Origin of the sequence: Paenibacillus sp. EKM301P, from assembly GCF_011800295.1 — a bacterium.
GTDB lineage: Bacteria > Bacillota > Bacilli > Paenibacillales > Paenibacillaceae > Paenibacillus > Paenibacillus polymyxa.
This window is the reverse complement of record NZ_JAALFM010000013.1, coordinates 1-96,042: the sequence shown is the minus strand read 5'-3', so window position 1 is coordinate 96,042 and position 96,042 is coordinate 1. Positions and strand designations below refer to the sequence as shown.

Here is a 96,042-nt window from a genome sequence, read left to right as displayed (position 1 = left end):
CATTAAAGACCAACCGAAGTTGGTTATAGAAAGAGCGATTAGCTCATTTTGAAACTGACGAGATAAAATATCTCTTTGTTTGATTTTGCGAACAAAATCAATTTACTCACTCGTTGTTCAGTTTTCAAAGATCAAACATTTCTTTCGTTGAATCAACTCATCGCCTCATCAACTCTTATATCATATCACTTCCGAACCAACTTTGCAAGCATTTTTTAAAACATTTTTTTGTATCTCTCGCTCGCAACTACTATGTCTTCTTGGCCGGAATTAGAGTATATCATTCTGGATTTTTAAATGCAAGTTTTTTTATTAAATTGTTTTCACACCTATATGTTTGTAACTAGACCCTAGGCTTTTGTTCAAATGGTTCCTAATTGTATATTCATTTTTTCTTTAATATTGATGATTTGACAAACAAAGGATGGGTATAAATGATAAGGAACGCCCGCGCCATTCCCCCCAGCCTTTAATAGTGAATAGGTAGATACTACAGAACTCCAACTTAATGTTTACATGAAAGTTCATCATGAACCAACCACACCAAAGCAATTTTACCTCATATGAAATAGATGTTGTGAATTGAATAATGACCTTATAGAGGAGTAGATGTTATATGAAACAACGAAGGCTGACCTGGACGAAAGTTGTGTTTTGGGTTATCTCTTGCTTACTGCTTGTTGTTATCTCTGGATTTGTGTATGAGTGGATTGCATCCAAACATGATAAGTCGCAACATCCTCCTCTGGGGAGAATGGTCGACGCTGGAGGTTATCGTCTCCATATTCATAAAATGGGTGCCGGCTCTCCAACGATAGTGCTTGAATCAGGGAGCGGGGAAAGTAGCCTTTCTTGGAGAGATATTCCCGAGAAGCTATCATCCTTTGCCACCGTTGTATCCTATGATCGGGCAGGCTATGCATGGAGCGAAGAGGCAAATACTCCACGTACCGGCGAAAACATCGTTCGGGAGCTTCATACCGCTCTAAAAAATGCAGACATCCAAGCTCCATATATCCTTGTAGGCCATTCCCTCGGGGGGATGTACTCAAGACTCTATGCACAGACGTACAGAGACGAAGTCGCAGGATTGGTTCTGGTGGATGCTAGGCCTGAGAATGATGCCCGGCGGACAAATAAGATCTATGCCAAAGAACGGCCTAAGGTTAATCCCTCGCCGCTCATATCCATTCTCCTAGAAAGATCGGGGGCTTTTCGTCTGTTCCCCAACTTAATGCTAAACGGTCGGGTGGAGTATCGAGATAGAAAATCTTTCGTGAACATTGTTGCTTCCCCCAAGTACTTTCGCTCTGTTGCCGAGGAGGGTGATCTGGCGAGCACTACCGAAGATGCCATACGCGGCCAGCATTTGGGCAACCTCCCTGTACGCGTAATTGCCCGAGGCATTCAGCAAAATTTGACTCAGTTCGGTATAAGTAAGCGTGGAAATGATCAGATCGAACAAAGCTGGCAAATCGGGCAGCGCGAGATGCTCCACATCTCTAACAACAGCAAGCTTATTGTCGCCAAAAAGAGCGAACATATGATTATCCATGATCAACCTGAGCTCGTCATTCAAGTCATCCGTGATCTCATCTCCAATATCCATTATTCTCGGTCAACCATTGCTAAAACAAACACTGATCATTAAGGGCACTACTCTCTGCATGTTGCGGATTTCATAAAATAAAAAGGACGCCCGGGTCCCTCCTTTATAAAGGAACCCGGGCGTCTTTGTTGCCCACTACTATTCTGGTTGATTGATATTAAGACAAAATAGGCTTGTTTTTAGATGAGGCTTCTGCAATTTTACCAAGTATCTGTCTCAGTACTTTAGCATTCTCCCCAACAAAACCGGAATCAAGCAGCACATCGTGCGTTCCGATGACCCCGTATTCTTTGTATTGGCCAAGTGTTGCCTGTTGCCATAACAATTTATCTAATGATGTATCCGGACCAACACTATCATCCTCTGCAATCATAGCATGGATATTCGCATGAACTTCACCTGCGTTAATAAGCTCATCGCGGTAGCTGGAGTAAACCAACATTTTGTCCATGACTCGCTCCCTGTCGGCTGGATCGGCCAGGAATGCTTTGTACTGCTCCCTAATGCTGTCCAGCACCGTCTCGACAATCTCTTCAAGCTCCTCAGGTGTCGATTCATCCTTGGACATCTTTCTCATAGCATCTACCATAATAATGTCCCCAACATGGTAACCTCGGCTTTCCATGGCTTTAGCTACCTCAAAGGCAAGATTTCCTCCAAGTGAGTATCCCAAGAATATATACGGACCCTCTGCTTGAATACCCACGATGGCATCGATGTATCGATCCAACATATCTTGACCCTGGAAACGGTCGCCGATAAATTCCATCCCGTACACCTCGCAAAGCCCATCCAGCTCCTTGGCCATCTCATAGTACCCCAGAGAGTGACCTACCCGAGGAGGGAAGCAAAATACTTTAAGCGCTCCTTTTCCTGGGAAGCGGATAATTTCCATTTCTTGTTCATCGGCAGCAGTTGTTGCCTGCAGCTTGAAAATTTCATGCGCCATTTCTTCCACAGTCGGCAGATTAAATACGGCTTGAAGTGGGAGATGAACACCCATACTGGACGAGATCCTTTGGATCAAGCCCAATACTTTCAGTGAATGACCGCCAAGTTCGAAGAATTGATCCCTGATCCCGATTTCCTGTACGCCGAGCACCTCGGACCAAATCTTAGCAAGCTCTACTTCTGTCTGCGTACGCGGCGCGATATACTCGGCTGTGCTCCGCAGAAGTGTTTCCGGTGCCGGTAGCGCTTTGCGATCCAATTTGCCATTTGGATTCAGCGGCATTTGTGCGAGCTGTACGAAAGCAGACGGAATCATATAGCTTGGCAGCTCGCTGGCCAGTGCCTCGCGTAGTACGCCCGCTCCGAGCGCCTCCTCGGCCACAAAGTATGCACAAAGCTGAGTACTTCCGCTGGAGTCAGCCAGTGCTAGAACAACCGCTTCCTGCACCGATGGTACCTTCAGAATTTGTGCTTCCACTTCTCCCAGCTCAATGCGGTAACCACGGATTTTTACCTGGTGATCAATCCGTCCCAAGTACTCAATATTCCCGTCAGGCAACCACCGAGCCAAATCGCCCGTTCGGTAAATCCGTTCACCCGACTTGTACGGATGAGGAATGAACTTCTCTGCCGTCAGTTCCGGCTGATTGAAATACCCTCTCGCTACCCCTTCACCTGCAATGCAGAGTTCCCCCGGCACACCTACTGGTGATACCTGAGAAGAACTATCCATCATCCATACTTGGACGTTAGCGTACGGTTTGCCGATAGGCACATGCGTTAGATTCGCAGTCTCACGACTCGTTGTATATCGAGTCGCATATACAGCCGCCTCCGTAGGACCGTAGATGTTCTCCAGTACGGCATAAGGTGATACTTTATAGTACTCTTCCACAAGTTTGGCAGGCAGCGTCTCGCCGCAGGCAAACAGATATTTCAGAGTAAGGAATCCTTGGGTACTGCTTTCTTTCAAATATTGAACGAGCACGCTGAGCATCGAAGGTACCAAATTAAGATGCGTGATTCGGTTCGCATCCACAGCCTCCAGCAGTGCGACCGGATCTTTGTCCACGCCCTGCGGCAGGATCACAAGCGTCCCCTGTCCAAAGAACCAGCAGAACAGCTCTGGCACGGAGAAGTCAAAGGTGAATGTCGTTTTGAGCAGGAATCGGTCACCCGCCAACATCGGATATTCAGCTTCCAACTGGCTCAGTGTATGGACGGCGGAGCGATGCTCAATCATTACACCTTTCGGCTTGCCGGTTGAACCCGACGTGTAAATGATATACGCCAGATGTTCTGGTCCTGCAATTGGCTCCAGATTGGAGTCATCCGCATGATACGCCTGCGGATCATCCAGTGCCAGGATCGTGTCAGTGAATGGGAAACGATCCTTGAGATGGCTCTTCGTCAGCAGAAGCTTCGCTCCCGAATCCTCCAGCATGTGGTGAATACGATCCTCAGGGAATTCCGGATCAATCGGAACATAAGCGCCGCCCGCTTTTAGAATGGCATGGATGCCTATGATCATCTCAAGCGAACGCTCGACCATGATGCCGACTGGCTGATCTGGTCTGACCCCTTGCGCACGCAGCGTACGTGCGAGGCGGTTGGCCTGCTGATGAAGTTCTCCGTAGGTAAGCTCCGTTTCGCCGAAAATAAGTGCTGTATGATCCGGTGTGAGTGCAGCTTTTTCCTCAAATATGCCGTGAAGGGTCTTCTCACGCGGATAAGGAGCTGCTGTGTCTCCCCATACCTCTATAATTTGTGATTTCTCTTCTGGCGTTATCAGCTCCAGCTCATCAATACGGATAGCAGGTTGTACAGATACGCTTGTCAGAATTTTCGTCAAGTGCCCTTGAATCCGTTCCACGCTCTCCCGGTCATAGACACGGGCATTATAACGATACAAGAACTCCAGACTACGTCCCGGCAGCACAATGAGGTTAAAATCATAATTTGTCTGTTCAAACATCTGAACATCCGTAATTTTGTATTCAGCCTCATCATTGGCAATTTTCTCTTCCAGATGCTCTTCTACCGGGTAATTCTCAAATACCATGATATGGGAAATCAAATCTTGCTTTTGTTCGCTCTGTGCCTGAATCTCATAGAGCGGATAGGAATCATAAGCATGCCCAGCCAAATATAATTCCTGCTGTCTCTTCAACACATGAGAGAACGTTTCGCTTCCTTCGGCCTGAACTCGAACTGGAACTGTATTAATGAAGAGACCGATCATGCTTTCGATGCCTGGAATCTCGGCAGGTCTCCCCGAAACCACACTTCCGAAGACGACATCCTGACTTCTATTGTAGCGTTGCAATACGATTCCCCAAGCAGCTTGCATCAGCGTGTTCATCGTCACTTGATGCTGTTTGGCCACTTGTTCCAAGCGCTCAGTCAAATCCGCATCCAACGTGAATACCAGCTTCTCCGACACGTAGGCTTCTGCTTTTGCCGATGGCTGTGTGATGGCCTGTGGCAGCTTCGTCTGCTGCTCGTAGCCTTCCAGATACCCTCTCCAGTAGGAGGATGCCTCTTCCTCGCCTTGTTTCTCTAACCATTGAATGTACTGGCTGTACGATGCTGCTACAGGAAGTTCAGGCTCCCTTTGCTCACGCAGAGCTCCGTACGTTTCAAACACTTCCTGGAGCACAAGAGGCATACACCAGCCATCCAAAATGATGTGATGAGAGCTCCACAACAGATGGTAATGCTCTTTTGCAGTACGTAGAATAGCAACACGCAGCAAGGCTTCATTCGTCAGATCAAAACCTCTCGCTTTGTCCTGGTCCATATAAGCTGCAAGACGCGTTTCCATTTCGCCCGGTTCCAGTTCATGCAATTCCTCGTATACGAAATCGCATGCTCTTTCTTTGAACACAATCTGTATAGGGAAGTCGCCCCATCCAGCATGGAAATTCGTTCTCAGTATGGCATGCCGTTTCATCAGATGCTGTAAGCTGCGTTTGAAATCCTCAGGATAGAATACTCCCTGAATTTCAAATGTGGCCTGCTCAAAGTAGACCTCTGAATGAGGCTCCAGCAAGCTGTGGAACAGCATTCCCTTTTGCATCGGTGTCAGTTTATACACATTTTCAATGCTACCGATGTGCCGTGTCTGCTCTTCCAGCTCCTCGATTTCCTCCAAGCTGATATCGTTGAGGAGTACATCGCTTGGTGTAAGCTCGGTTCTATCCTTGCCTGCACAGTGTCCAATGACTTCACTGAGACGTTCCTTCAAGATACCGGCAAACTTCTCTACCGAATCCACATGGAATTGTTGATGGTTATAGCTGACCGAAAGCTGAAGCTGTCCTTCGGTAATCAGTCCATTAATATTCAAGGCCTGATGCTGCACCATCTCCTCACTGACCTCAGACCCTGCCGAGTAAGGGGACACCTCCATCGTTCCTTCTGCAAGATCCTGGTCAAACTGCCCCAGGTAGTTGAAGGTAATCTCCGGTTCTGCCGAGAAGGAGGAGCCAGTGGATACGTCACTCAAATATTTCAAAATACCATATCCTACACCTTTGTTCGGGATACGACGCAGGCCTTCCTTAATACGCTTGATTCTGGCGCCGATCTCCATTTCGCCTCCCATCTCAAGGGCGACAGGATACTGACTTGTAAACCAGCCTATTGTGCGAGTGATATCTAATTCCGGTACAACAGGCTCCCGTCCATGTCCTTCCAGCACGATGCCTACACGTTCGATCCCTGTCCACTCGTGAACAGCCATACCTAGGGCCGTCAAAAGCAGATCGTTAACTTCCGTATTGTAAGCGCGATTCGCCTCTTTCAGGAACTGCTCTGTCTCTTCTGGCGACCATGTTACCGTAACAGCCTCGGTGTCTTTTATGAGAAGAGCGCCGTCTACCTTGTCTTTTGGAAGAAGGGCAAATCCCTCTCCTTCTACCTCTGCCCAAAAACTACGTTCTTGTTCAGCCGCCGGGCTGTTGGCATATTGCGTAATCCCATCAACCCATGCCCGGTACGAATCCGTCTTTTGTGGGAGTTTGACCACTTGTCCACGTGCTGCTTGTTCGTAGCCTTCCTGTAAGTCCTCAAAGAGAATACGCCAGGATACGCCATCCACAGCCAAATGATGAATAACGATCAACAAATGTTCGCCTTCCGCACAGCGGAACAAACCTAGTCTAAAGAGTGGCCCATCCTCCAGAGAGATGCTGCGCTGAATGGCTTCTGCACCAGCTTCTATTGCCAAAGCCGGGTCTTTTTCATCCTGCAAATCGTGGATTTGGAGGCTATACAGCTCACCTTCGCCCAAACTGCGGTTCCACGCTTCTACTCCGTGCTCTCCTTGGCGGAATACCAGTCGCAGCGCATCATGGTGTTCTGCAATTTTTTGAATAACCTTGGCGAGCGCATCGGTATTAAAGCCTTCGCGTCGGTACAGCATGACCGACTGATTAAAGTGATGTAGATCCTTTGACTGCTCTTCGAAAAATCTGCGCTGGGCAGGTCCCAGTTTTACCGTTCCGTGTACCTCGCCCTGATCTGCAATTCGGCTGACTGCGCTAACACGCTGAGCCAGTTCCGCAATTGTTGGATAGCTGAATAAATTCTTCATTTCCAGTTTGTAGCCTGCGTGGAGAAGTCTTGATGAAACCTGAATCGATTTGATCGAGTCGCCTCCAAGTTCAAAGAAATTATCATGTATGCCAACAAGCGGTACGCCGAGCACACCTTGCCAAATCGAAGCCAAAATATTCTCCACATCCGTCCGCGGAGCAGCAAAGGCGGCTCCTGCTTTCACACCCAAGTTTGGTTCAGGCAGTGCCTTACGATCCAGCTTGCCATTTGGTGTCAAAGGCATTACGTCCATTTGGACAAAGTAAGACGGAATCATATATGCAGGCAGTTCGGCAGACAGTTCATTTCTCAGCTCGCTGACAGACATTTCCCGATCAGCTACAAAGTAAGCACATAGAGACTTCTGTCCATTGGCGTCTGCCCACGCAACAACGAGAGCTTCCTCCACAAGTGGCATATCCAGCAACTTGGCCTCAATCTCACCAAGCTCAATACGATAGCCCCGTATTTTAACTTGATGGTCAATACGCCCAATGTACTCAATGTCTCCATTAGGAAGGCGACGAGCCAAATCTCCGGTCCGATACATATTTCCTTCCGCAGCGAACGGATCCCTAATGAATTTTTCTGCGGTAAGATCCGGACGATTCAGGTATCCACGGGCTACTCCGTCCCCGGCGATGTACATTTCGCCCTCCACACCTAACGGTACAAGACGAAGCTGTTCATCCAGGATATGAATGTATATGTTGTCGGACGGCAATCCAATCGGTACAGATTCCCGTGTATCCTTCGCAGGATCGTACAGGTGAATCATGCAGCCAACGACGGTTTCGGTTGGGCCGTATTCATTGTAAATTTTGATGTTGCCGCCAAAGAGATCGGTAATCGTTTTGGACAAATGAGTGGTCAGATTCTCTCCACCCACAATAAGCTGCTGAATACGACTCTCCGCTGGAATGGTCATGTCTTTTATGAGACTGAGATGCGTCGGCGTCAGCTTGAGAATATCGACCGCATTTTCGCGCAAAATATGCTGAACGACCTCTGCCTTATCTATACCATCATAAATCCGTACTATTCCTCCGTTTATTAACGGAGTAAACATTGATGTCATCGTCAAGTCAAACGAAATGGATGAGTACAGCGGGAAGTCCGTTGGTTGCCCTGCACAATAGACCTTATTGGCCCACCAGATGTAGTTCACGATCCCTTTATGGTTAATCATGGTTCCCTTCGGATTCCCTGTTGTACCTGAGGTATAGATTAAATACACTAGGTCGTTTCCTCTTACAGGAATATTAGGATTATCCACTCCGGTTCCGTAGATGTGCGGAGAATCCAATTCCATAACCATTCCCTCAAAGGAGGCCAACTTCGTCAGGTGGCTCTGTGTGAGCAGAATCTCAGCGCCGGAGTCCTTCAGAATATACTGAATCCGCTCCTGCGGATATTCAGGATCAATAGGTACATAGGCTCCGCCCGCTTTGAGTACACCCATGATGGCAACCAGCAGTTCCACTGACCGATCCGCCAACAGACCCACTACTTGTTCACTCCGCAGTCCCTGGTCTATCAAGGTCGAAGCCAGTTTGTTCGCCCGCTCGTTCAACTCCCGATACGTGATCTGGATATCGCCGCTTACTGCTGCGATCTTATCTGGCGTACGGACAACCTGTTCCTCAAACAAGGTATGCAGACCCTGATCACTTGGATAGGCATGAGCCTTGCCACCCCAGTCAAGCAGCTTCGTCCGTTCCTCCGGTGTTACAATCTCCAGCTCCTGTATCGTCGCTTGCGGACGAGTAGCTACCTGATCGAGCATTTGCAACAAATGTCCTCCGATTCGCGCAATGCTTTCTTGCTCGTAGACCGAAGCGTTGTAGCGAATGCAGACCTTAATGTCCTCGCCTGGAATGACAACGAGGTTAAAGTCATAGTTGGTTTGCTCAAACATGGCGAAGTTGGCGACTTCGAGATCGTCCTCTGTGTGATTACCCGACTGTTCTACCTGTTCGTCGAGCGGATAATTTTCAAAGATCATAATATGAGAAATCAGGTCTTGCTTTTGGGTTGTTTTCCCCTGAATCTCATACAGCGGATAGGTGTCGTAGGCACGACCAGCCAACGAATGTGCTTGTGTACGTTTCATCACATCGACAAAGGCCTCGTCTTTGGATGTCTGTACGCGGATAGGTACTGTATTAATAAACAGACCCACCATATTCTCGATCCCCGCGATCTCAGCAGGTCTACCTGATACAACGCCACCGAAAACAACATCCGAGCTGGCATTGTAATGTTGGAGAATCAGGCCCCAGGCTGTCTGCATGAGTGTGTTGACGGTCACATGATTGCGCTTCGCGACAACATCCATTTTATGGGTCAAGGACGCGCCCAAATGGAGAACATGCTCATTCAGAACGTAACCCTCTACTTTAGCTTGAGATTTCGTTTTAGCTTCCGGCAATACGGTATTGCCGTCATAGTCTTCGAGATATTGGCTCCAATATGTTGAAGACTCTTGATCATCCTGTGCATCAAGCCATTCTATATAACGGCTGTAGGGCTGAGCCGGTGGTAGTACAGGCTGTACTTGCTGACGCAGGGCAGAATAATAATCGAACAGCTCCTGTGTAATAATCGGGATGCACCAGCCATCCATGACAATATGATGGAAGCTCCACAATACAAGGTGGCTTTGTTCTTTTTGCATGACAGTCACTCGCATCAGCGGATCTTCTGACAAGCTGAATCCCTTAGCCATATCTTCAGTAGTATAAGCCTGAATTTGGGCTTCTTGCTCCTGCAACGTACCGGCACGCAAATCTACGTAGTTCAGAGGGATTGGCCGTTGCTTAAAGACAACTTGCAGCGGTACATCAGTGATATTGTTGTAAAAGCCGGTACGCAATATGGCATGTCGTTGCGCCAAAGCCTGGAAGCTCTCGAAGAAGATATCTACATCGAAGCTGCCACGTAGCTCAAACGTTGCCTGCTCAAAGTATGAAGAGGAGTCCGGCTCCAGCAAGCTGTGGAAGAGCATGCCCTTCTGCATTGCCGTTAGCTTGTACACATCCTCAATCTCTCCAATATGGGCCGTTTGGGCTGTGAGTCGATCAAGCTGCTCCAGGGTCAGTCCTTGGAACAGAACATCACTCGGCGTAAGCTGCGAACGCTCCTGAGTCACACAATGCTGGATGACCTCGCTAAGACTTGACTGTAATAATTCAGCAAAATGACTTACCGTCTCCTTACGGTACTGCCTGTTGCTGTACGTAATCGTCAGTGATAGCTGGCCTTCGGCAATCATGCCATTCACATCCAGAGCATATTGCTGTGGTGTGTGATCACTGAGCGCCTTACCGACTGAATGTGTAGACAGGCTAAGAGCATTGCCTTCCAAATCCTGATCAAACTGTCCAAGGTAGTTGAAGGAAACCTCCGGTTCTACGCTGAATCGAGTACCTTTTTCCGGTGCCATATACTTCAGCAGACCGTAGCCGATGCCTTTGTGCGGAACCTCTCGCAAATTCTCCTTGATGCGCTTGATTTGGGCAGATACTTCCTGCCCACCTTGCAGGTTCAGCAGAACAGGGTATTGGGTGGTGAACCAGCCCACGGTACGGGTAATATCCAGATCTGGTACGATCATTTCCCGGCCATGCCCTTCAAGGTTAACCAAAATCTGTTCCATGCCTGTCCAGCGCTGAATAGCTGCTCCCAGCGCAGTCAAGAGCAAATCATTCGTCTCCGTATGATAAGCCCGGTTTGCTTGTCGCAACAGCAGGTCTGTTTCTTCAGCAGACCACGTTACCGTAACCGACTCGGTATCCCGAATGGTGCCCGGTTCCTGATCCTCATCCTTTGGCAGTGGAGCCAGCATCGTCTCCTCAATCTGCTGCCAGTATGAACGTTCCTCGTCCAGGGCAGGGCCTGCTGCATACTTCGCCGCTTGCTCGGACCATACAAGATACGAATCGGTCTTTTGCGGGAGAACAATCGCTTTTCCATTCAATGCCTGCTCGTATCCTGTTGCAATGTCTTCAAACAGGATGCGCCAGGATACGCCGTCAACCAAGAGGTGATGAATGACAATCAACAAATGATCGCCATCATTACAATGGAACAAGCCTAGCTTGAACAGAGGGCCGTCTTCCAAGTGGAAGCTTGCCTGGATGGCATCGGCCTGCGCTTGAACAGCAGCTGCCTGGTCTTCTACCTGTCTCATATCGACGATGTCCAATGTGTAGAGTTCGCCTTCGTCAATTCCCCGATTCCAAGCTGCATATCCAGCTTCTGTAGACCGGAAAACCATACGTAGCGCGTCATGATGAATCGCAACTTGGTCCATTGTCAACCGGAGTGCAGCCTCATCAAAGCCGTCTTTCCGATGGAGCATGACAGCATGATTGTAATGATGTGGCTCCGCTGTGTGACGTTCAAAGAACCAGCGCTGAATTGGCATTAACTCCGCTGCACCTTTGATTTCACCCTGCTCTGCTGTGCGTCCGGCTACTTGAAGATACGGACTTAGCTCAGCAATTGTCGGATATTTGAAGAGATCCTTCATCTCTAATTTATATCCCAATTGGAACAATCTAGAGGACACCTGAATCGCCTTGATGGAGTCACCACCCAGATCGAAGAAGTGATCATGGATGCCGACCTGCTGTGCTCCTAACACACCTTGCCATACAGAAGCCAAAGCTTCCTCAGCTGCGTTCCTCGGCGCTTCATAAACCGCTCCAGTCTGCACATTGGTCTCAGGAGCTGGAAGTGCTTTGCGATCCAGCTTACCATTTGGTGTCAACGGCATCTGTTCCAATTGCATGAAGTAAGACGGAATCATATAAGCCGGCAGCTCAGCAGCCAAGGCTTTTCTCAATTCGCCTACTGTCAGCATCTGATCGGCAGTGAAATAGCCCACCAGTACTTTTTGTCCACTTCCATCCTCCCGGGCAAGCACAACGGCCTCCCTCACAGACGGAGCATGGAGCAACTTCGCCTCCACTTCTCCTAGTTCGATACGGTAACCACGGATTTTAACCTGATGGTCAATCCGTCCCAAATACTCCATGCTGCCATCCGGCAACCAGCGTGCCAAGTCACCTGAGCGGTACATGCGCTCGCCCGCTTCAAACGGATGAGCTACAAACTTCTCTGCCGTCAATTCCGGTCGGTTCAGGTAGCCACGCGCCAGGCCTTCGCCCGCCACATAGAGTTCACCCGGAATGCCAATCGGTTGTGGACGGCGTTGTTCATCCAGAATGTACGCACGTAGTGTCGGAATCGGGATACCGATATTGCTGCGGCCCTGTTCAATTTCCAGTTCCGTAATTTCCTTATACGTTACATGCACGGTCGTTTCCGTGATGCCATACATGTTGATGAGCTGCACTTGCGGATATTTCGCTCTCCAGTCCTTGAGCAAGGCCGGGCTTAATGCCTCCCCGCCGAAGATAATCATGCGAAGACTCAATTCTGCCGCGCGATGACTAAGTTCTTCTTGTAGTAACTGATAGAAGTATGTTGGCGTCTGGTTCAACACGGTAACCTTCTGGTCCTTAAGCAACTGCAAGAAACGCTCTGGGCTCTTCGCAGTAAGCGATGGAACGATGACCAGACGACCTCCGTTCAGCAATGCCCCGTACATCTCCCATACGGAGAAGTCGAAACAGAATGAATGGAACAGCGTCCACGTATCCTGAGGACCGAAATCAAACATATTTTTATCATTAAAGAGCAAGCGGACTACATTTTTGTGCTCGATCAGCGTTCCCTTTGGCTTGCCTGTCGTACCCGATGTGTAGATAACGTAGGCAAGATGATTCGGTCCAGCCGTAGGCTCCAGATTTGAGACATCTTCCTTGTAGGAAGCCGCCTCGTCCAGATTAACAATGTCCCCGGTGAAGGAGATACGTGTCTCCAGATGCGCTTGTGTCAGCAGCAGCTTGGCTCCCGAATCCTCAAGCATAAAGCGAATGCGGTCCTCTGGATATTCAGGGTCGACAGGGACATAAGCCCCGCCCGCCTTCAAGATGGCCAAAATCCCAACGACCATTTCAAGGGAACGATCCGCCATGATTCCAGCCAGTCCGTCTGGTTGCAGACCACGCTCGCGAAGCGTTCTGGCAAGTCCATTGGCCCGCTCATTCAGCTCGCTATAGGACAAGGTTGCCTCTTCACATACGACCGCTACTGCATCCGGATTACGGACAGCCTGTTCCTCGAACAGTGCATGAATCGTTTGGTCACGAGGATAATCTGCTTTGGCTTCGTCCGCATCTTTCATCAGCATCGACTTTTCCTGCGGTGTCACGATATCAAGGGATGACAACGACAATCCCGGATTGGCGATAGCTTCCTGAATAAGCTGTACAAAGTGGCCTGCCATCCGCTCAGCGGTCTCCCGCTTGTAGATTGCAGTCGCGTATTCCAACGTGCAGTTCAATGCCTCATCCGCTTCACTCACTGTCAGCGTGAGGTCGAACTTGGCAGCAGGATGGGCCTGATCGTAAGGAGTGAAACGCAATCCCTCTATTTCTTGTTCTCCCTGCTCGATATTTTGCAGAACAAACATAGTATCAAATAGTGGGTTACGACTCAGGTCACGCTGAAGCTCCAGCTTCTCTACCAGCTCCTCGAACGGATAATCCTGGTTTTCATAGGCCCGCAGTGCTGTTTCCTTCACTTCCTTCAAGTAAGCCTCGAAAGACTTTTCGCCCTCTGGATAAGTACGCAGTGCCACTGTGCCTACGAACATACCGATAAGGCCCTCGAGTGTGGCATGGGATCTTCCCGCCACTGGTGAACCTACAATGACATCTTCCTGCCCCGTGTACTTGTGCAAGAGCGTCGTATAGGCTGCCAGCAGCACCATGAACAGCGTAGAACCTGTTCGGGTAGCCAGCTCCTGGAGTGAAGCGCTCAGAGAAGCATCAATCTGGAAGTCAATCCGATCTCCCGCAAAGCTTCGTACCGCAGGACGAACTTCATCTACTGGCAAATCCAGCACTGGCAAGCTTCCGCGGAATGCATCCAGCCAGTAAGCTTCCTGGGCTTTGAGACGCTCGCTTCCGAGCTGCTCTTGCTGCCACACCGCATAGTCTGTGTACTGGATCTGCAACGCAGGCAATACGTCCTCTTCTTGGTAGAAGTGAAGGAACTCTTCTATGAGAATATTCATAGAAGCCCCATCCGAGACAATATGATGCATATCGAACAACAGTAAATGGCGCTCGTGTGCAATTCGAATGAGACCTACCCGCAGCAATGGTGCTTCGCCAAGGTCAAAAGGATGAACAAACTGCTGAAGGGCAGCTTCTGCCTCTGTCTCGCTCAACTCCGCATATTCCACCGTAAACGGAACATCCGGTAGGATCTGCTGTACAGGTTCACCGTTAACAGTCACAAAACGGGTGCGCAGTGAACCATGACGATGAATCAGACGACGGAATGCCTGCTCCAGTCGTTCCCGATTCAGGGCTCCCTCAACCGTAAGGATACCTGGCATATTGTAGCTCAGCTCTCCGCCTTCCAGCTGGCTAAGGATAAACAGCCGCTTTTGGGCTGAAGACAATGGGTAGTGCTCTCGCGCTCCCGCTGTAGGAATTTCTTCAAAATTCAGCGGTGTATAGCCCTCAATGGCACGAGCCAAGTCTTCAATGGTAGGCGACTCGAACACTTCTCTTAGGCTAATCTCGCGGTTCATCTCCTTACGAATTCGTGAGACTAGCAGAGCTGCACGCAGTGAATGGCCTCCAAAATGGAAGAAATTATCCTTTACTCCCGCGCTCTCTACACCCAGCACCTCTTGCCAGATTTCGGCTAATTCAATTTCTACAGGTGTCTGTGGAGCCTCAGATGAAGCAACTGCCCATCCTTGCTCGCCCTGCAGCGCTTTTCGATCTATTTTTCCGTTCGACGTCAGAGGCATGTCCTCCAGTTGTACGAAGCGGGAAGGGATCATATATCCAGGTAACATCTCCGACAAAACTGCCCGGAGCTCCGATACCTCAAGCTTCTGAGCAGCTACAAAGTAAGCGACTAGATCTTTGTAGCCATCCTCACTTTCCACAGCCAAGGCCACGACTTCCTGAACGAACGGCACTCTGAGCATGTGTGCTTCGACCTCGCCCAGCTCGATCCGATAGCCACGAATTTTGACTTGGTGATCTATTCGGCCTAAGTACTCGATAGTTCCATCTGGTAACCAACGAACCAAATCACCCGTCCGATACATACGCTCTCCTGGAGTAAACGGATTGTCCACGAACTTCTCATCCATTAACGCAGGCTGGTTATGATAGCCCCGGGCTAACCCGATACCTGAAATGCATAGCTCTCCAGCTACGCCGACAGGCAGCACTCTGAAATGGTCATCCAAGATATACACACGATGGTTAGCAATGGGTTGTCCAATGGACACCCGTTCCATCGTTTCTTCACTGTCCGGGACCGTCCACATTGTGGTGCATACAGAATCCTCTGTTGGGCCATAGCCATTGAAGTACTGTACGTGCTTCCTCCATTTTTCGATCAACTCGACCGATGTGGCCGATCCGGCGGTTAGCAGGCATCGCAGTGCTGGCAGGCGCTCCGGCTCAAGGTGAATAATGTAAGCTGGTGGCAGAGTCGCTATCGTAATTGCCTTGCTGTTCATGAACTGCTCGAACAGGGCATGATCTAAAATATCTTGCGTAGAAGGAATGCATAGAGTAGCCCCGTGGCTCAGTGCCGTTATAATCTCGGAAACCGATGCATCGAACGACAGACTTGCAAACTGAACGATCCGATCCTGCGGTGTAACTTCGAAGAGTCCCCGATATACGTCCGACAGATTTCGTAGTCCGCGGTGTTCCACTAATACGCCTTTAGGCTGACCCGTCGTGCCTGAGGTATAGATCACGTAAGCCAGATCATCAGAGTCGGCCGTATCCTTCAAATTCGATTCATCGGCATCATAGGTCGACGGTTCTTCCAGCAACAGGACTTTTCCCATCCAGCCTATATGCTCCAAAAGATGCGCTTGGGCAAGGATCATCTTCGTCCCCGAATCTTCGAGCATGTAGTTGATTCGCTCTTTCGGATACTCTGGATCTATTGGAACGTAGGCGCCCCCGGCTTTCATAATGCCGTACATCCCAACGATCATATCCGTTGACCGTTCAACAAGCAGCCCCACCAGGTCTCCCGTCTCGATTCCCTCAGCACGCAGTCTTCTCGCCAATCCATTGGCTTTTGCGTTCAGCTCGGCATAGGTCAGCATCTCGTTCTCAAACAGAATGGCAGTCGCGTCCGGCGTTCGAGCTGCCTGTTCCTCCAACAGCCCGTGAAACGTGGTACGGTGTTTGGAGCTGGCTTCCGTTTCTCCCCATACGCTCAGAATCTGTTCTCTCTCCTGCGGCGTAACCAATTCCAGAGCATCCACGGAAATTGCAGGATTCTCCACAATTTGTTCCATGAGGTGGAACAAGTGACCCTTGATTTGTTCAATCGTGGCTGGATCATAGACGAGCGCATTGTATTGGAACAACAATCTCAGCTCTTTGCCCGGTAGAACAATTAAGTTAAAATCGTAATTCGTTTGTTCAAGAAGCTCCGCTTCCTCAATCTCAAAGGCAGCCTCGCCACCTCCTAGACGCTCTACTTCCTCTTCCACAGGATAATTCTCAAATACCATAATATGTGAGATTAGATCCTGCTTTTGGTCCGTCTGAGCCTGAATTTCAAACAACGGGTAGGTGTCATACATATGAGAAGCCATATATTGCTCCTGCTGTTGCTTCATCAGGACTGTGAAGGGGAGATGTTCTTCCGTCTTCACACGAACTGGAATTGTATTAATGAACAAACCGATCATCCGGTCAATTCCCGGAATTTCAGCCGGTCTGCCTGACACTACACTTCCGTATACAACATCCCGACTACCGTTATAGCGTTGAAGCGCAACGCCCCAGATGGACTGCAGCAATATATTCATCGTGACATGAGCATCTCTGGCCACCTTTTCCAGACGTTCAGTCAATTCCCTGCTGACAGGATAGTTCAGCTTTTCTGCTACATAGCCTTCTCCTTTGACTGCTCCACCGACTTGAGGTAAAAGCGTCTGTTGCTCATAACCGGCCAGATATCGGCTCCAATAGTCGGCCGCAGCTGCTTCATCCTGCTGTTCCAGCCATTCAATATACCGGCTATACGGCTGAACCTCTGCCAGCTGAGGCTCTCTTCCTTCCAGGAGGGCAAAATAGTGTTCAAACACCTCCTGTGTAATTAATGGAACACACCATCCATCCATGACGATATGGTGAAAGCTCCACAAGAGACGGAAGCTCTCTTCATCTGTTTGCAAAATCGATACACGGAGAAGCTCATCTTCAGACAGGTTGAAGCCCTGTGCTTTGTCCTCAGCGGCAAATGTCTTTAGGTAAGCTTCACGCTGCGGTGCATTCATCTCACGCAGGTCTTCATACACCAGTTTGGCGCCTCTGTGCCGAAATACGACTTGTAAAGGCTCACTGCCCCAACCACTGTAGAAGTTCGTGCGCAGAATGGCATGACGCTCCACCACTGCATCCAGACTGTGTCCGAAAGCGGTCGGATCAAAACTACCCTTAAAGTCAAAGGCGGCCTGCTCAAAATAAGCACCTGTATGCGGCTCGAACATATCATGAAACAGCATGCCCTTCTGCATCGGCGTCAGGCTGTATACATTCTCAATATCGCCTATGTGGCTGGTCTGCTTAGAAAGCTCCTCCAGATCAGCAATGCTCAGCCCCTTGGCAAGCACATCGCTTGGTGTCAATACAGTTCTTTCCTGGGTTACACAATGCTGAAGAAGCTGCCGTAGGCTTTCTTCAATATATCCAGCGAGCTGTTTCATTGTAGATGACTTATACTGTTTTCCGTTATAACTCATCGTCAGAGTCAAGGCTCCGTCTGTCACCATGCCATTAATATCTAGCGTATAGGCTGGCTCTCCCAACAGGCTTTGCGGGCTTCCGGTCGGATAAGGAGAAACCTGCAACGAGCTTCCTTGCAAATCCTGATCAAACTGCCCCAGATAGTTAAAAGAAATTTCAGGCTGCAAATTGAGACTGTCTGCGTCCTCCTGACTCGCCATCGTTTTGAGCAACCCATATCCGATACCTTTATTCGGAATACGGCGCAACTCTTCTTTCACTGATTTGATTAAGGCTGACAACTCAAGATCATTTCCCAAGTCTAAAATGACCGGATATTGGCTTGTAAACCAGCCAACAGTACGGGTAATATCGATATTCGGTATAATCGGCTCACGACCGTGCCCCTCAAGATTCACAGCGATCTTACCAATACCAGACCATTTGGATACCGCCATGCCTAGAGCAGTCAATAGCAGATCGTTCGTCTCCGTTTGGTAAGCACGATGGGCTTTTCTCAGCAGTTGATCGGTTTCTTCTACCGTCCATTGTGCTGTCACCACTTCGCTATCCTGCAATAAAAGGCTTTCCACAGCCTCATCCTTCGGCAACTGCTCTAGTGGCTGATCCCCAAGCTTGCTCCAATACGCCCGATGCACCTTGATTTCTGGTCCTTCTGAATAACGGGCAATAGCGTCTCCCCAATCACGGAAGGAATCCGTTTTCTGCGGAAAGGTCAGTGCTTGTCCTTGGATCACCTGTTCATAGCCTGCTGCGAAGTCCTCGAACAAAATCCGCCAGGATACTCCGTCCACCACTAAATGATGGATCACGATCAGAAGGTGGTCTCCATCCTGACAATGGAAAAGCCCTAACTTCATCAGTGGACCTTCTGCCAGGTTGATGCTGCGCTGGATGTCGTCCGACAGTGTTGTAATGGCTGCAACCGGATTAGATTCGCTCCGTAAATCAGCAGTGATCAGGCTATACAGCTCTCCTTCTCCAAGATCACGGTTCCAAGCTTCGTAGCCATGCTCGGTCTGCCGAAAAACCATGCGAAGGGCGTCATGGTGCTCAGCCAATTTCCTCAGCACATGATGCAAGGCCTTTTCCTCAAATCCCTGTTCACGATACAGCATGACCGCTTGATTGAAGTGATGAGGCTCTGCCTGTTTCCGCCCAAAGAACCACTGTTGGACTGGAGTCAACCGAGCCGCTCCGCGCACAACTCCCTGTTCAGCCATATGCACAGCCGTTTGTATTTCTGCACCTAGCTCGGCAATGGTCGGGGACTTGAACAGTTGCTTCATCTCTAACCGATAGCCAGCCTGCAGCAACCGTGACGACACCTGAATGGCCTTGATGGAATCTCCGCCCAATTCAAAGAAATTGTCATGGATACCCACCTGTTCGGCACCCAGCACCCCTTGCCAGACAGACGCCAAAGCTTCTTCAGCCGGTGTACGAGGAGCTGTATACTTCCGTCCTGTGTGCGCACCTACTTGCGGAGCTGGCAGAGACCTGCGGTCTACTTTTCCGTTTGACGTTAATGGCATACGATCCATCTGGATAAAGTAGGATGGCATCATATAGCCCGGAAGTACCTGCGATAGAGCAAGGCGTACTTCGCCTGCCGTGAGTGTACGATCTGCCACATAATAAGCGCAAAGCTGCTTCTCTCCAAGCTCATCCGCGCGAACGACGACTACGGCTTCAACTACTGACTCCACCTTGGCTAATTGAGCCTCGATTTCGGGGAGTTCGATACGGTAACCGCGTATTTTGACCTGCTCATCAATTCTTCCCTTAAACTCCAGGTTCCCATCTGGAAGCCAGCGAACCAAATCACCAGTTCGGTAGCAGCGTTCCCCTTCCTTAACAGGACTAGGGACAAATTTTTCTGCTGTGAGGTCAGGACGATTGAGGTATCCGCGCGCTACACCTTCACCGCCGACAATCAGCTCGCCCCAAGCACCAATGGGCTGTAATTGCAGCGATCCATTGACTACATAAGCGGTCGAGTTACTAATCGGGCGCCCAATCGGCACGCCCCCTTCAACACGACCCGGAATCTTGTAGGTGGTGGAGAAGGTCGTATTCTCTGTCGGACCATAGCCATTGATAGGGACAAGATCAGGATTAGCCTCAATGACACGGTTTATATGAGATATGGACAGTACGTCACCACCTACCAGCAATGCTTTCAGTCCTCTGAACAGGTACTCGTCCTGCAGTGAAAGCTGATTGAAAAGCGGTGAAGTAAGCCACATGGTCGTAATTCCGTATTTGGCAATAGCTGCTTTGAGCCGATCGGCAATCAGGATATCGTCGTTCTCCACGAAATAAAGCTGTCCGCCGTTAAGCAACGCTCCCCATATCTCAAAGGTCGAGGCATCGAAGGCCACGGCTCCTGTCTGCAAAATTCGCGTGGATTCGTTCAGCTCCACATAATTGGTTTCTTTGACCAGACGGACCACGTTCCGATGTTCAACCATAACGCCCTTCGGTCTACCTGTCGTACCCGAAGTATAGATTACATAAGCGAGTCCCTGTGGCCCCTGGACTACCTCCTCAGCTTGGACAGGATCAGATGCATAAGCCTCTTCACTGCTGAGGTCAACAATCGGTATACCGTAGTCTACATTTATAAGCTCGCCCTTTTGTACCAGTAGTAGCTTGGCATCGGAATCTTCGAGCATATAACGAACCCGATCTTCCGGGTAATCAGGATCGATTGGCACATAGGCTCCACCAGCCTGAAGCACGGCGAGCATACCAACCACCATCTCGATACTCCGTCCGCCCATTATAGCTACCGGTTGCTCCCTTAGCGTCCCCAAACGACGCAGTGTTTGGGCCAATCGGCTCGCCTTGTCTTCCAATTCAAGGTACGTTAACTGGGCATCGCCGAATACCAACGCCGTCTGCTCCGGTGTATGCTTGACTTGTTCCGCGAACAATTCATGAATGGTCTTATCCCTTGGATAAGGAGTAGCTGTCGCGTTGAATACTTCAATGATCTGTACTTTCTCCTCCGATGTAATCATTTCAATCTCAGCCAATTGCAACTGAGGATTGGCCGCAACTGCATGCAGAACCCGAAGCAAGTGCGTGGCCAGTCGCTCTACAGTTTCCCGCCGATACAAAGCTGTACTATATTCGAGGCCAAAGGCTAGTTCTGCGCCTTTCTCCTCTACATTAAGGGACAGGTCAAATTTGGCTGTGACGGTGTCCATCGGGTAAGGAGTAAAGTGCACGCCATCCATGTCTTGCTCTTCCTGCTCCGTATTTTGTAATACCAACAGGGTGTCAAAGAGCGGATTGCGGCTGACATCACGTCCTACGCCCAGTTTTTCGACTAATTTCTCAAAAGGGTAATCCTGATGCTCGAACGCCTTGAGTGCTGTTTCCTTGACTTCCAGAAGATAATCCTGAAAGGTTTTTTCTCCTGCCGGGTAGCTGCGCAAAGCCAGTGTATTGACAAACATACCAATGATGCCCTCAAGCTCCGCTTGTGGTCTGCCTGCTACTGGAGAACCTACGACGATGTCCTTCTGCCCTGTATATTTGTGCAGCAGCACCGAATAAGCGGCCAGCAATACCATATACAGTGTAGTACCTGTACGGGATGCAAGCTCTTGTATCGCCTTATTGCCAGACTCGTCCAATGTAAAATCAATACGGCTACCCTCGAAGCTCCGAACCGAAGGGCGCTGGAAGTCCGTAGGCAAATCCAATACCGGCAACTCTCCTTCAAAGGTTTGCAGCCAATACGCTTCAAGGTCTTGCCATTCTCTTTCCGACTGTTCCCGTTGCCATACCGCATAATCCTTGTATTGAATATGCAGTTCTGGTAGTTGTTCTCCTTGATATAATTGCGTGAGTTCCTCCACTAGTATTTGAATGGAAACCCCATCTGAAATGATGTGGTGCATATCAAACAGCAACAGATGACGCTCCTCCTGCAGCTTCACTAAGCTAACACGAAGCAATGGAGCCTGGCTCAGATCAAAGGCACGGGTAAAGCTGTGAATGAGCGTATCCGTCTCCTCCGCTGAAGCCTCTGTGTAGCCCAACGTGAACGGAACATCCTTATGCACATGCTGAACAAGCTCTCCATCCTGCATATAAAAGCCGGTTCTCAGCGATTCATGGCGCTGGATCAGTGCCTTGAACGCAGACTCCAGCCGCACGCGATCCAACGGTCCGTCCACGGTGAAGGCACCTGGCATATTGTAGCTGAGCTCTCCCCCATCCATCTGTCTCAGCACGTATAACCGCTTTTGCGCTGAGGACACTGGGTATGCTTCGCTTTCTTCAGCCTGTGGAATGGACTCGTACACGGTTGGAATTCGTTCCTTCACCAGTCGCGCCAGGGATTCAACCGTAGGCGATTGAAATACTTCACGCAGCGAAATGCTGCATCCCAGCTCTTTGCGAATCCGCGTAACGAGCAATGTTGCCCGCAAAGAGTGACCACCGATCTCAAAGAAATTATCGTGGACGCCAACGCGGGCAGCTCCCAGGATATCCTGCCAAATAAGCACCAGCTGTGCTTCCACTGCAGTTCTTGGAGCCAGATAATCCTCGCCGGATTGTACGCTACCCTCAGGAGCCGGCAACGCGCGGCGATCCAGCTTGCCATTAGGTGTAAGCGGCATTTGCTCCAACCGAACAAAATAAGAGGGAATCATGTAAGCTGGTAATTCCGTTGCCAGCTGAGACCGCAATTCCCCTGGCGAAAGATCGCTGGAGGCTACATAGTAGGCGCACAGCAATTTTTGTCCCTGTTCGTCGTCCCGGGCGAGGACAATCGTTTCCCGTACGCCCGGAGCTTTGAGAATTTGGGCTTCGACCTCGCCCAGCTCAATTCGGTAGCCGCGAATTTTGACCTGATGATCGATCCGGCCCAAATATTCAATATTGCCGTCAGGCAACCAGCGAGCCAGGTCCCCAGTTCGGTACAGGCGTTCTCCCGCTCGATACGGATGTTCTACAAATTTCTCAGCCGTCAAATCTGGCCGGTTCAAATACCCACGGGCAAGACCATCCCCCGCAATGTATAGCTCTCCCGGAACCCCGACAGGCTGCAAGCGTCTGTGCTCATCAAAAATATAAGCGCTAAGCGTTGGAATGGTTCTACCAATATTGCTTTTGCCTGCTTCTATCTCATGTTCTGTGATTTCCTTGTAAGTGACATGAACCGTCGTTTCCGTAATTCCGTACATATTAATCAGCTGCACATCAGGATACTTTGCCCGCCAGTTTTTCAGAAGAGATGGGCTCAAAGCCTCTCCGCCAAAAATAATTTTTCTAAGGCTAAGTTCTGTGGACGATTGTGCCAATTCTTCCTGTATCACCTGATAAAAATATGTCGGCGTTTGGTTTAAAATGGTGACTCGATTGTCTTTCAACAGCTCCAGGAAGGCTGCCGGGCTTTTAGCTGTAAGGGATGGGACAATTACCAGTTTCCCTCCGTAAAGAAGTGCTCCATACATCTCCCAAACGGAGAAATCGAAGCAGAACGAATGGAATAGCGTCCATGTATCATGGGAACTGAAATCAAATAAATTGTTATCGTTAAAGAGCAGGCGAACTACATTTTTGTGCTCGATCAGCGTTCCCTTCGGCTTGCCAGTTGTACCCGATGTGTAGATAACATAGGCCAAATGGCTCGGTCCCGAAATGCTCTCCAGATTAGAAGCATCTCCTGTATACGTTGCCGCTTCGTCCAAACTCACAAGCTTTCCGTCAAAAGTGGTACTCTCCCATAGATGGCTTTGGGTGAGCAATAGACGGACTCCTGAATCCTCTAGCATGTAACGAATGCGTTCTTCAGGATATTCAGGATCAATTGGCACATAAGCCCCTCCTGCCTTCAAAACCGCCAACATGCCGACGACCATATCTAGGGAACGATCCGCCATAATCCCCACGAGTACATCTGCACCAACGCCTTCGGTGCGCAAATATCTCGCAAGCTGGTTAGCCTGCTCATTTAGAGCTAGGTATGTAATGCTCTGCTCGCCCATCTGAACAGCTACGTGGTCCGGCGTGCGTTCAGCTTGTTCCTCGAATAAGCCATGAATGGTCTTATCACGCGGGTAATCCACTACATCGCCTTCCGAAAGAGCCAGAATGGATTGCTCTTCTGCTTCTCCCAATAGATTTACTTCTGCAATGGAAAGCTGCGGTGTATGAATGATCTGCTCGGCGATCGTAAGCAGCTGGGACACCATGTCCGTTACTTCACTGCGTTCGAACAGCTCTGTCCGATAATCGATATCCAGTACAAGCTCGCCTTCATCCAAGATTTCCACGATATGAAGCACGAAATCATTCACTTCATCGCCGCAAAAATCATAATCCGTCAAAATGCGCACGTCATCCAAGTCAACCCAGTTGATAAGGCGGTATTCCATGGAAACACCAAAAAGCCGCTGAATATCCTTGTTGCCGTGCATTTCTCTAAGATCCTGAATTAACTGATTGTATGGATATTTCTGATGCCGCAAGACTGACATTTGGTCCCTGGCTACTTCCTGCAGGAAGCTTAACACCTCTACATCCTTGTCAACGTATGTTCTGGCGGCAGCCGTGCTGACAAACATACCGATCTTTTGCTTCTCTTTCTTGTTCCCCCGGTTAGCGAACGAGGTACCGATCACCACATCTGGCTGATTCGTCACTTTGTGTATGTAGATATACATCGCACCCATGAAGAATTGGAACAGAGAAATCCTGTTTTGTTGGCAAAATGCCTGTAGCTCGTTATATAGCGTCTCCGGCACAGTAAAATGTTCTCGAACAGCTTGGGTACTTAGCGATAACGGGTTATATGACTTCCAGCCTGTGAGTTCAGGCAAATCGGAGAATTTATCCAGCCAGTATGCCTTATCCTTTTGGTACCTATCAGAAAGCTCATATGCGTTCTCATCTGCAATATATTCAATATAAGAGCAATCATCGCTCAGCTTAGGTTCATTTCCTTGAATTAAATCCATATAAAAGGCTGTCAGTTGATTTCCATAAACCACCATAGAGATCCCGTCAGAAATAATATGGTGCATTTTGATATTAATCCAATACTCTTCCTCACTAATCTTCACAATCAAAAACTGGAAGAGTTCAGAGTCCAGCAATGGCAAAGGTTTGCTTTTGTGCTGCTCAAGTAAGGCTTCCACCTCGGAAATACTATCGATATGAGTAAGATCCAAGCACTCCAACTGTCTTTCTTCATAAGGAACGACATACTGCTGGGGCACTCCATCCACTGAAGTAATACGAATGCGGAACGCATCATACTGTTTGATAATCAAATTGATGGACTGCATGAAGGCAGCGATATTAATGTGACCCTTCATCTTGGCTGTACCGGATAGCTGTGACACGGATGTATCTGGATAGAGTAATTCGGTATACCATATACGCTTTTGCGCATTCGTTAAATCAAATAACTGCATGTTATTCATCTCATTTCACTCCTATTTCCGTGATGTGAATATCCTCCCGCTGCACTTGGCAGTCAGGAGGACAAAAAGACAGTTTAACGCGCGCTTCCACCCCGTCATTGATCAAGTGAAACAATTTCTTCCGCCTCAGCCACCAATCGTTCGCCTACGGTAGCCCGGCCACTTCCGAGAATATAACCACGCCGACGCTTGACCACTTCAAAATAGAGATCTATTCGGTCCCCAGGCTTCGCAAGGCTATGAAAGCGAACGCCATTGAGGTTGGTTAGGTATGAAATACCTCTTTTGTCAACCGCAGCGAATGCCGCTAATTGTGCAAGCGACTCCACGATCAGCATAGGAGGCATGTATGGATTAGCTTCTGTAATAAACCATTCGCTTGAGGTAACAAGCTTGTACCCCTTTGCCCATTGCGACGTTTCGTACCCGGTCACACCATCGAGCAGAAGAAATGGGTACCTGTGCGGAAGCACATCCTGGATATGGATTAGCTCTTCGCTCACAGGCTTATACCCCCTCCCACTTACGAACGGCAAGACAGACGTTGTGTCCTCCAAAACCAAAAGAATTACTAATCGCCGCACGGACCTCACGTTCCTGATATACATGCGGTACAAAATTCAGTTCAGGGGCTTCGGGATTGTCACAATTGAGTGTCGGTGGTACTTTGCTGTGGATCATGCTCTGTACCGTTGCAATTAATTCGACTGCCCCAGCACCGCCCATTAAATGGCCTGTCATGGATTTAATAGACGATATTGCCAACCGAGGCGCATGCTCTCCAAATACTTTTTGAATAGCATTAATCTCCATGCGATCATTAAATGGCGTACTCGTACCGTGGGCATTGACATAGTCAATCTCCTGCGGTGTTAAGCCCCCATCTTGCAGCGCTATATTGATCGCTTCTGCCGGGCCGGAGCCCGAGGGATCTGGAGCCGTGATATGATATGCGTCCGTTGTGCATCCATAACCCGCTACTTCGGCCAAAATGGTGGCGCCCCGGTTCAAGGCATGTTCCAACTCCTCCAGCACTAGAACCCCTGCCCCACCACCGATGACAAAACCGTCGCGATCCGTATCAAACGGGCGACTGGCTTTCTGTGGCTCTTCATTACGTCTGGAAAGAGCGTGAATATTCGCAAAAGAAGCCAAATCAAGCTGACTAAAGTTGGCCTCTGCTCCTCCAGCCACTACGACATCAGCTGTGCCGTATTGGATCGTACGTAATGCTTCACCGATGGCATTGCTTCCTGTGGCACAAGCAGTGACCACAGCAAACGAAGGTCCCTTAGCACCAATGGCAATAGAGATTTCGCCAGGCGCGGAATTAATCATCATCGAGGAAACAAAATAAGGAGAGACCCTTTTAGGACCAAGCTCCGTTAATTTTCTGTAGTTCTCCTCTATGACATCGAGGCCGCCTGCTCCAGAGCCGACGATAACACCCACACGACCTGCATTTCGTTCGTCTATGACTAACCTCGATTGCTCGACTGCCTGACGGGCAGCCGCCAAAGCGAATTGAGTGAACTGTGCAACCTTTTGGGCTTCCTTTTTGCTCATATACTCCAACGGGTCAAAGCCCGTAACTTGTGCACCAATTTTTGTTGGTATATTTGCTGTATCGAAAACAGTGACAGGTCCGATTCCACTCTTTCCTTCCAGCAGTGAATTCCAGAAATCTGTAAGATGAAGCCCGATCGGCGTTACGACTCCCTGTCCTGTCACTACAACACGTCTTCTCACCATACCCACGTCCTTCGCTGAAATTAATTCTTGGAAGCCTGTTGCTCGTAGAGAGGAAAGTCGCCATATACATGACTAATTTTCTCATGCACATCTGCAAGATCAGCAAACACCTCGACGACCACAAGCTTGTTCTCCTTGTACTTTTGCCAAGCAAGCTGAAGCTGCTCCCGAGCCTCCCCCTTGCTGCGGATTGCCAGACTTTCGACAAATTCATACTGGGGAATTTGGATTCCTGTCTTGACCGCCTCCGAAACAAATGGGAAGGCTTGTCCTGAGATATGCTTATAATTCATCTGGTTTTGCAGCCAACCGTAGCCGCCATTATTAAGTACAAGATAAATTACTGGTATTTGATACTGTACCGCCGTCATAAAATCTGAACAAAATAGATTGAATGCACCGTCACCTACAAGCGCTACTACCGGGCGTTCTGTCGCCACACTTGCCCCCAGAGCAGCGGCCGCACCGAATCCAAGACTCGTTTGGTCACTGGGGACAATGGAAAGTGAGCCTGTGGTAAAACGGAAATATGGATAAAAGTAGGACCACATATCCTGCAATCCGTTCTCTTGTAGAAGCACTAGGTCTTCAGGAAACTCCGTCTGAATCATGTCCAACAGTTCTGGAACGTGGATGCCGGGGGCCTTTTTCAACCCTTCCAAATAATTAGTCCTCTCTGAAAAAGCCTTTTGTTTACATCCTCTGATCGTTTCAAGCCACGCTCCATCGGGCTCCTGTCCGCGCCGTTCTAGCCATTGCTCCACTGCCGCATATCCATCGCCAAGCACCTTGATGCCTCTGAATTCGTGCGCAAAATCCTCCAGCTCTACATTGACTTGAATTAAAGGCGTATCCTGTAGCAAAATATCCCACTCGAACGTAGCCGTTTCTTCCAATCGACTGCCAAGCGTAATGACCACATCGGATTCCTGCCAGATTTGTCTCAGACTAAGATCGGTATAAAGACCGGCAACACCACAGAAAAGTTCATGGTCTTCATTCACTACACCTCGTCCCGAGGCAGTTGCGAACACAGCCGCTCCATGTTGGTTAGCGAACCGCTCAATCACATCGCTTGTCCCTGACTTCATTCCGCCTCCGACTAGAACGAGTGGTCTACGGGCATTCTCAATGATGTTCCATGCCGCATCCAGTTCCCTAACAGACGGAGAGCACGAGAGCTTTTCTGGCGGGGCAAACTGAATCCCTGTTGGCACAGACTGGTCCATCAGGTTTTCGGGTAATTCTATATAGACAGGACCTGGTGCTCCATTGATAGCCAAAAAGGCAGCCCGCTCCATCGCCCATACAAGCCGATCCACATGCTCAACACGATAAGCCCATTTGACGAGCGGCTTCACGAGTGAGATTTGATCGGCTTCCTGAAAGGATCGGGTACCCAGCTTGTCTCCTCCGGTGCCGAGCGCCAAAAGCAGGAGCGGGGCACCCAGGTTCTTGGCTTCCAGTAGCCCCGTAAGTGTATTGCTGAGCGCAGGACCTTTTCCCACAACACATACGGACATCTGGTTAGTTGTGAGCGCATAGCCTGCAGCCATAAACACAGCATTACGCTGATCTTTGCACAAAATAAAATCCATACCGGATGAGGGGAGTGACGCTACAATATTGAGATCGTCACTTGGTAATCCAAAGAGGTGCTGGGCCCCAGCCGATTGTAAGTAGCCAATGATGGCATCCCAGGGGGATATGCTCGCGGTCATACCAAACTCCTCTTTTCTGACAAATATTCTGCGACAATTTCCGAGATCAAGATCGGCTTCGAAACGAGCTTATAATCGTAAAAAATATAGTTCGACATCGTGCCATAGCCACCAAAAGGCTTATTGCCTTGATCCACATCCTCAAGGGTTTGATTAATGGTCAATGTGTGCTTCTTTCGTAGAACGTCTGCCAGATGCTCTGACCCGTATAAGCTGCAACCCATTGCCCGTTCGCTGAAATAACTGGAGGAAATGCGCTTGATCAATTGCTCGTCGTCTTGGTAGCTAACTACATTGAACACTGGCGAAAAATACTCAATAATCTCCAAGTTCTGATCCAATTCGCTATATACAACCGTTGGCTCCATTTTTTTCGTACGGAAATCAATGCCGCCGCCGTAAATAATAAACTTATCGTTCGTATTAAAATATTCAGAAACCGAATATAGCGTGTCTTTATAGAATATAGGGGAGTAGTTCGCGTTCGGATCATTGTTGGCCCCAAATACGAGTTCGTCAATCCGTTGAATCAGCAAGTTTTTAAATGGCTCGCTCACCTCTTGATGTACCAGGATGATGTCGGGCCCCAGGCAGTCCTGTCCAGAGTTGAACAATCTCATGCGAATCACATCGGTAACCGCCAGCTCCAGATCGGCATCTGGTCCAATGATGAAAGGATTGATCCCTTGTCCATAAAAAATGTAGAGCTGATCCTTGCGAATCTGTTTTTTGATCTTCTCCGCATTGGTATAGCTCCCGGTGAACACCACAATATCAGCTGGCATCACGGAATTCTCCATGAACACCTTCTGGCTAACTTTGCGAATATAGATAGGTAATTGGTGTACTGCTTGCAGCTTTTCATGCAACATATCGACATACTCGTTTACGTGAGAAGAAGGACGAAAGTCTATATTTTCAACGTACAGGGATGGAATCAAGAGGTATAATGCATAGGAGTACAAAATGACGTTGGAGGGCATGAATACAGCCATAGATCGTTGCCAGCTTGGCTGATGGGTCTGCACTTCTTGCAATGCACCTTGAAGTGTGAGGATCGTGGAGTCAATTTCTGCATTGGCGGCCCGATAGGATGAAAATTGTGTGAGAATATCCATCACTTCTTGCCGATTTTCAATCAAATAATTGAGGCATTTCAGAATAGATTCATGCCTTTTCAAAAACAGCGTGTTTTCTGCCAGTTCTGGATTTATACTCATGGCACATTCTCCCTTTCCTATATGCGATTTTGGTAAATATCTTGTTATGCTTTGCGAGAAGCAGCTTTCTCTAGAGCAGTGCGCTCCATCTCCAGACGATCTACTTTTCCATTGCGATTTAAAGGAAAATGGTCGAGCGGAAGCAAAAGATCGGGAAACATGTAAGAAGGGAGTACCCGATTCATCTCTTTGCGGAGCACAGGTAAGACCTGTGAGGATTCACTTTCGATGAATGCAACAAGCAAAGTACCTTTTGCCTCATCCTCCAAAGTAATCACACAGGATCGGTAACCTAGTGAACCAATCCGGTCTTCGATATAGACTGGGGAGACCATGTAGCCCATCCGGTTGACTGTCTTACCACTGCGACCAATAACATACAGCATTCCGTCATCCAGATAGCCTAAATCTCCCGTCTTGAACCAGCCATCCTGGAGAACAGATTGTGTCAGGTCGGGACGATTCAGATAACCTTCCATGCACCCGGCACTTCGTATCCACACTTCGCCTACGATACCGTCCACCTGATGGTTGCCAGTAGAATCAAGTATTTTCAAATCCACACCAGGTAATGGTTTGCCACACCCCTTCGGACACTCCAGCGTCCCCAGCGTGACGTTGCCCAGTTCAGAAAGGCCATAACCATTTAGCAGGGGCTGTCCAAATATGTTGTTAAATTTCTCTTCGAGGTCTTGAGTAAGTGGAGAGCCGCCTACGCACCACATGCGGACTGGGGATTGCTTGATCAATTCCAGTTGTTCGGGTTTTCGGCTTAGCATACGCAACAAGGTGTAAAAAGCAGAGGGGTTAGCGTCTACGACCGTCGCCCGGTCTTTCGTAATACTTGCAATGACGCTCCAGAGGTTTTTTGGATTGCAGATGATGAGAGAACATGAGGTTAACCACCAGGAGAAGATAAGTGAAATTCCATAAAAATGAGAGAAAGGCACTACGGGGAGCATATGGTCAGACGGTATGTAGTTCATAGCGTGTATGGAATGTCTGATATTCTCCATAAAAGCTGAACCAGCTTTCACGATTCCCTTGGGTTTTCCCGTCGTACCTGAAGAATACAGAATGAGCGCATCCGGTCTCTCGCACCACTTGTTAAAGTCGAGGGCTTCGGGCTTTGGCTCTCCCACCCAATGCGGGTGTACTGCTTCTTCTTGAATGAGATCTTGAATCAGAATAACGAGAGCATGAGGAACTTCTAAATCGGAATCCGTCAGAATGCAACAGGCACCCGCTTCATCATAGATTTGGGCCACCTCATCAATTACCGTCTGCTCGTCCACCACAGTTACCGAAACTGCGAGATGACACAGGGAAAACAGAGAAACAACAAACCAATAGGAATTGGCCGCTTTCAGAATCACTCTACCATCTTCAGGAATTCCTCTGAGAGTCAACATCCGTGAGAAGATCGTCACATCCCGCTCCAGACGTTCCCTGCTCATAATTCCTTCAGGTGAGATAATACGGCAATCCGTATGCGTAATAAGCACAACGTTCCCTCCTTACATCCCCGTAATATGATATCCAGCATCTACATGGATAACTTCACCCGTAATGCCTCTCGATAAATGGGAAAATAGGAATAACGCCGTATCTCCGACTTCAGACGTATCGACCGTCTTGCGTAGGGGCGTAGTTTCTTCAATATGCTTTAGCATTGTGTTAAAATCTTTAATGCCATAGGCGGCCAAAGTACGTATAGGACCAGCCGAAATCGCATTTACACGAATGCCGTAAGTACCCAGATCATTCGACAGATAGCGCATGCTGGCTTCTAGCGAGGCCTTTGCTACACCCATAATGTTGTAATTCTTAATGGCTCGTTCTGCGCCGATATACGTCATGGTGACGATACTTCCACCCTCCGTCATCAGCGGGTATACGCGGCGGGATACAGCAGCCAGAGAATAGGCACTGATTTCTTGAGCAACCGCGAATCCCTCGCGAGAAGTATCGACGAACGAGCCTTCCAAATCCTCAGCCTTAGCAAACGCAACACTGTGGAAATATCCGTGTAAGACGCCTACCTTCTCCTTGAGAAAGTCCGCCAGTGCATCCAATTCTTCATCGCTCTGTACATTGCAAGGACAGACAATGGAACCCGGAATGGTTTCAGCGAGCTTTAGCACCCGTTCTGCAACCCTCTCATTTTCGTAAGTAAAAATGAGATTTGCTCCTTCCGCAGCTAAAGATTGGGCTGTCCCCCAGGCAATACTCCTGTTATTAGCCACACCCATAATCAAAATGTTCTTTCCACTCAGTAGTACTGCCACAGAAACCACCTTTCCTTTTTACATTTTTAAACATAATAACAACTTAATTGCGTTTGTCTACATATATAGACATATATAATCTTTCCTGGAATATTATCTCGTCAGTTGCCAAACTTATATAGGCGCCGTTTTAGGCAGATGACAAGAATATTTTAAAAATTGTGAATGTGGTTTCTGTTGGTCTGTGTTCAAATCGAAAGGAGTCCATGCGTGTGAAAAAAGTGGTGAGGCAACGATAAGATGACTGTCAAAGCGATTTTAATATAAAAATATCATATTCTTATAAATATTTCCATTCCGACGATAGACTCATCCCACTATCGAAAGTAACCACTTCATTTCACCATCAATGACTCTCCCGATTTGAACATCCTGAGTGACCAGCCTGATTCGTTTCAAGCTTGCGGCTCTATTCCTCTTGGCTAAGCCTTATGTTTATGTTTTTTAGGAGCTAAGGTATAGCTGAAGGAGACAACAAAGTCGATTGCCAGAACGATCGCCCATGTTTGCATGATGCCCTCCAGTGCCGCCGTACGCTGCGGATCACCTACATATACAATGATGGCGAGCAACAAAGCGTTGCCTATAGCCCAGCCCAACAGGTGAAGCAACCAACCTATACGCTCCTCTTTTGCATGAGCAGCACCATACTTGCGTTCAGGCTTGGGTCCTTTACCAAACCAATGAGAGAATCGTACATCGGCCCACTTAATTAACCTATGACCAAACGCTACGGTAATACCAAAATAACAGGCTGCCAGGCCAGTAGCAGTCGTAATCTCCATGCCACTTCTCACCGTGATGAACACCGCAATCAGCAACAGGATATCAATAATTGGGGTAAAGAGTAAAAGAAGGCCCCCTAATTTCTTCAACCCAAACATATACCTTGCGACTAACCCTGCAACAACAAAAACCCAAAATAAAACCTCAGCACTAATAATAAATAAATACATAATGGACGATTCCTTTCAAATTTGAAATTGGTATTTCCCTAAGTCCCCCCCTTCATGCCCACTATCATACAATATTATACATAATATTCCTAGTATTTTGTCTATAATTACATAAAAGGAAACAAATAGCCGTTTTTTTACAATAAAATTGCGGCTATTTAGTCCATTTCCTCTTATTCTCAAATTGGGCATTTTTCATAATATGCTACAAATAAAGGATTATGTTATGTGCAATAAAAAAAGATGCTCCCCTGTCATCAGCACGGGTGCATCTTTTATATAGATAAGCTATCCAATTACAATATGTCCTTCAGGACGACGGTACAACGTCTTGGTCGAACGTGGGCGAATGGCATAAGCGATCGTAAGAGGACCGATTCGACCAATAAACATCGTCACACAAATAATCAGCTTGCCTGCGTCAGACAATCCTGGCGTCACTCCTACAGACAGCCCTACCGTTCCGATGGCAGAAGCCGCCTCAAATGCAAGAGAGAGAAATGGGGCATCCTCGGTCATTAAGAGCAGTATAACCACAATCGAGAATATAAATAGCGCCATTACAATAATGGTCAACGCCCGCATCATGATATCCTGAGGAACCCTATGACGGAAAAACACAATCTCCTTCTGTCCTCGCATGACGGCAATTAACGCACCTACCATAAGCAGAAACGTAGTTGTTTTAATTCCTCCTCCAGTAGAGCCTGGAGAAGCACCGATAATCATCAGCAGCATAATAAAAAATTGACTGGCCTGCCTTAACCCGCTGATGTCGACCGTGCTTGTTCCCGATGATCTCGTGGAGACGGATTGGAAGACAGCGGCATATACTTTGCCTTCCCAGTTCAGTCCGCCCAAGGTTCGTGCATTGGTAAACTCAAAAATAAATATAACCAGCGCACCAATGACAATGAGCGCTCCCGACACGCTTAGCACCATTTTAGAGTGTAAAGTCAGTCTCCGGGTACGACGAAAATCGAACAAGTCGCTTAGTACAAGGAAACCCAATCCTCCCGAAATCACAAGCACAGATGCAATCATATTGAAAACAAAATCTCCAGCGTATTGTTGAAAGCTGGTCCCAAACAGATCGAATCCCCCGTTATTAAAGAGGGATACGGAATGAAAAATCCCATAATATATCGCCTGTCCGACCGGCATCTCTCGCATCCACCGCAAAGCTAAGACGACAGCCGCAATTGCTTCAATGGTAAAAGAAAAGATCAGCACCTTGCGAATAATGCGCACGATCCCTTCCATGCTATCGGCGTTAATCGCTTCCTTAAGCAGCAGCCGATCCTTCAACGATAGCCGTCGTCCCATCAACAGCGCAAACAAGGTCGCTAAGGTCATAAACCCTAGCCCACCTAGCTGCATCAGCACCAAAATGACGGTTTCTCCAAATACCGTATAGGTCGAATCGACGTCAACGACGACCAATCCTGTGACACAAGCAGCAGAGACGGACGTAAAAAGCGAATCAATCCAATGCGGAGCATGTCCACCATGATTGGCAATAGGAAGCATCAGCAGCAAAGTACCCAATGCAATAATCAATACATATCCGATGACCAATATAAAAGGAGGCGATGCGAACCGACTAAGCTTGACGCTGCGTTTCATCAGAACTATTCCTCTCCATCCGTTCTTATGAAAAAGAGGAACAAGACACGGGAACCCCGGCTGATCCTCTATATTCATAATGTGATGTTATTCTACTGTACGGTTACGCATATGCGGGAAAAGCAGCACATCGCGAATGGAAGGCGCATCTGTCAGCAACATAACCAAACGATCGATGCCGATGCCCAGCCCGCCTGTTGGCGGCATACCATATTCCAAGGCGCGGATAAAGTCATCATCCATTTGATGAGCTTCATCATTGCCATGCTCACGTTCCAGCAATTGCGATTCAAAACGTTGGCGCTGGTCAATTGGATCATTCAGCTCAGTGAACGCATTCGCATGCTCACGAGCGACCATGAACAGCTCGAAGCGATCCGTAAAACGCGGGTCCTGTTCATTTTTCTTCGCCAATGGCGAGATTTCAACCGGATGTCCAGTAATAAAGGTCGGCTGAATAAGCGTTTCCTCTACAAAATGCTCAAAGAATGCATTCAGGATATGACCAAATGTCATGTGCGGTTCAACCGGAACCTTATGCTCTTTCGCAAGGCGATGAGCTTCTTCATTACTCATTTGCACACTAAAGTCTACGCCTGTTACTTCTTTAACAGCATCGACCATGGAAACTCTGCGCCATTGCGGCGTCAGATCGACTTCCTGACCTTGATACTGAATGTGCTGTGTGCCCAGTACTTCCTGCGCAATATGTGCAATCATGTTTTCCGTCAATTGCATGATATCTTTATAATCAGCATATGCCTCATACAGCTCAATCAACGTAAACTCAGGGTTATGACGAGTCGATACACCTTCGTTACGGTATACACGTCCGATCTCATATACTTTCTCCATTCCGCCAACAATTAGTCGCTTCAAATGAAGTTCAATAGCAATACGCATATAAAGCTGCGTGTCCAATGCATTGTGGTGTGTAATAAATGGCTTCGCCGCCGCCCCGCCAGCAATGGCATGCAACGTTGGAGTTTCAACTTCCAAATAACCGAGCGAATCCAGATAACGACGCATGGATTGAATAATACGGGACCGCATAATGAACGTTTTTTGTACTTCTGGGTTCATAATCAGATCTACGTAACGCTGACGATAACGCAATTCAACATCCTTCAAACCATGATATTTCTCCGGCAATGGATACAAGGATTTGGACAAGACTTCAATATCCAATACTTTGATCGTCGTTTCGCCTGTCTTGGTTTTAAAGAGCACGCCCTTAACACCAACAATATCGCCGAGATCCAAAATACCAAATGCTTTATAATTCGCTTCAGGTACAGTGTCTTGACGAACATAGATTTGAATACGTCCGCTAAGATCCTGTATATGAGCAAAGCTGGCTTTCCCCATCACTCGTTTAGCCATAATGCGGCCTGCTATGCTAACTTCAATATTTTTTTCTTCCAATTCTTCCTTGGTCAAGCTGTCATACTTGCTCAGTAGTACGCCCGCTTCATCCGTGCGTATGTATTTGCGTCCAAAAGGATCAATGCCCAATGAGCGAAGCTCGTCCAATTTGGCACGACGAATTTGCAATAATTCACTTAATTCCTCGCGATTTTCCTGTAATTCCTGGTTAGTAGTTTCATCCGACATGGTGCTAAATCAGCTCCTTCAATATGAATAGACGGGCCGGGGTCCGTCTCGGGTGTAGAGAAAAAAAGCTTCCACAAGGAAGCTTTTACATTAAATTCCAAAGTCCGTGTTTTTATTTCTTGATATCCACGATTTTATATTGAATAACACCTGCTGGAACGGTTACATCTACAACAGTTCCTTTTTTCTTACCGAGAATAGCCTTGCCAACCGGGCTTTCATTGGAGATCTTGTTTTGGAGCGGGTCGGATTCGGCAGAACCTACGATAGCATACTCTGTAATATCCCCGAATTCCAAGTCTTCAACGGTTACAGTTGCCCCTACTCCCACAACATCGGTGTCAATTTCATCGCTATTGATAATACGGGCATTACGTAGCATCTTCTCTAAAGTAATTACACGGCCTTCAATAAAGGCCTGCTCATTCTTCGCATCCTCGTATTCGGAGTTTTCACTAATATCTCCGTATCCGATGGCTACCTTAATCCGTTCAGCCACTTCGCGGCGTTTGACAGACTTTAAGTTCTCAAGCTCATCTTCGAGCTTTCTAAGGCCTTCCTGTGTCAGAATGACTTCTTTATCGCTCATCTCAACCGATTCTCCTGTCATGGGAAAAGTTTAAAAGTGCATCGGAATGCACGCTTTCAAAACATAATATGCCACTCTGAGGGAATGAGAACATTTCCTGCTGTTGTCTTGAGAGCTGCATACAATTTGTAGTATACATCAAGATTTTATACTGAACGATTATAGGGCAAGCAATTGGAAAAGTCAATCGCATGCACAAGCCCGAACTGCTTCCTTATTGCGCAACAGTAACAGGAGAAGCAGCGCTTGTAGAAGACCCTTCGTTTTCCACCATGTGCAATTGAGATACAAATTGATTCAAAATACGTACCATATCGTCGCGCTTTGTTTCTTCCATAATTACATCCTTAATACGTGCAGAACCTTTAATCCCCTTGAGGTACCAAGCCAGATGCTTGCGCATTTCACGAACAGCTACTGCTTCGCCTTTCAGAGCCACCAGACGGTCCATATGCAGAATGGCAATACGGATTTTTTCTTCCGGTGATGGATCGGGCAACAGCTTACCCGTCTGCAAATACTCAATCGTACGGTACAGCATCCATGGATTCCCCAGAGCGCCGCGTCCAATCATAACGCCATCACAATTGGTCAAATCCAACATTCGGCGGGCATCTTCCGGAGTTAACACATCACCATTTCCAATGACAGGAATGGATACTGCTTCTTTAACTTCTTTTATAATATCCCAATTCGCATGCCCCGTATACAATTGCTCACGTGTACGGCCATGTACGCTGACGGCCTGACCTCCGGCACGTTCAACAGCACGAGCGTTCTCTACAGCGTAAATATGCTCGCTATCCCAACCGATACGCATTTTCACGGTAACCGGCTTGCTCACGGATTCCACTACCGCCGATACCATTTCATAAATCTTGTTTGGATCGAGCAGCCAACGAGCACCTGCATCACATTTGGTCACTTTGGGAACCGGGCAGCCCATATTGATGTCAATAATATCTGCATTCGTCTCCTGGTCTACGACTTTCGCTGCTTCCACCAAAGATTTGCGGTCGCCTCCGAAAATTTGCAAGCTAAGCGGCTTCTCGCGCTCATCTACAAACAGCATCTCGCGTGTACGCTTGTTGCCGTGAATGATGGCCTTATCACTAACCATCTCTGCACATACCAAGCCTGTACCGAATTCCTTGGCGATCAAGCGAAAAGCAGGGTTGCACACGCCTGCCATTGGTGCCAGGACGACTTGGTTTTTCATTTCAATGTCGCCGATTTTCAGCATATCCGTTCCCTCCTTTACTCCTTCTTTATATATCGTATACTTATCTTCATTCCGTCAATTCCCGGACTTCAATCTCTAGCGTTTGGGCAATGATGTTCAGCATGTCTGAGTCTACTGTACGATTACCTCGCTCCACAGCACCTAATACAGTCAAAGATATGCCCGTTCGTTCTGCCAACTCCTGCTGGGTAAATCCTTTTAGCTTCCGAAAGGCGCGGAGTCGTTGCGCCAGCTGCAAGTTTTCCAAAGCTGTATGCCGTCCTTTCCATCCACAGAATTCAATGCAGTATGCACGATACTGTACAGACCGGACGAATCTTGGTTCGGAACAATGTCAGCCAAGGGAACCAGCACAAAAGCACGCTCCAACATACGAGGGTGAGGAAGCTCCAAATCCGTCGTAGCCAGTTGTTCCGCTTCCATCCACAACAAGTCCAGATCAATGGTTCGTGGACCGTTAGGAATATGTCTTACCCTTCCCAGACGACTCTCCACGTCCAGCATATAAAACAAAAGCTCCTCTGGAGCAAGTGTTGTCGATACGGCTACCGTCATATTCAAAAAAGAAGGCTGATCCAGATATCCAACAGGCTCTGTTTCATACAGACTGGAGCAGCGCAACACTCGTATCGCCGGATGTTCGTCCAGTTCGGTAATGGCTTCATACAGGGTATGCTCACGCTCCCCCAAATTAGCCCCTAAAGCAATATAAGCCTCTGATGCCTCAGAGGTCGAATGTGCATTCATGTATCGTTCCTACTTTCTTGCGCGATAAAGCTCAACCGTCACACCCTGAAAATGAATATCAAACGGCGGATGCGGCTTCGTCACTTTGACAGTCAGTGCATTGACACTAGTATAAGTGTCCAGTAGGGAAGATGCAATACGTTCGCCTAAAGCTTCAATCAATTGGTAAGATTCCTTTTCTACGATATCTTTCACGGTATAATGCACCTCAGCATAATTAACCGTTTTGTCCAAAGCGTCCTGCTCCCCTGCTTCACGCAGATCAAGCTCCAGTTCCAAGTCAATATAGTAACGCTGTCCCAGCTTACGTTCCTCGGGAAAAACGCCGTGATATCCGTAATACTCCATGCGATGCAATTTCATTTTATCCATCTTAGGTAAGTCCCCCTGTTTTTTTGATTTTATCTATATAAGTTCCACATAAAGGATTCGTGAAGCGGGCTTTACCCACCATAACTCAGTGGATTTTTAGACCCGTACACCATCGCATCACACATACGTACAGTGCGCTTGATTTGTGCCACATCGTGTACACGCACAATCTGACACCCTTGGGCAATCCCAAAGGCCACGGTAGCCGCAGTTCCCTCCACTACATCATCCACTGGCAAATCCAGTGCTGTACGGATAAATTTTTTGCGCGACGTAGCCAACAACAGCGGAAATCCCAGCTGACTTAATGTATCAAGAGAAGTCATGGCATGAATATTTTCATCATAGTCTTTGGCAAAACCGATGCCTGGGTCTAAAATGATCTGCTCCTTACGGACCCCTGCTTTCAGTGCTAATTGGATACTTTCTTGTAAATCGGACAGCATATCAGAAACCAAATCGGTATAGTTACGGTCGTGACGATTATGCATCAAAATGACCGGACAATCGAATTCAGCTGCTACTCGTGCCATATCGGGGTCTGCCTTAAACCCCCACACATCATTAATGATGTGTGCGCCTGCTTCAAGCGCCTGTCTGGCTACTTCAGCTTTGTAAGTATCCACAGACAATGGGATATGCGGTGCAATACGATGGATTGCCTGGACGACCGGAATGACCCTAGCCAGTTCCTCTTCCACACCTACTGGTTCATGACCCGGACGGGTAGATTCCCCACCAATATCAATGATATTCGCTCCATCCTCCACTAGCTTCAGTGCATGTAAAACAGCAATCTCTGGATTATAATGTAAACCTCCATCCGAAAAAGAATCCGGGGTCACATTAAGTATGCCCATAATCTGGGTGGAATGTCCGAGTGTAAGCTTGGCATCCCCCATTTGATAGCTGCGTTCATAAAGAGTTGGTATATTCACTTCATCCCTGCTTTCTGCCTATAATCATGCAACAGCAAAGCTGTTATGGACTCGGTCTGCGCCAAGGGCACCGATAAATGACTTGCCACGCCTCCCGGCTCCAACAATAAATCCACGGGTCGTATTTCTTGTATAGAGTTGGTCATAAAAATTTCATCAGCCTGTTTCAGCTCATCCCAGTGGTATAACCCTTGCTCATATGGAATGCCCCGCAGGTTCGCCAACTCCAAAATGAACTCACGTGTAATGCCTGGCAGAATTCCTGTAGACAAGTCAGGGGTATACAGCGTATTATTCCGCACAAAAAACAGATTGCTAACTATTCCCTCTGCCAGAAAACCATTGGCCGTAAGCATTATTCCTTCAGCCTTATAATGGACAGCCTCGGCATACTGCTGAAGTTCCCGCTTCGCAAGAATATTATTCATATAATGGAGCGATTTTAATCGAACCTCACCCTCCGGAGTATTTCTGGGGGTTCGTAGCAACTGAAGCGCCGAAGGCGCTGAGGACTGCTCGGTTTGTGTATTTGTAGAGGGCAGCGGCTTGGCGAACAAAATATGGTTGGGCTGCGTGTAGTCACCAGATGGCAAGCCCAGTGCCTCTTCACCGGCTGATACGGTGTAGCGGATATAGGCTTCATCCAGCCCATTTGCCACCATCAGATGCTGGATGTGTTTCGTAAGCTGCTCCTTATCCGGTTGAAAAGGAATGCCGAGCATTCGGCAGCCTTCCTCCAGTCGACGTAGATGCCGATCCAGCAGGAAGGGAACCCCGTTATAGGTGCGGAATGTCTCAAACAAGCCCATTCCGTATAAAAAGCCGTGATCACTTACGTGAATCACGGCTTTTGCGGCTTCCGTGAGGACGCCATTGACTCCGATATATCTCATAAATCAGACGCCTACCTTGCGTTTTAGGAAATTGCGCAACAGTTGATGCCCGTAGTCCGTAATAATGGATTCGGGATGGAACTGGACTCCTTCTACGGCAAATTCTTTATGCCGCAAACCCATAATTTCACCCTCTGCGGTTTCAGCGGTAATCTCTAGACATTCAGGCAGGCTCTCGCGCTCTACAAGCAATGAATGATACCGGGTGGCTGTAAATGGAGAAGGCAGGCCTTCAAATACTGAGGTATTGTGATGGAGAATCGGTGACGTTTTGCCGTGCATGAGACGATCAGCCCGGATAACCTTACCGCCAAAAGCCTGTCCGATGGCCTGGTGACCGAGACACACGCCAAAAATTGGAATCCGGCCTTTAAAATGGCTGATTACATCCAGCGATATTCCCGCTTCATTCGGCGTGCATGGACCCGGCGAGATCAAAATGTGATCTGGTGCCAGCTCTTCTATGCCTTTCACATCAATCTCATCATTCCGTTTTACGGTTACTTCTTCGCCAAGTTCACCCAGATATTGAACAAGATTGTACGTAAATGAATCATAATTATCAATCACCAAAATCATTAGACTCACCCTCCTGTGATACCGCTCCTGCTCAAAGCGGCTTCTTCTTCCCCACATTGTACCGCCTTCATGACAGCTCTGGCCTTGTTCCGACACTCCCGATATTCTCTGTACGGGTCTGAATCAATGACGATACCCGCACCTGTCTGTAAATAGGCAGTATTGCCCTGAACAGCTAATGTTCTTATTATAATATTTAATTCCATATTACCATTATAGTCAATCCATCCAAGGGACCCCGTATAAGGACCCCGACGGACGGGCTCTAATTCTTCAATAATTTCCATCGTGCGCACCTTAGGAGCCCCGGTAATGGTTCCACCTGGAAAGGTAGCAGCAATTACGTCTATAGCTGTACGACCCGAGGCTAACTTCCCCTCAACCTGAGAAACCAGATGCATAACGTGCGAATAATATTCGACAGTCAGCAATTCAGGAACATGCACCGATCCATATTCAGCAATCCGTCCGATATCGTTACGCTCCAGATCGACGAGCATAATATGCTCGGCTCGTTCTTTTTCACTTGATAGAAGCTCTGCGGCCATAGCAGCATCTTCATCCGGTGTTAGTCCCCTTCTTCTCGTACCTGCAATAGGTCGAGCACTCACACGTCCATCTTCCAGCTTCACCAGCAATTCCGGTGAGCCACTGACGATCCGCAAATCTGGCATGCGCAGCATCCCCATATAAGGGGAAGGATTCAGCAGACGAAGCCATTCATATATATTCTCAGGAAGGGCTGCAAGCGTACGTTGCTGACGAATCGACAAGTTCACCTGAAATACATCTCCTTGAGCAATGTATTCCTGCACACGTTTCACAGCATGTTCAAAATCTTGTTGACTGAATGCCGTTTTCCAGCCTTCAGATTCCTGATGAACAGCCTCTAATCCTTTTTCGGACAGCCGAGCACAACGAAGAGGGTAAGCTGGATCAGTCTCTCCCGCATGTATAATGTTCTTCCACTGAGTCAACATGCGTTCTGTACGTTGGACCGCTTCCGCATAATGCTTGCCAAGTATCAATGCGGTCTCATTCAACATAACCTCATTTGCCAAATCAGTCTGACTACTGAATTCACCGAAGCGGACAGGGTTAGGCATATGAACAGCACAGTATAGGCATGATGTTTCATGATCATAAATCCATAGCTCATCCACCCGCATCCACACATAATCAGGTATATCGGTATCGTCTGCAGCTTGAGTTGGCAAACGCTCTAACGAGCGAGCTACATCGTAGCCCAGGTAGCCTGCAAATCCCCCAGAGAAAAAAGGCATGCCAGGTACACGTGGCGCACGGTAAGGGGCGATCCAATCGTTCATGACTGTCAAAGGTTGTCCATGTATAGCACCATGCTCCCCGCTTTGCAAATCAGTCCAAACTGCTTGTTCCCCCTTGCCTTCCAATATAGCAACCGGATTCAAGGCCAGATACGTATATCTTCCACCTTTAGCGCTCTCCAGCAAGAAAGCATATGGCGCCGAATCCTCCCAAGCCCTCTGCCACGATGGAGGCAATCCGCCTCCGGGCAATGGGTACTCAGCAATATAGGGAAGCATACTCCAGCCCTCCTTCTGCCAGGTTTGCCACTGCGCCTCCGTCACTCTAGCTGTCCATTTCATCTGTGTGCGCTACCCCTTCCATTACTTTGCCAAAAGTCTGCATTCTTCTCGTTACAAAGAAACCCTCATCCCCCGGTTACAGGGGAAATGAGGGTTTCCTTACGTATAGTATACACAATTACGACATAATTACAGCTCGAAATTGTATAGTGGTGTACTCAGGTAACGTTCGCCATTACTTGGAATAATGACAACAATCCGCTTACCCTTGCCCAATTGCTTAGCAAGCTTCAAGGCCGCGTGAACAGCCGCGCCAGAAGAAATACCGGACAAAATGCCCTCTTCCTTGGCCACTCTACGCGCTACCTCGAAAGCTTCATCGTTTTCTACATGAAAAATTTCGTCATAGATATCGCGGTTTAGAATTTCGGGAATAAAGTTGGCACCCAGCCCTTGAATTTTGTGAGGTCCTGGCTTGCCGCCTGCTAACAATGGGGAAGAAGCGGGCTCTACAGCGACGATTTTAATATCAGGGAATTCTTTTTTAAGCACTTCTCCAGCACCGGAAATAGTTCCACCAGTCCCTATACCTGCTATAAAAGCGTCCAGAGTGCCGCCAATGGAACGAATCGCTTCTACGATCTCAGGACCCGTCGTTTCACGGTGAATTTTGATATTAGCTTTGTTCTTGAACTGCTCGGCAGCGAAATAATCCGGGTTTTCGCTCAATAGCTCTTCCATTTTCTTAACAGATCCGTTCATACCCTCTGAGCCAGGTGTTAACACAAGCTCGGCTCCATAAGCACGCAACAAATTACGACGCTCTATACTCATCGTTTCTGGCATAACAATTACTGCTTTATACCCCTTCGCAGCAGCAACCATAGCCAAGCCGATTCCTGTATTACCGCTAGTTGCTTCAATAATGGTACCACCCGGCTTAAGCAGGCCTTCACGCTCAGCTTCTTCAACCATACTAATCGCAATACGATCTTTTACACTGGAGCCTGGGTTCTGATATTCCAGTTTCAAATAAATTTCGGCGCTATCTTCCGGTACGATCCGGTTGAGGCGAACGAGGGGAGTCTCCCCGATAAGGTCGGTGATGTTATTAACAACTTTAGCCATGATAATTCCTCCCTGACTGTAGATGATATATTAAAAATTGCGAAAACATATTGTAGATGATTCTAGGTAAATCATTCTTCGTGTTATGCCGTTCATTTAATTTCCGATAAAAATAGTTGGTTTTATACGCTAATCATAACAATCTTCAATTCCATTGTCAATACGAGTAAATAAGCTACAATGCTGTTCGCCCACGTTATTCGCACCGTGCTTCCTTCAAATCTAGATTCTTTTACGACGCTATAGAGAAGCGGAAGGTACCTCTTTCCCAGATAAAATACGAGCTCCATATTTATCACGCAGACTCTTCTCGACCTCATCCAAAGGAGCGGCTTGTGCAAGCGCAAGCGACCGGCGAATTTGCTGACGAATCTGCCGCTTATCCGAAGAACTCTTTAGCCTGACATCCTGTACATAAATGACCGCATAGCCATCGTTAATGGAGATGGGACCTGCAACGTCCCCGGAGCTTAGTTCTCTTGCCGCCTTCATGATCGCCTCCGGTTGATATGGGTCATATTCATCCACCCATCCCAGCTGTCCGCTATGATCCTCGCCGAGAAGATTACCTGAGCCTGAATGTTCCCGAAGCAGCGTGTCGAAGCTTTCTCCTTGCTTAACCCGATCCAGCAACACCTCTGCTTCCTCTGCTTTGGCCACATAAAGAGCTGCCAGTTTGATCTGCTTACCAACGGCAAATTCCTCAGGGTGCTGTTCCCAATACTCGTCAATCTCCGTTTCCTCAACCTGAATACCTTGCGTGGCTATTTTCTCCAAGCCAATTCGGTACTCCGCTTCATTCCGCAAGTCAACCGGATCTAGGCCAAATTGTCGCTGCATTTCCTCAAAGTAGGCGTGTTCTGAGTCGTACCCTTTGCTATCCTGCTCCAGCACCTGCTGTAAATCCTCTTGGGTGATCTTGATACCGAGACGCTTGGTTTCAGCCTGCACGGCTTTACGATTCAACATTTGCAACAGCGTATTCGTTCCATATCGCTTTTTCAGTTCCGCTACCCACTGTTCCTCCGATATGCCTTCCTGACCCATCTCCGCCACAGTATGATCGCCGTCATCCTTGCTTACATCACCCGGCTTTAACAGCCCCCGAAGCATGATAAGACCACCCAAGGCGGCGACGCTAACGGTCAGAATAATGACAGCTGTCCATAATCCCTTTTCCCGTGTAGTCATCGCTTACACCGCCTATCCGGTTAGGCCTTGGCTTGATCTAACAGATTTTGCAATTCATCCTTATTAAACTGATAAGCCTCATTACAAAAGTGACACACGACCTCAGCCTGTCCTTCTTCCTCAATCAATTGCTTCAATTCACTTTCTCCCAGACTGATCAATGTTTTCTCTACGCGCTCGCGTGAGCACTCACATTGAAAATGGATATCCATTTCATCAAGGATTCGAACGTCCGGCAGCATCCAACGCAGCATTTCGTCAAGCTCTAGCCCTTGATCCAACAGAGCGGTAACGGGTGGAATGGAGCCGACTGCATTTTCGATAGCAGTAATCTCATCATCATTCAAACCTGGAAGCAATTGAATAATAAACCCGCCGGCCACTATAACGGAGTTATCCGTATCTACCAGCACACCCAAACCCACCGCTGACGGAGTCTGTTCGGATTTGGCAAAATAATAGGTAAAGTCTTCACCAAGTTCACCTGAAATAATCGGGATACTACCGCGATACGGCTCTTTTAATCCCAAATCCTTGATGATATGAATAAATCCCTCTGTACCTACTGCACCCGCTACATCCAGTTTGCCCATACTATTGCTTGGCAAATGCACATGGGGCTCAGTAACATACCCTCGCACTTCCCCTACAGCATTGGCATCCACGACGATTTGACCAATCGGCCCATCACCTTTGACTTGAATGGTCAGTCTTTCTTTGCCTTTGAGCATGGAACCCATAATTGCACCTGCTGTGAGAGTTCGTCCCAAAGCAGCAGTTGCTGTAGGATAAGTATCATGTCTTCTCCGCAATTCTTCTACCAATTGAGTTGTCCGAACCGCAAAGGCTCTAACCCTTCCATCCATGGCTGTACCGCGAATAAGTCGATCCTGCTTATTTTCCATATTGATATCCTCCCCTATTATCCAAGGCAGCCATGCTGCTTATTTTCGTTAGTATTTCCTCATCCTTGAAACATCATTTCCCACTATATAAACAACCTGCCTTAACAGATCACCGAATTGTTCAAAAACGTAACATATTTCAGTATAGACGAAAAACGCCGCTAATCCAAACCGATAAGATCATCGGCTTGACTCAGCGGCAGCTTATATCCACTTTTTATTCGGCGTTACGTTGGTAAATGATGCGTAATCCTTCGAGCGTCAACATCGGCAACACTTTCTGAATGCTCTCTGTCTCTGATGCGATTAGCTCTGCAAGACCTCCGGTAGCAATAACCGTGGGTTCTGCCTGCATTTCTTCCTTAATGCGCCTCACAATGCCATCCACTTGCCCAGCGTAACCGAAAATAATCCCGGCTTGCATGGCATGGACCGTATTCCGACCAATAACCTTTTTGGGTTTCTCCAACTCGATACGAGGGAGCTTGGAAGCCCGTTGATACAGTGCCTCTGTCGAAATGCCGATACCCGGCACAATGACTCCACCCAGATAGTTTCCCTTATCGTCAATACAATCAAACGTCGTCGCCGTTCCAAAATCCACCACAACGAGAGGCCCGCCGAACCGTTCTACAGCCGCAACAGCGTTCACGATCCGATCCGCACCTACTTCACGCGGATTCTCGTAACGCAGGTTAAGACCGGTCTTGATTCCCGGTCCGACGATTAACGGCGTTTTGCCTATATATTTATCGCACATTTCCTCTAATACACGGACCAACGGCGGAACGACAGAGGAAATAATAACTCCCTGAATGTCATCCTTTAATACGCCGCCCATACTAAAAAGATTATGTATGAGTACGCCGTATTCATCCGCGGTTGCCTGTCTGGAGGTGCTGATCCGGTAGTGGTGCAACAGCTCGCGCCCTTCATACATCCCCAGAACAATATTGGTATTACCTACATCCACTACAAGAATCAATCGGTGTCACCTATCTTTCTTAGCGTTAAGGTCAAGGCTGATATCCAGGTTATGAAAAGAGTATGTCAGCCTGCCTACAGAAATCACATCTACGCCGCTCTCAGCCATCTCACGCACTGTATCCAGCGATACATTGCCTGAGGCTTCTGTTTTGACGTGTGGGGCCTGTTCACGAATGAAGCGAACGGCTTCCTTCATATCTGGGACGGACATGTTATCCAGCATAATAATATCCGCCCCAGCCTCCAGAGCTTCCCGGACTTGCGTCATGTTTTCCGTCTCTACTTCGATCGTCATTGTATGCGGTATATGCGCGCGCGCTCGGCTGACCGCCTGTGCAATCCCACCCGCACCCTTAATATGATTATCCTTAATCATAACCGCATCGTACAGACCAAAGCGATGATTCGAGCCGCCACCTACACGCACAGCATACTTCTCTAACAGTCGATGTCCTGGCGTTGTTTTACGTGTGTCCACCAAGCGCGTGGAAAGTCCATGCAGTTGATCTATAAAAGTCCGCGTCCGCGTTGCAATACCGGACATCCGCTGAAGTAAATTTAATGCCAATCGCTCCCCGGTCAAAATCGCATGAGTACTCCCATTCACTTCTGCCAAAACGCTCCCCTTTTCAATCCATTGGCCATCGGTCACCAACGGAGTGAACGACAAGGAAGGGTCCACTACTCGAAATACAAGTTCAGCCACAGGTAAACCCGCAATCACGCCGCTCTCTTTGGCATGAATGACAGCCTTGGATTGGTGACCCGGCTCAATCGTCCAACGTGTGGTCACATCGCCAGAACCTGTATCTTCTCGCAGCCAGCTGCGAATTTGTGCCGTCAGTTCTTCCTGATATCCGCTAAACTCTCCATAAAGCTCGCTGTTAGATGTCATGAACGCTCTCCTCCGTTATGCCTTGCTCACGTCGCTGCTGAACATGCTTTCGCCACATGCGATCATCTGTCTCAGGGAAGTCCTCACGATAGTGTGCCCCCCGGCTCTCCTCACGCAGTAGCGCACCATCTGCTACTAATAAAGCACAGGTGAGCAAATTGGCGAATTCGATCTCTTCCCGGCTGGTGATCACAGCCTGAAAAACAGGCACTAGCCCGTGCAGCTCTTCTAAAGCTGCTTGCAGCCCTTCACTATGCCGACGAACTCCAGCATAATGAACCATCGTTTCTTGCAGCTTATGTCGCTGTCCCACGACGGATGAAGCCTGGAACTCTGCACGGTTATCACTGTAAGATATCAAAGTATGGCCGACCAGCGGTGGCAATGAATGCAGCCGCTCGATAATCCTACTGGCGAACACAATAGCTTCAGATAGCGAATTGCTCGCCAGACGATTAGCACCGTGAACACCTGTGGAAGAAGTCTCTCCACAAGCGAACAAACGCCTAACGGAGCTTTCCCCGTATAGATTAGTCTGGATACCACCCATCATATAATGGGCAGCAGGAGCAATGGGAATCCAGCCTGTCGTCATATCCAACCCATATGACAGACATGTCCGATAAATCGTTGGAAAACGTTGCTTTACCCGCTCAGGCGGCTCGTGTGTAATATCCAGGTATACAAACGTAGACTGAGTGCGTTCCATCTCATGGATGATCGCACGAGCTACGATATCTCTGGGTGCAAGCTCCTGCCGGGAATCGTACTTGTCCATGAAGCGTTCTCCATGAATGTTGCGTAACACGGCCCCTTCTCCCCGTACGGCTTCGGAAATTAGAAACCTTGGAGCGCCCGGATGGCACAACGCCGTAGGATGAAACTGTACGAATTCCATATCCCGTACAACTGCCCCCGCACGATAAGCCATAGCAATACCGTCCCCAGTTGCGATATCCGGGTTAGTCGTGTAACGGTATAATTGCCCGCTACCTCCTGAGCACAAAATGGTTGCATTGGCAGTGATATACGACCTTTCTCCATCTGGCATTTGAACGAGGGCCCCAATACACTCACCATGCTCAGTCAGCAGGTCAATGACCATGCACTCTTCCCACACCTCAATACTGGGATGGGCGACAACCTGCTGTGACAAGGCACGCACGATTTCATAACCGGTGGCATCTCCATTTGCATGCAAAATGCGACGATGACTATGCGCCCCCTCTCGGGTTAGCGCTAGTTCACCATCCACACGGTCAAAGGCTGTCCCCAATCGTATTAACTCTTTAATACCTTCTGGGCCTTCATGAACAAGCGTTCTGACCGCCTCGGGTTCACACAGACCTGCACCAGCAATCAGAGTGTCATGCATATGATAAGCCGGTGTATCCTCGTCCGATGTGACAGCAGCAATGCCGCCTTGAGCATAACGTGTGTTGCTTTCCATTAAAGTTTTCTTGGTAATCAGCAACACTTTCCGATTCTCCGCAGCCTTAATCGCTGTATATAAGCCCGCAATGCCGGAGCCGATGATTAAGACGTCGGCTTCGTATTGGGTCAATTCCGCTACATCAAAATCAACTAGATATCTTGGAATCATGCCTTTCACCTGATTTCACAGAAGAATAGCGCACACCATAGATCGTACAGTATGCGCTCACGGATATGTTCAAAATGATAGTAAGTCGATTGCAGCGGCTGTTGGCCTTTTAAGCTAGGAAGGCGACAGCCGTTTATTTAACAATAAATGTACACAACGTTCCTGTGTCTGTCAAATCACGTCAGCAATAATCTTCCACATTTAAAAAAGCTTCGGGAAACCAATAGGATCTGGTTCCCCGAAGCTTACATATATGCTTATTCAACTATCCATCAGATGATCAGGTTGTTGTCGGTGGAGTACCGCCGGAATTGCCTGAATTGTTATCATCCTCTGGTTTTTGCAGATTAGGGATATCGTTCGGTTGATCTGTTGTATTCTTAGGCTCGTCATCCTTACCTTGAATACGTACACGAACATCACCGATGTTGTCGATCACAGGCTCACCGTTTTCCGGTGTTCCTTCTCCCTCATTCGTATTGCCGTTCAAAGAACCTGTCTCGATCAAACGTTTGATTTGTTCAAGCTCCAGGGTTTCTTCTTCCAACAAGGTTTGAGCGATCAAATGAACCTCTTTCGAATACTTCGTCAAGAGTTCTCTAGCACGCTCATAGGAGTCAGTGATGAAGCGATTCATCTCCTGGTCAATCTCATAAGCAATCTGATCACTGTAGTTTTGCTCATGACCGATATCACGTCCAAGGAATACTTGACCTTGGGAAGTTCCGAACTGCATCGGGCCGAGCTTCTCACTCATACCGTATTCCACGATCATGCTACGCGCAATGCCTGTCGCTTGTTGGAAGTCACTATAAGCCCCTGTTCCGATCTCACCAATAAACAGCTCCTCGGAAACACGTCCACCCAACAATCCAGTGATTTTGTCCAGCAATTCCTGCTTGGTTGTCAGCATGCGGTCTTCCTTCGGAAGCATGATGACATATCCGCCTGCACGTCCACGTGGAATAATAGTTACCTTGTGAACCATATCGGCATTCTCCAGGAAGTAACCGATAATCGTATGCCCTGCTTCATGATAAGCAACAATCCGTTTCTCGCGGTCACTGATTACGCGGCTGCGTTTTTCAGTACCTACGATCACGCGGTCGATAGCTTCATCTACTTCTCGCATCGAAATATCTCTACGGTTGCGACGAGCGGCCAGCAAGGCAGCTTCGTTCAACAAGTTTTCCAGATCAGCGCCCGTAAAGCCTGTTGTACGTTTCGCAATGACGTCCAATTTAACATCCTTCGTTAATGGTTTGTTGCGTGCATGTACATGCAATACTGCTTCGCGACCTTTAACATCTGGACGGTCAACCGTAATTTGACGGTCAAAACGTCCCGGACGAAGCAAGGCTGGATCAAGAATATCCGGACGGTTAGTAGCAGCAACGATGATAATGCCTTCGTTTGCCCCAAATCCATCCATCTCTACGAGCAATTGGTTGAGCGTTTGCTCACGTTCATCATGTCCGCCACCCAATCCGGCACCACGTTGACGTCCAACGGCATCAATTTCATCAATAAAAATGATACAAGGTGCGTTCTTCTTCGCATTCTCGAACAAGTCACGAACACGGGAAGCACCGACCCCGACGAACATTTCTACAAAATCAGAACCTGAGATACTGAAAAACGGCACTCCGGCCTCGCCTGCAACAGCTCTCGCCAAGAGTGTTTTACCCGTACCTGGAGGGCCCACTAACAGAACACCTTTTGGAATACGAGCGCCCACGGCTGCGAACTTACGTGGGTCCTTCAAGAATTCTACGACTTCGACAAGCTCCTGCTTCTCTTCGTCAGCCCCTGCTACGTCTTCGAAGGTAACTTTCTTCTTCTCTTCGTTATACAGACGGGCTTTGCTCTTGCCGAAGTTCATTACTTTGCCGCCACCGCCCTGTGCCTGATTAAACAGGAAGAAGAACAACAGGAACATGATCACCAAAGGAATGATAGAAGTCAAAAATGTCAGCCAAATGCTTTCGCCTTCCATTTTCTTCTGTACGTATTCAAACCCGTTCGTTTCGCTGGCATTCACCAGTTCACTTAGTGCTTGATCCGTTGGCGGAACGTATACGGAAAAATTGGTTGATTTAGCATTAGCCGGCTGCTTCTTATATGCACCGGTTACAAGATAGGCGTAACCGTCAAATTGGACCGTTACTTTAGAGATGTTATTAGCTTTAACCTCTTGCCGTAATTGGTCATATCTAGGGAGATCGGAGGCTTCGTTACTGTTGCTAACAAACTGAACGATACCCACCACAACTAAAAAAAGAATCAAATAAAAACCAGAATTCCGGATGAACCGATTCATCCCCTACCTCCTCTCGAGACACTTAAGTTATTTTACCATAGCCTGTAAGCCCTTCTCAACAAAGGACCCTATTTAGTCCTAGGACTGGAGGCTGAGATTAGCTGGTGTAGATTTCCGGCTTTAAAATCCCTATGTATGGGAGGTTCCGGTAGTGCTCGGCATAGTCCAGACCATAGCCGACAACAAACGCATCCGGAAGTGTAAATCCGGTGTAATCAGCTTCAAGATTAACTGTCCGGCGTGCAGGCTTGTCGAACAAAGTTACGACACATACCGAATTGGCATTACGATTTTTAAGCAATTCAATCAAATGTGTCAGTGTCAGACCACTATCGATAATATCTTCGACAATCAGAACATCGCGTCCTTCTACGGAAGCGTCCAAATCTTTGATGATTTTAACGACACCTGATGATTTGGTGGATACTCCATAACTAGATACAGCCATGAAATCAAGTTCCAACGGCACTGTAATGGATTTAACCAAATCGGCCATAAAGATAAACGCACCCTTCAGCACGCAAATCACCAATGGGTTTTTCCCTTCATATTTCACGCTAAGCTGTGCGCCTAATTCCTTGATTTTACTCTGAATTTCTTCTTCACTGATCAATACTTCCTGAATATCATTTTGCAACGGTGTAAACCTCCTAAGTTTATACTATGAAAGCCGTTCCTGCGCAATTACCGGTGCCACGGACTCTCTCGTCTTTGCCATGACATATATATAACCGAAGACGTGTGCTTTTGCACCGCAGCATGTACAGAACGTCGTACGCCCGGAATCCAGAGAACAACTCCAGAATGGTCGCAGACGATGGGAATAACGGAACGCATTGAAGGAGGTATTTTTTCATCAATAAAAATATCTTTAACCTTTTTTCTTCCGTTTAATCCCATTACATACATGGTATCTCCAGGTAATCGCGAGCGTACAGTCAACGGCAGAGTCAATTCATCTGCGTCGAACCATGCTTCTTCCTCATTCGCCGGATGTTGTCCATCCAAATAGGAAGCTCTTTGCCACCGGAGTATACCACCCGCTTCAGGCAACTCAAGCTCACCGGAAATAGGCAATACGCTCAGTCCATAGCTCCATTCACCCATAACGACTTGCGTACGGTCAAACAAAACCGCCTGGTCATATTCGCGGACTCCAACCGCACCGCCGCCCAAGTCCAAGCTCCATGTAGAAGTTGTCTCCTGGAGAAGTCTTAGTCGAACGGTCTCAATTTTACGAAAATCAAAATTCCCACTGTCCGAAGGCAGATAATTTAATATTAGTTTAATCAACCTCCGTTGTAAAGCAACGGATAGCTTACGGTATGATGCGATGGAAAACATGTACCTGCCATTATTGAAATGCACCATTTTCTCGTATACCGACAGTGTAGCTGCCTCCATAAAATCATTTTCGTCAGCCATCGTTTCGGCCAGCCGGTTCAGGGACGGTGTCAGTTGCTCATTATATTGCCCCAAAAAAGGAAGCACATCCATGCGGATGGCATTACGACGGTATTTGGTCGATAAATTAGTGCTGTCTGTCACATAGGAAAGACCATAAAAGTTACAATACTCAATCAAGTCAGCCTTGTACATACGAAGCAGCGGGCGAATGAGTTGCACATTTTTTTCGGTGCGTGCCAAACGCATACCCGCCAAACCCGCCGGTCCGCTACCGCGCAGCAAGTGCAAGAGGACTGTTTCCGCTTGATCATCGCCATGGTGAGCCATAGCAATATGCTGTGCCTCCCACTTCGTAGCCGTATCATGTAAAAAGCTGTACCGTAGCTCACGGGCCGCTTCCTGTGGACCCTTGCCGCTTTCCTTTATATAAGCGGGTGCATCAACCCGGATCATTTCAAATGGAAGCTTGAGCTTTCGGGCAATATTGCGTACCTCTTCAGCCTCCGCATCCGATTCCTCTGGCCTGAAGCCATGATGAACATGAGCGCAGACAAGTTGTAATGGCATATGTATAACGGATATTTCATGTAAAATGTGCAAAAGGGCCACCGAATCCGGTCCACCGGATACAGCAACCACAATGCGGTCTCCGGGGCTCCACAGGGAATGTTCTCGCGCCAAAGCGAGCACTTCCTGTACAACACCGGTCGGTTTTGTTGTTCCCATTCACGACCCTCTTTTCTCCCGACCGTAAAAATGATGATCCTATGTTATCTTATGTAAGTCATGCTGCTACCTTAACGCAATCCAGAGCGCTCCAGCAAGCAGCAAAAGCGATACCGTGAAAGCATATCCCAACCAGCGTGGATTTCCTCTTTTGACAGATGATTGCCTGACATGCGCGGAAGCCAGACGCGACCAAGCTCGGGCCGCTGCACGAGTATCGGAATATTCGCCACGTACTGCACCCAGCAGCCATTCGGCGTAGGGGCGTAATACACGACTGCGACGAATAATGACTGTCAATTCTGCCGTATTACGTAGCTGCGGCAGCCTACTCGCAGCCGCCTTTAACGATTCACTCTCCAAAATATGAACCGTTAAAAGAGCAAAGGCAAACAGATCATACTGGGGATCAGCATTTCGGCTACCAGCATTCCAAAATCCCCTATCGTACCATTCTGTAAATTGTTTAACACTCCGACCTGCAAGGGACACGCCACCATAATCAATCAACTCAGCCTCTCCATAGGCATTGACCAATATATTTTGAGGCTTCAGGTCGCCAAACACCCATCCTGCCTGATGGAGATCGGCCAGACGATTCAGTATGCCAGTCCCAGCCACACCATACCATTCAGACCCTTTGGCTGCCACAAATTTATGAAGCGGATCTCCTTTAACGTATCGCATAACATAAAAGGGGATCTCCCCATTGCGTAACACTACATCATCCACTTCAAACAAGAAGGAAGGATTCCCATTCCGCTGGAGGGCAGCCTGAGTCCCTTGAGACTGTAATGTGGTCAGCACATTAATCTCCGATTGCAGATCAAGCGTGTTCTTTCCCATTTTGAGAGCAAATTGCCGATCGGCCTGTGCTTCTTTTACCAAATATACAGTTCCGTTCGCTCCCCGGCCCAGCAAGCGCTGGATGACATAGCTACTCCGCTTCCACTTGCCCTTGATGACCGTTCCGGGTGCAAGAACGGGATCAGACGACGTAGTCACCGAGCATCCCTTCTCCTTTGCCATAGGATTCTTCCAGATCTTTCTGTTCCCCTAGTGTAACATATCGGTAATAATCAATCACTTGTAAAATGGCTGGTCCTGTCGGTGTCGCTCCTTTCATCCGCAAGCGTCCGAATATCGATTTGATCTGGTCTAGCTCAGAGGTCCACCCGATATCCATGACTGCGTCTTCTCCCATTCGTCCACCCGGAAAATGAAATACAGATATACGGCTGAGTCCGCTTCTGGACTGTAAACTGAGCAGCAAATCGCGGATACTATCCTCTACAGCAGGCAGCTTAGGCTTCATGCTTGCACTTGCATCAATGAGTAAAGCAATTTCCAGAGGGCTTGTTTCTGTCAGTTCATCCATTACCTCAACTACCTGGGCTCGTTTGGCCGGAGGCAGTTCACCGATATGCCGGGCGCCGCCCTCACCCAAAATGTGCGTTAACTCTCTATTAACCGCCTGCTGAATCGTTTGAACCACTGTTTTGCGCGTCATCATTTGCATGGTTTGCGCCAACTGCTTCGTACCGACGATTTGGCTAAACCCTCCCCCTGCTTTAGCAATTTCCTGAATCTCTGCGCTCCCAAGCTCGCCGATGGTTCCATAATCTATGACTCCGGCGACGTTCACTGTAATTCCCTCCCGTAAAGCTTGGGCAGCCGCCATCACTGGGCTAACCCCTACGTTAGAGCATCCATCTGTAATGATCAAAATTTGCTTCATCGCTTTTTGACCTCCGCTTCCTCTTAATCTATTCCGATAGATTCTATCTTTGCCTAATCCGGAACGATTCAAACGAAGGATGCGGATTTTTAAAAATGAATAAGCAATTTCCCGGGCAATGTCAGTCTAGCTCACCGTCCGCGGACGTTCCAACCACCTCATGCCAGGTACATGAAGGGTGGCCCACTCTGGGCGAAAGTGATCAATTTTACTAACAACTACAGTCATATCATCATAGATTTGATTTTGTTGATATCGAATAACCCGTTCTAGCAAACAATCGGCCAGTTCCTGCGGGTCCTCACTTTCAATCTCTTGAATCATGCGTTTCATCCATATTTCTTTATTGACTGCATAACCCGGTGAATCGTATATACCGTCTGTTATCATAATGAGAATATCTCCTGGCTGGAGTTGCAGTGACACCAAATCAACTTCGATATCCTGTATAATGCCAATCGGTAAATTGCTGGCAGATACGGGAATGACCTCCTCCCCTCTTTTAATAAAGCTCGGTGTAGATCCAATCTTCATAAAGGTTGTCCGGGCCGTATACTGATCAATCAGCGCCATATCCACCGTAGCATACATTTCCTCAGGTGATCGGAGCATCAGGACAGAGTTAACCGACTTGATCGCTAATTTTTCGTCCATACCTGATTGCAGTAGTTCTTCCAAAATGTTAAGTGCTGCACTGCTCTCTTGCTGCGCACGCTCTCCGTTCCCCATACCGTCACTTAAAGAGACTGCGAAAGTCCCATTCCCTAACTCCATCATGCTGTAACTGTCTCCTGAGAAGAAATCGCCTCCTTTGGCCGCACTAGCTACTCCTGTAGCAATCTCATACGTTTTAGCAGAGCCGAACATGACTGTAGCCAAGCCTTGGCGGCGATCTGCCGCCGTTTCGCGCATGACAGCTATATGCTCGTCCAGTATGTCCGACAGCAGTGGAGCAATGATTTTCCGACATTCATCAAATCCCCTTGTATAGGCATGGACAATCTCTATTTCAACCTGACCTGCATCCAGGCTAATAATCTCAATGGATTGGATGGACAAGCCGAGTCGATCAAGAGCCTCTCGGATTTGCTCTTCCTGCCGATGCATGGTCTGCCCTTCTCGCTGAATTTCCCGCGCTAAATCCTCCATAATTTGCGATACACCGGATAGCTGGTCAGCAACAAGCTGACGACTATCGTATACTTGGCGCTTCCACTGCATATTATGTTGGTAGAGACTATACTGCTGCTTCATTACCTGCAGGACAGCGCCCGTCTTGGCACATGCCTTGCTCCATTGTGGCGGCATCTGCTCCGGCTCCAAATCAGGATTATCCTCAATGGCACTCATCATTTCCGTCATATACTGATGGGTTTGCATAAACTTGCCGTCCCAGCACTGCTCGCACTTAAAGCAAGAGGCACAGGTTCCTTCCGCCACCGCATTCATAAAGTGTTCCATTTCTCCGTCCGGTTTTGCTCCCTCACTCGCAGATATCTGATGGAAGCTGCGCGATAGCTGGCTGAATACACGGGAAAATTTCGTCACCCGCTCGGCAGTGAGATCACGAACTCTTTTGGCATATTCATGCTGGGACTTGGCGTGATCCTGCGTACCAGGGACATAGGTAGAAACCGCTTTAAAGAAACTTTTTGGAGTCATTAAAAATAGTAGAATTGCCGCGCAGCTCTCCCAAGTTGATGTCAACACGTCCCCAGTCCCATCCAAATAGATCGTCAAAATGGAGGAGCCCAACAGCATGCCAAGGGCCACTGCACCTTTTCTCCCTTCACGCAGCATTCCTGCCAGCAAACCTGCAAAAGCAAGTAGACTCATCTGCACAATTGCGGACATATTGGCCAGGCTTAAAATTAAACCGGTAATCACACCGACCGAAGCACCCAACGAAGCACCTCCCACCAAAGCAAACACCAAGACCAAATATCGTGAAAGCACATGATCGACAGACAGTGAATGAACGGTCCATCCTACTGCTCCCGTCATCACAGAGGCTAATAGAATAATCAGACACAAAATTTCTTCGTTCTTCAATTGGCTTGCCTTCTTGCGGTACGTAAACAGCGGTATGGCCTGTGTGAACACCAATGTAAGCATAAAACTGAGCACCGCATCCGTTCCCACAATGACAAGCTCATACCATGTAAAAGCCGGAGCCATCACGGCGTTAAATAAATTGACCATAAACACAGACAAGAAGACCATAAGCGGGGCATAGGATAATTCCAGACGATCGAAGGTACGTAGCCCGCGATACAGGAGATAAAATATGATTAGCTCACCACCAATCATGAACAACGATGGGTAAGGAGCTAACAGGCTGCCTAGCACAACGGATACAGCTACAGGCAGCATTAGATCACGCCGAAGGAACGTAATGACCGCAAAATAAGCGAGGGCAAAAGGAGAAAGCTCGTCCAAAATAGTGGCGCGTCCCAGTAGAACTCCCATAGCTGACAATAGCAGCATCCATCTTTGCGCGGTTACCCATTGCACCATTTTATGTGAATCGAGCCGTTTCTTGAGTCTGGAAGGCCAACCTTCCGTACGCTCTTTGGATTTGGACTTTCTAGATTTTAACCCCGGAAAATGTACCACGTTCCATTTCTCCATCATGCGTCAGGCACCCCATTCATCAATTTGATGTTCCCATCTTAAACCGGAACGATTGAGAAAGTTTGTCAGAACCTCACGTCTTATTCCAAGAAATTTCCGACAAAAAAACGTGCCGCGCGAAAGGACAGAGCATCCCCCTGTACATCAAGCTGCGCCCGTATGGAAGCAGATGGAAGTTGTATCACTCCACGCCTTGCACGGCCTCTGTATGTCGTCCACCCTGATGCCCAGACTAGCGATTTGCACAGAAGATAGACGGAAAACCGTTGGAGTTTGTCGGACGATTATGTCCACACGACAAAAAAAACATCCAACATTTCAGTACGATGCTTCTTCTCTTCTTCATGAAACTACTAATCTTAAAAATGTGCCTGTACACCTCCGCCCAAATGTATTGCCCGCAGCCACAGCTTGTCGCATCTCCTGTCGGTAGAACGCAAAAAAACCGTAGCAGTCTTTCGACTGTACGGTTTTCCGTGTATGGTTGATACGGTTGTCAAAGTGAATTAAACACGCTTCGCGCCGCGTCCTCCGCGTTTACCTTCGGTGTTCTTTTTCAGCGACGAAATGCGTTCCTCACTATCTTTCAGGAAGCGTGACATTTTATCCTCAAATGAAGGTTTACCCGGTGCAGGCTTGAAAGAACGGCCTCCACGATCGCGGTTGAAACCACCACCGCGTCCCTGACTTGGACCTGAACCTCCGCCGCCAAAACGGTCTCCTCCGCCTGGTCCTCCTGTACGCTCCGGTCTTGGAGCTCTTGGGGGACGGGCTTCACTTGCCGGCTTATCAATCGTTTGCTTAATGGAAAGTCCGATTTTGCCATCTTTGTCAACATTAATGACTTTCACCGTCACAACATCATTAATCTTCAGGTGGTCGTTAACATCCTTAACATAATTATCGGCGATTTCCGAGATGTGAACGAGACCCGTGACACCTCCAGACAAATCCACAAATGCTCCAAAATGCGTGATGCCTGTCACTTTGCCCTCTAACTTGGTGCCCACTTCAATTGCCATAGAATAAAATGATCCTCCCTTAAAATATACAACCGATTTTTTTGCAAAAAAATCCCGCTGTGGTGATTTGATTATACAAAATGGCGGAACCAAGGTCAACTAAGCATTGGCCCGATAATGCCTCTATTTTTGATCTCCGATGATTGGCGTCTCTTCCGGTTTGTAAAGACCGTACTTGCTTCTAGCAATTTCTCCAATGTACTCAGGGTCCTTGAGACGATTCACTTCGGTTTGAAGCTGTTGTTCCGTTTGTGTAGCAGCTTGCTTCTGTTTTTCCTTCTGGGTGAGCTGTTCACTTCGATCGGCCATGATCATGCCTTGAGAAAAAAAGGTGAATATGGCCCAACTACCAAAGGCGGCAAGCGATAGCAACCAAATCATGATTCGCCTGCGCCCGCCCGCATTGGACTTGGACGTAGGAGATGAATGGCGATCTACAGACGAATTACGCATGATACTACCCCCTTCCAAACCATCTTTTTGCTGTATTTTTCAGTCTGATACCTAGCTTTATGAGCGGATCTGGCGTCTTCCAGCGCGCTATAAGCGGACGGATCAACCAAAGAATCGGCTTCCAAACCGGCATCAGGATGTATATCAGCATCCTTCCTAGGAACACAATAAGTGCCCATGTCCATCCGACCAGCTTGCGTAACAGCCGATACAGCGCTAACACCGGAAGAACAATCAGGATGCGCAGTATGCTGTTCACGATCAACGTCAGTCTGCGAACGATCTCTATTAACATTACCACAAAACGTTGGGTTGTAACACTAAAGGCCCAAAAATAGAGCCAAACCCCCAAAAGTAGTCCTAAAAAGACATAAAACCGCAGCTCACCGCGATTACTCGCGTATAGCACACGGAAAATAAACAAAGCCGAGGCCACCCAATACAGCACGTCCAACATATGAACACTCCAACGGGCAAAATGAAAGCGGATTGACAGCACCCGGTAGCTGTCAAATACCACTCCCATCGCTATGCCCGACAATAGCATCCACGTCAATGTCAGCCATTGTGTGTAAGGGTTCATTTGAAGAGCTTGCCGAATAGGCTTTTTCCGTTTTTGGCCGGGGCCCCAGGCTCTAGGTAGACGAGGGAAGTAATCAGACCTTCAATGGACAGCAGCCCCTCTTCCAGACTGAGGTTTTTGATATGTAAATGTTGTCCGCGAATGGTGAGATGGCCCAGCTCGGTCTGAAGCAAAAACTCTTCACTGTCAAAGCTCTCCACATTGCTGACGCCTGAAATGTCGAGCTGCTTGCGGCTTTGCATGCGCAGATCATGGTGCTTGGACTTCCCTTGTTCAATCATGGCATGTACCCCTCCTTCTGTTCTTAGCTTATGAAGGGGTGGGCATGATTTAGAACCGCATTGGTTATTCACGAGCATATATTAGACGAAAGCTCATCATCCAAAAGAAAAAAGCATCCCTTCATAAAATATGAAGGAATGCTTCTATGTACAACGTTATGAGAAAATCAGATGTCTGCTTACCAGTTCAAACCGTTGTCCCTGGCAATAGGCTCTTCCTTTACCAAAGTGTACATACTTGCAGCCTCGTCCTTGCGTGTAGTGTCGGCGAGCCGTTCCACTCGCACGGTCACCAGCTTCTGGCCAAATTGGACGGTAATTTCATCGCCCACTTTGACCGCACTGCTCGGCTTGGCTTCGCGTCCATTCACCAGCACTCTCCCTTGTTCAGAGACGTCCTTGGCTACTGTACGACGCTTAATCAGCCGCGAGACTTTCAAGAATTTATCAAGACGCATTAGTTAACGGCTTCTTTAAGCTTATTACCGGCTTTGAAAGCAGGAACGGTCGATTCTGGAATTTCAATCGTGTTGCCGGTTTGTGGATTGCGGCCTGTACGGCTAGAACGCTTGCGCGTTTCGAAAGTACCAAAGCCGATCAGTTGTACTTTGTCGCCACTCGCAAGTGCATCTGTAATTTCACCAAGTACGCCATTCAATACAGCTTCAACGTCACGTTTGCTCAAACCGCTTTTGCTGGAAATATTGTTGATCAGATCTGTCTTGTTCATAAGATAAAAGCCTCCTAAATGTCAAAAAATAATCATCACGCTACATATCCATAAATGGAGCAGACGTGAGGTCCAACTGTGGCCGTAGCCTTTCTGAATACTACTGTAACATGTTAACTATAGGCTACAGTTATTTTCAGAATTATTACAAGTTATTCGGGCTTGTCCTTAAAAATCCTGCAATGACAGGCGTTTTTTATTCGACCCCCAGTTAAGCCAACATCCTACTACAAAACTCTGCCCATTGGCAAGTCTGCTCAAGCTGGGCGTGTTTTCAACCCTGCTTATGTCTCATTTTACTGGCCCATACAGCCAAAGATCAAATCTATGGAGTCAATTTCTGTCAAGGAGCTTTTTCGCTTCCTGCCAGTAGGTCTCCATTTCATCTACGCTGCTGTCTTCGGGACGACGTCCCTGCTCGCGTAACTTCTGCTCAATATACTGGAAACGGCTCACAAATTTGCGATTAGTGGCTGACAGCGCCTCCTCTGGATCTACTTCCATGAACCGGGCTGCATTCACGGCAACAAATAACACATCGCCCAACTCCAGCAACTGAGCTTCCACGGAATGCCCTTCCCGAACCGCTTCCTTCAACTCAGCCACTTCTTCGTCCAGTTTATCAAATACGCCTTCAATGCTATCCCAGTTAAAGCCTACTTTAGCTGCCTTTTTCTGGAGCTTGTACGATTTCATAAGAGCAGGTAGATCACGGGGAACCCCATCCAGCACGGAGGAGTCTGCTGCCGTTGTGCCTTTAAGTCGTTTTTCCTCAGCCTTCATCTGTTCCCAGTTTTGCAGCGCCTCTTCCGCATCATTCGCTTGATTATCACCGAACACATGCGGATGACGGAAAATAAGCTTATCGTTCAGCCCTTGGATCACATCATAGACATTGAAGGTTCCGACTTCCTCTTCCATTTGGGCATGCAGCAAAATTTGTAACAACAGATCGCCGAGCTCTTCCTTCATATGCTCAGGATCATCCTCATCTATAGTTTCAATGACCTCATACGTTTCCTCGATCAGATTTTTGCGGATCGATTGATGTGTCTGTTCACGATCCCATGGGCAGCCTTCTGGACTGCGCAAAATATCGACAATCTCATGTAGACGGTCAAAAGAACGCCGTTTCAGCGCCTCATCCTCACTGCGAGGTATGTACACCAAGGATAGGTTCCCGTAGCCCTCTACTCGATCCAGCTCGTACAGCGGCACCTTGTGGACTGCTTCCTCACCTTCTACCCCAAGCGCGTGGCCGACATACACCTCATAATCGTCAGGATACCGCTCCATCAAGCACAGCTTCACATCGGAAGCCGTAAAGGTGTCATATACCTGTCCGATCAGCGTGTGCAACTGAGGCTGGAGCCAGCTCGCATCCAGTGTACCTGCATCCAACAGCTGGAAACCCTCAATCGGATCAAAACCAAGACGCACAAAAGCCTCATCCAGGAAACTTTCGCCCCCCAAGATGTTTAGTTCAATCCCTTGCGCAGGACAACGCTCCTTGAGCAACTGCACCGCTGCTTCCGCCACCATCGGGTGACCGGGAACCGCATAGACGATTTCGCTTCCGTCTGCCGCCTTAGCAGCTGTTGCCATCAATTGACTGGTAATTTCCTCGTATACCTCTGGAAAAGATTCCTTTGTCTCATATACCGCATCAAATGACTCAAAGGCCACTTCAAACTCATCCAGCACTTGAACCGCCGGATGTTCCTTGGTTCGCAGATATAGCGCTGAAGCCCCCCGCATTTTGTTCAATATCCCTATCGTAAGCTGATCGGGATCTCCCGAGCCCAGACCTACGATCGTTAATGTTACGCTCATATCCAATCCTCCGTTCCGTAAAAGCAGGATTCATGCTCGGAAAAAACACCCGGCGCAATCCAATCCAGCTTCCGCTTCCTTTGCTTTGGCATTTACTATACCACAAAGTTGTATAGGTTCATAAAATGGCTTGCGCAGCTGTCGCGCGGTAAGTCGTATAACCCCGGCTAAGCCAGTACACGCAGTCTGCGCAGCACGGCTGCCAGCGGGCGTCCGAGCTTGGGCACTGCCACAAGCTCGGCTTCCGTGATCAACCTCAAGCGTGCGAGGCCGATCACGAACACCACAGCGCCTGCAGCTACTCCCAGCAGGCTCTCCACCGCTGCCGTGGCACGACCTCCGGCAGCCCATCCCAAGGCACCCAGCACAGCACTGGTGCCCCACATCGCCGCCCCGGCTGCACCAGCCAAGGCGACAAGCAATGCCGCCGGTTTGAGTACACTGGCGGACCAGCTCCCGCGCAGCCCCACCAAGCGGGCCAGCAGCGCGATGTTGATCACTGCCGCCAGCAGATAGGCGACAGCCCCCGCAATGGCGGCACCAGCCGTGCCTAGCTGCGGCACGAGCAGCCAGTTTAGCAGCGCCTTGGCTGCTGCGGCCGCGAGCATCGCCAGAGCTGGCGCACGAACCGCGCCAAGCCCTTGCAGTAGCGCAGCCGAGATGATGCTGAGCGTACCTCCTACGGCGGTCAGCGCCATCCAGCGCATCACCGTGCTGCCGGTATCGTCTGCATACAGCATCACATTGACGGGCACGGCCAGCACGATCAAGCCTGTCGCAGCGGCTAGTCCTAGTAGCCAAAACCAGCGCAGCGATTGCTCGCACTGACGACGTGCCAACTCCGTACCTCCGGTTACCCGAGCCTCAGCCAGCGAGGGTATGAACAATGCCGACAATGTGGTGGCAAACATCATGACCAGCTGTACTAGCGGAAGCCCCCGGTTATACACGCCGAAGACCACCATAACCGCCGTATCGTCCAAGCCCTCCTGCTTTAACAAGCGAGGGACGGTAAATGTATCTACCAGGTTAATTAACGGAACGGCTAGCGCTCCAAGGCAAACAGGCAAGGCATAACGTAACAGCGCCTTTAGCAAAGCGCCGTTGCTTTCCGTTGGGTGAAGCTCACCAGTCTGGGCTTGCACTGTTGTCATCGCCATCTCTTGCCGCCTAAGTCTCTTTCTGTGACCTCGCCAATACAACAGCATGATCACCAAGCCCGCTGCTCCGCCTGCTGCTGAGCCAAACACTGCTCCAGCGGCTATCATATCCGCCCCTGCTCCTTGTGACAGCATGAACAGCAACAATATGATCATCACGCTTACCCGTATCGCCTGCTCTGTCACTTGAGAGACTGCCGTTGGAATCATATTTTGCAAACCTTGAAAATAGCCTCTCAGTCCCGCCATAACCGGCACGAACAAGAAGGCAACTGCTGCCGCTCTCACCGATGGAATGACGTGAGCATTGTCGATCCACTGGCCGATTAGCGGCGCACACGTATACATCAGCAGCCCCAAAATCAATCCGAAGATGCCCAATACAAGCGAAGATAGCAGGGCAACACGTTGCCCTGCTGCCCGGTTCCCCACAGCCTCATACTCAGCTACAAATTTGGATACGGCAACCGGGAATCCAGCAGCTGCAATGGTAATAAACAGCGTATAAAAAGGATAAACCGTATTATAAATGCCAAACACGCCGTCGCCGCCAATATTTTGCAGCGGGATTTTTTGCAATGTGCCGATCAGCTTGCTTGCTACCGCTGCCATTGTCAAAATGACAGCACCCCGTAGCAGCCGCGAAGCGGCGCGATTTTCCTGCATTCTCCGTCTCCACTCCCACCTGGATAAGCATTTTTACGAGTCCTATTATACCGTCTCTTCTCCCGGAAAGAAAAAAATCCCTGTACAACGTTGAACGGCTTTGTCCGTTCTGTACGTCATACAGGGGTGAAACGAGGTGTTACTGTTCCATTTGTTTGCCCAGGAAGCCAGCGGCTGTTTCAGCCATCTTGACCTCCATTTCGGACATTTTTACATTTTCATCCTTGTTCAACAATATAACAGATCCGATGGGATCACCACCCGAAACAATGGGAGCCGTCACAAAGGACGAGAGTGTTTCTTCGTGGTCTCGCGTCAGCTCATAAGAGCCGCTGGCTGTCTCCAGCACAGTCTTGCGATTATCCATGCTACCTTCGATAATGCTACCGATTTGCTTGTCCAGAAACTCTTTTTTCGAGCCTCCAGCCACCGTAATAATGGTGTCACGATCGGTAATCATCGTAATATGGCCTGTGCTTTCAAACAGGGACTCAGCATATTCTTTGGCGAAATCACCAAGTTCACCAATGGGTGAATACTTTTTCAAAATGACTTCTCCGTCACGATCCACAAAAATCTCAAGCGGATCTCCTTCACGAATTCTCAAGGTGCGGCGAATCTCCTTTGGAATAACTACCCGCCCAAGATCATCAATACGGCGAACTATACCAGTAGCTTTCATTTCACATGTTGCCCCACTTTCTCAAGAAGAATTTAGTAAACTACTGACGGTATCGAAAGACGCTTCCACTCCCCCAGAAGCGGTCACGAAGAACGTCGCGGTCATGGTGTTTATGGTGATATCTGACCATAGTATTCATCTGTTCCCAATTCCTTATGCATGTTCAGTTATTTAGCTTCGTTTGCAGCTCCATCTTTGGCTGTTCCAGCCTTGCTATCGCCCGTACCGCTTGTTGTTCCGCTCGGTGTAGTTGTGCTGCCCGCACCGGACGTTGCACCACTTTTCTCTTGCGTAGCAGGTGCCTTCGGCAGATTGATTTTCAAATCAAGCTTCGCCAAATCATTTTCGGTAAAGTTTTGGATACTTTCCCCAGCCAATTTATTTTTCAGGGCAGCCTTCTCGTTGTCCTTCAATTTATCAAATGTTGGATCATTGCGGGACTCCACTTTGATCACGTGATATCCGTATTCTGTTTCCACAGGCTCACCAATTTTGTTAATCGGTTGAGTTTCGGCAGCCTCTTTAAAAGCAGGTACCCATTGTGCTACGGACGCATTCTCATACAGCCCCCCATTAGATGCGGAACCTGGGTCTTCCGAATACTTCTTGGCAATCGTCGCAAAATCCGCTCCACCGTCCAGCTTCGTCTTTACTTCTTTGGCGAGCTTGAGAGTAGCCTCTTTTGTGCGCTGTTTCTTAGTTTTTGGATCTTCGAAATTAATCAATACATGGCGCACGGTTGCTGTCGTGAATTGATCTTTATTTTTCTCAAATTCCTGTTTCAGCTGATCATCCGTTACTTTATTGGTTTCGCTGTTGATTACCGTCATGACACGCGTGAAGTAATCTTTCACACCTTGTTCGGTCAGCTTCTGATCACTCAGAAATGTCTTAAACTTATCTTCGCCGACCGACTTTTTATACTGCTCCAACTGCTCGTTCCCTTGTTTGGCGCCCTCTTCCTTGGCTTTATCGTCCGCTTTGGCCGCCAAAAGCTTGTACACTACTTCCTGCTTTACAATTTGCTCACGTACCTGATCAGAAGCTAAAGCAGCCTCATACTCTGGGTACAGAAATTTCATCATGCTGATTTCTTGGTTGAACTCATTTTCGGTAATCGTTCCACCCTTATAGGTCACGACAACCTTGCTGTTGTCTTTCGGCTCATCCTTGACCTTATTCTCATCCGCTTGCTTTGTACATGCTGCCAGCACCGATATAGCTAGCAACGCTGCCATGCCCAAGGAGAGCATTCTCCAAGGTTTTCTTTTATTTAGTTGTGGCATTTTGCAGTTCCTCCTTCAATGTGAATGCTTCTTTCAATGCACTCAAAAATTGCTCCAGCAGTTCTAGCAACTGTGGATCATTTAGACCTTTGCCCTTTATGCGTGCGCTCATAGAAGTGCCCTGTTCAAATTGTACACGTCTTTCAAAGCGATTGCCAATCTCGGCAAGTTTGGCCGTCTGAACCGCGTGCTGACGACCTTCATGGAATTTCAGCACTATATTGTCATCCCGCTGCACAATGGACTCGATTCCATACATCCGTCCATATACTTTAAGGCGAGCCACGGCAAGCAAATGACGAACAGCCTCTGGCAGATCGCCAAATCGGTCGACCAGTTCGTCCTCCAGTTCGGAAGCCTCATCAAAGGTACTGACCGCTGCAACCTTCTTATAAATCTCAATCTTCTGGATGCTGTCATAAATATAATCTCCCGGCAGGTAAGCATCGACACCCAAATCAATCGATGTACTCCAATTCCGGTTGGATTGATCCTCTTCTCCAAGCACACTGACTTTACGTTTGTTGATTTCCTCAGCCAGCATTTGCGAGTAAAGGTCAAAACCAACGGAAGCGATGAATCCGTGCTGCTCGGCGCCAAGTAAGTTACCCGCTCCGCGGATGGACAAATCACGCATTGCAATCTTGAACCCAGAACCCAACTCCGTAAATTCTTTGATAGACTGAAGCCGCTTCTCCGCCACCTCTGTAAGCACCTTATCTCGCTGGTACGTGAAATAAGCATAGGCAATCCGATTGGAACGGCCTACACGCCCACGCAGCTGATAAAGCTGGGAAAGCCCCATTTTATCAGCATCATGCACAATGAGTGTATTCACATTGGGGATATCCACACCGGTTTCGATAATGCTCGTGCTAACCAGTACATCATATTCACCATCCAGGAAATCCAAAATGGTTTTCTCCAGTTCCGTTTCAGACATCTGTCCGTGACCTACGCCCACCTTGGCGTCTGGGACAAGTGCATTGATCTCGGCAGCCATCTCCTGAATCCCCTGTACGCGATTATACAGGTAGTACACCTGTCCTCCACGTGCCATCTCGCGTTCAATGGCCTCGCGAACTAGAGTCTGGCTATGCTCAACTACATAGGTCTGCACTGGAAAACGGTTTTCTGGTGGCGTCTCAATAACTGACAAATCACGTACACCCAGCATGGACATATGCAGCGTACGGGGAATAGGTGTAGCCGTTAGTGTCAACACGTCTACATTCGTTTTCAGTTTTTTCAGCTTTTCTTTGTGCGTTACGCCAAAACGTTGCTCTTCATCGACAATAAGCAGCCCCAGATCCTTGAACACCAGATCCTGTGAAAGTAGACGGTGAGTACCAATGACAATATCCACCGTACCTTGTCGAACTCCCTTGGTCGTCTCATTCTGCTCTTTGCGCGAGCGGAAACGGCTCAATACCTGAATATTGAACGGATACCCGGAAAAGCGCTCACGGAAAGTCTCATAGTGCTGTTGTGCCAAAATCGTCGTCGGTACCAACACAGCCACTTGTTTGCCCTCAATAGCAGACTTAAAAGCAGCACGAATAGCCACCTCAGTCTTGCCGTAGCCTACGTCACCGCACAGCAAACGATCCATCGGACGACTCTGCTCCATGTCCTTTTTAATTTCTTCAATAGCCCGAATCTGGTCACGTGTCTCATCATACGGGAACATATCCTCAAATTCCTGCTGTTCTGGTGAATCCTTTTCAAAAGCAAAGCCTGGTGCTGACTGTCTTTCCGCATATAGCTTGATCAAGTCATCTGCGATGTCCTGAACCGAGCTGCGCACCTTACTTTTAACACGTGTCCACTCATTGCCGCCCAGTTTGTAAATCTTGGGTTCCTTGTCCTCGGAGCCCACATACTTCTGAATCAGATCAATTTGTTCAATCGGTACAGACAGCTTATCTCCGCCCGCATAGAGGATATGCATGTAATCCTTATGGATACCGCCAACCTCCAGCGTACCGATTCCCATGTACTTCCCGATTCCGTGATTTTGGTGTACGACATAATCGCCCACCTTCAGCTCGCTATAGCTCTTAATCCGCTCTGCATTGTCTACATGTCGCCCCTGCTTACGTGCTTTCCGCTGCTTCTGGGAGAACATCTCACCTTCGGTAATCACTGCCAGATGAATAGACGGCATCTCAAAACCGCTTTGCAGATTACCAATCGCCATCGTCGGCTCATCAATACCGTAGTCTTGAAGCACTCGCCGCATCCGATCCAGACGTTCATCCCCGCTCGCCAGCATCATAACCTGTGTGCCTGCCTTGCGCCAACGATCCATCTCTGCCTTGAGTACATTCATTTGACCGTGGAAATCCTGCATGCCACGGCAGATGAAATTCAAAATATTTTGCGGCTGTGTATGTGGAACCTGGCGAAGAAAGATCGACAGGAACAGCGTTTGAAATCTCCGATTATACAGCAGATTATCCGAGTTATCCGATAGCTCCAGTTGCGGTAGAGTTTTACCGTTTTGAAGCAAATGCAAATTCCATTCAGACTCATCCCGCTCTAGCTGCCTGGCTGTTTCTAGCATCCGTGCTGGTTCATCAATGATTAGAATCGTATCTTCCGGCATATAATCAGCCAAGGTTTTGCGTTCAGGATACAGCAGGGAGATATATTTATAGATTTCGTCAAAATACACATGCTCCCGCAGCAGCTCAATTTCACGATGAATTTCCTCTTTCAGATGCTGCTTAGCCTGACGATCTGTCATTTTGTCCAGCTGTTCCTCCAACAACAGAGCAGCGGCATCAGCAGCTTGATCCATACGCTGGTGGCTTGCAATAACTTCCTTACATGGCGTTACAGTAACTTCCTGTACCTTTTCCACCGAACGCTGATCTTGCGGATCAAACATACGGATGGAGTCAATTTCATCATCAAACAACTCCACACGATAGCCCCAACGGGTTGTCATTGGATAAAAATCAACAATTCCCCCGCGTACACTCATCTCCCCGCGGGATTCAACACGCTCTACACGCTGGTATCCCATCTCCACCATATGCAGCAAAAATGCTTCCAGCTGAATCGTTTCTCCCTCTTTCAGCTCAACACGAGCCTCACGCCATGTTTCCGGGATTGGTAGTAGACGCCGGACTCCAGAAAACGGCACGACAACAACCCCACGAAAACCCTGGGCACATCGGATCAATACATCAATTCGTTGGGATAACGTCTCTGGACTGGATATGGCTGCTTCAGCAGCTACCAACTCGTTAGCTGGATACAATAAAACCTGATCAGGAGAAAGCGCTTCCTGCAAATCATCTGCTATCTTTTGAGCGGCAAACATATTGTGCGTCATGACCATTAACGGTCGTCCAGTATCTTCAGCAAGTGCGGCCATCAGGACCTGTCTTGAAGAGCCTGACAAGCCTGATATCAGCTGTTCCTTCATGCCTGAGGAAATACCTGCCGCAATGGATGCATAATCAGCATCCTTCGTAAAAGCCTGAATAAGTGCTTGTAACAAAAAAGGCACCCCTTTATGCTTATAAATAGTTACATGTAAACCGAAAAAGAAGCCTCAGCAATGCTGCCAAGGCTCCATAAGCGGAATTGCCGCTTCACCTCTCAAGCTGGTACATCAGACCAGTTGAATACCTGTTATTGGAGCGGGTTTACGAGCAGACTCAGCTCCGGATTATTCTCCAGTGCCTGACTGCAATGCTCGCAAATGACCTTAACGGTCACCTCACCACCCGAATTATACGCTATTATATCTCTACGTTCAGCAGGGGTCAAGGAATGGAAGCCCAACCTTTCTTCGGTTATTGCAGCGGAGTCAATTCGCCCTAAGAAAGTTCGACAATGTCTGCATACATAATTAACAACCATGTAATGTATATGCCTCCTGAAAGTTTTCTATACCTTTCAGTATGTCCAACAATCTCCCATTTAAGCCCGTCTACCTACGTCAGAACTTACTTGTTGAATTCAGCCATCGTCCGCTCAAACGGATGATTCAGACTGTATTCTAAAGCGTTGCACGTATCTTCTATCATTCCGGTCAATAGTTCCTTTTCCTTCTTTGGAAAGGTGCCCAAAACATAATCGACAATAGCATGTCCAGGCTCTGGGCGGGAAATGCCCATGCGAATCCGGTTGAAGGATTGCGTCCCTGTATGCTGAATGATCGATTTAATGCCATTATGACCGCCTGCGCTACCTTGATAACGCAGTCTTATTTTACCGACCTCTGTATCCAGATCATCGTAAACGACAATCAGATCTTCCATATCGGCCTTATAGTAGTCCATGTATGCACGTAGAGACTCGCCTGAGAGATTCATATATGTCATAGGCTTAATCAATACCGTTTTCACGCCACCAATGTGCCCCTCACCAATTAATGCCTTACATTTGCTTTGGGTAATCTGGATATTATGGCGTGAGGCAAGTGCATCTAAGGCCATAAATCCGACATTATGTCTCGTTTTCTCGTATTGGGGACCGGGGTTGCCCAATCCTACAATCCACTTCATTAGCCTTGACACCTCTTTCGAAGTCTTGATTTTTTGGTAAAATAGTTTTAGTGAACAGGAAGGTGCGTGCCGATATGCTCAATCAAGGTGATATCCTCTTATATGACAGCCATTTTCTATATCATTTAAAACATTCCGTTCCTGTCCAAATTTATGACGGGAATGTACATGTTCAAATTGGCATCGTTGCGCGTTTTAATGAGCATTTCGTCGAAATCGAGGACACACTATACAATCGTCAACGCTTCACATTCATATCTCGGCCAGGCTTTTAGCCTGACATGCTGATAGGGGTTACCTTTTCCATATGGAAAAAGCAACCCCTTTTTTAATGAGCCAGCGCTTATTCGATTTCAAACAGTTTGCTGATCGACAATTCTTCATGCACACGGATGATGGCTTCTCCCATTAATGGAGCCACAGACAGTACCTTCAGCTTGCTTGTCGGATTTGGGTGAACGATCGGGATCGTATCCGTCACAACCACCTCTTTTAATGGCGAATTCTCCAGTCTTTCCATCGCAGGACCGGACAGCACGGCATGTGTACAACATGCATACACATCTTTTACGCCGCCTTCTTTAAGCGCATTTGCACCCAATACAATCGTTCCGGCTGTATCAATGATATCATCAATTAAAATAGCCGTTTTACCTTCAATGTTCCCGATGATATTCATCACTTCACTGACATTTGGCTCTGGACGACGCTTATCAATAATAGCGAGCGGCGCACTCAGGAAGTCCGCCAGCTTGCGCGCACGAACAACCCCACCATGATCGGGTGAAACGACAATCGGGTTCTCAATTTGCTTGGAACGGAAATATTGGGCCAGAATTGGCGCTCCCAGCATATGATCAACTGGAATATCAAAGAATCCCTGAATCTGCATCGCATGCAAATCCATACTGATTACGCGGTGAGCCCCCGCCTTTTCAATCAAGTTAGCGACAAGTTTCGCCGTGATTGGATCACGCGAACGAGCCTTACGATCCTGACGAGCATAACCGTAATATGGCATAACAACATTGATACTTTTGGCAGAAGCGCGTTTAAGTGCATCAATCATAACCAATAACTCCATCAAGTTGTCGTTAACTGGCAGACAAGTGGACTGTACAATATACACATGGCAGCCGCGAACACTTTCCGACAGCTTAACCTGAATTTCACCGTCACTAAACGATGTGGTATGGGATTCCCCCATTGGGATTCCGATGTAGTCCGCAATCTGGTGGGCTAACTTCGGATTGGAGTTACAAGTAAATATTTTGAGTTTGGAATCGCAATAAGTCATTAATAGAAACCCTCCGTGCTGGTTCATTCATTACAGATTCAACAGCTTGCTGATTAAGGTCATTCCGATCTTTTTTTCTTTGCTTTGGCACGCGCGCGGATTTTGTCCGCATATCCGGCTTTGTTCTCTTGACGTGGTCTGGCAATGGCCAGGTCGTTATCAGGGACAGCATGTGTTACAGTGGAGCCTGCGACAACATAAGCACCTTTTCCAATCTTAATCGGGGCGATCAGATTCACATTGCTGCCAATAAAGGCATCGTCTTCAATTTCTGTAATGGATTTATTATATCCATCATAATTAACCGTTATTGCCCCGCAGCCAATATTTACGTTTGTACCCACCTTGGCATCACCGACATAGCTCAAATGAGACACCTTGGAATGATCTCCAATGGTCGCATTTTTCACCTCTACAAAATCACCAATCTTCACATGTTCGCCAAGCTTCGCGCCTGGACGCAGATAAGCAAACGGACCTACAGATGTACTGCTTCCCACTTCCGCTTCGTTCAACACCGAATGTTTCACTGTTGCTCCTGAGTGGATAATCGTATTCTGGATCTCGGCCTGCGGGCCAATCACACAATCTTCTCCGATTTGTGTTTGACCATGCAGCCATGTATTTGGGTACAATACTGTATCGGAACCAATGACAACATCGCTCCCGATGTAGGTAGAAGACGGATCAATGACGGTGACACCATTCAGCATATGTTTGCGAACGATACGCTCGCGCATATAACCTTCAGCAACCGACAAAGCAACTCTGTCGTTTACACCGATAGATTCCGACACGTCATCTGTCAAATACGCCTCAACCTTCTCACCTTCGCCATGCAAAATACCAATGACATCGGTCAGGTAGTATTCCTGCTGTGCATTGGCGTTCGTTACCTTGTCCAGCGCTGCAAATAACTTGGCATTGTCAAAACAATACGTTCCTGTGTTAATCTCACGGACAGCATCTTCCTCAGGTGAACAATCCTTCTGTTCCACGATCTTAAGCACAGCCCCGGAAGTATCACGAATAACTCGTCCATATCCTTTCGGGTCGTCCAACTCGGCGGTCAGAATCGTTGCAGCCGCTCCGCGGCTTTCGTGCAGTTGCACCAAACCTTCCAGCGTTTCCGCTGTGATCAACGGAGTATCTCCACAGATGACAATTGTGGTGCCCTGCTCCTGACCGAGCAGGTCCTTGGCTTGCTTGACAGCATGGCCCGTTCCCAGTTGCTCTGCCTGAAGCGCATATTCTGCCGACGGTCCCAAATAAGACTGTACCGCCTCTGCTCCGTGACCCACGACGACTACACTGCGGGACACACCGATTGCACGAACCGTGTCGAGCACATGTCCGACCATCGGTTTTCCGCACACCGGATGCAGAACTTTATATAATTTGGATTTCATACGTTTTCCCTGCCCTGCGGCAAGAATGACTGCCAACCTTTCCAACAAGTCCAACCTCCTATCCTGAAAATAACAGTTACCCCTTGGCTAAAACGTTAATTCCCAGATCAGATTTTGCTTAACTTTTCACAATCCTCCTGAAAAATAACGGCGAACCTTTGGTTAATGGCTATTTTTTCAGGCCAGCTTGTGCTGGACGTTCATCCCCAGGACGCATCGCTGCCTAGTCCCTGTCTTATGAAAAAGCCGCTTCGGCAGCCCGGATGGCTCCAAGTTGCCTTAAAACTGACTGTTAACTCACTAAAGAATATATCTCATTCCAGGCAAAAAGAAAAGAGAGCCACAGTTAGTGGCTCTCTTTTTCTTTTGTACCCCAATCCTGCTTTAGGCGAATTAAGCGCCTTCTTCAATAGCAACTTCTTCATCAACAGCTGCACGTTCGTACTCAGTCAATACAGCAGCTTGAATCTTTTCACGAGTTCCTGAAGATATCGGGTGAGCGATATCGCGAAACTCTCCGTCAGGGGTTCGTTTGCTTGGCATAGCTACGAACATCCCGTTGTTACCGTCGATAACTCGGATGTCATGAACAACAAACTCGTTATCAATTGTAATGGATGCAATCGCCTTCATTCTTCCTTCTGAGTTCACTCGGCGGAGTCTAACATCCGTAATCTGCATGTGTGTTTCACCACCTTTTTCCAAATAGGACTTGGTGTATACATTCCACACAGCATTTCGAATTCCTTCTTTTTTTGGACAATTCGTATCCTAAATTCAGGTAATTTTTTTGAAAAGATTTCTTTTCGACATATTTAGGTATTTTATGATGAATTGTGACAATTTACTGCCCTGTTAACTCATCAAAATAATTACCCAGCTTGACTGTAATTTGCTTGCTTCGAGAATCGACTGCGGTCAGATTTGCCAGTGAAATATAATCGTGCAACAGGCGCTCTTCGTTCTCCACCTCGCCCGACTCTACCAGAACACCGACACCAGCTACCTCAGCATCAAACTCTGCTAACAAGTCAACCATTCCTTGTATCGTGCCGCCAGCCTTCATAAAATCATCTACGATGAGCACACGCGATTTCTCACGCATTGCACGTCTGGATAAAGACATCGTATGCAGGCTCTTTTGTGATCCAGAAACATAATTAATACTTACAGCTGAGCCTTCTGTCACCTGATGGTCACGTCGTACAAGCACGACTGGCAAATTAAGCTGTGCTCCGGTTGCATATGCAAGCGGAATGCCCTTCGTCTCTACAGTCATAACCACATCAATCTGACGATCGGCAAAAGCGGTCGCAAATATTTTACCTGCTTCGTTCATCATCGCTGGTTGGCCCAGCAAATCGGATAAATATAGGTACCCTCCCGGTAATATGCGATCAGGCTGCTCCAGCTGCGCGCACAAGTCGTTCGCAAACGCAAGCGCATGCTGCTTGGAAAGCCGTGGGATCAACTTGACGCCCCCTGCTGCTCCCGCCAGTGTCAGAAGCTCGCCAGTACCCTCATCCTCAAATACTTCTTTGATAATAGCTAGATCCTCGCTTATCGACGACTTAGCTGCCCCGTATCGATCTGCAAAATGAGTAAGAGGCACCAATGTATGCGGCCGTGACAACAAAAATTGTGTCATTTCCACCAATCGTGAGCTTCTTTTAAGTTTTTTCACAACAATTCCTCGCGATCTATTCTCCTGCCGCCCGCTTCGTACAATAAAGCACCGGCGGACTGGCCGGTTGCTGGCGGAATGTAAGTGATATAGTAAAATCCGAATATTTAATAGTAAATATATCATCTTCGTACGTATTTGTACAACAATTACCACTATAATATGAAGAAAATATCTAAAATCAGGTCAAAAGTCGTACTGCGTATACATCTTTACAAAAGCCTCTTAGTCCGTTATAGATCCGTGGCACTTTGGCTTCCTTAGATACCAACCCGAACACTGTAGGTCCACTGCCTGACATCAGCACGCCATCTGCTCCTAAACGGATCATGGAGTTTTTAAGATGCTCCACTTCTGGATACAGCTTTAATGTCACATCCTCCAGTACATTACCCAGGGCGTTGCATACATCGGTAAAAGAAGCGTTACGAATCGCCTGTTCCATCTGCCGGGCAGACGGGTGGTGCGTAATCTGATCCGCTTTGACACGACCATACACTTCAGCCGTCGAAACATTAATCGGCGGCTTGGCGAGAATCACCCAGCATTGTGGCGGATTCGGCAGTGGCTTGAGCAGTTCTCCGCGCCCGCTCGCTAAAGCTGTGCCCCCTGTAATGCAGAAAGGTACGTCTGAACCCAATTCAGCACCCAGTACCCTTAATTCCGCATCCGAGATACCGAGTTTCCACAGCTTGTTCAGTCCACGCAATGCTGCAGCAGCATCGCTGCTTCCGCCTGCTAATCCTGCAGCCACCGGGATATGCTTATCCAGATGGATATGGACGCCTGTAGACACGTTATAACGTTCTTTGATCAGACGCGCAGCCTGAAAAGCCAAGTTCTTTTCATCCAATGGTATGTACCCGGCTTGACTAGAAATGATAATGGTATCACGCGGTAACTCGGACATCGTCAATCGGTCGGATAGATCAACCATAGTCATGATCATTTCGACCTCGTGATAACCATCATCCCGCTTACGTAGAACATCAAGCATTAAATTAATTTTCGCCGGTGCTTTTTCATATATTTTCAAGGCGTTCACCCACCTTCAACTTTTCCCTCAAGACAGCTTAACATATTATATCAGACTCAGCCTGTCAAGTCATGAGGTTCAAAAAAGCGGAGATGCCCCGGTATGACCCCGGATATCCCCGCTTTTCATCAGCACCACCGAGAGCTACGATTTGCGAGAAGCCGCCTGCTCCGCAAGCTGAATGGCCCGCTTGACCATATTGCCCGCATCCTTGGCTTTAATGCCTCCCCAGCCTTCTTCCTTGACCGTGTCGTAAAACCCCAGATCTTTGGCTAGTTCGTACTTTAGCTCTTCCGACATAACACTCCGTCTTCTTCGGCTCATGCATACGCCTCCTTCGGCAATGGAATAAGGAAGATCATTCCCGCCTTAGTATGTGCAGAGATATCATGCTTCATCCTGCTCTGCAAATACAAAACGACCCCGCCATTAAAAATGACGAGGTCGCCGTTAAACCTGCAAAGCTGGTATAAATTACGTAAAAAAGAATTAAGGTGTTTCGAAATATTCGACTACACTTGTGTGAGAGTCGGGATCATATACACTGACCTCCACCGACTCGGTAAGAATGTCAGCATAGCTGTAGGAGACACGTTTAAACGTCTGTTGCTCCTGATCCAGCTTGACGATAAAAACAGAAGGGTACGTTTCTTCCAAGACACCAGTTCGTTCGACGGTCTTACGGCGTCCGCCGTTAGCCCGCAGCAAAATCTTTTGCCCTACATGTGCGTCGAGACTGCGTTTGATTTCCAACAGCGTATTTTTAGCCATTGCCTAACGACCACCTCTTTCCTTGTCCATTATAACGAATTTTAGAGGGATTGTCAAATCAAGCTAAATATTATAACAACACGAAAAATAAGTTGTCAATTTAATTTTTTACGAACAGGAATAATATACATAAAAAATGACAAAAAGCCTCTAAAAAGAGGCTTTTGTTCAGATAAACCCTATTAGGCACATTTGAATTTCAGATCGCTGAAGGCGTTACTTTAAGCGTTGACAAATTTTCAAGCTTCGGCAAACCGATGCGGTAGCTTCCCCTTGTTTCAATTCCACCCACTCCGCGGCTGCCACTGATGGTCTGGTGAAACAAGTCTCCCATATTGACCGTATCACGGATTGAAGTAAATGCGGCCTTGGCAGCCACGTAAACGGGGTCCAGAGCGTGAATCAAGATACGCCCTGGGGAACTGGCAAAGTTGGCTCCAGCACGTAGCAGCGCCTCAAAATGGGACTGGCACGCACCCGCTACAATTGTCAGTGAATCCAGATGACGCTCATATTGTCTCGCTACCTGAATCGCTGCCACAAAATTTTGCGAATTCTTGTAGCTTTTCAAGCTGTACAAATCATAAGGCTGCGGTTGCTTTAGCACACCATCATGTCCAGTGATGACTACAATATCAGGACGAATGCGGGGAAGCAGTCGGTATAACGTATCCGCCATTGCCGATTCGTGAACGTGATGTCCCTCTGCGGGAACACGGAGCTGTTCATATAGACTGAGACATTTCCTTAAATAGCCAGGGTCTCCATCCAGATGAAGAACCTTTCCTGGCATTTCAAAATACGTTGACTCCACCGGATCACTCCACTCTCCAATCAGAGCCGCCTGGCTACGGGCAGCTTGCTGCTGGCGTGCCCGTTGCAAAAGATTAAGAGACTCTCCGGCCTTAATGTGGGCCTGTTGAGTCTTACCGCTAACCTGGTCTGCCGGCACTCTGACCAAATCGTTCACCGGGGAATCAGCCAGTAGCCGAAATTCCGTCCCCTTAATGATCGCTTTATCCCGCTGGATGTCCTCAACGCGAAACGTGACATCACCGCCGTACGATTTCCGAACGACCAAGTCTCCTAAACTCATCACACTGTATCACCCCTCCTATATCGTATGGGTGAATGCACAGTTTGGTTCCAACTTAGGATATTCCAGCCTCTAACAGCACGGCGCTGAGACGCGCAAATTCCTCGATACTCAGCGTTTCCCCTCGACGGGAAGGCTCAATACCAGCTTGTTGCAACAGCGGCTCCAGCGTGTCCCTGTTCTCTTTAGTGAAGAAGCGGCTTTTTAGGTTATTTGAAATGGTTTTACGACGTTGAGCAAAGGCGGCATGAACCACTTCAAAGAAATGCTTCTCGTCCACCACTTCCACCGGAGGAACTTCTCGTACACGCAGCCGAATAACTGCCGAATCAACATTCGGCTGAGGAATAAATACTGTATTCGGCACCGTACAGACTAACTCAGGCTCGCTGTAATATTGCACGGCTATGCTTAAGCTGCCGTAATCCTTCGTACCAGGAGACGCAGCCATGCGCTCAGCCACCTCCTTTTGAATCATAACGACGATATTCTCCAAAGGAAGCTTGTCCTCCAGTAGACGCATCAGAATCGGTGTAGTGACGTAATACGGCAGATTAGCGACGACACTCACTTTGCTCACGTCTGCAAAATCGACTGCGAACACCTCACGCAAATCCAGCTTCAATACGTCTCCATGACGAACCTTTACGTGATCGTAAGGGGCCAGCACTTCTTCAAGAATGGGCAGCAGCCGCTGATCAATCTCGACAGCGGTAACTGCCTTAGCCGATTGCGCCAATTTTTCAGTCAAAGCTCCAATCCCCGGACCGATCTCAAGCGCACCCTTTGTATCATCCAAACCGGCAGCATTTACGATCTTGCTCAGAATATTTTGATCAATCAGAAAGTTTTGTCCCAAGCTCTTTTTGAACGAAAAACCGTGCTTTTGAATAATTTCCTTCGTACGCCGCGGTGTTGCTATATCTTGAATCCCTGTCATACGGATATCACAATCCTTCACTTTCGATTTGTGCCAGCGCACTGGCAAATTCCTCACGGCTGATCTGAAATACAGAGAGCCGCTTATGTAGCTGCTTTCCGTTACAATAGCCAATACCCAGTACATTCCCCAAGGCCATACGGCGTGCAGCAGCATTGGGATGGGTGATAAGTCCAGCATCAATCAGGTCCGCCCATTCAATCAGCGGTTCGGCACCTTCCACTGTCGTATGTACCCGCGCGAGAGCGTGTCTGATGGCTTCCGGGGAGGCATTCTCTACGCCAATATCCCCTTTGCGCGTCGCCTCTGCCTCAGGTATAAAAGCCTGCTTGCAGCCGGGTACCTTGGAGGCGATGATTTTACGGATACGCTCCCCTGCATGATCGGGATCAGTTAAAATAATGACCCCCCGCCGTTCCTGCGCCAATGCAATTTTCCGCAGCGTCATTTTATTAATGGCTGAACCGCCAGTTTCTATCGTATCTGCTTCGACAGCACGGCGAATGGCTACCGTATCATCCCTGCCTTCCACCACGATCACTTCCTTGATCATCTTCGTTTCCCTCCACTGCTACACAGCAACATATATTTATCTTTCCCTGCTTTTGAAAACAAAATAAGAAGAGGGTATCCTCTTCTTAGCATGGCATAACTATGTTGTTAATACTATCGCATTGTCCTCAACATACACAACCTGTTTTAGTTGATTTCCGGCTTTACAGGTCCGATAACATATACGGTTTTACCGTGCTTACGACCAAATTGGTTGGCCCGGCTCAAACTCTCATAATACACATCGATTTTGTGGCCTTTAATCGCGCCACCGGTATCCTCCGCACGGCGGAAGCCCACCCCTTCAATATACACCCACCACCCGATTGGAATTACATTCGGATCGACAGCGATGGTGCGTCCTTCCGTGACACGTGTGCCGGAGGCGGTACGTGTACCGATACCTGGCTCTTGTGCGGAATACGCCGTCATGGAGACGTTTTGTAAAACTTTTCTATAATTAAAATTAATACCTGCTTTACGGACAGCACTGCCCGAACTTACCTTTGTAGCCTTAACCGCATCTTTAGGGCCGATGGAAGCAGCTAGAACGACCGGTTTTTTCTTCGTTCCTACCGCAATTACCTTATCCACACGATTCTGTGCGACTTCCTTGTTGACCAGCTGTTTGGATACCAATTTTCCATCATGGTATACCTTTTGAACATGCTGGACTACCACACCCGATTTGCCACTTTGAATGACTCGATTATCGCCTTTATAGAGACTTGGATCTGCCGTTTTGATGACCTGATAAGGCACTTGTTTTTTCTGTTCGACCTGCTGTTTCTTCACACGGACGATTTTTATGTCCATGTTAGCTGAAACAGAGGCATCCAACGCAGGGTAAACTTTATCCGTTGATGATAATTTATAGCCCGAAGTGCGAATGGCACCCTCTACTGTATTTTCTGTTGTGTACAGCTTTTTCGTCTTATTGCCTGAGGATACTTTAACCTGATTGGCACGTTTAATGACTACGCGATCCCCATCCTGTACTGCCCCATTTAGCGGCATGGAAATTGTATCATGCGGCTGAAGTGAAATAGAATGCTCATTGAGCAAATCTTGGAGCTTGGATTCCCGGGTTTCTACCGCAGATGCCTTACCATCGATGACAAAAAAGACTTGTTTTTTAGATTGCGTGTACATCAGAATTGAAATCATAATCGTTAGTGCGATTAGAAAAATAGCAACCAAAGCAGCCTGGCGCACATTCTCTTGCTTCCAACGTAATACGTAAGACATGCTGGATGAGCGTGACTCATGGGTCTCCTCTTTTCGGAAAATGCCCATTTCCTCCGTCCTCCTTACATAGCCCGCCGTCTGGAGTAAGACATAGTTGATCGTTGACGTGACTATAACAGATTTTCTACAAGACAAGCCCGTACTGCGACTGTCCTGCACCATGTACCCGTCTTCGCGGCATGCTGTCCTCCCCTGTTTAACCACAGTATGATGACAGATTTTCTTTTATTCACAACAAAAAAAGCCAAAGAAAGAGACTAGAGAGCTCTTTCGTGGCTTCCAACATGTGTGAATATGCGGGAAAACTCATGCACGAGATGGCTTCTCTCTTGTTACGCTTACGGGGTTAGCTGTCGGGTTCGGACGTAGAGAGTCGCCCTAGCTTAGGTCAACCGCTCATGGCGGTCGCCTTCACATTCACCCCGAAGACCCAGAAAGAAATCGAAATACGGCTTCTCTACCTGTTCATCCCATTCGGGAAATGAATTTCGGTTGAGCCGGCTGCTGAAGAGACATTCTCTCTTGCACATACGCCGGACGTACTGTAAGCCATATCGGTTCCCCCGTTCCCTGCAAAAGGGACTCAGCGAGACTGGTTCATGAAATGATTTGTTGATGTTTACACTCAACAACAATTCACTGAAAAGATGATATCCTGTTTCCATGCATGTTGTAAAGCAGGTTTCAAGTACATTTTTTAAAATATTCGGTTAAAAAATTGTAATATTCTTGAGTTTCCTGCAACAAAATCATAATTAGCTCCGTCTATCTCTTTATTTTAATTGATTTCTTCGCTTTTTCACTGAATGTCAAATCGTTCCAAAGCATTTTGGGTCGTAATGGATACCAATTCCTCCACTGTAATTCCCTTAATTTGGGCAGCTGCCTCTGCCACCAATCTCACATGGGCCGACTCATTTCGCTTCCCGCGAAACGGATGAGGCGTCAAGTATGGCGCGTCCGTTTCAATCAGCAGACGATCCAGCGGAACCTGGGCCAGTACCTCTTTTGGCTGCTTGGCATTTTTGAACGTTATGGGCCCGCCAAAGGAAAGGTGAAAGCCCATATCAAGCACCATTTTAGCGGTCTCCCAGCTCCCAGAAAAGGAGTGCATGACTCCGCCAATCTCGCTCGCCTTTTCCTCACGTAAGATTCTCACAATATCTTCATGCGCATCCCGGTTATGGATAACAATTGGCATGTTGAGCTCACGTGCCAGACCAATTTGGTTTCGAAGCACCCGCTGCTGTACATCCTTTGGTGATGTATCCCAATAGTAATCCAGACCGATCTCTCCGATCGCTACAACCTTTTTATGACTGCATAACGATGCAATCCATTCTAAATCCCCCTCCTGCATTGTAATAGCATCCTGCGGATGCCATCCAACGGCCGCATAAATATAATCATACGTCTCAGCCAGCTTCATGGTGGATGGAATGGTTTCACGATTAAATCCGATATTGATCATCCGTGTTACTCCTGATTCGACAGCACGTGCTATAACTTCTTCACGGTCTTCGTCAAATTGTGGCGCATCCAGGTGAGTATGAGTGTCGAATAAATCCAAGGTTTTCATCTCCTTTTTTTACTTACATTTCTATATATTTGTCTATTGTTTGACAAAATAATTCCTTATTTCGGCAGGAAGCCTGTCTTTTACCCCATTCAATTTATTTTGGGGAAAATACATGTGATATTTTCCTCGGTGAATGCCACTTATTGAGCGCACAATTTCCGAAACTTCGGATATTTCCCGCACCTCGCCCTGACGTCCAAGCAGTAAAATCTGGTTGTCCGTTGAGCCGCCCTGCCGAAACACATCATAAGGAAGATCTGTTGGAAAATCAATTTCAAGATCATATTCAGGATGCAATCCAGCCTCTTTCAAAGCCTCTCGAATATGGTCAACGGTATCTGTATCCATATTTTCAATCTCTACATATTTATACAATCTACGATCCATAAAACGGCTACTCAAATCACTTAAAATTTCATCCTTTTCTCGTTTCCATTGGCCAAATACCGTCTGAATCAAAGACTCATCCAGCATCAAATACTGCTCCACTGTTAGTTCTCCTTTTAACAGATCGGGCAGCGGATCAAGCAGAAAACCAAACTCATATCCGTTTTTGAACAGTTCCTTTGCTCTCTTAAAAATTTTACGTAACAGGATTTCCGAGCTGCGTGTTACAGGATGGAAATAAATTTGCCAGTACATCTGATAGCGTGACATTAGATAATCCTCTACAGCATGCATACCCGACTCTTTTACGACAATTCTCCCATTATGAGGACGCAACAAACGTAAAATACGATCCAAATCAATCGTTCCGTAGTTAACACCTGTCGAATGAGCATCCCGCAACAAATAATCCATACGGTCAGCATCGAGCGGACTTGTTACCAGGTTGACAACAATCGGCTTATCATACGTTTTGGCTATAACCGCCGCGACTTTGTGGGGCAGCATCTCATCCACTTGCCGTAGCACAGCGTTAATCTTCGTGTCGCCCAGTACAATGCGGCATGTCCAATCCTCATGGTTCATATGAAAGGCTTCTTCAATGGAATGAGAAAATGGACCGTGCCCCACATCGTGCAACAAAGCAGCACACAGAGCAACCAGTCTTTCTTCCTTTGGCCAGTCGGGAAAGTCTCCACGTTCAAATTGGGAAATGATGCGTCTCGTAATCTCGTATACGCCCAGTGAATGTGAAAACCGGCTATGCTCCGCTCCATGAAACGTCAGATAAGATGTGCCTAACTGCCGAATGCGTCGTAAACGTTGGAACTCCGGCGTATTGATCAATCGCCATATCGCAGTATCCTGAACATGGATGTAATTATGTACCGGGTCCTTAAAAACTTTTTCTTCACTGAGTGGCTGGTGCAAGATATCAGCTCCTTTAATATTCGGAATAATGGATTAAAATACAATAAAATCCTAAACGCCCTCCCTTATTCGACATTGTTTGTCGTAATATGTCGAATTATCACTTTTCGACATTTCCAAATCGACACACAAGACAAATCATCCGTAAAATAAGGTAATTCACATGAATAAAGCTCTTTGTTCTAAATACTTTTGCATAATTAGGCTGTTACTACTTTTTTAAGGTTGACTGTTTTGGGAATCGTTGGTATAGTAAATATCAGAAAAGAGAAAATTTTGTCGAATGATGACACTTATATTATTTTAAACGGCGAGAGGAGCCTGATTTATTATGATGAAATCCACTGGTATTGTAAGAAAAGTTGACGAGCTCGGACGTGTTGTTATTCCAATCGAATTGCGCCGTACCCTGGGAATCGGAGAGAAAGACGCTTTGGAAATTTACGTTGATGGTGAGCGCATCATGCTTAAAAAATACGAGCCTGCTTGTATCTTCTGCGGCAATGCTGAGAACGTAATTTACTTCAAAGGGAAAATTGTTTGCCAAGATTGCATTTCCGAAATCCCAACACCTGTGACAAACTGAGAATTTTAGTATATAATAGACTTATCAGAGATTGTTAATTCTAACCTTTTTCATATATACTCCTTGTTGCCTTCCACGGTTTGAACCCAACCGTTGGAAGGCCCTTTTTTGTTTACACACGTACTCATAAGAGTGCGTTGTATACATCCCTCTTGGAAATTGAACGGTCTGTAGCTGTACGCTTCATAGCATCCTTGCGCGTAAGCCCCTCTGACTCGTAATGCGCGACGTGAGACTCCAAAGATAAGTCCTGCCACCATGCCTGACGCTCCTGTTCCTCTTCCTCTTCGTTTTTCCCCTCAACGACCAGACAATATTCACCAATCGGTGGATTCTCCTCTAGTTTTGCAAGACATTGCTCCACCGTTCCACGCACCCATTCCTCATGCAGCTTGGTCAGTTCACGGGCAAGTACTACGTTGCGTGATCCTAATGTTTCCTTTATTACTGTCAATGTCTTTACAATACGGTGGGGCGACTCATAAAAAAGAATCGTGCCATGGGATACCTGAAATGATTGTAACAACTTCTCTAGATCCTTTTTCTCCCTTGGTGGAAATCCAGCGAAGGTAAACCTCTCTGTATCCAGTCCTGAGGCAATTAAAGCGGATAGTGCAGCATTTGCCCCTGGGATAGGAATAACACTGATTTCTGCTTCAAGTGCCAGCTTGACCAGATCCGAACCAGGATCAGAAATGGCCGGTAGACCTGCATCGCTAACCAGTGCCAAATTTTTTCCTTCTATTATATAACGTATCAGCTCAGGCCCACTGGCAGCTTTATTATGTTCATGATAACTGAAGAGCATTTCCGGCGTGATGTCGAAATGTGTGAGCAATTTGCGTGTTTGCCTCGTATCCTCAGCAGCGATAATATTGCATGACTTTAGGGTGTTAATTGCCCTAAAGGTCATATCGTCCAGATTGCCAATCGGGGTAGCAACGAGATATAACTTTCCCCGTTCCTCTTCACGGTTACTAAAGCTTTTTTGTACAGCTGCTGTCACACTGAATCCCCCTTGCTTACTTCTCCATAGATTTCCCTTATTTCCTGAGTATAGTTCCCATCTTCCTGATATACAATGAGTGGGGGTAATAGACGAACTTCCGGTTTGCCGTCACGCATTGCTTCAACAAGTACCATATTTGCTTCCATATGAATCCGTGGGTGAACAAAACGTATCCGCTTGGGTTCTAGGCTATAACTGCGCATCAAGGATATAATCTCACCCAGTCGCTGTGGGCGATGAACCATCGATACTTTCCCCCCATTTCGGACAAGCCGAGAACATGCCTGGATGACTTCTTCCAGTGTACAGTTCACTTCATGACGAGCAATGGCCTGGTGAGGATTCAGCTTGATATCGCTACCATTTAGCGGCATATAGGGAGGATTCACGGTAATCGCATCATACACGCCATGTCCCGTGATTTGAACCAGCTCACGCAAGTCTCCTTCCCGAATCTCAATTGCAGATTCTAATCCATTCAAACTGACAGACCGTCTAGCCATATCTGCCAGGCGTGGTTGAATCTCAATTCCTTCAATAGATGCTTTGGTACGTGTCGTCAACAGTATGGGAACAACCCCATTGCCCGTACACAAATCGAGAATCTTCCCACGCTGAAGCGGAATACCAGCAAACCGTGCCAGCAAGACCGCATCCATCGAAAAGCTGAACACTTCATCACTCTGAATAATACGCAGATTGTGTGAAAGCAGATCATCAATTCGTTCAGACTTCTTTTCATTTTCGTACATAATGCTCTCCTATCCTATAACCTAAATCGCTTTTTACTCATACTTCCTTACAAAAAAGCCGTAGGCATCTTGCTCCTACGGCTTGTTTTTATTTATTCAAAAATGACAGACAGAAGAGGCAATCGCCTTCTGTTCGCAAATGTCCGTAATACACGTTGCATATATGAAATCCTTCATGATACAGCCTTGCCAGATTGTCGTAGCCTTCGCCCACGACCTCACCCGTCTCCTCTTCATTCTTAACGACGATCGGAGGAGGAAGCTTCGGCTTGCTTGCCGTCTTTTCTTCTCCAGAGGTTTCACGTTTGAGCATCTTGCGCACCTGTTCGTTTTCAATCGTTAGTCGTTGATTTTCCTCCAGCAGCTCTTTTACTGCCAGTTTCAATTCACCCAGATCGCTATGCAACTGTCCCATTTGGGTTTCCATTTCGTGAATACGCGCAAAAACATTTAATTTATCCAAGTTTCCACCCCGAAGCAACCTAATGGTTTACTTGACGACTACATCGTCCATTGGAAGTTCCTTGACCTTACTGATCTCAAACAGTTGAACATGTACCGTACGATGGCCTGCATTGACACCTACCACTTTTCCTTCTCCCAGAGAGGTGATAACCATCTTACCTACCTGAGGCAGCTCCTCTCGCATGCTCTCGTAGTTATCATGTTCAAATTTGAGACAGCACATCAATCTTCCGCACAACCCGGAAATTTTCGTCGGATTCAGCGATAAGCTCTGATCCTTCGCCATCTTAATAGATACCGGGTCAAAATCCCCCAGCCATGAGGAACAACACAGAATACGTCCGCAAGGTCCGATTCCACCAAGCATTTTAGCCTCATCCCGTACTCCGATCTGCCGCAGCTCAATTCGTGTACGAAAAATGCTGGCCAAATCCTTTACAAGCTCTCGAAAATCAACCCGACCCTCAGCCGTAAAATAAAAAATGATCTTATTGCGGTCAAATGTAAATTCCACATCTACCAGCTTCATTTTAAGGTTATGGTCTTTAATTTTATTTAAACACGTACCGAATGCATCCTTGGCCGCCAATTTATTCTCTTCTACAACAAGAGCGTCATCATCTCCGGCAATACGAATGACTTTTTTTAAGGGTAGGACAACATCGGAATCATTTACTTCTTTTTTGCCCACCACAACCTTGCCATATTCAATACCGCGAGCGGTCTCTACTATGACGCAGTTTTCTTTCTCCACTGGAAGGTCCAGCGGATCAAAATAATAAGTCTTGCCCGCCTTCTTGAAACGGACACCCACTACACTATACAAAAATTAACCCCCTTGTATGCCACTAAACCTCATTTGTAGCCGACATTGTAAGAATGGCCGCAATTGAAGTCTCACTGTCGCACAAACCGGGAACCTGGCGTCGCGGATTGTGCAGAGTGGAACAAGCGCGCCTTCCTGTTAGCCGGTGATAGAACCGCTTGTATCGGACAACCCAATCAGAAGCTGCTCCACGCATAATTGTCCGTTGACGTGAAAACGGAGCTTCTTCCTGCAATTCGCGGCCAAATCCATATAAGAGACCCATTGTTCCGTGCTGCGGGTGATTGCCAATTTGGAGACGGACTCCAAATGATCTATGAAAACAATGCTTTCGTGCCTTCCGTAACGGAAATGAAGCATATCTTTAAACCACAAATGAAACAGATGAAACAGAATATCCAGGTGTTCAGAAAGTCCAGTTTTAAAAATCTTCTGTTGAGCCAGAATAATCGACGAACTCCCCCGGCTCATGGACTCCTTCACTAATTGTAACACTACGTTTCTAATTTCTGCAAACCAATTCTGCTGGAGAATTTCTCTACATGATTCCAGTCCTGAAGCCATATGAACCACTGACCGGACAAGTCCTGCCGTATAGCCTTCCCCAATTAACACCTGCATCATCATTTCCGGCTGTAAAGCGTGGAAAGGCACCTGCTGTGTCCGCGATTGAATCGTAGGCAACAACGCCTGTCCATTCTCTGAAATGAGTATACCGACCACGGGAATCTGAGGCTCCTCCAAAAACTTAAGCAAGCTGTTAGCAGCTTGCACTGTCATGGTATCCGCCTGTCGAATGATATATACCTTCGGGTTGGAGCTTTCAGATTTGTATGAAAATATTCGTTGAAGCCCGCGAATCTGATCGATTTTAACCGTTGCTCCATCAGGCTCCACAATGTGCAAGTCCGGGTGATTCCCGTGCTCTACCTTGCGGCATGACAAGCACTCGCTACATGCATCATCCGTCTGTTTTTCACAGAATAAAGCCTTGGCAAAGGTCTGTGCCATGTTCAGCTGTCCGCTTCCCTGCGGTCCGCTAAAAACATAAGCATGGCTGACTGTATGATTCCGCAATGCACTTTGCAGCATTTTTTTGGCTACATCCTGCCCCAATATATGTTGGAAAGACATATTTCCTCACTTTCTCCACTGAAAACAACGATGAATCATCAGCAAATCATTGTTTTCCCGGGCGAGTTTGTTGATGTTGTGATGCTCTCACCCTCAAATCATGGTCCTTCAGTATAGCTGTGCCGCTATTTGCATATTACGTTTGCCCACATGTACATAGTCAAAAATAATCTGCCAGCATGATCAGCAAGCAGATTATTTCTTCGTGGCAACAGCCCGTCTATATTCATTTATAACATAAGACTGCATTAAAATGAGAGATTAATCAGCAAGCCTCTAATCTCACCGACTCCTTGCAAAAGCTCAATCTTCCCTTGCTCGGTATCGAGCAGCTCATCTGCCATTTTGAGCAATAGCTCATCCACTTCATCAATCAGCTTATAACGCTTGCTGCGTCCCCGACGATCCCATCCTTTTGTGTCCTTCATAGACACGCCTCGCCGAACTGTATCTTCCAAAAACCGTTTAACCAGCATCTTATAAGCCTTCAACTCACGAATCGTCATTGAGCGAGCAAGACGATCTCCCTGCATTTGAATTTCCTTAAAGCGCCGGTTCAATTCCTCCTTCGAAGCCTGCTCCCCATTTTGCTGCATAACATCGGAGAAGCTTTTCGGCTGAATTGGCTTGGCACTCGTTTCATTTGTAGACAATGTACTGTGTAAAGGGCGGTAGCCCGGATTTATTTTCATATAAACCTGCTTTCTCCCCGGATGCTTTCCTTTGCCTCAACGAACAGTTCAATAGAGAACTCGGGAGTCTCTTCGGCTTTCCGGGGGCTGCGCTGTAGCGCTGCCGTTTAGTGGATCTGCTTCTCATTCTCATCGTATGAGCGAGAAACAGGCATTTCCACTATCATATCGGCAAAATAGGTTCTATTGTGTAGATTCAGAAATGCTCGAAACGGTCTACAGGCATCACGAAAACTGTCGCTCCACCCACCTGCACTTCAACAGGCAACGGCAGATAAGAGTCCGTCGTCCCACTCATAGGGGTGACGGGTGTGACCAGCTGTTCACGTACCTTGCAACTGCTGCGAATGACATTCATCAACGAGTCTACCTGATTGTCATCGACACCAATCATAAATGTCGTATTACCTGCACGCAGAAATCCCCCTGTGCTGGCCAATTTGGTAGCACGGAAATTAGCTTTCACCAGTCCGCTGGATAATCTATTACTGTCCTTATCCTGTACAATCGCAATAATCAGCTTCATCCTGTATTCCTCCTTCAAGTCATATTAGAGACAGCCTTGTCCCTAGCTCAATTTTACCGTATATCCTTCGACAATTATACGCTAAAATTCTGAATAAACCGCTTTTTCAGCAAATCCTTCAATACTTGCTCTACCTGTTCAGGTGCGGGAGAGGCATCCACAATCGTAATTCGTTCCGGAAATTTGCGAGCTAGCTCCAGATAAGCCTCTCGCACCTTATGGTGAAACGATATGCTCTCCATATCTAGGCGATCCATTTCCTCTCCTCGTGACGCATTGATTCTTGCCAATCCCAACTCGGGCTCAATATCCAGATAGAACGTGGCATCCGGCTCCCAATCATCCACCGCAAAGCGATTAATCGAAGCTACCTCTTCAATGCCAATCCCTCTTGCAAACCCTTGATAGACCAGGCTACTGTCCACAAAACGGTCACACAATACGATAGCTCCTTGTTCAATAGCCGGCTTTACCTTCTCCACCAAATGCTGGCGCCGCGCCGCCGCATATAAAAGCGCCTCTGTTCGGGCATCCATACTGGTATGAGCAGGGTCCAGAATGATAGAACGAATCTTTTCCGAAATTTCAATGCCGCCCGGTTCCCTCGTCGTGACGACTGGATGGCCTTCTTCCTCCATATACTTCGCCAGTCGTTGGATCATGGTTGTTTTACCGGAGCCGTCTCCCCCCTCCAGCGTAATAAAAATGCCTTTGCGATTCATGTTATTCCCTGCTTTCCTGCCTGAAAAATAAAAGTCATCCACAGGCTGCGTATGCTTCTTTTATCCAGTCTTCTGTATTTGTTAATTCTCTAGTATCTAATCTTTATTGTAAACGGAATACCCGAATCGTAAGCATACTTTCATCTGCTATCCCTTGCCATTTAGCTCCCAGCTCACGTAGGCGAATCATCCGTAGAGCAATCGCTTCTGTGATCATTTCCCCTGCATATAGTAGCGGGATACCTGGAGGATACGGAATAATCATTTCAGCAGCTATCCTGCCAGCTGATTCCTCCACAGGCACGATCTCCATCTGATCTGGATTAATCGGTTGAAGCCCAAACTGCACCGGACTGGAGTAAGCCTTCATTCCCTCATTGTTCCACGTGGAAAAATCCAATTCTAGTCTCTGCTGCTCTATCCCCGCTAACTCCGGCTTATCAGCCGTCCACTTAAACCTTATATCATTATTTATATGCACAAGAGCCTGCAACAGGTGACTCGCATCCCTAGCTGTAGAGCCTAACGTAAACAATAAGACCACATGCTTCTCATCGCTCATCTCTGGGATACACCGGTAAGTCTCCAACTCACGTTTTAACCCAAAGCCATCTAGTACACCCCATGTATCATATAGCACCATTTTAAAAGGGTCCTGAGTTGAGTAACCATCACTTCTCTTCTCGTCCCTTTCCAGGGCCTCAGAGATCCCCTTCTGAGCGCCACACTCTTCACTTACCTGCTGTGTAGGTTCTACCAAGCGAAAGCGTGGGAGCTGCGTCAGCCCCTTCCTAAAGGCGTCTGCTGCTGCTAGGCCCTCTGTAAAGGCATCCGTGCCATAAGCATCGATATACCATCTTGCCAAATCGAGCGAGGCCATTAATGGATACGAAGGGCTGGAGCTTTGCACCATAGCCAACCGCTGACGGAGCAGTTCCCGATGAATTCTCCGTCCTTGCACATGTAACATGGCTCCCATGGTCATAGCTGGAAGCATCTTATGTGTCGATTGGACAACTATATCAGCACCACAGGAAAGAGCAGAGACTGGCAAACGAGGATGCAGTCCATAATGAGCACCATGTGCCTCATCTACCATCAACGGCACATCGGCTGCATGACAAGCTTTAGCTGTAGCAGTCAGATCATGCCCCATCCCATAATAGTTAGGGAGCGTAAGTAATACTCCTTTAGCCAATGGATAGGCCTTGAGAGCAGCCTTTATCGTGTCTGTCGATGGAGCAACCGCCAGCCCGCTTAGTGTATCTATTTCCGGATCTAGAAATACGGCCTTGGCTCCCGATAACATGAGACCGTTCAGAACAGATTTGTGTACATTTCTCTGTACCAGTAGTACATCTCCCGGCTTCGTACATACGGTCAAAATCATGGCCAAATTACCGACCGTGCTGCCTCCAATAAGCCAAAAGCTCTCTTCTGCACCAAAGCACTTCGCAGCCAGCTCCTGACCTTCACGAATCACGTCTTCTGGGTGATGCAAATCATCCAGTCCGGTAATTTCAGTCGCATCAATAGACATCACCTCTTGCAACAGAGATGCCATTTCCTCATACCTATAGACTTGCCCGTTTTTATGACCGGGTACATGAAAAGAAGCGTTTCCCTGAGACCTGTAACGTATTAGAGCTTCCACTAATGGTGCATGAACCGCCTTTTTCCCCATCATTCTGCAATCCTTCCAAACAAAGCTTTATATCTACCCTATTTTATCGTAAAATCAAGCGGAATCCTACTTTTACTCATAGAAAAAAAGGCCCGTATCGACAGACCTTGGAATGCCCATCCTTCAAACGCTAGCTAGCGAAGGATATTATGCATTTTTCTGAACCCAAATTTGCTTTAGTTGATCAATAAAAAAATGATATTTGGCGTCAGTTGCATCCGTGTGCACCATTTCGGCTTCACACGCATCACAGATAAACTCGGAAACGATAAAAATGCCTTCATGTTTGTGTTGTCCGCATATGATGCAGCGGTGGTCACCTTGATCATGCATATCCATCCCACCTTGTTTCTTTTACTATTAGTATGGGTCACTTTCTAGTATTTTAAACCTTTTCATAGCCCAATTCGACGATATACTCTATATATATTCCCCTTGGGCTATTATGGTGTTTGTACCCCGTATGTTTAAAAAAACAGCCGCATGTGCCGATATAATAAGAAAAGCTTCTATGTATGGATGCCCTTTCATTGAAGCCTTTGCACACTTCATCAGTGAGAGCTTTTCCTGTAATTATAGAATAGGTTAGCTAACGCTAGATGTCCTTGCTCTATACTATTACAAAAAAATAATTGATGCTTATTAAAGCCGCATGAGCGAAGTACCGTCCCTTTTTCCGGCTGTGGACGGGAAGCCACTTGTGATGCAGTAGATTAATGAAAGGACTGTTCGCATGACAGAGGAAACCGGAACCAAAGCTACCTACTATCACTACAAGCTCATCAAAAAAATCAATATACCACGTCAGCTGATATGGAGTCACCTCACACTGCCTGTTATTATGCTTCTCTTTCTGCTTCTAGCCTTCTCCTGGACTAGTGTATTTTTGTTTGCTCTTGCCCTTTTCCTAACCTTATGGGTACACTTCGTAATCTCGCGATCTGTCCTATACATAGGTGGTGGGACAGCCTTCCGCAAACGCTGGGCGTTCCATCGCAGGTTGCCTTGGCTAGGCTATATGACAGACCAATACATAGGCTATAGGATTTTTCGTCGTGTGCACATACATACACTCTGGATTGGTATCTGCTTTTCAGCCGTATTCATTCTCTGGTCTCCGCCAGCCTTTACCGTATCCTTACTCTTCTGGCACCTATGGCTCATTGCACCGCGTTTATACGTCTTGAGTCGGCTTATAGGCGAAAGAAAAGACGGCATGTTGAAGTTCACCGATGAAGAAGCCTCCTACTATCAACAGTAAATCAATTCACTTCCCATCTGTACAGATCGAAACTTCAATTAATACATCCCCAACGCTCCAGCCTTAAAACAATAAAAAAGAGCAACCCGGGTCGGGTTGCTCCTTTTTTATAATTTAGCAATTATATTCCCTTAGTTCTCTCATTAAATAACTTTACCCACATAGGATTTACCCACATTATCTATGTCATAAAAGTAGTAAACCGATCTATACACAAATATACAAAAGGAAGTCACTTTCTACACAACGGCAGTTTCAAGTGCTTCCCCATCTCATCATTCATCATTATACGCTCAGCAACCAATACGCTATGAGTTAATTATGACCTTACAATACATCTTGTGTTGCATGCTTGAGTGAAAATCGCACTCTTAATTAAGGTCTACACTTTTACTCTTCACAGTAGCTTTTCTGTCTTTTGGAACCAATACGGTAAAAGAACCATCATGCACAGACAAATGCACCATGTGTTTATTTTTCTGGAACACCTTTTGATTCGAGGTAGATAAATTCGGTTCCTCAGTCCAGCCCCAGGCTGCAATCTCCTCCAGATAAGGAGCAGGTAGGCTATCGCTTTCCTTCAACGCTGGCAGTGCATAGCGTACATAGTCCATGTCCGAATTGCTACTGGCCCGATCAGTTTTACTAGCTTCTTTGGGAACTGGAAACGTCTTCTCGTTAGCAGCACCCTCAAACGATGTCCAAGAAGGCTCCTCTTCCACGCACCCGGTAAGAATCGCGACAGCGACACTGAATAGCACCAATAGAGCAAGCCATTTATTTCGCCGCATGATCTTCCCTCCTTACCAGCCTGATTGACTATACAAAATCCTATAATGAAGTTTGCATAATTCTGCAATATAGCAGCGTATGTGTATGGGATTCAATACCTATATTATACAGGGTTTGCTCTTACATTCCGTAACAAAAATGTTACCTTCCTTTTGTAAGGATATTTCTAAATTACATCTATATGCAAAAAAGAGGACCATAATCTCAATAAGATCATGGTCCTCTTTACTTGTTGCTTGGCAACGTCCTACTCTCCCAGGACCCTGCGGTCCAAGTACCATCGGCGCTGGAGGGCTTAACGGTCGTGTT

The 96,042-nt window shown here is 47.6% G+C and carries 72 protein-coding genes, 1 rRNA gene and 1 riboswitch; of the genes, 4 read left to right on the top strand and 69 right to left on the bottom strand.

Annotation, left to right across the window (positions count from 1 at the left end; translation table 11 throughout):
• The first annotated feature begins 616 nt into the window (after positions 1–616).
• Complete coding sequence (locus HFD99_RS21820) at positions 617–1,651, top strand: alpha/beta hydrolase (protein WP_016818884.1); 1,035 nt, start codon at positions 617–619, stop codon at positions 1,649–1,651.
• Positions 1,652–1,766: 115 nt separating this feature from the next.
• On the opposite strand, the gene HFD99_RS21815 is transcribed toward HFD99_RS21820, so the two are convergent.
• From HFD99_RS21815 to pth, 44 genes are all read right to left on the bottom strand, one after another.
• Complete coding sequence (locus tag HFD99_RS21815) at positions 1,767–25,496, bottom strand: non-ribosomal peptide synthase/polyketide synthase (RefSeq protein WP_167441001.1); 23,730 nt, start codon at positions 25,494–25,496, stop codon at positions 1,767–1,769.
• Between the two features lie 95 nt (positions 25,497–25,591).
• Positions 25,592–25,999: a 3-hydroxyacyl-ACP dehydratase FabZ family protein gene (locus tag HFD99_RS21810; RefSeq protein ID WP_123796614.1), complete on the bottom strand. Its 408-nt coding sequence runs from the start codon at positions 25,997–25,999 to the stop codon at positions 25,592–25,594.
• Between the two features lie 4 nt (positions 26,000–26,003).
• Entirely contained in the window at positions 26,004–27,248 is a 1,245-nt protein-coding gene (gene fabF, locus HFD99_RS21805; protein WP_016818887.1) for a beta-ketoacyl-ACP synthase II, read from the bottom strand.
• 20 nt (positions 27,249–27,268) lie between these two features.
• On the bottom strand, positions 27,269–28,969 hold the full coding sequence (locus tag HFD99_RS21800; protein ID WP_017427041.1) for a thiamine pyrophosphate-binding protein: 1,701 nt from the start codon (positions 28,967–28,969) through the stop codon (positions 27,269–27,271).
• Complete coding sequence (locus HFD99_RS21795; RefSeq protein WP_016818889.1) at positions 28,966–30,189, bottom strand: aldehyde dehydrogenase family protein; 1,224 nt, start codon at positions 30,187–30,189, stop codon at positions 28,966–28,968. Before HFD99_RS21795 ends, HFD99_RS21800 begins: the two co-directional genes overlap by 4 nt.
• Before the next feature lie 44 nt (positions 30,190–30,233).
• Positions 30,234–31,694, bottom strand: coding sequence for a class I adenylate-forming enzyme family protein (locus tag HFD99_RS21790; protein WP_167441000.1), 1,461 nt, complete (start codon positions 31,692–31,694; stop codon positions 30,234–30,236).
• Positions 31,695–31,706: 12 nt separating this feature from the next.
• Entirely contained in the window at positions 31,707–32,477 is a 771-nt protein-coding gene (gene fabI / locus HFD99_RS21785; protein WP_017427043.1) for an enoyl-ACP reductase FabI, read from the bottom strand.
• Between the two features lie 422 nt (positions 32,478–32,899).
• Positions 32,900–33,433, bottom strand: a complete 534-nt coding sequence (locus tag HFD99_RS21780) for a hypothetical protein (protein WP_016818892.1) — start codon at positions 33,431–33,433, stop codon at positions 32,900–32,902.
• Positions 33,434–33,721: 288 nt separating this feature from the next.
• Positions 33,722–35,059 carry a TrkH family potassium uptake protein gene (locus HFD99_RS21775; RefSeq protein ID WP_017427044.1) on the bottom strand — a complete coding sequence of 446 codons (1,338 nt, stop codon included), beginning with the start codon at positions 35,057–35,059 and terminating at the stop codon, positions 33,722–33,724.
• A gap of 87 nt (positions 35,060–35,146) precedes the next feature.
• Positions 35,147–36,673, bottom strand: coding sequence for a lysine--tRNA ligase (gene lysS / locus HFD99_RS21770; protein WP_016818894.1), 1,527 nt, complete (start codon positions 36,671–36,673; stop codon positions 35,147–35,149).
• 112 nt (positions 36,674–36,785) lie between these two features.
• Positions 36,786–37,262, bottom strand: coding sequence for a transcription elongation factor GreA (gene greA / locus HFD99_RS21765; RefSeq protein ID WP_013308160.1), 477 nt, complete (start codon positions 37,260–37,262; stop codon positions 36,786–36,788).
• Positions 37,263–37,476: 214 nt separating this feature from the next.
• The gene (gene dusB, locus HFD99_RS21760; protein WP_019685747.1) at positions 37,477–38,505 is read right to left on the bottom strand and encodes a tRNA dihydrouridine synthase DusB; all 1,029 of its coding nucleotides are present in this window, start codon (positions 38,503–38,505) and stop codon (positions 37,477–37,479) included.
• A 46-nt stretch (positions 38,506–38,551) separates the two neighbouring features.
• Complete coding sequence (locus HFD99_RS21755; protein ID WP_031462560.1) at positions 38,552–38,752, bottom strand: helix-turn-helix domain-containing protein; 201 nt, start codon at positions 38,750–38,752, stop codon at positions 38,552–38,554.
• On the bottom strand, positions 38,704–39,252 hold the full coding sequence (gene folK / locus HFD99_RS21750) for a 2-amino-4-hydroxy-6-hydroxymethyldihydropteridine diphosphokinase (protein ID WP_031462559.1): 549 nt from the start codon (positions 39,250–39,252) through the stop codon (positions 38,704–38,706). The genes HFD99_RS21755 and folK overlap by 49 nt, the downstream gene beginning before the upstream one ends.
• 9 nt (positions 39,253–39,261) lie before the next feature.
• Positions 39,262–39,624 carry a dihydroneopterin aldolase gene (folB, locus tag HFD99_RS21745; RefSeq protein WP_013368705.1) on the bottom strand — a complete coding sequence of 121 codons (363 nt, stop codon included), beginning with the start codon at positions 39,622–39,624 and terminating at the stop codon, positions 39,262–39,264.
• A gap of 71 nt (positions 39,625–39,695) precedes the next feature.
• On the bottom strand, positions 39,696–40,562 hold the full coding sequence (gene folP, locus HFD99_RS21740; protein WP_090891352.1) for a dihydropteroate synthase: 867 nt from the start codon (positions 40,560–40,562) through the stop codon (positions 39,696–39,698).
• Positions 40,559–41,455 carry an aminotransferase class IV gene (locus HFD99_RS21735; RefSeq protein WP_123796612.1) on the bottom strand — a complete coding sequence of 299 codons (897 nt, stop codon included), beginning with the start codon at positions 41,453–41,455 and terminating at the stop codon, positions 40,559–40,561. Before HFD99_RS21735 ends, folP begins: the two co-directional genes overlap by 4 nt.
• 3 nt (positions 41,456–41,458) lie before the next feature.
• Positions 41,459–42,034 carry an aminodeoxychorismate/anthranilate synthase component II gene (gene pabA, locus HFD99_RS21730; RefSeq protein WP_016818899.1) on the bottom strand — a complete coding sequence of 192 codons (576 nt, stop codon included), beginning with the start codon at positions 42,032–42,034 and terminating at the stop codon, positions 41,459–41,461.
• Positions 42,035–42,039: 5 nt separating this feature from the next.
• Complete coding sequence (locus HFD99_RS21725; protein ID WP_123796611.1) at positions 42,040–43,662, bottom strand: anthranilate synthase component I family protein; 1,623 nt, start codon at positions 43,660–43,662, stop codon at positions 42,040–42,042.
• A gap of 129 nt (positions 43,663–43,791) precedes the next feature.
• Positions 43,792–44,730 (bottom strand): cysteine synthase A, encoded by a 939-nt coding sequence (cysK, locus tag HFD99_RS21720; protein ID WP_016818901.1) that lies wholly within the window; start codon positions 44,728–44,730, stop codon positions 43,792–43,794.
• Between the two features lie 240 nt (positions 44,731–44,970).
• Positions 44,971–45,921: a peptidyl-prolyl cis-trans isomerase gene (locus HFD99_RS21715; RefSeq protein WP_017427050.1), complete on the bottom strand. Its 951-nt coding sequence runs from the start codon at positions 45,919–45,921 to the stop codon at positions 44,971–44,973.
• Positions 45,922–45,941: 20 nt separating this feature from the next.
• Complete coding sequence (hslO, locus tag HFD99_RS21710; RefSeq protein ID WP_016818903.1) at positions 45,942–46,826, bottom strand: Hsp33 family molecular chaperone HslO; 885 nt, start codon at positions 46,824–46,826, stop codon at positions 45,942–45,944.
• A 217-nt stretch (positions 46,827–47,043) separates the two neighbouring features.
• Positions 47,044–47,811 carry a type III pantothenate kinase gene (locus HFD99_RS21705; RefSeq protein WP_013308148.1) on the bottom strand — a complete coding sequence of 256 codons (768 nt, stop codon included), beginning with the start codon at positions 47,809–47,811 and terminating at the stop codon, positions 47,044–47,046.
• A gap of 6 nt (positions 47,812–47,817) precedes the next feature.
• On the bottom strand, positions 47,818–48,708 hold the full coding sequence (gene nadC, locus HFD99_RS21700) for a carboxylating nicotinate-nucleotide diphosphorylase (RefSeq protein ID WP_016818905.1): 891 nt from the start codon (positions 48,706–48,708) through the stop codon (positions 47,818–47,820).
• Positions 48,698–50,311, bottom strand: coding sequence for an L-aspartate oxidase (gene nadB, locus HFD99_RS21695; RefSeq protein WP_123796610.1), 1,614 nt, complete (start codon positions 50,309–50,311; stop codon positions 48,698–48,700). The genes nadC and nadB overlap by 11 nt, the downstream gene beginning before the upstream one ends.
• A 280-nt stretch (positions 50,312–50,591) precedes the next feature.
• The gene (ftsH, locus tag HFD99_RS21690; RefSeq protein ID WP_017427052.1) at positions 50,592–52,631 is read right to left on the bottom strand and encodes an ATP-dependent zinc metalloprotease FtsH; all 2,040 of its coding nucleotides are present in this window, start codon (positions 52,629–52,631) and stop codon (positions 50,592–50,594) included.
• A gap of 97 nt (positions 52,632–52,728) precedes the next feature.
• Positions 52,729–53,268: a hypoxanthine phosphoribosyltransferase gene (hpt, locus tag HFD99_RS21685; protein ID WP_013368693.1), complete on the bottom strand. Its 540-nt coding sequence runs from the start codon at positions 53,266–53,268 to the stop codon at positions 52,729–52,731.
• Between the two features lie 47 nt (positions 53,269–53,315).
• Positions 53,316–54,764 carry a tRNA lysidine(34) synthetase TilS gene (gene tilS / locus HFD99_RS21680; RefSeq protein ID WP_123796609.1) on the bottom strand — a complete coding sequence of 483 codons (1,449 nt, stop codon included), beginning with the start codon at positions 54,762–54,764 and terminating at the stop codon, positions 53,316–53,318.
• Between the two features lie 66 nt (positions 54,765–54,830).
• Positions 54,831–55,769 carry a protein kinase domain-containing protein gene (locus tag HFD99_RS21675; protein ID WP_016818909.1) on the bottom strand — a complete coding sequence of 313 codons (939 nt, stop codon included), beginning with the start codon at positions 55,767–55,769 and terminating at the stop codon, positions 54,831–54,833.
• Positions 55,753–56,502: a vWA domain-containing protein gene (locus HFD99_RS21670; RefSeq protein ID WP_016818910.1), complete on the bottom strand. Its 750-nt coding sequence runs from the start codon at positions 56,500–56,502 to the stop codon at positions 55,753–55,755. Before HFD99_RS21670 ends, HFD99_RS21675 begins: the two co-directional genes overlap by 17 nt.
• Positions 56,503–56,628: 126 nt before the next feature.
• Entirely contained in the window at positions 56,629–59,136 is a 2,508-nt protein-coding gene (gene spoIIE, locus HFD99_RS21665) for a stage II sporulation protein E (RefSeq protein WP_123796608.1), read from the bottom strand.
• Positions 59,137–59,642: 506 nt separating this feature from the next.
• A complete protein-coding gene (locus tag HFD99_RS21660; protein ID WP_013368688.1) occupies positions 59,643–60,158 on the bottom strand; it encodes a S1 domain-containing RNA-binding protein in 516 nt (171 codons plus the stop codon).
• A 123-nt stretch (positions 60,159–60,281) separates the two neighbouring features.
• A complete protein-coding gene (locus tag HFD99_RS21655; protein WP_013368687.1) occupies positions 60,282–60,611 on the bottom strand; it encodes an FtsB family cell division protein in 330 nt (109 codons plus the stop codon).
• Between the two features lie 4 nt (positions 60,612–60,615).
• The gene (gene yabQ, locus HFD99_RS21650) at positions 60,616–61,194 is read right to left on the bottom strand and encodes a spore cortex biosynthesis protein YabQ (RefSeq protein ID WP_016818912.1); all 579 of its coding nucleotides are present in this window, start codon (positions 61,192–61,194) and stop codon (positions 60,616–60,618) included.
• Positions 61,191–61,475 (bottom strand): sporulation protein YabP, encoded by a 285-nt coding sequence (yabP, locus tag HFD99_RS21645; protein ID WP_013368685.1) that lies wholly within the window; start codon positions 61,473–61,475, stop codon positions 61,191–61,193. The genes yabQ and yabP overlap by 4 nt, the downstream gene beginning before the upstream one ends.
• A gap of 179 nt (positions 61,476–61,654) precedes the next feature.
• On the bottom strand, positions 61,655–61,933 hold the full coding sequence (locus HFD99_RS21640; RefSeq protein WP_016818913.1) for an RNA-binding S4 domain-containing protein: 279 nt from the start codon (positions 61,931–61,933) through the stop codon (positions 61,655–61,657).
• Positions 61,933–62,205 carry an HU family DNA-binding protein gene (locus HFD99_RS21635; protein WP_007428028.1) on the bottom strand — a complete coding sequence of 91 codons (273 nt, stop codon included), beginning with the start codon at positions 62,203–62,205 and terminating at the stop codon, positions 61,933–61,935. The genes HFD99_RS21640 and HFD99_RS21635 overlap by 1 nt, the downstream gene beginning before the upstream one ends.
• Positions 62,206–62,538: 333 nt before the next feature.
• On the bottom strand, positions 62,539–64,038 hold the full coding sequence (mazG, locus tag HFD99_RS21630) for a nucleoside triphosphate pyrophosphohydrolase (protein ID WP_090891338.1): 1,500 nt from the start codon (positions 64,036–64,038) through the stop codon (positions 62,539–62,541).
• Between the two features lie 167 nt (positions 64,039–64,205).
• Complete coding sequence (locus HFD99_RS21625) at positions 64,206–65,864, bottom strand: putative polysaccharide biosynthesis protein (protein ID WP_031462549.1); 1,659 nt, start codon at positions 65,862–65,864, stop codon at positions 64,206–64,208.
• A gap of 139 nt (positions 65,865–66,003) precedes the next feature.
• Positions 66,004–66,546, bottom strand: a complete 543-nt coding sequence (gene spoVT / locus HFD99_RS21620; RefSeq protein WP_013368681.1) for a stage V sporulation protein T — start codon at positions 66,544–66,546, stop codon at positions 66,004–66,006.
• A gap of 167 nt (positions 66,547–66,713) precedes the next feature.
• On the bottom strand, positions 66,714–67,832 hold the full coding sequence (locus HFD99_RS21615) for a peptidylprolyl isomerase (RefSeq protein WP_123796607.1): 1,119 nt from the start codon (positions 67,830–67,832) through the stop codon (positions 66,714–66,716).
• Positions 67,816–71,343, bottom strand: coding sequence for a transcription-repair coupling factor (mfd, locus tag HFD99_RS21610; RefSeq protein WP_016818917.1), 3,528 nt, complete (start codon positions 71,341–71,343; stop codon positions 67,816–67,818). The genes HFD99_RS21615 and mfd overlap by 17 nt, the downstream gene beginning before the upstream one ends.
• A 134-nt stretch (positions 71,344–71,477) precedes the next feature.
• Complete coding sequence (locus HFD99_RS21605) at positions 71,478–71,708, bottom strand: anti-sigma-F factor Fin family protein (protein ID WP_007428020.1); 231 nt, start codon at positions 71,706–71,708, stop codon at positions 71,478–71,480.
• 86 nt (positions 71,709–71,794) lie between these two features.
• Entirely contained in the window at positions 71,795–72,355 is a 561-nt protein-coding gene (gene pth / locus HFD99_RS21600; protein WP_016818918.1) for an aminoacyl-tRNA hydrolase, read from the bottom strand.
• Between the two features lie 74 nt (positions 72,356–72,429).
• On the opposite strand from pth, the gene HFD99_RS26020 reads away from it, so the two are divergent.
• Positions 72,430–72,630 carry a hypothetical protein gene (locus HFD99_RS26020; protein WP_013368676.1) on the top strand — a complete coding sequence of 67 codons (201 nt, stop codon included), beginning with the start codon at positions 72,430–72,432 and terminating at the stop codon, positions 72,628–72,630.
• A gap of 68 nt (positions 72,631–72,698) precedes the next feature.
• Here the strand turns inward: HFD99_RS26020 and HFD99_RS21590 are convergent, their stop codons facing one another.
• The 13 genes from HFD99_RS21590 to HFD99_RS21530 all read right to left on the bottom strand — a co-directional run bounded on the left by HFD99_RS21590 (position 72,699) and on the right by HFD99_RS21530 (position 85,284).
• The gene (locus HFD99_RS21590) at positions 72,699–73,652 is read right to left on the bottom strand and encodes a ribose-phosphate diphosphokinase (protein WP_013308125.1); all 954 of its coding nucleotides are present in this window, start codon (positions 73,650–73,652) and stop codon (positions 72,699–72,701) included.
• Between the two features lie 59 nt (positions 73,653–73,711).
• The gene (gene glmU / locus HFD99_RS21585) at positions 73,712–75,109 is read right to left on the bottom strand and encodes a bifunctional UDP-N-acetylglucosamine diphosphorylase/glucosamine-1-phosphate N-acetyltransferase GlmU (RefSeq protein ID WP_016818919.1); all 1,398 of its coding nucleotides are present in this window, start codon (positions 75,107–75,109) and stop codon (positions 73,712–73,714) included.
• 345 nt (positions 75,110–75,454) lie between these two features.
• Positions 75,455–75,742: a septation regulator SpoVG gene (spoVG, locus tag HFD99_RS21580; RefSeq protein ID WP_007428016.1), complete on the bottom strand. Its 288-nt coding sequence runs from the start codon at positions 75,740–75,742 to the stop codon at positions 75,455–75,457.
• Between the two features lie 163 nt (positions 75,743–75,905).
• Positions 75,906–76,745 carry a pur operon repressor gene (gene purR, locus HFD99_RS21575; protein ID WP_013368673.1) on the bottom strand — a complete coding sequence of 280 codons (840 nt, stop codon included), beginning with the start codon at positions 76,743–76,745 and terminating at the stop codon, positions 75,906–75,908.
• 181 nt (positions 76,746–76,926) lie between these two features.
• Complete coding sequence (gene ispE / locus HFD99_RS21570; protein ID WP_025676573.1) at positions 76,927–77,781, bottom strand: 4-(cytidine 5'-diphospho)-2-C-methyl-D-erythritol kinase; 855 nt, start codon at positions 77,779–77,781, stop codon at positions 76,927–76,929.
• A gap of 144 nt (positions 77,782–77,925) precedes the next feature.
• Positions 77,926–78,105, bottom strand: a complete 180-nt coding sequence (locus HFD99_RS21565; protein ID WP_007428013.1) for a small, acid-soluble spore protein, alpha/beta type — start codon at positions 78,103–78,105, stop codon at positions 77,926–77,928.
• Positions 78,106–78,270: 165 nt separating this feature from the next.
• Complete coding sequence (gene veg / locus HFD99_RS21560) at positions 78,271–78,552, bottom strand: biofilm formation stimulator Veg (protein ID WP_013308120.1); 282 nt, start codon at positions 78,550–78,552, stop codon at positions 78,271–78,273.
• A 199-nt stretch (positions 78,553–78,751) separates the two neighbouring features.
• On the bottom strand, positions 78,752–79,648 hold the full coding sequence (gene yabG, locus HFD99_RS21555) for a sporulation peptidase YabG (RefSeq protein ID WP_025363644.1): 897 nt from the start codon (positions 79,646–79,648) through the stop codon (positions 78,752–78,754).
• Between the two features lie 55 nt (positions 79,649–79,703).
• Positions 79,704–80,588 (bottom strand): 16S rRNA (adenine(1518)-N(6)/adenine(1519)-N(6))-dimethyltransferase RsmA, encoded by an 885-nt coding sequence (gene rsmA, locus HFD99_RS21550; protein WP_025363643.1) that lies wholly within the window; start codon positions 80,586–80,588, stop codon positions 79,704–79,706.
• Positions 80,589–80,595: 7 nt separating this feature from the next.
• Positions 80,596–81,141 (bottom strand): ribonuclease M5, encoded by a 546-nt coding sequence (gene rnmV, locus HFD99_RS21545; RefSeq protein WP_016818923.1) that lies wholly within the window; start codon positions 81,139–81,141, stop codon positions 80,596–80,598.
• Between the two features lie 146 nt (positions 81,142–81,287).
• On the bottom strand, positions 81,288–82,436 hold the full coding sequence (locus HFD99_RS21540) for a 3D domain-containing protein (RefSeq protein WP_123796606.1): 1,149 nt from the start codon (positions 82,434–82,436) through the stop codon (positions 81,288–81,290).
• Between the two features lie 271 nt (positions 82,437–82,707).
• Positions 82,708–82,987: riboswitch (cyclic di-AMP (ydaO/yuaA leader) on the bottom strand.
• A gap of 200 nt (positions 82,988–83,187) precedes the next feature.
• The gene (locus HFD99_RS21535; protein ID WP_123796605.1) at positions 83,188–83,958 is read right to left on the bottom strand and encodes a TatD family hydrolase; all 771 of its coding nucleotides are present in this window, start codon (positions 83,956–83,958) and stop codon (positions 83,188–83,190) included.
• A gap of 42 nt (positions 83,959–84,000) precedes the next feature.
• On the bottom strand, positions 84,001–85,284 hold the full coding sequence (locus tag HFD99_RS21530) for an HD domain-containing protein (protein WP_123796604.1): 1,284 nt from the start codon (positions 85,282–85,284) through the stop codon (positions 84,001–84,003).
• Positions 85,285–85,615: 331 nt separating this feature from the next.
• On the opposite strand from HFD99_RS21530, the gene HFD99_RS21525 reads away from it, so the two are divergent.
• Positions 85,616–85,870, top strand: coding sequence for an AbrB/MazE/SpoVT family DNA-binding domain-containing protein (locus HFD99_RS21525; RefSeq protein ID WP_007428005.1), 255 nt, complete (start codon positions 85,616–85,618; stop codon positions 85,868–85,870).
• A gap of 124 nt (positions 85,871–85,994) precedes the next feature.
• Here the strand turns inward: HFD99_RS21525 and rsmI are convergent, their stop codons facing one another.
• From rsmI to HFD99_RS21475, 10 genes are all read right to left on the bottom strand, one after another.
• Positions 85,995–86,876, bottom strand: a complete 882-nt coding sequence (gene rsmI / locus HFD99_RS21520; protein ID WP_016818927.1) for a 16S rRNA (cytidine(1402)-2'-O)-methyltransferase — start codon at positions 86,874–86,876, stop codon at positions 85,995–85,997.
• Entirely contained in the window at positions 86,873–87,631 is a 759-nt protein-coding gene (locus HFD99_RS21515; protein WP_016818928.1) for a tRNA1(Val) (adenine(37)-N6)-methyltransferase, read from the bottom strand. The genes rsmI and HFD99_RS21515 overlap by 4 nt, the downstream gene beginning before the upstream one ends.
• Positions 87,632–87,719: 88 nt before the next feature.
• On the bottom strand, positions 87,720–88,094 hold the full coding sequence (yabA, locus tag HFD99_RS21510; RefSeq protein WP_016818929.1) for a DNA replication initiation control protein YabA: 375 nt from the start codon (positions 88,092–88,094) through the stop codon (positions 87,720–87,722).
• A 27-nt stretch (positions 88,095–88,121) separates the two neighbouring features.
• The gene (locus HFD99_RS21505) at positions 88,122–88,922 is read right to left on the bottom strand and encodes a PSP1 domain-containing protein (protein ID WP_013368662.1); all 801 of its coding nucleotides are present in this window, start codon (positions 88,920–88,922) and stop codon (positions 88,122–88,124) included.
• Positions 88,923–89,060: 138 nt separating this feature from the next.
• A complete protein-coding gene (holB, locus tag HFD99_RS21500; protein ID WP_123796603.1) occupies positions 89,061–90,056 on the bottom strand; it encodes a DNA polymerase III subunit delta' in 996 nt (331 codons plus the stop codon).
• Between the two features lie 248 nt (positions 90,057–90,304).
• The gene (locus HFD99_RS21495) at positions 90,305–90,748 is read right to left on the bottom strand and encodes a YaaR family protein (protein WP_013368659.1); all 444 of its coding nucleotides are present in this window, start codon (positions 90,746–90,748) and stop codon (positions 90,305–90,307) included.
• Positions 90,749–90,944: 196 nt separating this feature from the next.
• Complete coding sequence (locus tag HFD99_RS21490; protein WP_007427998.1) at positions 90,945–91,274, bottom strand: cyclic-di-AMP receptor; 330 nt, start codon at positions 91,272–91,274, stop codon at positions 90,945–90,947.
• A 74-nt stretch (positions 91,275–91,348) separates the two neighbouring features.
• Positions 91,349–91,996 (bottom strand): dTMP kinase, encoded by a 648-nt coding sequence (gene tmk / locus HFD99_RS21485; RefSeq protein WP_013368658.1) that lies wholly within the window; start codon positions 91,994–91,996, stop codon positions 91,349–91,351.
• A 103-nt stretch (positions 91,997–92,099) separates the two neighbouring features.
• The gene (locus tag HFD99_RS21480) at positions 92,100–93,683 is read right to left on the bottom strand and encodes an aminotransferase class I/II-fold pyridoxal phosphate-dependent enzyme (protein WP_123796602.1); all 1,584 of its coding nucleotides are present in this window, start codon (positions 93,681–93,683) and stop codon (positions 92,100–92,102) included.
• A 144-nt stretch (positions 93,684–93,827) separates the two neighbouring features.
• Positions 93,828–94,013 (bottom strand): sigma factor G inhibitor Gin, encoded by a 186-nt coding sequence (locus HFD99_RS21475; RefSeq protein WP_016818933.1) that lies wholly within the window; start codon positions 94,011–94,013, stop codon positions 93,828–93,830.
• A 400-nt stretch (positions 94,014–94,413) separates the two neighbouring features.
• Here HFD99_RS21475 and HFD99_RS21470 point away from each other — a divergent pair, with 400 nt between their 5' ends.
• Positions 94,414–94,941, top strand: a complete 528-nt coding sequence (locus tag HFD99_RS21470) for a hypothetical protein (RefSeq protein ID WP_016818935.1) — start codon at positions 94,414–94,416, stop codon at positions 94,939–94,941.
• A 371-nt stretch (positions 94,942–95,312) separates the two neighbouring features.
• Here the strand turns inward: HFD99_RS21470 and HFD99_RS21465 are convergent, their stop codons facing one another.
• The gene (locus tag HFD99_RS21465) at positions 95,313–95,732 is read right to left on the bottom strand and encodes a hypothetical protein (protein ID WP_013368653.1); all 420 of its coding nucleotides are present in this window, start codon (positions 95,730–95,732) and stop codon (positions 95,313–95,315) included.
• A 235-nt stretch (positions 95,733–95,967) separates the two neighbouring features.
• A 5S ribosomal RNA gene (rrf, locus tag HFD99_RS26100) occupies positions 95,968–96,042 on the bottom strand; the annotation flags it as partial.

Excerpts from the sequence above, each read along its gene's own strand:
- HFD99_RS21515 (WP_016818928.1), bottom strand. The coding sequence starts at position 87,631 with ATGTACGAAAATGAAAAGAAGTCTGAACGAATTGATGATCTGCTTTCA.
- HFD99_RS21495 (WP_013368659.1), bottom strand. The coding sequence starts at position 90,748 with ATGAAAATAAATCCGGGCTACCGCCCTTTACACAGTACATTGTCTACA.
- HFD99_RS21465 (WP_013368653.1), bottom strand. The coding sequence starts at position 95,732 with ATGCGGCGAAATAAATGGCTTGCTCTATTGGTGCTATTCAGTGTCGCT.
- HFD99_RS21525 (WP_007428005.1), top strand. The coding sequence starts at position 85,616 with ATGATGAAATCCACTGGTATTGTAAGAAAAGTTGACGAGCTCGGACGT.
- dusB (WP_019685747.1), bottom strand. The coding sequence starts at position 38,505 with ATGCTGAAAATCGGCGACATTGAAATGAAAAACCAAGTCGTCCTGGCA.
- pth (WP_016818918.1), bottom strand. The coding sequence starts at position 72,355 with ATGAAGTGGATTGTAGGATTGGGCAACCCCGGTCCCCAATACGAGAAA.
- hslO (WP_016818903.1), bottom strand. The coding sequence starts at position 46,826 with ATGGAAAATAAGCAGGATCGACTTATTCGCGGTACAGCCATGGATGGA.
- yabP (WP_013368685.1), bottom strand. The coding sequence starts at position 61,475 with ATGATTGAACAAGGGAAGTCCAAGCACCATGATCTGCGCATGCAAAGC.
- HFD99_RS21480 (WP_123796602.1), bottom strand. The coding sequence starts at position 93,683 with ATGATGGGGAAAAAGGCGGTTCATGCACCATTAGTGGAAGCTCTAATA.
- HFD99_RS21795 (WP_016818889.1), bottom strand. The coding sequence starts at position 30,189 with ATGAGTATAAATCCAGAACTGGCAGAAAACACGCTGTTTTTGAAAAGG.
- HFD99_RS21615 (WP_123796607.1), bottom strand. The coding sequence starts at position 67,832 with ATGCCACAACTAAATAAAAGAAAACCTTGGAGAATGCTCTCCTTGGGC.
- HFD99_RS21800 (WP_017427041.1), bottom strand. The coding sequence starts at position 28,969 with ATGACCGCGAGCATATCCCCCTGGGATGCCATCATTGGCTACTTACAA.
- HFD99_RS21715 (WP_017427050.1), bottom strand. The coding sequence starts at position 45,921 with ATGACTACACGGGAAAAGGGATTATGGACAGCTGTCATTATTCTGACC.
- greA (WP_013308160.1), bottom strand. The coding sequence starts at position 37,262 with ATGAGCGATAAAGAAGTCATTCTGACACAGGAAGGCCTTAGAAAGCTC.
- HFD99_RS21565 (WP_007428013.1), bottom strand. The coding sequence starts at position 78,105 with ATGAGCCGAAGAAGACGGAGTGTTATGTCGGAAGAGCTAAAGTACGAA.
- spoVT (WP_013368681.1), bottom strand. The coding sequence starts at position 66,546 with ATGAAAGCTACTGGTATAGTTCGCCGTATTGATGATCTTGGGCGGGTA.
- ftsH (WP_017427052.1), bottom strand. The coding sequence starts at position 52,631 with ATGAATCGGTTCATCCGGAATTCTGGTTTTTATTTGATTCTTTTTTTA.
- HFD99_RS21780 (WP_016818892.1), bottom strand. The coding sequence starts at position 33,433 with ATGTATTTATTTATTATTAGTGCTGAGGTTTTATTTTGGGTTTTTGTT.
- HFD99_RS21625 (WP_031462549.1), bottom strand. The coding sequence starts at position 65,864 with ATGCAGGAAAATCGCGCCGCTTCGCGGCTGCTACGGGGTGCTGTCATT.
- HFD99_RS21475 (WP_016818933.1), bottom strand. The coding sequence starts at position 94,013 with ATGCATGATCAAGGTGACCACCGCTGCATCATATGCGGACAACACAAA.
- HFD99_RS21540 (WP_123796606.1), bottom strand. The coding sequence starts at position 82,436 with ATGGGCATTTTCCGAAAAGAGGAGACCCATGAGTCACGCTCATCCAGC.
- tmk (WP_013368658.1), bottom strand. The coding sequence starts at position 91,996 with ATGAATCGCAAAGGCATTTTTATTACGCTGGAGGGGGGAGACGGCTCC.
- spoVG (WP_007428016.1), bottom strand. The coding sequence starts at position 75,742 with ATGCAGATTACGGATGTTAGACTCCGCCGAGTGAACTCAGAAGGAAGA.
- HFD99_RS21655 (WP_013368687.1), bottom strand. The coding sequence starts at position 60,611 with ATGCGTAATTCGTCTGTAGATCGCCATTCATCTCCTACGTCCAAGTCC.
- HFD99_RS26020 (WP_013368676.1), top strand. The coding sequence starts at position 72,430 with ATGCTCAATCAAGGTGATATCCTCTTATATGACAGCCATTTTCTATAT.
- nadB (WP_123796610.1), bottom strand. The coding sequence starts at position 50,311 with ATGATTCCAAGATATCTAGTTGATTTTGATGTAGCGGAATTGACCCAA.
- tilS (WP_123796609.1), bottom strand. The coding sequence starts at position 54,764 with ATGGGAACAACAAAACCGACCGGTGTTGTACAGGAAGTGCTCGCTTTG.
- mazG (WP_090891338.1), bottom strand. The coding sequence starts at position 64,038 with ATGAGCGTAACATTAACGATCGTAGGTCTGGGCTCGGGAGATCCCGAT.
- rsmA (WP_025363643.1), bottom strand. The coding sequence starts at position 80,588 with ATGACAGGGATTCAAGATATAGCAACACCGCGGCGTACGAAGGAAATT.
- HFD99_RS21490 (WP_007427998.1), bottom strand. The coding sequence starts at position 91,274 with ATGAAGCTGATTATTGCGATTGTACAGGATAAGGACAGTAATAGATTA.
- veg (WP_013308120.1), bottom strand. The coding sequence starts at position 78,552 with ATGGCTAAAAATACGCTGTTGGAAATCAAACGCAGTCTCGACGCACAT.
- HFD99_RS21590 (WP_013308125.1), bottom strand. The coding sequence starts at position 73,652 with ATGACTTATTGCGATTCCAAACTCAAAATATTTACTTGTAACTCCAAT.
- yabG (WP_025363644.1), bottom strand. The coding sequence starts at position 79,648 with ATGAGTTTAGGAGACTTGGTCGTTCGGAAATCGTACGGCGGTGATGTC.
- HFD99_RS21820 (WP_016818884.1), top strand. The coding sequence starts at position 617 with ATGAAACAACGAAGGCTGACCTGGACGAAAGTTGTGTTTTGGGTTATC.
- HFD99_RS21725 (WP_123796611.1), bottom strand. The coding sequence starts at position 43,662 with ATGAAATGGACAGCTAGAGTGACGGAGGCGCAGTGGCAAACCTGGCAG.
- folK (WP_031462559.1), bottom strand. The coding sequence starts at position 39,252 with ATGAATGCACATTCGACCTCTGAGGCATCAGAGGCTTATATTGCTTTA.
- HFD99_RS21640 (WP_016818913.1), bottom strand. The coding sequence starts at position 61,933 with ATGCGTCTTGATAAATTCTTGAAAGTCTCGCGGCTGATTAAGCGTCGT.
- HFD99_RS21635 (WP_007428028.1), bottom strand. The coding sequence starts at position 62,205 with ATGAACAAGACAGATCTGATCAACAATATTTCCAGCAAAAGCGGTTTG.
- HFD99_RS21605 (WP_007428020.1), bottom strand. The coding sequence starts at position 71,708 with ATGGTTGTTAATTATGTATGCAGACATTGTCGAACTTTCTTAGGGCGA.
- HFD99_RS21660 (WP_013368688.1), bottom strand. The coding sequence starts at position 60,158 with ATGGCAATTGAAGTGGGCACCAAGTTAGAGGGCAAAGTGACAGGCATC.
- spoIIE (WP_123796608.1), bottom strand. The coding sequence starts at position 59,136 with ATGATGGAGAAATGGAACGTGGTACATTTTCCGGGGTTAAAATCTAGA.
- cysK (WP_016818901.1), bottom strand. The coding sequence starts at position 44,730 with ATGGCTAAAGTTGTTAATAACATCACCGACCTTATCGGGGAGACTCCC.
- HFD99_RS21775 (WP_017427044.1), bottom strand. The coding sequence starts at position 35,059 with ATGAAACGCAGCGTCAAGCTTAGTCGGTTCGCATCGCCTCCTTTTATA.
- HFD99_RS21470 (WP_016818935.1), top strand. The coding sequence starts at position 94,414 with ATGACAGAGGAAACCGGAACCAAAGCTACCTACTATCACTACAAGCTC.
- nadC (WP_016818905.1), bottom strand. The coding sequence starts at position 48,708 with ATGACATCTAACAGCGAGCTTTATGGAGAGTTTAGCGGATATCAGGAA.
- HFD99_RS21735 (WP_123796612.1), bottom strand. The coding sequence starts at position 41,455 with ATGAGATATATCGGAGTCAATGGCGTCCTCACGGAAGCCGCAAAAGCC.
- fabF (WP_016818887.1), bottom strand. The coding sequence starts at position 27,248 with ATGGTGAGAAGACGTGTTGTAGTGACAGGACAGGGAGTCGTAACGCCG.
- rnmV (WP_016818923.1), bottom strand. The coding sequence starts at position 81,141 with ATGATCAAGGAAGTGATCGTGGTGGAAGGCAGGGATGATACGGTAGCC.
- holB (WP_123796603.1), bottom strand. The coding sequence starts at position 90,056 with ATGTCTTTCCAACATATATTGGGGCAGGATGTAGCCAAAAAAATGCTG.
- HFD99_RS21815 (WP_167441001.1), bottom strand. The coding sequence starts at position 25,496 with ATGAATAACATGCAGTTATTTGATTTAACGAATGCGCAAAAGCGTATA.
- HFD99_RS21670 (WP_016818910.1), bottom strand. The coding sequence starts at position 56,502 with ATGAAGCAAATTTTGATCATTACAGATGGATGCTCTAACGTAGGGGTT.
- lysS (WP_016818894.1), bottom strand. The coding sequence starts at position 36,673 with ATGTCGGATGAAACTACTAACCAGGAATTACAGGAAAATCGCGAGGAA.
- folB (WP_013368705.1), bottom strand. The coding sequence starts at position 39,624 with ATGGATAAAATGAAATTGCATCGCATGGAGTATTACGGATATCACGGC.
- yabQ (WP_016818912.1), bottom strand. The coding sequence starts at position 61,194 with ATGAACCCTTACACACAATGGCTGACATTGACGTGGATGCTATTGTCG.
- pabA (WP_016818899.1), bottom strand. The coding sequence starts at position 42,034 with ATGATTTTGGTGATTGATAATTATGATTCATTTACGTACAATCTTGTT.